A 115,343-nucleotide genomic window follows, 5' to 3' on the forward strand; every position below is an offset into this window, starting at 1 on the left:
AGGTGACCTCGTCCCGCTCGAACTTCATCCGGGCGCCGCGCCCGTAGCCGAGCCGGCGCCGGGCGAGGTGGTCCGCCACCATGTCGGTGGTGATCGGCACGCCGGCGGGAAGACCCTCCAGCGTCGCGACGAGTGCGGGACCGTGGGACTCCCCCGCGGTCAGCCAGCGCAGCCTGCTCAACATTGCTCCTCACTGCTCGCAACGAAGTCGGGAAAGGGCCGGTGCAGTTCGGCGAGGACCCGGGGAAGGCCGGCGTAGGCGCCGAAGCGGCGCATCGGCGCCAGAGACATGTGGACGTACGGGCGGCTGACCAGGTTCTCGGGGCGCAGCACCAGTGGGGCGCGCCTCACAGGGGCGCCGCCATCAGCAGGCCGCTCAGGTACTGGCTGCTGGGCGAGCCGTCGAGGACGGGCTCGCCGCCGTCCAGGCCAGCTGCGGTCACCTCCGGCGGCAGGGTGCCGTCCGCCGACCGGACCGTGGCGCCGAGCCGGGCCAGGGAATCGACCAGGGGCCGCAGGGGGCGCGGGCCCGCGACCGCCCGGAGCCGTCGGACAGGTACCGGCCGCGGTGAATGGCGGCAGGAAGCGGGCCGCCGTCCCGGCGTCGGCGCACCTGACCCGGCTGCCCCGCAGCGGGCCGCCGCCCAGCCCGGTGACGCCGAGGTCGGTGAGGGCCGTGCGGAAGGCCGGCGTGTCGTCGCTGACCGAGGGAGCCGCACGGGCAGTGGTGCCGGTCGCGGCGGCGGCCAGCAGCAGCGCACGGTCGGTGATGCCCTTCGAGCCGGGGACACGGGCGGTACGGGGAGCGGCTCGGTGTACATGGGCGGTCGTCCTCTCGGGCCGGAGTTGGTTCGGGGGCGGCCGACCGCGGTCGCCGGCCGCCCCCGTGCGGTCACAGCCGGGCGCCCAGGACCTCGGTCATCAGGGCGCCGACGAGGCGTACGCCGTCCTCGGTGAGCACCGACTCCGCGTGGAACTGCATTGAGGCGAAGTGCGGGCCGCGCAGCGCGTGCACCTCACCGGTCTCCGGGTCGCGGCTGACCTCCACCAGGCCCACGCCCTCGCACTCCGCCTTGGCCTCGGGGCTGCGCGCGGCGAACGTGTTGTAGAAGCCGACCCGTTCGCCGGCGCCGAAGAAGTCGATCTCCTGTTGCACGCCCTGGTTCGGCACCTCCCGGCGGACCAGCGGGAAGCCGAGCCGCATGCTGAGCACCTGGTGGCTGAGGCAGACCGCGAGGAACGGCCGCCGCTCCGCGAGCAGGGTGTCGACCGCCGACCGCAGATGGGCGATCTTCGGGTGTCCGGCCTCGCGCGGATCGCCGGGGCCGGGGCCCATGATGACCAGGTCGTGGCCGTCGAAGGTGTACGACTCGTCGAAGCGGCGGACCGTCACCCTCAGGCCCATCGAGCGGAGCTGGTGGTCGATCATCGAGGTGAAGGTGTCCTCGGCGTCCACCACCAGCACCCGGCGGCCTGCCAGACCCGGCACGGACCGCTCCAGCCTGTTGTCGCCCGCCAGCCAGAACCCGGCGAGCGTGGTGTTGCGCCGTTCCAGAGCGGCCCGTACGTCCGGGTGGTCGCCGAAGCGCACGGCGTCCGCGCCCGCGGTCCGCCCGGCCGCAGGGCCGTCCACCTGGAGCGCCGCGAGCAGTCCGGCCGCCTTCGCGCGGGTCTCGGCGACCTCGGAGTCCGGGTCGGAGTGACGGACGAGCGTGGCGCCGACGCCGATCCGCACGTGGCCGGCGTGGTCGATGTCGGCGGTGCGGATGAGGATGGACGAGTCCATCGCGCGGCCGCCCGAGGCGTCGCGGCCGATGAGGGCCACCACGCCGCTGTAGTAGCCGCGGCCCTCGGGCTCGTACCGTTCGACGACCCGGCAGGCGCTCTCCAGCGGGCTGCCGGTGACGGTCGGGGCGAACATCGCCTCGCGCAGTATCTCGCGCGGGTCGCGGGTGCTGTGGCCCTTGATGAAGTACTCGGTGTGCGCGAGGCGGGCCATCTCCTTCAGGTACGGGCCCACCACCCGGCCGCCGGACTCGCAGATCCGGGCCATCATCTTCAGCTCTTCGTCGACGACCATGTACAGCTCGTCGGCTTCCTTGCGGTCGGCGAGGAAGTCCAGCACCCCGGGCAGGACGGGCCCGGTCGGCGGGTAGCGGTAGGTGCCGCTGATGGGGTTCATCACGGCGGTGCCGCCGAAGAGGCTGACGTGCCGCTCGGGGGTCGCGCCGACGAAGGTCCGGTCGCCGGTGTGGACGACGAACGTCCAGTAGGCGCCCGACTCGCCGCGCAGCAGCCGGCGGAAGAACGACAGCGCGCTGTGGGGGGTGTAGTCGGTGATGTCGGCGACGAAGGAGCGCTTGATGACGAAGTTGGCGCCCTCGCCGGTGCCGATCTCGTCCTTGATGACCCGGCGGACCGTCTCGGCGTAGTCCTCGTCGGACACGTCGAAGTCGCCGCCGGTGAGCGCGATCGGCACGTCCGGCAGCCGGCGCAGGACCTCGTCGAGGGAGAGCGCGGCCTGGTCGGTGACGGTCATCGCGATCAGCGGTGCGTCGTCGTCGGGTCCGGCGAAGCCGCGCTCGGTGATCTGCCGGTACGGGATCAGCGTCAGCAGCTCGTGGTGAGGGCCGCCGGCCGGCGGGGCCGGCTCGGGCAGGGGCAGGTCCGCCAGGGTCTGCGGCGTCGAGACCGCGCCGAGCAGGACGTCTACGGTGTCCGGCCCGCCAGCCTCCGGGCGGTGCAGCAGGGCGAAGGGACCGGGCCGTGCTGACAGGATCCGGTCGAGGAGTCGGGCCGCCCCGGTCATGCGCGCGCTCCGGCCGTGCGGGCGGCGGCGCCGAGTTGGCCGAGGACGGTGTCCGTGGTGGTGACGACGGCGCAGCGCTGGGCGGCGTACTCCACGGCCAGCCGGTGGTACTCGGCGGAGAAGTCCGCGACCGCGTCGGCGACGAGGAACGGGCGGATGTCGTGGGTGAAGGCCTCGACCGCGGTCATCAGCACCCCGACGTGCGCGTACACGCCGCACACCACCAGTTGGTCGCGGTCCTGCTCACGCATCCACTCCAGCAGGCCCGAGCGGAAGAAGGCGCTGTAGCGCCACTTGGTGAACACCCGGTCGTCCGGCCCCGGCGCCAGCGGCTCGACGACCTCGCGGTCGGCGGGGTCCACGCGCATGCCGGGACCCCAGAAGTCCTTCAGCAGACCGCGCTGTTCGTCGGTCATCCCGCCGGGCTGCGCCGTGTACGCCACCGGCATGGCCGTCGCGACGGCCCGCTCGCGCAGCTGGGCGGCGTTGCGCACCAGCGGCTCGCGCAGCGGCGCGGGGAAGGGGCGCAGGAAGTAGCGCTGCATGTCGTGGACGAGCAGCACCGCGCGGTCCGGGTCGACGGACCACCCGGCGATGTTGCCGGGCAAGTCGTCCGCCGACGGCAGCGGATACGACTCGATGGGGGGTATGCCCGCCATGACTGTCCTCTCGAGTGGTTGTCGTCGGTGGGGATGGCGGCCCGGGGGACGGGTTACGCCGCAGCCGGCTGAGCCGGGCGGCCGGTGAGCCACCAGGACGAGGTCACGGCCAGGGCCTGGCCGGGGTTGAGCCGCGGGTCGCAGAAGCTCGTGTAGCGGGTGCCGACGAGGTCGACCTCGGAGCCGTCGCGGACGCACTCGGTGACGTCGTCGGGAGTGGTCTCCAGGTGCAGCCCGCCCGCGACACCGCCCGCGGCGTTCACCGCGTGCTGGAACTCGTCGACCTCGCGCGCGACCGTATCCAGGAAGCGGGACTTCAGCCCGTCCGGGGTGATGACGGTGTTGCCGTGCATCGGGTCGGTCAGCCAGATGACCGGGTGCCCGGCCGCGCGTACCGCCGCCGCCAGCGGGGGCAACCGCTCGGCGACGGTCCCGGCGCCCATCCGCGCGATGAGGGTCAGCCTGCCCTCCTCCCGTCGCGGGTCGAGGCGTTCACACAGGGCGAGCAGCTCGTCCACCGTCATCCCGGGACCGACCTTGCAGGCCACCGGGTTGACGATCTCGGCGAACAGGGCGACGTGGGCGCCGTCGAGCTGCCGGGTCCGCTCGCCTATCCACGGCCAGTGGGTGGAGGTGAGCAGCAGCCCTCCGTCCGGCTGTCGGCGCAGCATCGGGACCTCGTAGTCGAAGAGCAGCGCCTCGTGGCTGGTCCAGACGGGGGCGCCGATGCGGGCCCGGCCGGGGGCGTCGAGCCAGCCCAGGTAGCCCATGACGGCGTGGGCGGCCTGGTAGCCGGAGAGCAGCCGCTCCGGGTCGGGGCGCCGCAGCACGGGGTCGAGCTCCGGGCTGTTGACCATATGGCCGCGGTAGACCGGCAGTTCGAGGTCACCGACCCGCTCGGTGGGGCGGGAGCGGGGCTTGCCGAACTGGCCGGCCATCCGGCCGACGCGCACCACCGGCAGGCAGGTGTCCATCTCCAACTGACCGGCGAGCATGTTCAGCAGTCCGGCCTTGCGGGCCACATAGCCCGGGGTGCACTCGGCGGGGTCCTCCGCGCAGTCGCCGGCCTGCACCACATGGGCCTCGCCCACGGCCACCCGCGCCAGCATCGAGCGCAGGGTGTTCACGTCCTTCGCGTCGACGAGCGCGGGCCGGGCGGCGAGATCCTTGCGCACCCGCAGCACCTGCTCCTCGTCCTCCCAAGAGGGCTGCTGCAACGCCTGTCCGTATCGAATATCGAGCAGAGCGTTGTCCACTGGTTTCTCCAATCGCGACGGGCGTACGGCGATGCGGGAAGCGAAGAAGGGAACGGGGATGGAGAGCGAAGAGCGGGGAAGAAGGGCAGGGAGCGAGATCCCCGCGACGCAGAGAATCGTCCGACGGATTCCAGGCGGCCACCAACAAGGTGCGCGGTATCCGTCAGGTGACGCGCGATCCGTCAAGTGACCGGAGATATGTCAAGTCGGCGCCGACACACTGATGTCGTCCATCCGCAGTACGCCCGTCGAATTCCCGCAGTGTTCTCGGTTCTCCGCACGTGTACGCGCATGCGACAACACGTGTACGCGCATGCGACAACGACCGGCGGGTGGACGGTGGGGGACCGTCCGCCCGCCGGCCGCGGCGGGGGTCGCTGTCAGGCCCGGGTCACCGGGTGCTCAGCGGCGTTGCGGGCGAGCGCGACGACCGCGTGCGCGGCCGACGCCAGGGTCGTATGGCGGTGCCAGCCGCCGAAGGACCGTCCGGAGAAGTCCCGGATGCCCACCCGGTCGGCGATCTCGGTGAAGTCCCGGTCGACCCGCTCGGCCAGCTTGCTCAGCCGCACCAGGGACGCCGGCGGCGTGGTGGAGAGGTTCGTCAGCCAGAGCTTCGCGGGCCAGCGCCCGCCCTCGTCACCGACCCCGAGGAGTACCACCTCACCCTGGCCCGGGGCCGGTCCGGACAGGGACGGGCCGGCCACTCGCACGGTCGCGGCCCAGTGGGTCCGGGGTGTCGTGTCCGGCCCGTGGTCTCCGGACAAGACGGGCCGCCGCAGGTCCCTGGCCATGATCATGATCTGCTCGGCGGCCAGCGGCCCCCGTCCGGCGGCGGGAAGGGCGGGGTCCGCGACGGTGAGCGGATGGTCCTCGCAGACGCTCACCAGCAGCGGCATGCCCGCAGCGTGCAGCTTCTCGAAGATGGGTACGGCGTGCACCTCGCAGGAGTCGAGCACGAACGGCCGCACCGGCAGTCGCCAGCGCGTCACCGCCTCCAGACATGCCTGCACCACGCATTCGCTCAGCGTCTCCACCGGCACCCCGTCCGGGATCGCCACCTGGCTGCGCCGGAGGTCGTCCTTGAGCCAGGCCTGCGGCAGGTGGAGGCGCCAGTTGACCGGAGCACTGATGGTGTCCGAGGCGGCCCACACACCGATGGCGCGCTGTGCGTTGAGTACCTGCCCCAGAGACGGGAAGAAGTGCTTGTCCACGCCGACCGAATGGCGTCCGGTCTTCGGGATGATGACCGGCTGCACCATCCATGCCTGCGGTGGGACGGCATCGAGCCAGTGACCGGCGAGCGCCCGGCGGATGGGGACCCAGTCCCAGGTGGAGGCCGAGATGAAGTGGTGCAGATTCTGCTCCGACACCTGCTTGTCGAGCAGCGCGGCGATGTTGCGTATGGACTTGCGGCCCGGTGTCTCGAGCAGGCCCCGTAAGTACTGCATGGCCTTTCTGCATTGGTCGCTGCGGGACAGCGAGGTGAAGAGCAAGGAGGAGATCTCGGTGAGGACGGCGTCATGGGAACCGGACTGAAAGGGCGCGGGGGAGGTCCCTCGTGCTGTGGTCGTGGGATGCGGGTCAAGGCTGAGCATGAATCTCCTAACTACTGATCCAACCCGTGCTGTGGCACATCCGGGTGTGTTCGAAAGAAGACGCTGGGTGAGGCTCGGCCCGAGAGCAAGGGGCTTGGGCGAGAGGTGAGTCATCACCGGCTGGGCGAGAGTGCGAAGTTACCGGACGGTAGTCCTGTTGATGTGGGCGGCATCACTCCGGATGCCCGCCGGGCCGTACAACGGCCTGCGGCCGTGCCGCGGTGGCGATCAGATGGGCGATATGCACGCCAGCGTGATGTGCCGGTGCCGGCCCGGGAACGCCCGCTCCGCGAAGTTCCGCAGGCCGATCCCGTCCGAGATCTCCGGGAAGTGCCGCTCAACCAGTTCCGGCAGCCGGGTCGAACGCAGCGCGGACAGCAGGCAGGAGGCCGTGAAGGCGGTCAGCCACAGCCGCCGGTCCGCCCGTCGGCCGGGGCACCACTCGGCCACCAGCGTCATCGGGGCCCGCCCCGTCGGCGAGGCCGGCACCGGGACCGCCACGGCCGTCGTGCGTCCGTCCCCCGGATCCACCTGCTGGCGCAGGTGGGGCAGCAACTCGGCCAGTTCGCGCGCGGTGCGCTGGAGATCGCCGTGCTCGGGCAGCGCCGTCCGGTCGATCCGCGCCGGCGCCGCCGGACTCACCCGCACCACGAACGGCCGTCCGGGGGACGCGACATGCCGCGCGACCGCCGGTCCGTCCGGCTCCCCTGCATCCACGACCACGGGCAGCGGAGCCATTTCCGGGAGGTTCGGCAGTCCCGCCACCGCCTGCCGCACGCACTCCTCGACGATGCCCGACGCCGCGTCCGCCGGGACGCCCGCCCGGTCCCGCAGGGGGTCGGCCGTCCAGCGGGCGGACAGCCGCAGCTCCCGGTCGACCGGTACCACCGACCGCTCCGGGGCCGGCCGGGTCCCGACCGCCGGCCGGCCGTTGACCGCGCCCAGCGGGGTCGGCTGCGGGTCCGCGCCGACCGGGTGCGAGCCGGCCCTGGGGGCCAGCGTCGAGCCGATCGTCCACGCCTCCGGGGCCAGGGTCTGCTGCGCCTGGTGGGCCGGGGCGTGCCGGATCGGTGTCCACTCCCAGGGCGAGGCGGTGACGAAGTGGTGCACGCTCTGCTGCGCCGACGCCCCCACGAACCGCGCCGCCATGCTCCGCAGCGTCTTGCGCCCGCGCACCGACAGCAACCTGCGAACGTACTGCTCGGCCCTCACCCGCTGCCCGTTGCGGTGCAGCGAGCCGAACAGCCGCCGGCGGAACTTCGCGGCCAGAACCTCCGCTATGGGCCACTTTCCCGCCGCGTCCACGTGTCTTCGAAAGTCCCGCATCGCCGCTCCCCCGTGGGTCCGCCCATCGAAACAGGACTAACGTCCTGCTTCTTTATACGCTGTTACGCGTGGGACCACCGCACATTTGCGCCAGCGGCGGTGTGCGGGACCGGCCTCACGTCGACAGGGGAGCGGTATCGCCTCAGGCCGCGGGGGCCGGGTCCATGTTCCGGTGCGGTGGGGTGACCAGCTTCGCCAGCACTCCGGGCCGGGCGATATCGGGGAGCGCCGGCTCCGGGAAGGCCGACACCTCCTCGCACACATTTCCGTCGGGCAGCGTCTCGGTGATCAGCTGGATGCCGGTCCAGGAACCGATGAGCTACCGTGCCACCTCCGATCCCGGGGCAGCCAGTAGGCCGGCGGCAGCGCCAGGTCCACCCATATCTGAAGCGTTACGGTCTGCGGCGGCAGCCGATCCAGGTCGGCCGCCTCGTCCGGGATGGCGCGGGCCAACTGCTCCTTCGACGCGCGAAGTCGAAGTACGGACCGCCGCGCGTGAGCCGAGTGCGCTCTCGATGAGGCCGCCGATGGCGGTGGCGTCGTACCCGAACTCGTTGAACACCTCTGCGGCGGTCTCCAGAATGATCTTCCGGGTGTGGACCGCCCGTTCCCGCCTCCCCGGGCAGCGCCTTCCCGACAATGCTTTTTACCCGCGTTTGGGCTGGCACTTACCTATGCAAAATCGAACGGAGGTCCGGTACTTTAACAGCCTACTGATTGGTACCTGGCCAATTCGACTCAGGGGGAACGTTGTTCGATGTCGCTTTCGCCCCTCGCCCGTCCACCCCGTCACCGACTCTCCTCGGGTCCTACGCGCATCTCAAGCGCGTTGAGAACTTACTCGTCACCGGCTGGCAGCGGCTGACCGACCGGGACTTCTCACTTGCCGTCAGGTGGCCCGCCGTTCACGGCGACCTGCCGTACGACCCGCGGATCCTCGCGCAGACCGTCCGGCAGACCGGGCTGGTCGTCGCGCACGCCGAATACGACGTCCCGCTCACGCACCAAACCATGCTGAGCACCCTTTCCTTCACCCTCGCTCCCGGCCTTCGCATACCCCGCGGCCGCACGTCCGCGCCGGACGTGCGGATCGTCGTCGCGGAGAACGGCGGCAGACGGCGTACGACGAGCGCCCTGCGGATGTCTTTCCGGGTACTGTTCGACGGAGTCGAAATGGCCCGTGCCGAGGCCGAGTTCGCGTGGGTCTCCGAGCGGGTCTACGCCCGGGTCCGGGGAGCCCGCCGCCATGTCGGCTGGGGGGCCTGGGCGGTGCCGGCGCCCGTGGACGCTCGGCTGGTGTCCCGACCGTCTGCGGCGGACGTGATGCTGTCTCCCGGGGACCGCCCGCACCACTGGCTGCTGCGCAACGACCCCGGCAACCACCTGCTCTTCGACCATCCAGTCGACCATGTGCCGGGCCTGGCCCTGCTGGAGGCCGCCGACCAGGCCGCACGTGCCCTGCTCGCCCCGGCTCCCCTCGCGCCCACCGGCATCGAGGCCGCCTACTGGCGGTACGTCGAGTTCGACCAGCCCTGCCATATCGAGGCCGAGCCGCTGCCGGAGCCGGGTTCGGTGCGGGTCACCGGGATCCAGCAGGGCGAGGCCGCCTTCCGCGTCGACTTCCGTACGGGCGGCTGATGTCCGGATCGCCGGGCTCAGCGCCGCGGCGGTCCACTTCACCGCGATGCGGGTGCGCGACGGCCGGGTGCTCTCCTGGCTGCGCGCCGCCCTGGCCGACGCCTCGGCCGACCTCTCGCTGACGGTGACCGGCTACCTCTCGTCCGGTGCTTTCACGGTGGCCGGAGCCGACGAGACACCCGGACTCCTCGTCCGCACCGCGCCGCCCGCCTCCGGCCCCGTCGGGGTGCTCACGCTGACCGTCGTCGAGCAACCAGGGGTTCCTGCCGTCGGTGAAGCACGTCGGCGGCGAACCGGCCGCGATCCACTTCCTGCGGCAGACCGCCGAACAGGGTCGCGGCGATGTCACGTTCACCGACCGCCGCGGCCGGCTGAGCGAGGTGTCCATCTGAAGCCGGTCTTCTGGGACGGGACGAGACGGGACTGGACTGAACTGGACTGGACTGGCGTGGTGTGGCCAGCGGCCGGCATGCTCGATGGGGTCACCAGGAGCGTCGTCCGCAGACAGATGGACCACCTCGGCGTCGCCCGGCGCATCCGCGAGATCAGGCCCGCCGACCGGCCGGAAATGGCGGGCGTCGCCGTCATGAACTTCGGACGCCGGGTGCCGCGGTCCGCCGGACCGGCCCGGTGCCGCTGCCCGAGGCGCCTGCCTTCGTGGAACTGCTGCACCGGGCCTACGAGGCCGAGCCGCTCATCTCCCTGTGGTCCTCGTACGGCATGCAGCACAGCTGCGCGTCGGGCATCGCGGCGCACTCGTGGGGCGCCGAACCGTCGTCGAACCGCCAGCGCTCCGACGACGGTTCGCCGGTCGCCGAGGACGGGCTGCCCGCCACGTCGATCCCGCCGCGCGCCGCCTCCGCTGCCAGCTGCGGCAGCACCAGCCGCCAGAACGGTGTCACCGACCGCGCGGACCAGGCGCGGGCTGGATCGCGTTCCAGCCCTTCCAGTCCCGCCATCACAGCCGTGATGGCGGAGACCGCGTCGTCGAGGTCAACCCCCGGGGCCAGACCGCCCTGCCGCCGAGCCAGCGCGAGCAGCCCGCGCACCCAGTCCCGCCAGTGCTGCCACAGACTCACCCCGCTGTGCCAGGACGCGTCGTGCGCCAGGCCGAAACCCGCCCTGAGCACCGGGTCGCAGGTGACCCACTCGGCGAGCGTGTGCGAGGTGTCGACGAGCAGTTGGAGCGGTTCTGGGTGCTGGGCCGGGACCTGCCCGGTCACGCACAGCAGGATCTCGGCCGCGGTCGACTCGACCGCCTCGCCAAGGGCCTGCTTGTTCCCGAAATGGAAGTGCAGAGCGCCCTGGCTGACTCGGGCGAGGGCGCAGATCTGCCCGATGGAGGATCCGGCGAAGCCGCCCCGGTCGAAGAGCTCGGCGGCGGATCGGATCAGTTGACGACGTGTCTTCGCGGCACGGTCCTGCATGTCTATGCGCACTCCGGGAGAGAGGAGAGGGGAGCGAGGTGGTGAACGAGGAGTGACCCGCGCGCGGACGTGCCGGAGGCGATACCGGGCGTCCGACCACGGCAGATCCGCCGGTGCACGTCCCGTGCACCGTCCACTCTTACCACGTCAACAACGCGATATGTGCGGACGGTTACCGGCACTGGCGAGATCTCATGCCCACTGTGATCGTTCTACGGTTCGACCGCTTCGGCGGTCCGGGGGTGCTCACTGTTGTCGACATACCCGCTCCCCGGCCCGGTCCGGACGAGGTACTGACACCGTTGAGACGGCCGGTGCGAACTTCGCCGACGTCCACCGGACCGACGGCTCCTACCTGGCCGCGGACCAGCTGCCCCGCATTCCCGGCAGCGAGGTCGCGGGCCGCACGAGGACGGCCGGCGGGTGCCGGCGCGGGTGTCCCACGGCTGTGCTCAGCAGTCGGTTGCCACGGAGTTTTCGCCTGTTGGAGATTCCCGATGACCGGGACGCAGGAACGGCCCTCGCGCTGCTTGTGCAGGACCCGGCCGCCTGGCCTCTGCTGCGGACCGCGGCCCGGCTGCGGACCGGCGAGACCGTGGTCGTGCACTCGGCGGCGAGCGGCGGGCGGCGTCGGCAGCCTCGCCGTGCGGCTCGCCCGGGAGTTCGGCGCCGACCGGGTCTGGGCGCGGGCCTCCACGCCGGCGAAGCGGCAGCCACCACCGCTCGACCTGGTTGAGCCAGGAGCTGCTGGTGGAGGTGAAGTGGACATGGAAGCGGGGGTGGGCGGCCAGCCACCGCCGCGTGGCGGGAGTGTTGTGAACTGCGATGAACTGCGATGAACTGCGCCTTCGACAGCTTGGAGGTGTCCACCTGGTGTGACTTGAGCCCGCGGGCCCGCCAGATCCGCGAGACGGTGGTGTGCGACGTCCCGGTGGCCTTCGCCATCGACCGCGTCGACCAGTGGGCATCACCCTTCGGTGGCGGTGACTCCGGCGTCTTCACCACTACCTGCTCGACCTGGTCGTCACCGACCGTGCGTGGCCGGCCCGGACGCGGTGCGTCCTCGCCGTCGGCGGCACGCCGCGCACTTTCTACCGTGCCGACGGACGGAGCACGGGCCGACGACGACGGCCTGCCCCTCGACCGCCGGTGCCGCCGTAGACCTGGGCGGACTCGGCGGCACCGGAACCACCGCCGAATATCGGACATTCAGCCTGGTGAGGTGAGACCGAACGACGACGGGGGCCCTGGACACCTTCGCCGACTGGCTGGTGGAGGCGGGCCACCGCATCGAGCGGGTCGACGACCACGCCGACTGGTACGTGCGGTTCGATGCGGCGATGCGTGCGCTGCCCGAGGACCGGCGGCACTATGAGGCCTGCCCATCCTGCTGCACGGCCTCAAGGAGCCCGAAGAGCCCGAGGAGCCCGAGGAGCCTGAGGAGCCCGAGGAGCCGGTGTCCGGCTCCGTCATCCCGTCCGACCGGTTCCGCGCGGCCGTCCGCGCCGGTGCCGTCGACGGGCAGCGGGACATCCCGGGCTTCACCCGCGGCCCTGGCGCGAAGTACGCGAGGACCTGAAGGCCCTGATGTCACTTGTGGTAGGCACGCGGGCATGAACAGTGATCTTCTCGCTGGGAAAGTCGTCCTGATCACCGGAGCGAGCAGCGGCATAGGCGCTGCCGCGGCCAGGGTGTTCTGCCAGGAGGGCGCGACCGTGGTGCTCGCCGCGCGCCGGGCGGAACGTCTGGCGGAACTGACCGAGCAGGTGCGGGCGAAGGGCGCCGAGGCGGCGTACATGGTCTGCGACGTCACCGACGCCGACGACGCGGCGCGCGCCGTGCAGTTCGCGGAGTCCGAATACGGGCGGCTGGACGGGGCGTTCAACAACGCCGGCATCGGGGGCGACCGCACCCCGCTGCACCTGATGTCCGACGACGTCTACGACACCGTCATGGACGTCAACGTGCGCGGCGTCTGGAACTGCATACGTCCCGAGATCGCCGCCATGCTGCGGCACGGTGGCGGTGCCGTTGTCAACAACAGCAGTGTTGCCGGGCTGGTGGCGATACCCGCCGCCGCGCCCTACATCGCGGCCAAGCACGCGGTGATCGGCCTGACCAGGGCGGCGGCGGACGAGTACGCCCAGCAGGGCATCCGGGTCAACGCGGTGGCCCCGGGAACCACGCGCAGCGAGATCACCGAGGACTGGTTCCGGCGCAACCCCGGCCTGGAGCAGAGGGTTGACTCGATGACCCCGCAAGGCCGTACGGCCGCTCCGGAGGAGGTCGCGGCCGCCGCCGCCTGGCTGCTGAGCGACCGCTGCCCGTTCCTCACCGGGACCGTGCTGCCCGTGGACGGCGGTTTCGTCAACCAGTGACGTCCACCGCCCGGGACGCGGAGCCGGGGGATCCCCGGCTCCGCGTCCCGCTCTATGAAGGCGTCCCGCTCTATGAGGGCTTGGTAACATACCGACCCTTCGGCAGCGCATAGTTGAAACCTGAACGAAGACTGAAATGTGAACGACGGATCGACGTTCCGATGGGGCGTAGGGAGTCTGGGGTGGCCGAGCGGCAGGAACGTGCGATCCGCACGCGTGAGTCCATTCTCGAGGCCATGGCAAGCCTCTTCATCGAGGTCGGCTACGAGGCGGCCACCATCGCGGCGCTCGTCGAGCGCACCGGGCTGACCCGCGGAGCGCTGTACTTCCACTTCCCGACCAAGGAGGCGATGGCGCGCGGCGTGCTCGCGAGGGCGGTGACCCGCGAGGGCATCCTGCCCCAGACGCACAAGCTCCAGGAATGGGTCGACCTCGGCCTCCTGCTCGCCTACCGGCTGCCCCGGGAGCCGATGCTGCGCGCAGCGGTCCAGCTGTCCGTCGATCCCAGGGCGCGCGGTCTGTTCGGTACGCGCTGGCCGGACTGGATCGACCTGGGCGAGGACCTGCTCGTCGAGGCCAAGGAGCGCGGCGAGCTGCTGCCGCACGCCGTCCCCGCCGAGATAGCCCGGCTGGCCGTGGGCGCCTGGACCGGGGTGCAGCTGGTGACGGAGGCGCTGCCGGACAGGCTCGACCTGTCCGAGGAGATCGCCCGGCTCTACCAGCTGATCCTGCCCAACGTCGCCAGCATCGGCGTCCTCGCCAAGTTGGACACCTCCCCGTACCGCGCGGAACGGCTGCTCGGCCCGGCGGCGGACGCGGACGCTGCGGGAAAGCCCTTGACGTGAATCGGTGATGGAGCCGAAGAGCATGGCGCCGAGGACCGGCAAGTACCGTGCCATCGGCACGGACCCGGCGCACCGCCGTGAGGTGAGCGTCCTCGCGTCCCGTCCGGCCCGGTCGCCGGCGCGACGGCGAAGCCGACGCGCACCAGCACCCGACACGAACGAGCAACATCGGGCGCTTCGAGAAACCCGACAGGTCGTCAGGGGCGTCTGTCGTGAGCTGGTCCGGTGTCGGTGGGGGGGCGGCCCGTCAGAGCCGACAGGGAAAGTGCGGGGGCTGTAGCCTCCGTAGGTGGGGGCCAGGCCCCGGCTTCCTGTCTGCCGGAGGCAGGCTCACCCCGAGCAGCTCTGCCGACCGATCGACTCATCAGCGTGGAAGGCCGCCATCGCTTCTCCTCCCAGGACCGGCTCGACGTAACGGAGCAGTGACGCTCTCTCGTCGGCAGTGGGGACCGGTACCTGTAAGCCCCGGACCCACGACCTGCGGCGCATCCCATTGCGCGAACCGACCCCGGTGTACCCGCACGTGCTGTTGTCCCGCACCGGAGACCCGCACCCCGTGCTGACCGCGCTACACGACCATCTGCGCACCTCAGGGTCGCGCACCCCATACGGGGTCTGTCAAACGAGCGGTGTATCCAGAATTGAAGGTCACCGACGGGCTGCGGAGAGGCGGCCGCGCTGTGGGGCGCGCATGCGCCCAGGACCGTCACGGCACAGTCGCACACGTACGCCTGCCGGCTGCGCACAGCGTTGGGCCCATCGGCCGGTCCGGAGCGGCGCGGCCACGGCTACGTGCTGCCCGGGTGCCGCCAGGACTGGTTCGACGACTGCGCCGGACCCGGCCTGAGCGTTCCGAGCCTGGTGGCGGGCCCCGGCGACTTGGTCGGATGGTTCTCGGCCGTCGACACCGAGGGGCGGAGCCTGAGCCGGGACAGTCCGGCCGAAGGTCCGCCCCTGCACGCCCTCGCCGCGTTCGTCTACGCAGGCCTCGTCCCGATGCCGGAGCAACCCCCGGAGCAGGCCGAACCCGTACCCCACTTCCCTGGACGCAACCTTCGACCGATGGCGTCCAGCGCCGACGTACAGGCGTCGATCGCTGCCTGGATCTCGTCCGGGGTGGTGTCCTCCGCTTCGAGGGCGGCGGCGAGATGCCGGTCTCTCCTCCCCGGACCGGGCCACGGCCCGGTCCGCGGAGGACCCCTCGCGCGGCTCGCTGTCGGAAGGCCCGGCGTTCCCGCCGCCGACGGCAGGCGTACCCGGAGGGCGGCTCCGTAGGCGGCGACGGCGCGTTCGAGGTGGTTGCACGGCAGTAACCACTGTTCCCAGGACCGATCAGGAACCGCCATATGTGGCAGCACGGATGTCTCTGTGACGCCACTCTCCCGGCTGCTCCGGACAATAGCCGCCATCACAGGCCGTGGCCGCGCCGATGCCAGTAGACAACACAGGCTGAGCGCTTCCGGGGACACCGATGGCACGCGATCTCCGTGAGCGTGGGAGGCACACCCTAGACCCGGGCGATGGAACCTGTGAACGAAATGGGGAAGTGGCATGGTTCGGCACCGCGAGAGGCAGTCGGTCCACAGCCGTGGGCCGCGTCGTCACGCATGGACCGCCTGAACCAGGTCGCGGAGCTGTTCGCGGAATGCCTCGGGTGTGATGAGGAGGCGGCGCGCACGTACACGCGGCGACTCCTCGAAGAGCCCGTCGCGCAGTCGCCCCCGGGCTCCTCCGGCGGCGGCTCGCGGCCGGCGGCTGCGGGCGGCCCGGTGACGCAGGACGGTGCCGGCGGAGCCCGGCGGACGGCCGCGGGCGACAGCGACGTCCCGGACGGCCACGAGATGCTCGCGGAGGTGAGCCGTGCACCGAGTCCCGTCGGACTGGCGCGACTCCTGCACGATCAGGTCCGGCCGCACGGCGCCTCGGCGGTGCTGCTGGCGGTCATCGACCGGCAGGGGGAACTTCGCATGAGCGGTGTCGCCGGCGCATCGGCGCGGGAGGCCGACACCCGGTCGCGAATCCCACTGCGGTGCGTGCTCCCCCTCGCCCGGACGGCTCCCGAGGATCAGCTGCTGTGGATCGACGACGACAGCGGCGACCGGATCCTGGCGTGGGTCTCGTCCCGGAGCGGACCGTCGAGATCACCCGGTGACCGGGCCGGCGGCCGGGACAGCAGCTCTCCGGCGGAGCGTCTCCTGTGCGTAGTGATCGCTGTCTGGCCGGCCGGTCCGCCGCTGGAACCGGCGGTCCGGGAACGTGCGGAGGCACTGACGGGGTCCGCCGGACGGAGGCTGTGCGGCCTGGCCGGCCGGGGACTTCCGGAGGAGGACCTGCATGCGCCGTGGCTCGCCGCGGTCCTCGATGTGATCCCCATTCCCGCCGCACTGCTCTTCCCGATCCGGGACGCCCATGGCCGGGTCGTCGAATTCCACATCGACCGCTGCAACGGGCACGCCACGGACCTCCTGGGACGACCGCCCGAGCAGATCAACGGCGGCCGGCTCCTGGAGGTCCTCCCCGGCCTGAGCAACGCCGGCATCTTCGACGCCTACGTGAAGGTGCTGGAGACCGGTACGCCCCTGCACCGCGAACCCTTCCCCTACGAGGAGCCGTTCCGCGGAGTGCGCTACCCCGCCGTGCTGAGCGTGCGGGCTCAGCGGATCGGTGGCGGGCTGCTGGTCAGCTGGCAGTTCCACGACGAGCAGGCCCGGATGGCGGCCCGGATCGACGACGCCGAAAGGCTGGTGGACCTCGCGTGGGCCGAGTGGAACCTGGTCACCGGCGAGATCACGTGGTCACCGCGCATGTACGACATCTTCGACCTGGATCCGGCGCTGGGCCCGCTCCCCCTGGACCGACTTTCCCGGCACGTTCGAGAGAACGACACCCCGGTCCTCACCCAGGCCGTGGAGACACTCTGCGAACAGCGTGAACCGGTGACGTTCGAGGTCCGCACGCGCCATGCCGACCCCCCACGCCATGTGCGCGTCACTGCGGAACTGGTCCGGGACAGTCTCGGAAACCTGATCGCGGCACACGGAGTCGTCCAGGACGTCTCCGCCGCCCGACGGATGGAGGCGGCGCTCGAAGCCTCACGCCGCGAGGCGGAACGTCAACGGCTGCGCATGGCCGAAGAGCTGCAACTGGCGCTGCTGCCCCGGCAGCACAACAGACTCCCCGGCCTGTCGATGGCGCTGCGCTACCAGCCGGCGGAGGACAGTGCGCGCATCGGCGGCGACTGGTTCGAAGCGGCTCCGCTTCCCGACGGCCGGGTACTGATCGCCATCGGGGACGTCAGCGGGCACGGCCTGCTCGCGGCGGCGGGCATGGCGCAGCTGCGCCATGCCCTGCTGGGCATCGCGCATACGGGCGCCGACGCGGCCCGCATCCTCGACTGCCTCAATCTCGTCGCCTATCACAGCCACGAGGAGACCGTGATGGCCACCGTGATCGTCGGGCACTTCCACCCGCGCGACCGAACCCTCGCCTGGGCCCGGGGCGGCCACCCCCCTCCCGTCCTCGTCCGGGCGGGACAGGCCCGTGAGCTGCACAACGCCGACGGGATCTCACTGGGTGTCAGCCTGGATCCGGGATACGGGCTCGCAGCCGTCCGGCTTCAGCCCGGCGACCGCGTCATCCTCTACACCGACGGCCTGGTGGAACGCCGCGACGACCGGCGCGACGAGCGCTCGGCCCTGCTCCTGGACGCCGCCCGGCAAGGCGCCCTCGGCGGACCCGAGGAGCATCTCCAGACCCTGCTGTCCACGCTGGACACCAATCCGGAGGACGACACGTGCGTCATCGTCCTCCACGTGAGGAAGTGAGCGATGACGCCCGGGACCCCGTGCGAGGGAGCACGCCCATGAGCTTCTCCCCGGTCGGCGAGGCGGCCGTGCACCGCGCCTTCGCCCGTCGCGAGGCGGCCGCGCAGCACCTGGCGGACACCGCCGGGCAGGTGGCCGCGGTCTGCCGCGACATGGCCGCCCGATTCCGGCGCGGCGGCAAGCTGATCGTGTTCGGCAACGGCGAGTCGGCGGCCGACGCGAGCCACCTCGCGGTCGAGTTCATGCATCCCGTCATGGTGGGGAAACGGGCCCTGCCGGCCGTGGCGCTCGGCAACGACTCGGCGACCCTGAGCGGAGTCGGCGCGCGGGAGGGGTTCGCCGGGGTCTTCGAGCACCAGCTGCGGGCATTCGCCGGCAGCGAGGACATCGCGCTCGGGATCTCGCCGGACGGCCGCTGCCGGAACGTACACCGCGGCCTGGCGGCGGCCCGGCGACTCGGCCTGCTCACCGTCGTCCTCAGCGGTGGCGTGCCGGAGGAGGCTCCCGCCGCCGACCATCTGCTGGTGGTGCCGGCCACCGATCCCCTGGTGGTCAAGGAGATGCACATGACCACCTACCACATGCTGTGGGAACTGGTGCAGGTTTTCCTTGAACAGTACGGGACGGAGCCGCCCGCATGAGGTCATGGGACGGCCGGGACCGGCCGGAATGCCCCGAGGACGTCTGCGTCACCTGCTCGGACGAAGCGCGCTTGCTGCGGGTCGTGAGGTCGCTGCCCGGCGACATGGCGTTGGCCGCCGCCGACGGGTCGGCCGAGGAACCGGAGGAGATCAGCGTGGCGCTCGTCGTGGCGCCGGCCGGGACGACCGTACTCGTCCACGCCGGGGAGGCCATCGCGGCCGTGCCGGACGCCGCGCCGGGAGACACGAGGACGGGAGAGGTGGATGGGTGACACGGATGGGTGACATGCCCGGCGGGATGCGGGAGCTGTATCCCTTCCTCTACGAGCGGCACGCCGATGCCGACACCGTGGTCGCCGAGGTGGCGGACGCCGTCCGGGAGAAGGCCGCCGAGATCACGGCACTCCGGCGGGGTGTCGCGCACGGCTGTGCGCCGCGGATCGCCGCGTGCGCCGAAGCCATGGCGGAGCGGTTCGCAGCCGGGGGGCGTCTGTTCGTCTTCGGCAACGGCGGAAGCAGTACCGACGCCCAGGGCCTCGCCACCGTGTTCCTGCATCCGCCGGCCGGCTTCCGGGTCCTGCCCGCGCTCTCACTGACCAGCGACGCGGCTGTCGTGACCGCGCTGTCCAACGACGTCGGTTTCGAAGCCGTCTTCGCGCGCCAGCTGGCGGCCCTGGCGCAGCCCGGAGACATCGCCGTCGGGCTGTCGACCAGCGGGGGCTCCGCGAACGTGGGGGCGGCCCTCCAGGTGGCGGCCGGGCGCGGCCTGCTCACCGTCGGCATGGCGGGCCACCACGGCGGACTGCTGGCCGAACTCGACGCCCTGGACCATCTCTTCGTCATCCCGTCCGCTTCGGTCCACCGCATCCAGGAGGCGCAGACGACCGTGTACCACACCCTGTGGGAACTCACTCAGCTGAGGCTGCGCGCGGCACGGCCGACCTGCGGTGATACACGATGAGCCGTCCTGCCGCGACTGACGGGAAATCCACGGAGGCCGACGACCTCGTGGTCCACCTGCTGTGGATCAACGCCGGGCTCAGCTGCGACGGCGACTCGGTCGCGCTCACGGCCGCCACCCAGCCGAGCATCGAGGAGATCGCGCTGGGTGCCCTGCCGGGACTGCCGAAGGTCGCCCTGCACTGGCCGCTGCTGGACTACGAGTGCGGACCGGACGGCGGGGCCGACGCCTTCATCGACTGGTTCCACCGGGCCGGCCGCGGCGAGCTGGAGCCGTTCGTCCTGGTCGTCGAGGGCTCCGTACCGAACGAGGCGATCAAGCGGGAGGGGTACTGGAGCGGGTTCGGCATCGACCCGGCGACAGGTCAGCCCATCACCGTGTGCGAGTGGCTGGACCGGCTGGCGCCCAAGGCCACCGTGGTGCTCGCGGCGGGTACCTGCGCCGCGTACGGAGGCGTGCACGCGATGGCCGGCAATCCGACCGGCGCCATGGGCGTGCCCGACTATCTGGGCTGGGACTGGCGGTCGAAGGCGGACGTCCCGATCGTGTGCGTGCCGGGCTGCCCGGTCCAGCCCGACAACCTCTCCGAGACCATCGTCCACCTGCTCTACCAGATCGCCGGCCGGGCCCCCGCGATCCCGCTGGACGAGAACCTCCGTCCCGCCTGGCTGTTCGACCGGACCGTGCACGAGGGCTGCAGTCTGGCCGGCTACTACGAGCAGGGCGACTTCTCCGCCGTGTTCGGTCAGGACAGATGCCTGGTCAAGATCGGCTGCTGGGGCCCCGCGGTGAAGTGCAACGTGCCCAAACGCGGGTGGATCAACGGAGTCGGCGGCTGCCCCAATGTCGGAGGCATCTGCATCGCGTGCACCATGCCCGGCTTCCCCGACCGGTTCATGCCCTTCATGGACCAGCCGTCCGGCCTGCACACCCCGGAAACGGACGAGGGGCTGTACGGGATCCTCATCCGCACCCTCCGCGGCCTGACCCTGCACGACGTCGAGAAGGAACCGGAGTGGCGCCGCAGGGGCCACGAGCTGACCACGGGCTACGAGCCCCCCTGGGAAGGAAGGGACGGACATGGGTGACGACGGTCTGGTCGAGATGGCGTGGGACCCCATCACCCGCATCGTGGGCAGCCTGGGAATCCACACGAAGATCGACTTCGGGCGCGGCCGGGTGGCCGAGTGCTACAGCACCTCGTCGGTCTTCCGCGGCTACAGCGTCTTCATGCAGGGGAAGGACCCCCGGGACGCGCACTTCATCACCAGCCGCATCTGCGGCATCTGCGGGGACAACCACTCCACGTGCTCGGTGTACGCGCAGAACATGGCCTACGGCGTCCGGCCGCCGGCCCTGGGGGAGTGGATCCTCAACCTCGGCGAGGCCGCCGAGTACATGTTCGACCACAACCTCTTCCAGGAGAACCTGGTCGGCGTGGACTACTGCGAACGCATGGTCCGCGAGACCAACCCGGGTGTGTACGAACTCGCCGAACGCACCGAGGCTCCCCACGCGGCCGAGCACGGCCACCGGACCATCGCGTCCATCATGCGCTCGCTCAATCCGCTCCAGGGCGAGTTCTACCGGGAGGCGCTCCAGGTCAGCCGCTCCACGAGGGAGATGTTCTGCCTGATGGAGGGGCGGCACGTGCACCCGTCGACCGTCTATCCGGGCGGTGTCAGCACCGTCGCCACGGTGCAGCTGTTCACCGACTACCTCACCCGCCTGATGCGCTACGTCGAGTTCATGAAGAAGGTCGTGCCCCTGCACGACGACCTGTTCGACTTCATCTACCAGGCCATGCCCGGGTACGAGGAGGTCGGCCGGCGCAGAGTGCTGCTCGGCTGCTGGGGCGCCCTCAACGACCCCGCGCACTGCGACTTCCGCTACCGCACCATGGCGGACTGGGGGCGCAGGATGTTCGTGACCCCGGGCGTGGTGGTCGACGGCCGCCTGGTGACCAGCAACCTGGTGGACATCAACCTCGGCATCCGCATCCTGCTCGGCAGCTCCTTCTACCAGGACTGGGACGACGGGGAGCCGTTCGTCACCGAGGACCCGCTGGGCAACCCGGTCGACCAGCGGCACCCTTGGAACCAGCGCACGGTCCCGCGGCCGCAGAAGCGCGACTTCGCGGACAAGTACAGCTGGGTGATGTCCCCCCGGTGGTTCGACGGAAGCGAGCACCTGGCGCTGGACACCGGCGGCGGCCCGCTGGCCCGGCTGTGGTCGACGGCACTGTCCGGTCTGGTCGACACCGGCCATCTCAAGGCCACGGGACACAGCGTCCTCATCCACCTGCCACGCACCGTCACCAAGCCCGAGGTCACCTTCGAGTGGAAGATCCCGGAGCACAACGGACAGCCGCTGAGCAACACCATCGAACGCAACCGGGCCCGCACCTACTTCCAGGCGTACGCGGCCGCGGCGGCACTGCACTTCGCCGAACAGGCGCTGTACGAGGTACGAGCCGGGCGGACCGCGACCTGGACGCCCTTCGAGGTGCCCGACGAAGCCGTCAGCTGCGGATTCAGCGAGGCGGTCCGAGGCGCTCTCTCCCACCACATGGTGATCAGAGACGGCCTGATCGCCAACTACCACCCCTATCCGCCCACGCCGTGGAACGCCAGTGCGCGCGACGTCCACGGCACTCCGGGGCCGTACGAGGACGCGGTGCAGAACACACCGATCTTCGAGGAGAACCCGCCGGAGACCTTCAAAGGCATCGACATCATGCGGACCGTACGCAGCTTCGACCCATGCCTGCCCTGCGGCGTCCATATGCACCTCGGCGCGGGCCGGGTGCTGCAGAAAACGCACTCGCCCACCGTCTACGGCGGGAGCTGAACCATGGACGCACTGCGGGAGACCGAAGCCCGAGTGGCGCAGCTCGTCGCACAGCTCTCCGCGACGCCGCGGGTGGGTGAACGCGCCGAAGAACTCGTACGGCTGCTGATGCGGCTGTACGGGGCCGGTCTCGCCCGGATCACCGGGGTGCTGCCCCCCGACACGGTGGCGCGGCTGGCCGCCGACGATCTCGTGGGCAGCCTGCTGATCCTCCATGATCTGCACCCGAGCTCCACCGCGGAGCGGATCGGGAAGGCCCTCGACCAGGCCCGGCATCGACTGGCGACGCACGCGGCGGACCTCGAGCTGCTCGGTGTGGAGGAAGGCGACGAAGGGGATGTCGTACGGGTCCTGCTGCGGGAGGAGCGCAGCGGCTGCCCCTCCTCCGTCGCCGAGGAGGTGATCGAGCGCGCTGTCCTGACGGCGGCGCCCGAGATCGCCGCGGTCCGGGTGCAGCGCCCGCCCCGGGAGCCGGACCTGCTGCAGATCCTGCCCGGTCCGCCGCGGGAGGATCCCGCGGCGCCTCGCCGGGAGGCGCGGCGGTGACCGCGCGAGGCGGTCTGCGCCGGTACCTCGGGCCGCCCGTCGACGGCAGCGGCCGGACGGCGCGCTGCGAACTGTGCGACGCCGCCCTCGACGCCGGGCACGGCCACGCCGTGGACCTGGACGACCGGGGCCTGCTGTGCGTCTGCCGGGCGTGCCGGCTGCTGCTCGCCCAGCGAGGCGACAGGAGCGAGAGCACAGGCACGGCTCGTGGGCGGTACCGCACCGTCCCGGACCGGTACCACTACGCTCCCGGACTCGCTCCCACCACCGCACAGTGGGAGGAACTGCAGATCCCGGTCGGTATCTGCTTCCTTCTGCGCAACTCCCGTCTGGACCGCCTGGTGGCGTTCTTCCCCAGTCCCGCCGGGGCCACCGAGATGCCGCTGCCGGACGTCAGCTGGCAACGGATCCTGGGGGCCGGACCGGACGTCGTCGCACCGGCCGACGACGTCGAGGCGCTGCTCCTGCGACGCCGGAAGGCCGACGTCGAGTGCGCGCTGGTCCCCGTCGACGCGTGCTACCGGCTCGTGGGGAAGCTGCGGCTGCACTGGACGGGGTTCGGCGGTGGCGCCCGGGTCCACAGCGAGCTGGACGCTTTCTTCACGAGCCTGCGCGAGCGGGGCAGGCCATGACCGGTGACAGTGGCGGCGCCTCACCCGTCCGGCCGCCGACGGGGTTCGAGCGGGCCCGCGCCGTGGCGGACGCCGTCCTCTTCGAGGGATACGTCCTGTACCCCTACCGGGCGTCCGCGCCCAAGAACCGGCTGCGCTGGCAGTTCGGGGTGCTGGCCCCGCCGGGCGCGGACCCGTCGGAGACCTCCCACGCGCAGACCGAGTGCCTGCTCGTGTCGCGGAACGCCGCGCCGGACGTCGTCGTGCGGGTCAGGTTCCTGCAGATCCAGCGGCGATACGCAAGCGCACCGGAGGAACAGCCCTGGGACGAGGGCGTGGTGCGGGAGATCGACGCGGGCGCGTCCCTCGTGCCCGGCGTCACCATGACCGTCCCCTTCGAGGTTCCCGGAGCGGAGGAGGAGGGGCGCCGCCGGTGGGATCTGTCCGGCGTCCTGCGGATGCGTGCCGACCGCCTGCCAGGCCCGTACGACCTGCTCAAAGTACGGGTCCGCGTGGAGAACCGCACCGTCGGCCCCGTGACGCCGCGGCCGGAGATGCTGTGCCGCTCCCTCGCCGGCACGCACACGCTCCTCGCGGCCGTCCAGGGCCGCTTCCTCTCCCTGACCGACCCGCCCGCGTGGGCCGCGGCCGCCGCCGCCGGATGCGACAACCAGCACGCCTGGCCCGTGCTGATCGACGACAGCACACTCCTCTCCGCGCCGATCATCCTGGGCGACCGTCCGCGGATCGCTCCGGAGAGCCCCGTCGACCTGCACGACGGGACGGAGATCGACGAACTGCTGACGCTGCGCACGATGACCCTCACCGACGCGGAGAAGGACGAGGCCAGGAGAACCGATGAGCGAGCCGCGGCGATCATCGAGCACGCCGAGGCGGTCACGCCCGCCGTGCTGGAGCGGTTGCACGGCGTACTGCGCGGCCCGCGCCGCCCGGAAGCCGACGCGGGGACCGACACGGGGTGTGGGAGTCCCGCCACCGGTCGCCCCGTACGCCCGCCGGGCGGTGCCGTGCGGGTGTCCGGCGGCTGGGCCGGTCCGGGTGCGCGGGTGCGGCTGCGCCCCGGCGAGCGGCGCGCCGACGCGCAGGACATGTTCCTGCGCGACCGCACCGCACGGGTGGCAGCGGTCCTGGAGGATGTCGACGGCAGAACGCACCTGGCCGTGACCCTGGACGACGACCCGGCCGCGGACCTGCATGAATCCGTCGGCCGTCACTGGTACTTCGCGCCCGACGAGGTGGAGCTGCTGTGAGGGTGATGGTCGCGGGCGTGGGCAACGTCCTCCGCCGGGACGACGGCTTCGGCGTGGAGGTCGCCCGGCGGCTGGCCGGGGTGCCGTTGCCGCGGGGGACGCGGGTGGCGGACTACGGCATCCGCGGCGTGCACCTCGCGTACGAGCTGATGGCCGGCTATGACGGCCTGATCCTCGTCGACGCGATGCGGTGCGGAGAACCTCCGGGCACGGTGTGCGTCCTGGACCCCGAACGGCCCGGCGGCACCCGGGAGACCGCGGAGGTGGCCGCGGTGCCCATGGACGCGCACGACATGGGGCCCGAGGCAGTGCTCGTGCTGCTGGACCGGCTGGGCGTGCGCCTGCCGTGGGTGCTCGTCGTGGGCTGCGAACCCGCGGAGCTGGGCGAGGGGATGGGGCTCAGCGCCGCCGCTTCCGCAGCGGTGGGGGAGGCCGTGCGGCTCGTACGGCAGCTGCTGGACGAGCGGGTGACAGAGGTGACAGACGTGACGGAGAAGGGAACGGGGCGCCGTGCATGAGGTCGGGTTGTGCGAAGAGATCCTTCGGGCGGTGGAACGCCGGGCGCGGGGACGCCGGGTCACCGGGGTCACGGTGCGGATCGGAAGCCTGCACGCGGTGGTCGAACCGGCCCTGGCGCAGTCCTTCGAGCTGGTGGCGCAGGGCAGCGTCGCCGACGGCGCCGGCATCGAGCTCGTCACGGTGCCCGGCGACGAGTTCACCCTCCAGTCCATCACGCTCACGCAGCAGGCAGCGGACCAGGCAGCGGCGGACCAGGGAGCGGCGGATGTGCCTCGGCATCCCGGGTGAGGTCGTCGAACTCCTCACCGACCAGCCGGACCTGGCCCAGGTCGAGGTGAGCGGCGTGCGCCGGGCCATCAATATCGCGCTGCTCGAAGAGGAGGGCGTCGCGCCCGGCGACTGGATCCTCATCCATGTCGGGTTCGCCCTGTCAAAGATCGACGAAGCGGAGGCGCGGGCCGCCATGGAGTTCCTCGAACAGATGGGCGCCGCCTACGACGACGAGATCGACGCACTGAAGGAGTCGGGAGACGGCTGATGCGCTATGTCGACGAGTACCGAGACGCCGGCAAGGCCCGCGCCCTGGCCGCAAGAATCGCCGAGCTGTGTGATCCGGGCCGCACGTACACCTTCATGGAGGTGTGCGGCGGGCACACGTACACCATCTACAAGCACGGCATCGAGGACCACCTCCCGGACAACGTCCGCCTCGTGCACGGACCGGGCTGTCCCGTCTGCGTGATCCCGATGGGCCGGGTCGACGACGCCCTCCACATCGCCGGGCAGCCGGACGTCATCATGACCTCGTTCGGGGACATGATGCGGGTCCCCGGGGGCAGCGCCTCGTTCCTCGACGCCAAGGCCGCGGGCGCGGACATCCGCATGGTCTACTCGCCGCTCGACGCGCTGAAGATCGCCCGGCGGAACCCCGGACGGCGGGTGGTGTTCATGGCCATCGGCTTCGAGACGACCACGCCCTCGACCGCGATGACCGTGCTGCGGGCCGCGGACGAAGGACTCGACAACTTCTCGGTCTTCTGCAACCACGTCACGATCATCCCGGCGATCAAGGCGATCCTCGACTCGCCCGATCTGCGTCTGGACGGGTTCATCGGCCCCGGCCACGTGTCCACGGTCATCGGCTGCCGGCCGTACGAGTTCATCGCGGCCGAGTACGGCCGTCCGCTGGTCGTCGCCGGGTTCGAGCCCCTGGACATCCTTCAGTCGATCCATCTGCTCCTGACCCAGCTCGCGGAGGACCGCGTGGCCGTGGAGAACCAGTACGGCCGGGTCGTGCCCTGGGACGGCAACGGCAAGGCGCTGCACGTCTTGAGCCAGGTGATGGAGGTGCGCCCGCACTTCGAATGGCGCGGCCTCGGCTTCATCTCCCACTCCGCGCTGCGGCTGAGGGAGGCGTACGCCGCGTACGACGCGGAGCGGATCTTCGACCTGCCGGGGGTCCGGGTCGCCGACCCCAAGTCGTGCCAGTGCGGCGAGGTGCTCAAGGGCGTGCTCAAGCCGTGGCAGTGCAAGGTCTTCGGCACCGCGTGCACTCCCGAGACACCGATCGGCACCTGCATGGTCTCCTCCGAGGGAGCGTGCGCGGCGTACTACAACTTCGGCCGGTTCGACCGGGCCGGGGTGCGGGAGGCGATCCGGTCATGACCACGGGGCGCAGGGCGTCGCGGCCCGCACCCGGCGAGGAAGAGGTGCTGCGGCGCATCGAACGGGCACACCGTCGCAAGCCCCGGATGCGGGACGAGCGCATCACGCTCGCGCACGGCGCGGGCGGCAAGGCCACGCAGACGCTGATCGAGGCCGTCTTCCTCACCGCCTTCCACAACCCGGTGCTGGCACGTCTGGAGGACCAGGCGGTGCTCACGGTGGGAGGGGCTCGACTGGCCTTCACCACCGACTCCTACGTGGTCTCCCCGCTCTTCTTCCCCGGTGGCGACATCGGTGACCTCGCCGTGAACGGGACGGTGAACGACCTGGCCATGGCCGGGGCGCGCCCGCTCCACCTCTCGGCCGGCTTCATCCTCGAAGAGGGGTTCCCCGTCGCGGACCTGACCCGCATCGCCGCCTCCATGGCCGAGGCGGCCGCCGCGGCGGAGGTCGACATCGTCACGGGCGACACCAAGGTCGTGGAGCGCGGCAAGGCCGACGGCTGCTACATCACCACCGCCGGAGTGGGCGTGCTGGAACACGGCTTCGCTCTCGGCGCCGGGCTGGCGCGGCCCGGTGACGCCGTCCTGGTCTCCGGGCCGATCGGCGAACACGGCACCACCGTCCTGCTGGCCCGGGGCGACCTGGACATCGCAAGCGAACTCACGTCGGACACCGCGCCGTTGGCGGGCCTGGTGGCGGCGCTGCTCGACGCCTGCGGCGGCGGTGTACGGTGCCTGCGCGACGCCACCCGCGGCGGCGTGGCCACGGTGCTCAACGAGATCGCGCGCGCCTCCGACGTCGCGGTCGTCCTCGACGAGGCCGCCGTACCGGTCCGGCCCGAGGTACGGGGGGCCGCGGAGCTGCTCGGCATCGATCCGCTCTACATCGCCTGCGAGGGCCGGATGGTCGCCGTCGTGGACGCCGCCGACGCCGAGGCGTCGCTGGGCGCGTTGCGCGCGCACCCGCTCGGCGAGCAGGCCGCGGTCATCGGCCACGTGGTCGCGGAACCGGCCCCGCTGGTGCTGTGCAGGACCGGGTTCGGCGGTACCCGCATCGTCGATGTGCTCATCGGCGATCCGCTGCCGCGTATCTGCTGAGGACCGGCCCGGGGACGGTGGTCAGGAGGACGCCGGTCCGAGGGCACCCGCGGCGTCGAGCGCGGCGGCGACCGCGACCTGCCCCAGGCTGATGCCGCCGTCGTTCGGCGGCACACGGCGGTGTGTGAGCACCTCGAAGCCGTGCCGTCGGAGCGCCGGGACGGTGCGGTCGACGAGCAGCGCGTTCTGAAAGACACCGCCGGAGAGGGCGACGACGCCGATACCGGTGGTCTCGCGCAACCGGCGACTGACCTCGACGATGACGCGGGCGAGGCTGTTGTGGAAACGGGCGGCGATGGTCCCGGTGGCGGTTCCCGCACGCAGGTCGTCGACCACCGCACGGACCAGATCCGCGCCGTCGATCCGGCCGCCGTCGATCCGTACGGCGTAGTCGTCCCGAACCGACGGGTCGGCGCTCTCCTCCAGCTCGGCCGCCGCCTGCCCCTCATGGTCCACGGTGTCGCGGATCCCCAGGATCGCGGCGACCGCGTCGAACAGCCGGCCCACACTGGAGGTGAGGGGCGAGTTCACCCCGGACCGGGCCACCGCCCGCACCTTCTCCCAGCGGTCACCGTGCCGACGGCGTACGGACGGACCGCCCTCACGTCCGCCGTACTCCTCCCCGCACGCGTCCAGGTACGCGACGGCCATCCGCCACGGCTCCCTGATCGCGGCCGTCCCCCCGGGCAGCGGAACGGGAACGAAGTGGGCCGCGCGGCGGAAACCGCACAGATCGGCGACCAGGAACTCGCCACCCCACAGCGTGCCGTCGGTGCCGTACCCCAGCCCGTCGAAGGCCACGCCGATGACCGGTCCGCGCATCTCGTTGTCGGCCAGGCAGGAGGCGATGTGCGCGTGATGGTGCTGCACGCCGACCAGCTCCGCACCGGTCGCCTCGGCGAGGTCGTACGCGTACTTCGAGGACAGGTACTCCGGATGCGGATCGTGGGCGATCAGCGCGGGCTCGATGCCGAAGAGCCGCTGGAAGTGGGCGACACCCTCGACGAAGGACCGCAACGTCTCATGGTTCTCCAGATCTCCCAGATGCGGGGACAGCACGGCGGTGCGGTCCTCGGCGAGGCAGAAGGTGTTCTTCAGCTCCGCTCCGCAGCCCAGGACCGGGCGCGGTGCGGGTGCGGTGAGGGACAGCGGCTCAGGCGCATAGCCGCGCGCACGGCGTACGGGGATCGCCCTGCCCGCGCGCACGCGGATCACGGAGTCGTCGGTACGGGCGTGGATCGGCCGGTCATGGCTGAGGAACGCGTCGGCGATCCCGGCGAGGCCCGCGAAGGCGTCGGCATCGCGGAAAGCGAGGGGCTCGTCGCTCACGTTGCCACTGGTCAGGACGTACGGTCCGGTCAGCTCGGCGGACAGCAACAGGTGAAGTGGGGTGTAGGGGAGCAGCAGCCCGAGATCGCGGCGGCCCGGGGCCACCGCCGCCGCGAGAGGAGTTTCCCCGGCTTCCTCCCGGCGGGGCAGCAGCACGATGGGACGGCGTACGCCCGTGAGCAGCTCCCGGCCGGCCGGGCCGACCTCGCACAGGCGCTCCGCCGCGAGCAGGTCGGGCACCATGACCGCGAAGGGCTTGCCGGCGCGGTGCTTGCGGGAGCGCAGCGCGCGGACGGCCGTCTCGTTCCCGGCGTCCACCGCGAGGTGGTATCCGCCGAGTCCCTTGACGGCGAGGATCCGGCCGGCCCGCAGCAGACCGGCGGCCCCGGCCAGCGGGTCCCCGTGGAGCGCGGCGCCGGAGGAGTCGACGAGCCGGAGAGCCGGGCCACAGGCCGGACAGCACAGCGGTTGCGCGTGGAAACGCCGGTCGGACGGATCGTGGTATTCGTCCGCGCAGGCGGGACACATCGTGAACTCCGCCATCGTCGTCCGGACCCGGTCGTAGGGCGTGCCCCGGACGACCGTGAAGCGCGGTCCGCAGTTGGTGCAGTTGATGAAGGGGTACCGAAAGCGCCGGTCGGCCGGTGCGAAGAGCTCACGCGTGCAGTCGGCACAGGTGGCGATGTCCGGGCAGACCAGGGCCCCGCGCCCGCCCGCCACCCTCTCACCACCGGTGCCGCACGCAGGGCCGCCGTCGGTGGTGCCGCGACTGGCGGCAATGGTGAATCCGGCGTCGGGAGTCCCCTCCACGGGCACGGGCTCCGCGCTGACGCGCTCGATCACGGCCAGCGGCGGAGCCTCCTCCTCCAGCGTCCGCCGGAACCGCCGCACGGCGTCCGCGGCACCCTCCACCTCGATGAGGACTCCGGCGTCGTCGTTGGCGACCAGACCGGAGAGCGCGTACCGACCGGCGGCCGCATGGACGAAGGGCCGGAACCCGACCCCTTGCACGATGCCTTCGACACGGAACCTGACCCGTGAGCGCTCGCTGTCCATGCCGCCCATCGTGGTACGCGGTCAGCCGTCGCACGGGCCATGTGCGCATTCCGCAAGAAGTACCACCAGTACTGCATTACCACCGATCCTTTGGCGGACGGTCCGTACCGTGTGCCGACCGAAGCGGCCTCCGACTCCTGCGCTCAGGAACAGCCAGTACCTTCGCGGTGAAGCCGAAGCCCCGGACAGGGACCGGCCGGCGTCGCACAAGCACACGGGCACCGATTCACTGCCATGACAGAAGCGCGCAGCACATTGGTCAGGATCGGTCAGTTGCAATCCGCAACGCCGAATTCCGCCTCCCGCAGGGCACAGGCCAGCAACTTCGGCACATCACATCCGCGTTGACCGACAGCGCTGACACACTGCACTCAGCTCATCGGGGCTCCGTTGGATGTCTCCGGTTCGCATCCCTCAGGGAATGGAACGCCGTTGTGATGGCAGATCACCGCCACGCTTCCCTCAGCCTCCCGAGCGACTCCGCGTCGGTCCGCGGAGCGCGTACGTATGTCGCGGACGTGCTGTCCGAGTGGGGCCTGCCGGACGAAGCCGAGACCATCCACGGCGTGCAGCTGATCGTCTCCGAACTCGCCACCAACGCCGTGCAGCACACCTGTGGCCGGTCGCCCACCTTCACTGTGCACCTGCGACTCGACGAGGACAGGAAGCTGCACATCGGCGTGACCGACAGCCATCCGCGCTGGCCGCAGCGGCTCCCCGCCGCCGTACAGCAGGACAACGGCCGCGGCATGCTCATCGTCCGCACGCTGACCGCGGAGTTCGCCGGCTCCGTGTCCGTCGTCCCCACCGAAGAAGGCGGCAAGACCGTGCGGGTCACTTTCCCCTGGCCCGCCCTGCCGCCCAACGAGTAACCACTCCTCGCCTCCCCTTCTCGCTCAACCACCCCGCTCCGGCGAGGAACACCGGACAGCGCTGGGCAGGGCTCGAAACGCCCGGGGACTGCTCGCCGCGGCCTGGCGACGAACGGCAGGTGGCTCCCGTACAGGTATCACCTGACGGTCCGCTCGGAGTGCCGTGTACGCAGGACTCCCCGGCAGCGCAGCGCGATCACTGAGGACGATGGGGACCTTGAGCTGGATGTGAGCGCGGACGATGAGGTCGCGGCAGTCGGTCCGGGCGAAGCTGTTACGCCCGGTGCCGCGATGCTTGCGGTGGCGGCGGGGCCGGTAGATCAGCCGGGCGGGCTCGCCCGGCCGGTAGCAGCACAGGGCGGCGATCGAGTAGCGGGGGATGCCGCCTTGGCCAGCCCGGCGAGAGCGGTTCGGGCGCGCTTGCTTCCACACCACGAGCGTGTCGAACTCGGCCGCCGCCGGTTGCCTCCCACACCTGCGCTCGCCGCTTCCAAAAGGGTCGCCACAGGGCGAGCCCCCGTGCGTAGCTCTTGAGGTGTTGAGCAGCCCTGCGGGAGCGGCGCGCGGGGTACGTCGGTCCGTGGCGGCGCTGATTCGGTGTCCGAGTCGACGGGGTTCGCCGTGTGCGAGCCGTTGTCCGACGGCTTCTGCAGGCGTCCGTCCATGGGAGACGTGGCCGAACGAACGCGCTTCTGCCCGTGTTCCGGGGGGCGGGCCGGCGACGCTGGGGGAGAAACCGGGTGATGTTCCCCGTAGTCGGCCCGCGAAGACCTCCCGGGCCATGGGCGGCCGTCCGCGGACCAGGGGCAGCGCCCGCTTGCTTCCATAGGGACGGATAGGGTGACGCCGTCAGCGACACGTGTGGAAGGACGACGGACATGGCGGACATAGTGGAGACGGCGGCGCGCAAGGTCTTCGAACGCTACGACGTGGACGGGGACGGCCTGGTCACCGCGGACGAGTACCGGAAGGTCGTGGCGGAGCTGGAGGGCTCCGAGATCACCGAGTCCGAGGCCCGGGAACTGATCGATTCGCTGGACGTCGACGGTGACAGCCGGATGTCCTTCGAGGAGTTCTGGGCAGCCATGAATCGCTGACTTCGCCGACTCTGCAGGCGTGTGTGTCGGCCCGGCCGTGCCGCTCCGTGTGCCCCGGGTGTCCCGGCCGATCTGCTCATGCCGCCGACAGCCGAGCGCATGCCCGGAGTCACGGCTCGCAGGGCCCGTCCGGGCACTCGCCGGGCCACCCGGCAGGGGGCGACAGGTCTCATGAGGCGAGGCTGAGGCCGCCTGGGGGCTCCTGCGGATCGAGCAGCCCTCGCGCGACCACGACCGTATCGTCGGCGGCTGACTCCTGGATACACAATCACCTCCCGCCGCCCCAGCTCTGGGCAAGCGTGCCCAACTGCCCTCCGGCCTCCTCGTCAGCGCCTCCGACCCATATGCCCGTCCGGTCCGCGCGCTGACGACAACCAGCAGCACCGCGACCCCGTGGCGCAGGATGAGTACCTCGGTGTTCTTTGCTGTGGTGTATCTGCACAGCGGGGTCAGCCATGCGAAGGGCCGCGTCGCGAACCGGTAGGTCGGCATCAACCGGGCTTCTGCGTCGTCGGGTTGAGGCGTCGAGCGCCTCTACCCAACGGCGCGCCGGCCCTGTCCGTCGCGGCCTTCGCTCTCACGCTGCCTACGGCACACCGTCGGAGGTCACGCTGAGGATGCTCAACGGGAGGCGCCCTAGGAAGCGGCCTGGGCTCCGAGGAAGCCGGCCCCCTCTCGGCGCACGGGATGCCGACACGGTGCGGAGCCGAGAACCGGGGTACGGAGGACGCGCCGTACCGTGGCGGCACTTGCCTCTGTGCCCGGGGCGGCGCAGTTCGCCGTGCGGGCGGCGAGCGCCCCAGGGCGATACGGGCCTGGCCGCCGGCGACAGGTGCATGCCTTCTTCCGGACCCGCCCACCCAGCCGGCTTCTGGCCATCTGTCGGTGACTGGTCGTGAATCAGGGGCCGGTGCAAGGAGCGGCGAGGGGACGGAGCATGTCGCGATCACGACGTGCGGGGAAGATGGTCGGCTTTTCGTCGCCCTCCGAGGACCGGGTCGGCATGGACGACAGAAGAACTTTCGAGAGGATGCCAATGGCCTCCGGCCCGGCCGTTCATCCTGGTGGCGCGAGTCGAGAGGGCCGATGCGGCGAAATCTTTCGATGAGTATGCCGATTCTTGCGAGAGGTGTTGACGGTTCCCGTCGGCTTCATATCATCCAGAGAACCCGATGAGTCGACCGGTGTTCGGTACTTCGAATATGAGCGCACTGGTCGCTCGGCGTCGGCGTCGTACGAACGAGCGGGGCGTCCTGCAGCACCGCGCGTCGGCACGGCACCCGCCGCCGCCGTGGCGCTTGTGGCGGCGCGGGGTGCTCCGACTCGGTGGTCCGGCCGCACAAGGAGGACGAGTTTTGCGGTGTGTCATGTACGCATTAATGTGTCATGTTCGCGTCAGAAGACATGCCCCTTGGCGTCCGCCGTCGCCACCGGTCCCGGTCCCCATCGCCGTCACCGCACTCCGGCTCGGTCACCCCGGGACGCGAGGAGGTGACCGAACCGGTCTGGCGCCGCCGCGTGACTCCTCCGTTTGCACCGGGGCCGAGCCCGACGGCGCCGCGACGCGGGTGGTGACGATCCGCGCGCTGACCACGAGCGGTAACCGGAACACCGCTGGTGCGGCCAACGGGCAAGCGAGCGCACCCGTCTGCGTCGGCCGGGTCCGACCGCGGGCGAGCCGGACACTCGGCGCCGGCACGTACGCCTTCGGCCACCTTCGGGAGCTCCCCCCTCGCCAGGTCGGACAACGTGACCGTCCCCGCCGGTTCCCGGACACGGCACACCGGCCACGGCGACACGGCGAGATGGTCCGTGCGGGTCACGACCGGACGGGAGCACGGACGCTCCTGCTCAGTCATGGAGGAAAGGAGGCTCGAGGCTCAGACCGTCTCCACACATGATGACCGGCGCTGCGAGCGCCCGGTCGTCGTGCCACCGCACTTCCTCAGCGCGTCGCACGCTCGGGACGAGAGTGTGCGGCGCATCCCTGCCAGAGATCGAGGTACAGTCATGCGCCGCAGACTTCACGCCATCGTGGCAGCGCTCGCCGCCCTGCCGCTGGCGCTCGCCCTCGCACCGTCCGCCCACGCGGCCGACCCCACCACCATGACCAACGGGTTCTACGTGGATCCCGACTCGAGTCCGAAGCGGTGGGTCACCGCCAACCCCGGCGACGGCCGGGCGCCCGCGGTCAACGCGTCCATCGCGAACACACCGATGGCCCGCTGGTTCGGCTCCTGGAGCGGCACCATCGGCTCCGCCACCGGCGCGTACGTGGGGGCGGCGGACCACGTGGACAAGCTGCCCGTTCTCGTCGCGTACAACATCTACAACCGCGACTACTGCGGTGGCCATTCCGCGGGCGGAGCCGCCTCCCCGTCCGCCTACGCGAACTGGATCGCCCAGTTCGCCGGCGGCATCGGCAACCGCCCGGCGGTCGTGCTCCTCGAACCGGACTCTCTCGGGGACTACGGCTGCATGACCCAGGCGCAGATCGACGAACGCGAGAACATGCTGACCGGCGCCCTGACCGAGTTCAACCGCCAGGCCCCCAACACCTGGGTCTACCTCGATGCCGGCAACCCGGGCTGGGCGAGTCCGGCAACCATGGCCCAGCGCCTGCACGAAGCCGGCCTCCGACAGGCCCACGGCTTCTCGCTCAACATCTCCAACTACTTCACCACCGGCGAGAACACCGCCTACGGCAACGCCGTCAACAGCGAACTCAGCGCCCGTTACGGCTACACCAAGCCGTACGTCGTGGACACCAGCCGTAACGGCAACGGCTCCAACGGCCAGTGGTGCAACCCCTCGGGCCGCCGCATCGGCACGCCCACCCGGCTGGGCGGAGGCGCCGAGATGCTCCTGTGGATCAAAACGCCGGGCGAGTCCGACGGCAACTGCGGCTCCGGAGCCGGCTCCACGGCCGGACAGTTCCTCCCCGAGGTCGCCTACAAGATGATCTACGGCTACTGATCCAGGGCTCCCGTGGCCCGGTGCCTCCACGCGCCGTACCGGGTCACGGGCACCGTCCGCCCACCGGTCCGCCACCGTTCGCGACATCGAGCCCAAAAGATCGGCAGGGGGCGGGGCGGCCGGTACTGCCTGCATGACGCGGCGTACGTAGGCGCGGTGGACCGGGCGGCGCTCGGTGACGAGGAAGGCTCTCGTCAACCGCGTGACGACCGAGCCGGGCGCGCCATGGCGTCCGGCTCGGTCGTCCTCGCCCGCCTGTCAGCCGGGCCGGCCGCCGTGCGGGGCCGGTGACCGTCAGCTCGTACTGCAGGAGACGGTCGGCCAGGTCCGGTTGCCGTTGTGCTGGATGGTGACACCGAAGTTGTTGCCGTTGCCGTTGGGCCTGGCGGTGAGGGTCTGGGAGTTGGGGTAGGTGGCGCTGGTGTTCCAGGTGGAGAGGACCTTGGCGGGGGAGGGGATGTTCATGGTGACGGTCCAGTTGCTGGAGCCGCTGACGGAGACGTTGAGGTTGTAGCGGTCGCTCCACTGCTGGCCCGCGGAGAGGGTCGCGGAGCACCCGGTGCCGCCACTGTCGCCGCCGCCCCCGTCGGGGGCCACCGCGCGGCCGGTTCGGGGGGAGATCATGCCGGAACACAGACCGCGGGCGGCCAGCCCCTGCGCGATGCGCGGGATCGCGGCGAGTGTGTTGGCCGGCCAGTCGTGCATGAGGATGACCTGGCCGTCGGTGAGCCGTGCGGCGGCCTGCACGATCGCGTCGGTGCTCGCGTTGTTCCAGTCCTGTGAGTCGATGTCCCACATGACCTCGGTCAGACCGTACTTGGCCTCGACCGAACGCAGGGTCGCGTTGCTCTCTCCGTACGGGGGGCGGAAGAGTCTGGGTGTCCCGCCGCCCGCGTTGGCGATGGCCTGCTGGGTCCGGGACACCTCGGAGTCCATCTGCGACTGGCTCAGCTGGGTCATGTGCGGATGGGTGTAGCTGTGGTTGCCGATCCACATGCCGGCGTCGACCTGGGCCTTGACCTGACCGGGGTTGGCGGCGGCGTACTGGCCCTGGTTGAACATCGTGGCCCGCAGCCCGTTCTGCTTGAGCGCGTTGAGCAGGGCCGGGGTGCTGCCGGACGGTCCGTCGTCGAAGGTGAGCCCGACGTAACCGTTGCAGGCGGCGGCAGCCTGTGCCGGGGCCGCATCGACGGCGGCGGTGCCCGTCACGGCCAATGTGCCGGCGGCGATTCCCGTGATCAGGGTGCGCAGGGACAGGGATGGTGTGATGCGCATGCGGGTGTCCTCCTGTGCGGCTCCGTGAGGGTCAGCTCGTACTGCAGGAGACGGTCGGCCAGGTCCGGTTGCCGTTGTGCTGGATGGTGACACCGAAGTTGTTGCCGTTGCCGTTGGGCCTGGCGGTGAGGGTCTGGGAGTTGGGGTAGGTGGCGCTGGTGTTCCAGGTGGAGAGGACCTTGGCGGGGGAGGGGATGTTCATGGTGACGGTCCAGTTGCTGGAGCCGCTGACGGAGACGTTGAGGTTGTAGCGGTCGCTCCACTGCTCGCCCGCGGAGAGGGTCGCGGAGCACCCGGTGCCGCCGCCCCCGCCCCCGCCGCCGCCCGAACCGGTGCCGCCCACCGTGATGTTGGAACTGCCGCTGCTCTGGTAACCCTCGGTCGCCATGATCATGTAGTAGTTGAAGGAGCCCATGCGCATTCCGGCGCGGGACCAGGCGTCGAAGTGGTTGCCGGTGGTGATGGTTCCGCCGGTCCGCTTCGACTGCCGGACGCTCCAGTACTGGTCGAAGGTGCGCGTGCCCTCCACGGACGGGGCGTTGTACCGCGTCGTCCTGTAGATGTCGTACGTACCGCCGTCACTGTTGACGGTGCCCATGAACGTTCCCGTGGGCCGGTAGGTGCCCCAGTTGTCGACGATGTAGTACTCGACGAGCGGGTTCGACGTCCACCCGTAGAGCGTCAGGTAGGCGTTGCCGGACGGGTTGAAGGTGCCCGAGTAGGTCACGGTCCTGCGGCTGCCGGTGCTCCAGCCCTTGCCGGCGACGAAGTTGCCGGTGTTGCGCCAGGAGGTGCTGTAGTTGCCGCCGGAACTCAGGTTCATGGACACCGTGTTGGGTGCGTCGGTCCAGAACGAGTAGTAGTAGCCCTCGTGTGTTCCGGTCTGGTTCGTGGTGACGACCGTGTCGGCGTGGGCGGCCGACGGGAGCAGCAGTGTGATCACGGCAGCGAGCACGACGGCCCAGCCGTGTTGGAGACTTCTGTGACTCAACGCGTTCATCTCCGTGCTTCCTCCTGCGGGAGAGGGGTGCGGGTAGGCGCGGGACGCGAATGGCGAACAGTGTTGGCGTGGCCTCGTCAAGTGTCAATAGTTTCGGTATACATGTCGAAACTTGCGGCTGCCGAGTAGCAGTCCCGTTGAGGCTGCAGGCCAGGTCAGATGACCTGCATCGCCGACCTGAATCTTGCTTCGAAGCGCGCTGCCGCCTTGTGAACGGGTGGACCGACTCGCGATGTCGAAAGTTTCGAAGCAGGTTCGAAGCGTGTACGGAGTGGTCTCAGAGCACGCCTCTGCGTCCGAGGAACGTGCGGTGCGGGTCGTCTTCGACCCGGTCGGCCGAATGCCACGGCGGCCGACCTGACGGTGGTCCTGGGTGCCCCCGCGGTGGGCGAGCAGCGAGAGAACGCCGCCGGACCGTCTCGGTCGGGTACGGCGGATCAACGGGTACGGTACGGCTGGCCCGGAAGGCGGCCGGACAACTCCCCGAGGGAGGGGTGACCGCCCTCGTCCTCTCCGATTCCGCGCACGAGCCGGTACCCGGCCTCACCCTGTCCAACGGCCTCCGCCCCGGCCCGGCCGCATTCGCCAAGTCCCTGGCGAACGAGGTGGGTCCGCGTGGCATCAGGGCGGTGGGCCTCCTCCCGTACCGCATCGCCACCGACAGGGCGCTCGAGATCGATGCCCGCACCGGTGACGTGGAGGCCGCCCGTGCGCGCGACTCCGCGGACATCCCGTTGCGGCGGTACGGCACTCTGGAGGAGTTCGGGAAGGTGGCCGCGATCCTGTTGCCCCCTGCCGCCTCCTACCTGACGGGCGTCACGGTCCCGGTGGACGGTGGCGGTCTGCGCGGCTTCTGACACCGACCCGCGACCGTGCCCGGGTGACCCCGCATCGATGACTCCGCGAGGGAGGAACGATGATCTGCCACGTGGTCCTGTTCAAGTTCCATGACGGGGTGCGCCATGACGACCCACGATTCCTCGAAGCGGACAGGGACGTCCGTGTCCTTCCGGAAGCGATTCCCGGGATCCTGGAGTGCGGGTGCGGCCGGGACTTCGCCGACCGGGACATGGCGTACGACTACGCCGTCATCGGCACCTTCGAGAACGGGAGCGCCGTGGCGTCGTACCCCCACCACCCGGTCCACGTGCGCGGCGTGGACCAGTGGCGGCAGTTCTCCACCTGGGTGGTGACGGACTTCGAGCTGTAGCCGACACCGGAGGCGCTGGGCGACAGCTCGTACGGCGTCCTTCCGCCCTCCGCCGCGGACGCGCCGGTGGGCCGTTCACGACAGTACGTCGTCCAGCCAGCGGTTGAAGAACCTCCTGCCCTGGCTCTCGAGCGAGCTCGCGTGCTGTCGCGTATCCGCCCGGATCTCCTCCACGGACACCCCCGGAGACTGCGCTATCTCAAAGGCATGGCCGATCAGCCAGGATTCGACGGCGGCACCGAGAACTTCCGCATGGAACTGCAGTCCCAGGGCAGAGCGCCCGACAGCGAAGGCCTGGTTCCCGCACACTGGTGTGGAAGCGAGACGGGAGGCCCCCGTCGGTAGATCGAAAGTGTCGCCGTGCCAGTGCAGTACCGGTGTGGTCAACTCGGCGAGAGGGGATGCGGCCCCTGTTCCGGACAGTTCGACCGTCCCCCAGCCGATCTCCTTGCTCTCGGCCGGATAGACCCTGGCGCCCAGCGCAGCAGCGATCAACTGCGCACCCAGGCAGATTCCCAGCAGGGGTTCCGCACGGGACAGACGCATGTCGATCAGGGCCAACTCCTCCTTCAGGAAGGGGTACTCCGCTGTCTCACATGCTCTTACCGGCCCGCCGAGAATGGTGAGCAACCGGGGGGAGCGCCGTTCGACCTGTTCCAGCAGTCGCCCCTGACCGGCATCCACGTACGTGACGTCGATGCCTCGTTCCTGCAACACCTGCTCGAAGGAGCCCAGGTCCTCGAAAGCGACGTGTCGGATCGCCACAGCTTCTGTCATCGCCTCGTCCTCGGGAACGGATGGTGCATCGGATCTCTTCGACCGGTAGTGCCCTCTGCTCAGAGGTCCAGCACGAGCCGGGAGCCGCCGCGGGCCCGGGAGACGCAGATCAGCATGCTGGATCCGGACGCCCTCTGCTGCTCGGTGAGCAACGAGTCCCGATGCTCGGGAGCTCCTTCGATGACGTTTGTCTCGCACGTCCCGCAGAAGCCTTCGCGACAGGCCGAAAGCGTCACCACGCCCGCCCGATCAGCCACATCGAGGATCGACTCGTGCGGTGGGACCGTCAGGGTCGTGTCCGAGCGCCGGCACACCACCTCGAAGGTCGTGACGTGGTTCGCCTCATCGGCTGTCACCGGTCGGGCCCCGAAGCGCTCCGTGCGCAGGCTGCCGGCCGGCCACCTGACGCAGTGACTCTCGACAGCGCCGATCAGGGGCTCGGGCCCGCAGCAGTACACCAGGCAGTCCAGGCGCGGTGTGCCCAGTGCCTTCGCCAGCGGCAGCAGCCCCGCTTCGTCCTGCGGATGGACCCGCACCCGGTCACCGTAGCCCGTCAGCTCGTCGAGGAAGGCCATGGACGCCCGCGACCGCCCGCCGTAGAGCAACTCCCAGTTCCGGCCGTCGGCCTCGGCCGAGGCCACCATCGGCAGAAGCGGCGTGATGCCTATACCGCCCGCGATGAAGAGACAGCGGTCGGAAGGCGCCAGCGGGAAATGGTTGCGCGGGCCTCTGGCCCGCACGGTCACCCCGACTCCGAGTGCCTGGTGCACGAGGCGGGACCCGCCACGACCGCCCGGCTCGAACAGGACGGCAATGCGCCACGCGTACCGATCGGCCGGACTCCCGCAGAGCGAGTACTGCCGTACCAGGTCGCCCCCCGGCAGGATGAGATCGATGTGGGCCCCCGGTGTCCAGCTGGGCAGTTCTCGCCCCGACGGATCGACCAGGGTGAGGGCGACCACACCGTCCGCGACTCTTGTCCGTTCGCTCACGCGAAGGACAAGGGTGTGTTCGTGGTGAGGTTCGGGCACCCTCGGGGCTGACGGACTCGCATGGTGATTAGCCATCTTCTGCCTGCTTCGCGGTCGTTCATTTCTCGGGTGCGAGTCGGCCGATGCGCTCTCATGGTCGCGTACCGGCCCTACTCGGTCAGGTCAGGGGATCAGGCCCTGCCGGGCGAAGCTGTCGTGGGCCGCGGCGGAGTCCAGGAGGCCGATCTCCTCCGCCAGTGAGACGACTCCCGAAGAGTCAAGCGACGCCAGGTCGGCAGTACCCGACATTTTGCATTCGCGTATCATCTCGTCAGCCTGAGGGAATCCGATCTGCCGCAGAAGCAACAGCCAGACGTCCAGCTCACGGTCCGCGAACCAGAGCACTGGTTCGGGCAGCATGCCGGCGAAGACGGCGCGCTGGTCAACCGTCAGCTCGTGGGAGAAGAGGTGAGCCAGAGACCTGAAGAGCGGACTGTGCGCCATCTCGTCGTGGCGGTGTGCCGCCACGGTCATGCGGTTGAAGGACTGGATCTCGTCGCTCTCGCTGAGCAGATGCAGGTAGTCGCTGATGAATATCTCCGAGACCACCGCTGTGGCGAACTGAATCATGCGCCTCTGCCACGGATCGCTGAGATCGCGCTGGCGTTCCCGCATCCGCCGGACCAGGTTGAACTGTGGAACCACCACGTCGTCCAGCCCTCGACGACTGCGCGTCAGCCGACTCGCCTGCTCGACGAGGTGCACGTGGTACACCTCATCCACCATCGTCTCGCAGACCGCTTTCTGTGAGGCGGCCGCACGTAGGCCGGGCATCGCTCCTCCGATGATGTCGAGGCAGGCCGGGTTCACGATCTCCGTCTCGATCTGCACAGTTTTTGCGTTGTACATCAGCCAGCCGCAGCTCAGAACGCGGGACCGCATGTCGGGCGAGCACGACTGGTACTGCGGATGTTGTCTGAACGGGAGAAGGTGTTCCAGGAAATCCTCCTTGTCCGATTCGAAGAAGGGCTCGAGTTCTTGTTTCTTGACATAAGCCCGCCTGGGCCAACTGTCGGCGAGCCGATCAAGTATGAGCTTGGTCTGGGACAGGGAACGGTCCTCGGCCCGGGACACCGGGCCGCCGTCGTCCGTCGTCATCGGTTCGATTCCTTCGTCCGGTCGCCTGCGGTCAGCGAGTTCGCCCGGCGGCGAACTCCCCGTGGAACATGCTCAGCCCGTCATCGGCGTCGTAGACTTTGGCCACTGTGTCCGTGCTGGTGTCGATCCGGATGAGGTGGTCACTGACGAAGCTGGAGATGAACACGGAATCCTCCTCGTACATGGCCGTGGCGGTGTGGGCGTTGCGGAAGCCGGTCGGCAGTTCGCGGCCAGGACGCAGTCGTTTGATGAAAGAGGGCCTGTCGCGGTCGTAGATGTTCCAGATGGAGATGTAGCCGTCCCGTCCGTAGTCGAAGGGATCTTCCGTTCGCCCACCCCATGAATCCTCTTCCGCCACGTACAATTTGCCCTTCGCGATCGCCAGATCCGAGGGGGGCCTGTACATGCCCGCTCCGTCCGGTGTGCCCGTGGGACCGATGACGCGTTCGGCGGTGTCCAGCCGGGTGTCGATCAGCCAGACGCTCGGCCCGACGACCGTGGCACCTGGAGGGGTCCGTGACGTGGACCCGGCCTGCATGGCCCCGACATAGGCGAAGCGGTTGTCGATCCATGCCGCATAGTGCGCGAATGCGCCGTACTCGGTCTCCGTGCCCAACGCGATCGCATGTGTCGCCTTGACCGTCCCGGTGTGCCGGTCGGGCCGGTAGACACGCACCTCAGCGATGTCGTAGTCATACCCGACGCCCAGTCCGACGGTGCCCTTCCTGTTGAAGTTCACCCCGTGGGTCTGCCTGGTCAATTCGCGCCTCGAATACAGAACCCGCTGTTTGAGCTTGCCGTCATGGTCGATCCTGAATCCGCGCACGCGATCGTCCGTGTAGTGCGTGACGTAGGTGAACCTCGAACGCGGCAGGAATGTCGGGCCGTGCGTCTGCGTGTAGAGAGGCCTCGTCCACGGCATGATCGGCTGGTCCGGGGTCGTCTGCATGAGGTTCGGCATGTCGGACGGCGTACCGGTCGGGTCCAGCGGGACGTTCTGCCGCAGCTCCACGTCGGCGGCTCCCGCATCCCAGTTGATGTCGTTCACACGCAGGACGACGATGGACGCGTCGAAGGGCGGAACAGCGTCCGTTGCGATGTACACCGTCTCCTCGTCGTCGGCGATCCACGTGTGCTGAGGGCTGGCCGGCTGCCAGCCTTCGATGTCCTCGAGCGGCACCTTGACCAGCTTGTCCTCGTCGGCATTGACCAGGACGAGCTCCTTGGACTTCATGTTCACTCCGGTGAGAATATGCATCCTCTTGCTCTCCTCGTTCGACGTGGATGTGCGATGGGCGTGTGAATACGCGAACGCAACAGGCGCTGAAATGCGCTGAACGGCTGTGCCGCTGCGGTTGACAGAGAACCCCATGACCGTCGTTCGGGATCTGGCGCGCCGAGTAAACGGAACGTGCGCGGGAAAATGCCGGCGCAGTGCGCACGGCAGGAAGTCGTCCGTGGACTTCTGAGGTGCACCTGTCTTACAGATATCTCGAAGGTGCACAGTGGCGCGGAATCGTGGCGCCAGGCATGTGAATCATGGTCGCTTCGCCTCCCCCGTTGGCCTTAGCGACGAACCCCAGGCTAACAGCATCCCCCCTCATTCGGTCATCGCGAGGAACAGCGCGACGCATGTACATGTAATCAGTCGGTAGTTGATTGTCGATGCTTCTCGCGCCTGGTTGGAGATAGCTGGAATGCACAGAGAAGCAATCGGGAAGTTCCGTTTCCCGAGGTAGCTGTGCGGGGCCGCTGGTTGCCTTCCGTACCGTGCCGACGCCGCCACGGACGGCCGGGTACGCCACCGGTGTGCACGTCAAGACGGCGGCGAAGGAGGCGGCCGACGACGTGTCCGCGTCCGGACGAATCGGTACCGGTGACCGCTGAGAGCGGCGTACCGGTGCTCCGCCTCGGACGGGCGCGGCGGGCTGCCGCAGACAGCAGCCGGGCCGTACACGGCAGCACATGGTCTCGCGAGCCGAAGCGGCATGGCCCGGCCGCCGTAGAGCGACTGCGCTCCTCCGGCCGGACCTACTGGCCGGAGACGAGGACTGCGCGCATGAGGACGTCCATCCGACGGTCAGCGGGAACGGAGCCTGCCAGCGGCTGCTCGTCGCTCAAGGCGTGTACTGGGTTGTGAACAAGGCGGTCGCCCGGGATCCGGCATCCACGAGGAGATCCTGCGGCAGTGGCTCCGCCAGGCCGGGCCGGCCAGGGCGACCGGCCCGGCCGGCCCGGCACGGCCGGGAAGCAGGAACTCGCCCGGATCCGCGAGGAGGCCGCCGGGCTGCGGCGGGCCGGCGGCATCCCGGAGGCCGCATCGGTGCTCTCGGGCGGCCGGAGCCGGCCCGGCGCCTGCGCGACGAGCAGCTGCTGACGCGGGTCCGCGCTGAGCGCGCCGCCTCGACGAGACCTCGAAGGCCGCCTGACCCCGGGCAGCACCTCGACACCCGACAACCGGGATCAGCCGTCTGGTCGACACCTTTCGCCGGCCGGATGACGGCCTGCTGCAACACAGGTGAATCATGGCTGGATCGTGCATCGGCAGCACAAGGCCTCGGCGGCGACCGGACCCGAGCAGCTGTAGTGACCAGGCTGTTCGATATCTGTTCGATGCCGTGCGGCCGATGGCCCGTCTAAGGCGGCGAGCGCAAGGCTGGAAGTGGCCTTTCCTGGCCACGGCTGTTGGGGGAGAAGGATGGATCCATTGACGATGGCCGCGGGGTCGGCGCTGGTGGGAGCCATGGCGACCGACGCGTGGAAGCAGGCCCGGGACGGCGTGGTCGCATTGTGGCGACGGGTGCGTCCGGAGCGGGCCGAGGAAGTCGGCCGCGATCTGGACGCGCTGCACGGGCAGGTTCTCCGTGCCCGCGAGGCCGAGGATGCCGACACCGAGCAGGCCCTGCAGGGATGGTGGCGAGTACGGCTGCAGGAGCTGCTGCAACAGGATCCGCACGCGGCCGATGAACTGCGACGGCTGCTGGACGACCGGCTCGCTCCAGCCCTCGCTTTTGAGGAGCGCGATCGGATCTACTCCGTCATCCAGCATCAGACCGTCAAGGGCGGCTCCGGCACCCAGGTCGGGCGCGACTGCCACCAAGGCAACGCCTCGCTCCCAAAAGCCTGACCGCCCCGGGCGAGCCGCCGGTCGCGCGTGTGCAGCAGAACCTGCGGCAGGACGGTGGGACATCGCTGACGGCCGGAAGGGATGTGCACCAGAGCACCGTGGTGGAGGCTCCGGCCCCTGACCGCCCAGTGGTCACGCACGGCCTGCCACCGGACATCGTCAGTTTCACCGGCCGGGAATACGAACTGGAACAGCTGCTGGCCGCGGCGGCGCCGGGGCGGGTGGTGAACATCTACACCGTGGACGGGATGCCCGGCATCGGTAAGACAGCCCTGGTCACCCACGCCGCACACCGGCTCACCGAGCGCTTCCCGGACGGGCAGTTCTTCCACAACCTGCACGCCCACACCCCCGGCCAGACTCCCGCCGACCCCGTCGACGTCCTGGCTGTGCTGCTGACCGAACTGGGCATCGACCCCCGCAACCTTCCCGCGACCCTGGAAGGACGCTCCGCTCTGTGGCGCGACCGGCTCACCGACAAGAGAGCGCTGCTGGTCCTCGACGACGCGGCCGGGCACGCCCAGATCGCTCCGCTCCTGCCCAGCAACCCGGGCTGCCTGACCTTGGTCACCAGCCGCGCCCGCCTGATTGCCCTGGACGGCGCCCACCCCCTGTCCCTGGACCCCCTTGAACCCGGCGCCGCCGCCGACCTCTTCACCCGCCTGGCCCACCGCACTCCGATCGGCGGCGAGAAGGACGCGGTGGACGAGGCGGTGCGGCTGTGCGGGTACCTGCCGCTGGCCATCACCCTGCTCGCCGGACGCCTCTGCCACAGACGCAAGTGGCCCATTGCCGAGTTCACCGTCGAGTTCGCCGCCGCCCAGGACCGCCTGGGCGAGTTCGACGGCAGCGGCGATCGCGCGATCTACACCGCCTTCACCCTCTCCTACCAGGACCTCACCTCCGGCCAGCAACTCCTGTTCCGCCGCATCGGTATGCACCCCGGCCCCGACATCGACACCTATGCCGCAGCCGCCCTCAACAACACGTCCCTCCCCGAGACCCGCCACAGCCTGGAAGCCCTCTTCACCCACCACCTCCTCGAAGAAACCGCCCCCAACCGCTACCAGCCCCACGACCTCCTGCGCGCCTACGCACGCACCCTCACCGCCGACACCGACCCCGCCGACGACCGCGCCCAGGCCCTTGCCCGACTTCTGGACTACTACCTGCACACCGCCCAGACCGCTGATCGCCGCCTTCGGATCACCCCCCGCCACGATCCTCCTCCCACCCCCGCGCCAGTGGCCTCACCGCCCCTCGCCACCTGGGCGGATGCCCTGAGGTGGATGCGCATCGAACGCGCCAACCTCTTCGCCTGCCTCGACGCCCCGGCCCCCGACCGAGCCACCCGCAGCATCCACCTGACCGAGGCCATGGCCTCCTTCCTCCGACGGGAAGGACCATGGCCTCAGGCCGCCACCCTCCACCAACACGCCGCCGGCACCGCTTACCACCAGCGCGACCGCCAGAGCCTCGCCAACGCGCTCCATGACCTCGGTGTCACGCGTCGCCTGACCGACGACTACAAGGAGGCGTACGCCGTCCTGCAACGTGCGCGGGACCTGTACCAGGACCTCGGTGACCGGCTCGGGCAGGCCAACGCCCTCAACGAGCTCGGGGTCGTGCGGTACCTGACCGACGACTACGTCGAGGCGTCCGCATACCTGCGGCGGGGCCGGGATCTCTACCAGGACCTCGGTGACCGGCTCGGCCAGGCCAACGCCCTCAACGAACTCGGCGCCGTGTGCCGCCTGACCTGCGACTACGTGCAGGCGTCCGATCTTCAGCAGCGTGCCCGGGACCTGTACCAGGACCTCGGTGACCGGCTCGGCCAGGCCAACGCCCTCAACGAGCTCGGGGTCGTGCGGTACCTGATGGGCACTTACACGCAGGCGTCCGATCTCCTGCAGCAGGCCCGGAACCTGTACTGGGACATCGGCGACCGGCTCGGCCAGGCCTGCACACTCAACCGGCTCGGGGTCGTGCGGTACCTGATGGGCGACTACGCGGAGGCGTCCGATCTCCTGCAACAGGCCCAGGACCTCTATCAGGGTCTGGGCAGCCCGCTCGGTCAGGCCAACACCCTGAACCGGCTCGGGGTGGTGCGCTACCTGACGGGCGACTACGAAGGCGCATCCGCACTGGTAGAGCAGGCCCTGTGCCTGTGCCGGGAAGTCGGCAGCCGGCTCGGCCAGGCAAGCACCCTCAACGAACTCGGTGTCGTACGCCGCCTGACCGGCGACTATGAGGAGGCGTCCGATCTCCTGGAGCAGGCGCGAGGCCTGTACCGAAGCCTCGGTGACCGGCTCGGTCAGGCCAACGCGCTGCACCGGCTCGGCGTGGTGCGCCGCCTGACGGGCCATCACGTCGAGGCGTCCGATCTCCTGCAGCGAGCCCGGACTCTCTACCAGGACCTCGGCAGCCCGCTCGGCGAGGCCGAGGTGATGAACAGCCTGGGAACGCTTCTCGCCGAGTGCGGGAAGGCACGGGAAGGACGTGCGCGACATCAGCGAGCCCTGCAGCTGGCCCGGGGAATACACAATCCCCTGGAAGAGGCCCGCGCCCTGGAAGGGTCGGCACGCTGCCTGGTCCGGACCGGCGACCGCGCGGCCGCCGTGCGGGAGCTACGTCAGGCCGTCGACATCTACCGGCGTATCGGAGCCGCCGGGACCAGTTCCGCCGCTGAGTACCTGGCGCGCCTTTAGGCGGAGGACACGGAGCAGGTCACCGACATCGCGCCCGTCGAAGGCGGCGAGCGGACCGGGCTTTCGTGTCGGGCGAGAGGAAACAGAACACGATGAGGGCCACCGCCATCGCCGACCGCACGACGCCTGGCAACGGCGCTTGCCCTGCGTACTCCATTGGCCGTGGGTAGTGCGCCAAAACGCACCTGCGGACGCCACCTGGTGGCACACTTGCCCACATTATCGGGCTTCGTCTGTTCAACCGGAGCAGCCGCTGAGTATGTTCGCAGTGTGGAAGCAGGCTCCTCCATTCTGCGCATCACGCTGACCGGGCCGCGATCCCAGGACGAACTGCGCTCGCTGTACGTCTGGTTGACAGCGGAGAGCGAACTGCGCGGCCGCGTGGACATGGCCGGGCAGGTGCCTGCCCCCGGCAAGCTCGGCACGGCCGCCCAAGAGCTCGTCATCGCCCTGGGCCCCGCCGGGGCGACCGTACTGGCGACGACAGTCGTCACCTGGCTCCGTCAGCGCACCGCCACTGTCCGGTGCAAGGCATCCACCGAGGACGGGCGGAGTGTCGAACTGACAGCCACGCGGGTTCGTGGGGCCGACCCCGACACCCTGCAGTCATTGATCGGCCGGCTCACTGCGCTCGGCACGGACACCAGTGGCGCGAGTAGCGAACATGGCGGCACCACCATGGGATCCGAGCCGTGATGCGGCGATCGGGCTGGCCTCGCCCGGCACCCGCGCGCTGCTGATCGGCACCGGCAGGTACACGGCGTCCCGCGGAATGCCTGACGTACCCGCGGTGGCGAGTTCACTCGCGGATCCGGGACAGACCCTCGTCGAGCGATGCGGGCTGGCCGAACGTCCCCTGCGGCTCGTGTGCGACCCGGCCCACCCCACCGAGTTGGGTTCTCGCCCTGGCCGAGCAGTCCGAGCGGGCGGAACAGGCATTGCTCGGCTACTACGTCGGGCACGGACTGGTCAGTCCCAGCGGAGAACTCCACCTGGCCACGCAGGTGACCGACCCCCGCCCCAACCGCCTGGCGCACACCTCCCTGGCCTACGCCGCGGTGCGCGACTGTCTGCTCTCCAGCCGGGCACGGACCGTGGTCGTCGTCCTGGACTGCTGCTTCTCGGGCCGTGCCGTGGGAACGCTGGGAGACGATGACGTCGGCGACACCGCGGGGATCGCCCGGATCCACGGTGGGTACGTCCTCACCGCGGCGGCCCGCGATGCGTCGGCTCTCGCCCCGCGCGGCGCGCCGCACACGGCGTTCACCGGGGAACTGATCAACCTGCTCGTGCGCGGTGATCCGTCGGGGCCGGCCGAGCTCACCCTGCACGACGCGTACCGCTACCTCTATCACGCGCTGCCCGCACGCGGCTGTCCGCGGCCGTGCCACCGGGCCACCGAATGGGCGCAGGACCTCGTCCTCGCTTCGAATCCCGCCTACCGGCCCCCGGCCGACCCCCCGTCCACGACCCGCGCCGCACGGCCGGAGCCGACCGTATGCCCGTACCCGGGGCTGGCCTCCTTCGGTCCCGGTGACAACGCCGACCGCATCGGCCTCCGCACCCATCAGCGGCTCGCCGCCGACGCGGACGCCTGGGACCGCCAGCACCGGGCCCCTTCCCTGTTGTATCGCGGAAGCCGACTGGGCGTCTCGCGTGACTGGGCGGCCGACGCCGCCGGCCAACGGCGCCTCACAACGGTGCAGAGAGCGTTCCTGGACGCCGCCTCCGCCCTGGAGACCGGCGAACTGCGCACCGAGCGGAAACGCACCCGTCGCCTGCGGGTGCTGATCGTCGCGCTCAGCGTCATCCTCCTCGTGGCGCTGGGCGCGGGGGGCGTGGCCCTGCAACAGCGGCAGAAGGCCCTGCTGGGGCAGCACGTCGCCCTGTCGCGGGCCCTGGCCTTCAAGGCCAGTTCGCTGGCCACGCAGCACCCCGACGCACAGATGCTGCTCGCGCTGGAGGCGTACCACCAGTTCCTGACCGCGGAAGCGCGCAGTGCGCTCCTCAGCCAGCAGTCCAATCTGTTCGCCGGGACCGCCGAGGGGCACACGGGCACAGTCAACGCGGTCGTCTGCTCACCGGACGGCACAATGCTCGCCTCCGCCGGTGCCGACGGCGGCGTACGGCTGTGGGAGCCCACCGCACGCCGTACCGTCGCCGTTCTGAAGGGACACCACGGCTCTGTCAACGCGGTGGCCTTCAGTCCCGACGGCCGGACCCTCGCCTCCGCCGGCGCCGACCGCACCGTCAGGATCCGGAGCACTCCGAGGTGGCAGTCCGAAGCCGTGCTCGAAGGACACGGCGCCGGATCGCAGGGCAATGGAGTACGGGACGTGGCCTTCGCCCCACAGGGGCGCGTCCTGGCGACCGCGGGCGACGACCGGACCGTCCGGCTGTGGGACCTCGACACTCACAAGGTAACCGCCACGCTCACCGGCCATCGCGACAGTGTGGCCACGGTGGCCTTCTCCCCCGACGGGAAGTACCTGGCCTCGCTCTCCGTCGCGGCGTCGTCGGCCGCCGCACCACCGATGTCGTTGCCTACGTCCGGTACGTGTGGTGCCGGGTGTGCCGCAGACGGGGGCGGCCTGCCCACGGATGGAGGGAGGGGCCTCCCCGGACGCGTGTCCCCCGTGTCATGCCCGGCGGCCGGGCGCCGTCGGCGGCTGGGGGAGTACGTCCACAGGGGGCCGGCTCGGTGGGATCACCGTCCGGGGCAGGGGTGGTGGGCCGGCTGCCCCGGAAGATACGAGGAGCGTTCCTCCCGGGTGAGCTCCCGGTGCACGGCACGACAGATCGTGCGGACCGCCTCGTGCGGCTCGGTGGGTACATCGGTGTCCCAGACCTGAACGTCGTCCATGCTGCCCGCCACCAGGATCTTGCCGGCCGGACCGGCCGGACCGAACACCATCGACGTGATGGAACCGGTGCCGGTCAGGGTGGCGCGCAGCCTCCGGGTGCCCGTGTCGTACAGCCGTATCTGGCCGTCGTCGTTCCCGGCGGCCAGAGTACGGCCGTCCGGGCTGGACGCCACTTCGACTGTGTCGTCATCGGGCAGGGAAGCCAGTTCTCTCCGAGCACGTACGTTCCACAGGTGGACCGAGCCTTCCTGGTCGGCGGTGGCGAGGGTGCCGTCGGGGGCGAAGGTCATCGAATACACGTCGTCGGTGTCGGGGAGGGTGGTGAGTTTCTTCCTGGTGGTCACGTCCCATAGGCGGACCGGGCCCTCCTGGTCGATGGTGGCGAGGGTGCCGTCGGGTCCGAAGGTCACCGACCACACGTCGTCGGTGTCGGGGAGGGTGGTGAGTTTCTTCCTGGTGGTCACGTCCCATAGGCGGACCGGACCCTTCAGGTCGATGGTGGCGAGGGTGCCGTCGGGTCCGAAGGTCACCGACCACACGTCGTCGGTGTCGGGGAGGGTGGTGAGTTTCTTCCTGGTGGTCACGTCCCATAGGCGGACCGGGCCCTTCTGGTCGGCGGTGGCGAGGGTGCCGTCGGGTCCGAAGGTCACCGACCACACGTCGCCGGTGCCGGGGAGGGCCGTGAGTGCCTTCCTGGTGGTCACGTCCCACAGACGGACCGGACCCTTCGACACGTCGGTGGCCATGGTGTGGCCGTCCGGGCTCAACGCCACGCGGAACCCGGCGTAGCGGTCTTCGGTCAGAAGACGCTTGTGAGGCAGGGCGGCAGCAACACGCAGACTGTCGACGGCCTCGTCGGTCGCGTACGCCTGGTAGGCATGCAGGGCCAGCAGGGAGGCCAGGTCCGGGTTGTTGCGCATGAGCTCTTTGGACTGGGCGGCGAGTCGCCAGGACAGGTTGGTCCGCTGTGCGGCGACGGTCTCCCGCTGCTGTTTCCAGGCGATCGCGCCCGCGGTCAGTGCCACGGCCAGCAGGAGGGAGACGGTGACGGCGAACCGGCGGAGGCGGCGGGCCGCCGCCCGCGCCGCCCGCCGCTCGCGGTCGCGGGCGGCGGTGCTGGCGGTCAGGAAGGTGTTCTCCAGCGGGGTCAGGTCGTCCGGGCGGGCCGTGGCGGGAAAGGCCTCCTCGGCAGCGTCGAGCCGGGTGCCGCGATAGAGCGCGCCGGGGTCGTGCTCCAGGTCGTGCCACGCTGTGGCGGCCTCGGTGAGGTGGCGGTGGATGCGCAGCCGGTCGCGCTCGGTGTCGAGCCAGGCGCTCAGGCGGGGCCAGGCGGTGATCAGGGCCTCGTGGGCGAGGTCGACGGTGGTGTCGTCGCAGGTGATCAGGCGGGCACGGGTGAGGTGCTCGAGAACGGCGGCGGTGTCGGACCGGTCGCCGAAGTCCAGTTCGGTGCGGGGCGCGGGGCGGCGGGTGTCGGGGGTGCCGTCGCCGGGGGTGATCAGACGGAGCAGCAGGGAGCGGGCCTGGACGGCCTGAGCGGGGGTCAGGCCGGTGTAGCAGTCCTCGGCGGTGCGGGCGATGGCACCGTGCAGCCCGCCGGCCGCCTCGTAGGCGGCTTCCGTCAGCCTGCGGCCCTGGCGGCGGCGCCAGGTCTCCAGCAGTGCGTGGGACATCAGCGGCAGCCCGCCGGGCCGGCCGTCGGTCTCGGCCAGCAGCCGGGCGGTCAGTGACCGCTCCACGATGAGTCCGGCCGCCTGGGCCGGTCCCACGATGGCCTGGCGCAGTTCATCGCGGCTCATCGGTCCCACCAGCAGCAGGGTGCCGCGCAGTGCGGTGGCCAGGGGCGCGTGTTCGGCGCAGCGGCCGAGGAAGTCGGCGCGGACCGCGATGACCACCCGCAGACGGCTGCCGGGTTCGCGTGCGGCCAGCAGCCGGCCGAGGAACTCGGTGCGTTCGGCCGGGTCGGTGCACAGGGTGAACAGCTCTTCGAACTGGTCGACGACGACCACGGTGTCCCCGGTGGTGTCGTCCTTCGCGACCAGCGCGGTGGCGTGGGTGCGGGCCGGGTGCGGGCCGGGCGCGAGGATGCGCAGAGCGGCCAGGCGCAGCCGCGTGGCGTTCCCGTGTTGCAGGGCGGGCAGCAGACCTGCCCGCAGCAGCGAGGACTTGCCGCTGCCCGACGGGCCGGCCAGGGCGGTGAACGGTTCCCGGCCGACCGTGTGCAGCAGGTCGCCGACGAGTTCGTCGCGGCCGAAGAACAGGGCGGCGTCGGCGGGCTCGTAGCGGGCCAGGCCCCGGTAAGGCGCTCCCGCCGCGTCCTCCGGAGCCAGGCGGGCGGCGACCACGGCGGCCGTGACCCGCCAGCGCTCTTCCCACTCGCCGGGGTCGGCGCCGCAGGCGGTCACGTAGGCGAGGGTGACGGCCAGTGACGGCAGCCGTTCCCCGGCAGCGGCCTCGGACAAGGTGCTCGGCGAGTACCCGGCCCGCTGGGCCATGACCCGGTAGGTCGGCTGCCCCGCCTGCCTGCGCACGACCCGTAGCGCATGAGCGAACTCCTGCACCGGCCCGGCGTCCGGATCCAGCGGCTTCTCCTGACGTGCCATGATCGCCTTCTTCCGAGGCGTGGCATGCCTTTACCCGCCAGACTAGACAGCCGGCCCGCAGCCAGGAAGGAGCAGTGCGCGCGGGCAGACCGCGGCGCTGCGGCCCGTCCGCCCGCACCTCCCACCGGTTGATCGGTGCGGGCAACGGGGTTGCCCGTCAATCCGGGATTCCGCACCTTCGCACACGTCCTCCTGCCCTGGGCCGCTGTTCCCGATCGGCGGGGCGGACCAGGGCTGCCAATCAACGCCCCGGACGCTGCACTGGGTACAGCACTTCGCCCCGCAGCCGGCAGTCACCGCGCCCGCGGGAGGGCGAGCACCTCGAAGCGCAGCGTCGCGGACACCCTGCGATCGTGAGGTCGCGCAGCGCCGTCCGGGACGAAGCGGAGCCGGGGACGTGCGGCCGGCGCGGCAGCGGATGGTGCCGGTGGTGCTGTCGTCGCACGTGGACCGGTCGGCACCAGGGGAGAAGCTGATGCGCGCGGCAGGGGCGGGAGTGCCCGCGGAGCGGCCGAGAGCCGATCTGCGACCGGGCAGGCACGCGGCGGTGGGCGAGCCGGCCGGGCCGGTGAGCGCGCAACCGTCGGGAGAGCGGCTGCGCGCCCCATGACGGCCGGCGCCGTGCCGGTCGGAGCGGCGGGTCGAAGCGCTGACGATCCACCGCCGGGCCCGGGCGCTGCCGGCGGACGAACCGGGCCCCGAGCCCGGCCGGGAGGTGGGAACGTGATCCGAGCAGCGCTGAGCGACAGGTCCGGCCTGGCGGGACCTGACGGGAAACACCCGGCACCGGCGCCGTGTTCGCTGCCCGGTGACGTCGCCGGCTTCACCGGCCGCGAGCGGCAGGTGGAGTGGCTCCACCGGCTGGCGACGCCGGACAGGACCTCCACGGCGGCGGTGATCGGTCTGCTCTCCGGTGCCCCGGGAGTGGGCAAGACCGCGCTGGCGGTGCACTGGGCCCACCGGACCCGCGCGGCCTTCCCCGACGGCCAGCTGTACGTGAACCTGCGCGGCTACGACCCCGAACAGCCCATGACCGCGGGCGAGGCACTGGCCCACCTGCTGGCCGCACTCGGCTTGCGCGGACCGGACATTCCCCTGGACGTGGACGACCGTTCCGCACGCTACCGCAGCGAACTGGCCGGACGGCGCATGCTGATCGTTCTGGACAACGCGGCCACCGCCGAACAGGTGCGGCCGCTACTGCCCGGTACCCCGGCCTGCGTGACGCTGGTGACCAGCCGCGACGCCCTGCCCGGCCTGGTCGCCCGGCACGGCGCCCACCGTCTCGTCCTGGACACGCTGCCCGCCGCCGATGCCCGCACCCTGCTGCGGCGGCTGATCGGCCCTCAGGAACAGGTGGAACACCAGGCCGTGGCCACACTGGCGGAGTTGTGCGGACGGATGCCCCTGGCGTTACGGCTGGTCGCCGAGCTGGCCGTCGCCCGCCCCCACCACAGCCCGACCGTCCTGGCCGCCGAACTGGCCGACCGGCGACGACGACTGGATCTCCTGGACGGTGACGCGGACACGAGCGCCGGTGTCCGGGCGGTGATCTCCTGGTCCTGCCAGCGCCTCCCCGCCCACGCGGCCCGTGCCTTCCGCTCGCTGGCGCTGCACCCCGGCGCCGACTGGGACCCCTACGCAGCTGCCGCCCTCACCGGCACCCCCGTCGGCACGGCACGGCGGCTGCTGGACCGGCTGGCCCGCGCCCACCTCGTGCAGCCCACCGGTCCGGACCGGTACACGATGCACGACCTGCTGCGCGCCTACGGCGCCGAACTGGCCGCCGCCACCGACCCGGAACCCGACCGGCACGCCGCGCTGACCCGCCTGTTCGACCACTACCTGGCCACCGCCACCACCGCCACCGCCACCCTCGGCCTCCCCGCGGTGGACCGGCGCCCCCGGCCCTTCCGGTTCCGACAGGTCGCACCCGCCCCGCCGGTCGGTGACCCGGACACGGCGCGGGCCTGGCTGAACGCCGAGCGCGCCAACCTGGTCACCGTCTGCGCCCACACCGCCGGCCACGGCTGGCGGGAACATGCCGCGCGCCTGGCCGCCGTACTGTTCGGTTTCCTGCTCGCCAGCGGGCACTACACCGAGTCCCTGACCCTTCACACCCATGCCCGCCGGGCCGCCTGCACCAGCGGCGACCCCCACAGCGAGGCCTACGCACTGACCAGCCTGGGCTTCGTCCACTGGCGCCGTGGCTCCTACCCGGACGCCCGTGCGCACCACCGGTTGGCCCTGGACCGGTTCCGGCAGGCCGGCGACCGTACCGGCGAGGCCTTTGCCCTGCTCAGCCTGGGCCTGGTCCATATGCGGCAGGGAAAGTGCCGGCGAGCCGCGGAACACTGCCGCGAGGCCCTCCGCCTCTTCGAACAGCTGGGTGAGCGGCGGGGCCAGGCATATGGGTGGACGGCCCTGGGCCTGGCCTGCCTGCGGCAGGAGGACGGCCGGCAGGCCCTGGAGTACCAGCACAGGGCTCTGGACCTCTTCGAGCGTCTGGGCAACCCGTTCGGCATGGCCTGTACGCTGACCAACCTGGGCCTTGCCCACTGCCGGCAGGGGCACTACCAGCAGGCTGTGGAGTGCCACCGCCGGAGTCTGGACTACGCCCGGCAGATCGGTCACCGGACCACGGAGACCGAGGCGCTCAACGGCTTGGGCGAAGCCCTCCAGGCAAGTGGCCGGGCCGTGCAGGCCGGCGCCCGGCACACCGACGCGCTGGCCGTCGCCGAGCGGATCGGGGAACGGTACGAACAGGCTCGCGCGCACCAGGGCATCGCCGTCGCCCATCACACCACGGGCGACTTCCACCGGGCCCGTCGGCATTGGGAGAACGCCTTGCAGCTGCACACAGAACTCGGCGTGCCCGACGGCGAGGCCCTCGCAGCACGATGGCGAGCCCTGGCCCGTCCACGCTGACACGATCCCGGTCCGGTCCGGTCCGGTCCGGTCCGATCCGATCCGGTCCGATCCGGCTCCGGTCCGGTCCGATCCGGCTCCGGGGCGAGGAGATCGGCGATGCCGTCCGGCGCGCGGCACCGGCCCGTGGAGGCGGGGACCCGGCCGGTCACTTGACCCGGACTCCTGCCTTCCAGACCCCGGTGATGTGCTCGGGCTGCGCCAGTACCTCGATGTCCACGAGCGGATCCTCGTCGCGGACCAGCACGTCGGCGTCGTATCCCTCGCGCGGTCGCCCGGACAGGGGTGCCCGCGGTCCCGGCGTGGCGGGACCGGTCGCGGTGCCGGACTCGACGGCGTCCAGCGGGGTCATGCCCGTCACCACCGGCAGGGGCGGCTCGCGGCCGTTGCGGCACATTCATGGGGCACGGGCCGGAACACCGTGAACTGGACCGTGTGATGCGGGCCTTCGCCGATGCTCACTGGCCGGAGGCCGGAGCCGGTGCTGCGACTCCATGAGTGCGCCGGGGCGGTGGCCGTGACGGCCGGACGGGCGGTGACGCCCGTTCCGGCCGCTGGAGACGGGGCGTCCGCGGCAGCGCCCGGCCCGGTCACGTGGTCCTGAACGGGCGACCTGTCGGGGCGCGGCACCGCCTCTTCGGGCGAGCCGGGGACCGTCACGACCGCCGCACTCGAGGCCATCACCGGCACACCCTGCCGTGGGCCACCGGAGCCGGTTCCGAGCCTGGCGTTCCTGGCCGGGGTGGCCGTGGAGGTCGTCGGCCACGGTCCACCCGACGGCGGCCCCACGCCGCCGATGCGGATGGTGGACCGGCGTTCGCTGTCGTACGGCCGGTCCGGGAGCTACGAGGTCACGAGAGTGAGCCTGCCGTCAGGCCCTGCGCCGGGGGAGGCGTACCACCTGGACGAAGAAGTCGTCGATCTGCCGGACCGCGGCGATGAACTGGTCCAGGTCGACCGGCTTGGTGACGTACGCGTTGGCGTGCAGCTTGTAGCTGCGCAGGATGTCCTCCTCGGCGGCCGACGTGGTGAGCACGACCACCGGGATGTCGCTCAGGTCCGCGTCGGACTTGATGCGCTCCAGGACCTGCCGCCCGTCGTACTTCGGCAGGTTGAGGTCGAGGAGGATCAGGTCGGGGCGCGGCGCCTCGCCGTGCCGGCCGCGGCGGTAGAGGAAGTCGAGGGCTTCCTCCCCGTCCCGTACGACGTGCAGGGTGTTGCCGATCTTGTTGTCCTCGAACGCCTCGCGCGTCATCAGTTCGTCGCCGGGGTCGTCCTCGACGAGGAGGACGTCGATCGGGGTGGCGGGGGTCGTCATGACGGGATGTTCTCCTCGGTGCGGGCGTCGGCGCCGTCAGCGGCGTCGTCGGGGCTGAACGGCAGGGTGAAGCAGACGCGGGTGCCGCCGGTGTGCGCGGTGTCGATCCAGATGCGGCCGCCGTGGTGCTCGACGATCTTCTTGCAGAGCGCGAGGCCGATGCCGGTGCCCCCGTAGGCGTCGCGGCTGTGCAGCCGCTGGAAGATGACGAAGACCTTCTCGGCGAACTCCTCGGGGATGCCGATGCCGTTGTCGGTGACGCACAGCCGCCAGGTGCCGGGGGCGTCCGGGTCCTCGTCGCACGTGATCCGGATCCGTGGCGGGCGCTCGGGGTGGTGGAACTTGACGGCGTTGCCGACCAGGTTCTGCAGCAGCATGGTGAGCAGCGTCGGGTCGCCGACGATCCGGGGCAGGTGCTCGGGGCGTTCGATCCGTGTGCCGGTCTCGGTGACGGCGGCGTCCAGGTTGGCCAGGGCCTTGGTGAGGGTCTGGCCGAGGTCCACGTCCACGCGGGCGTCGTTGAGGCGCCCGACGCGGGAGAAGGTGAGCAGGTCGTTGATGAGGACCTGCATGCGTTTGGCGCCGTCGACGGCGAAGTCGATGTACTGCCGGCCGCGGTCGTCGAGCTTGTCGCCGTACCGCTTCTCGAGCAGCTGGCAGAAGGAGGCGACCTTGCGCAGGGGCTCCTGCAGGTCGTGGGAGGCGACATAGGCGAACTGCTCCAGCTCGGCGTTGGAGCGGCGCAGTTCCACGGCCTGGGCGTCCAGGTCGGCCGCCTGCCGGGAGAGGGTGTCGTGCTGTTGGCGGGATGCCTCCAGTTCGGCGACGATCCGCTGCCGCATGTCCTCGACGTCCCCGGCCACCGCCGCGAGGTCGGCCGGCCCCCTGCCGGTGATGACGTGGCCGAAGTCGCCGCGGGCCACGCGGCGGGAGGAGTCGCGCAGACCCTGGAGCGGGCGGGCGACCAGCAGCCGGACCAGGACCGCCAGGACCACGCCGGTCAGCACGAAGAGCACCACCATGGCGACGAGGATCACCGTGCGGACCGCGCGGACGCGGTCCAGCTCCTCCTTGCCGTCCCTGACGGCCTGCGTCAGGTGCTCGTTCTGGGTGCCCCACAGGGCGCGGACCTCGTCGAAGACCTCCTTGCCGCGTTCGGCGGTCTGCCGGTCGACGGTCCGGGGCTCCCCGGGGGTGACGTCGGTGACGAGCGGTTCGGCATAGGCCCGCCGCCAGTCCGCCGCCTGACGCTCGACCGCCTCCAGGTCGGCGAGCAGCCGGGGCTGGTCGCCGATGAGCTCGCGCATCCGGCGCACGGCGCGCGCCTCGTCCTCGACGCCCTGCGTGTACGGGTCGAGGAACTGGCGGTCGGCGGCGATCGCGTAGCCGCGCACGCCGGTCTCCTGGTTGACCAGGGCCGCCTGCAGCCGGTACGCCTCCGTCCGGGCCGGCTGGATGCGGTCGGTCAGCCGGTCGGTGACGTCCGCGGTCTCTCCCAGCAGCCGGGCGCCGACCACGGTGCCGATCACCACCATCAGCACCATCAGCGCCAGGACCACCTGGAACCAGCCCTGCACCGTCAGCCGGCGCCAGGCTCGCATCCTGCCTGTCTTCTCACTCACCGTGTTCTCCGACACCGTTTCCGTTCGCCCGTCTCATCTCCGGCGCGGGCTGGTTCCGCCCCGGCTCAGTTCCAGCGCAGGTGCAGGACGGCCACGTCGTCGTCCAGGCCGCCCTGGCTCTCCGCGTGGGCCTCCGCCCGCTCGATCAGCTCGTCGACGAAGGCCTCGGGCGGCAGACCGGCCACTTCGCGCGCCAGGCGCAGCAGCCCCTCCTCGCCCAGCCGCTCCCTGCCGCGGCCGATGTGCCCCTCGAAGAGACCGTCGGTGAACAACACGAGTGCCCCACCCGCCGCCACCGTCAGTTCCTCCTCCGGCCAGTGCGCTCCGGACACGACGCCGAGCGCGGGCCCGCCGGCGACCTCCACCCACTCCACGCCGCCGTCCCCGGTGCGCCGCAGCAGGCCCGGGTGGCCGGCGCGGATCAGACGGACGCGCGGCGTCCCGGGTTCGGCCGTGAGGACCGTGAGGGTGGCGAAGATGTACGGTGCGGCCCGCTCGGCCATCAGGATCTCCTGCAGCCGGCTCACCTGCTCGGCGCCGGTGACGCCGCTGAGGACCAGGGTGCGCCAGGCGATGCGCAGGGCGACGCCGAGCGCGGCCTCGTCGGGGCCGTGCCCGGAGACGTCACCGATGAGGGCGTGCACGGCGCCGTCGGTGCTCTGCACGATGTCGTAGAAGTCGCCGCCCAGCAGTGCCTGGGCCCGGCCGGGCCGGTAGCGGGTCACCACGTCCACCGCGGCGCTGTGCAGCAGCGGCCGCGGCAGCAGGCCGCGCTCCAGCCGGGCGTTCTCCTGGGCCTGCATCTGGCTGGCCTGCAGGGCGACGGCCGCCTGTTCGGCCTGCTTGCGCTGGATCGCGTACCGCACCGCCCGGCCGAACAGCTCCGGCTCCACCCGGCCCTTGACCAGGTAGTCCTGGGCGCCGGCCGTCACCGCCGCGAGACCGGTCTCCTCCTCCGCCAGGCCCGTGAGGACGACGACCGCGACCTGATCGGTACGGGCCCGGATACGGTGGAGGGCCTCCAGTCCGTGGGTGTCCGGCAGGTTCAGGTCCAGCAGCACGCAGTCCGGCACCTCGGCCGCGAGCGCCTCCCGCGCCTCGGCCATGGAGCGGACCCAGCGCAGGTGCACCTTCAGGGTGCTGTCGGCGACCAGTTCCTCGACCAGCAGGGCATCGCCGGGGTCGTCCTCGACCAGCAGCACCGAGGGCTCCCACCACTGTCCGGCTGCCGCCTCCGCCCCGTTCCTGGCCGATGAGGGCAAGCGGGCAGCCCACGGCTGTGACGCCGACACGATCCCGCCTTCCCGCCCTTGCGCTCATATGTTCTTTCGTGGCCACCGGAGAGTGACCACGTCGAGTTTACCCGCGTCCGCCGATTGAGATTTCTTCGAATACTTGCAGAAAGTTCACAGCATCCGGCCCAGGCGCGCGCCGCCGGTTTGTGCAGGTCATGCCATGGCCGACGACGGCAGTCCCCCGGTGGGACGGCTGCGGAGCCCCGGGGCCGGGGCGGGGCGGGATCAGGTGCGCGCGGGCATGGGAGCTCCCCCGCCGGGCAGCACGTAGGAGACCCGCACCGGTCACCGTACGGATCAACCGGTCACCGTACGGATCAAGGCGCACAGGAGTGGAGAAGCGTCCGTGGACTGGCTGTTCATCGTGAAACCCGCAGACACCGCCCCGGACGGGGGCTCCTCCGCCAAGGACCGCATGCTGGAACTCGCCGAGAGAGCGCCCCACCGGGTGTGGTGCCTGTCCAGGTGGCGGCGCATGGCGCCCGGTGACCGCCTGTGGATCTACTTCGCCGCGCCGGTGCGGGAGATCGCCGCGGTGGCCGAGATCGACGACGAGCCGTACGAGGTCGCCGGAAGCCCCCGTCAGCCGTGGCGGTTCCCGGCGACACTGCACCTGGACGCGACTCGCCGGCTGCACCGCGACCCCGTCCCGCTGCACGCCCTGTCCAACCGGCACCCGCAGGGCGTCACCCGGGTGAAGGACAGCGACCTGCGACTCCTGCTGGATCACGCCGGCCTGTGACGGCCTCCGGGGCGGGAGCGGGGGCGGGTACCGGAGCAGCACAGCCCGGTCTCCGGCGCGGCCGCGAGGCGTCGTGGGGAACGTCGTAATAACAGGCCCTTCGGCCGGCGCGCACATCGTGGCGGTGGCCGTCTGCCGCGGTGGCGGAGTGACGGAGCGCTGCGGCCCTACCGGGTGTGAGTAGGTGAGGTGCAGAAAGTGCCGCTGAGATTGATCTTGTTCGGGTTCGCCTATCGCGCGGGAGCTTCGAGCTGACGTGGGACGCCGCCGGCGCGGAGCTCGCGCAGGTCCGGGATGTGGTGGTGGAGCGTGCCCGGGGAGACCCCGAGGAGCTTGGCGATCGAGGTGATCGAGCGGCCCGGGCCGGGCAGCAGGTCCCGGGCGGCGCGAATGATCTCCTCGGTGGCGACGCCGGGGCGTCCACCGACTCGGCCGCGGGCGCGGGCCGCGGCCAAGCCCTCCTTGGTGCCGAAGACGATGAGTTCGCGGATGAACTCCGCGAGAGCGGCGAACACATGGAGAACGAGCCGCCCGCCCGGGGTGGTGGTGTCGAGGTTCTCGTGCAGTGAGGTGAAGCCGACGCCGCGCTCGCGCAGCTCGGCGACCATGTTGATGAGGTCCTGGAGGCTGCGGCCGTAGCGGTCGAGCGAGGGGCCCACGAGTGTGTCGCCCGGATCGAGGAAGGCGTGGCACGCCTTCAGCTCGGGGCGGAGTGCGTCTTTGCCGGACCTCTTGTCCGCGAAGATCTTCCGGCATCCGGCGGCGGTGAGCGCGTCGATCTGCCGCTCCAGTTTCCGCCCGCCGGTCGACACCCGGGCGTACCCGATCTCGATGCGTACGAGCGGCTCGGCGACGAGCACGTCCGCGCCGTCCGCGGGCTCCTGAGGGGCCGTCATGGCCCCGGATCACGTTCAGGAAACGGCGGTCTGGGGTTCTTGGACGACCCGGGTTTCGGAAGGGTTTCCTGAAGGCTCCAGGGGGTCGGACAGCTCTCCGGGAGGGGTCTTCAGGGACGAAGGTTCCTTGACGAACCGGCAAGTGCTCAGGCGCCCCGGAGGATAGTGCGGACGGCTTCCGCAACCGGCAGAGCGAAGGCACCCAGGAGGTGCAGGTTGAGCGAGACGAGAAGGAGAGCATCAGCTCGCCGCGGGTCCTCGCCGTCCTCGCGCGGGGCGTCTGCCGTCGAGGGGCCGTGGGCGTCGCTATGTCATTTCACCGGCGTCCGTGACCATGCGGACGAGGGTGTCGACGAGTTCGTCGACGGTGGTGTGCCACTTGTCCGTGTCGAGGTGGCCGCTGAGCTCCATGCCCGCGATGCCGTGGGCGCTGGTCAGCAGCAGGGCGCCGTAATGCCGTGCGTTCCGCTCTCCCGCGAGGGCGGCGACGATGTCCAGGAACTCGTCCTGAAAGCGTTCGGCCGCGCGGTCGGCCACGGCCGGGTCGCCTTCCGGCCCGCATAGCTGACGCCGGATGCGATCCATCCCGTCACCGAGTTGCCCAGGAAGGTTCGCGCGCCGCCTGAACAACACCTGGTACAGGTGCGGCTGGTTCCGGCCGACGTCGATGAGGGCGCGGAGAGCGCCGCGCAGCTTCTCGGAGGCGGACAGGGCCGGGTCGGTCCGAAGGGCGTGCACCTGGTCGCCGATCCGTTCCCAGCTTTCGGCCGCGACGGCGGTCAGCAGGCTGTCCTTGCCCGTGAAGTGCCGGTACGGCGCTCCCCGGGTCACGCCTGCCCGCGCGCCCACCTCGCGCAAGGTGACCGCTTCGGGGCCGCCGAGGTCGAGGAGCTCGGCGGCCGCGTCGAGCAGGGCGCGGCGGGTGGCGGCGGCGGACTCGGCACGGGTGGTCATGACGCCCATCATACAGTTGACAGTGTCATCTAAACCGGTACCGTAGCCAAGGTGACAACGTCATCTGAAACTCAGAAGCTGATCGTCGTGACCGGAGCCTCCACGGGCATGGGCGCGTCAGCCGCCCGCGAACTGGCTCGCCAGGGATTCCACGTCCTGGCCGGCGTGCGACGCGACCGTGACGCCGACGCCATCCGATCGACCGGCATCGAGCCGGTCATCCTCGACATCACCGAGTCCGAGCAGGTGGAGGCACTCGCCGCCCGGGTCGCCGACGACCCGCGCGCGCTGCACGCGCTCGTCAACAACGCCGGCGTCCAGGTGAACGCCCCGGTCGAAGTCCTGCCGATGTCAGAGTGGCGGCGGGTGTTCGAAGTCAACCTCTTCGGCCACATCGCCGTCACTCAAGCGCTCCTACCCGCGCTGCTGCGCAGCAAGGGTCGTGTGATCAACATCAGCTCGGTCGGCGGCAAGTTCGCCATGGCCACATACGGCGCGTACGCCGGCGCGAAGTTCGCCCTGGAGGCGGTCAGCGACTCGCTCCGCCGGGAGGTCGCTCCGCTGGGCGTACAGGTGGTCGTGGTCGAGCCCGGCGGCGTCCGCACGGAGATGGCTGCCCGCGGGGTCGAGACGGCGAACCACCTGGCTGCCCAGATGACGCCGGAGCAGGACGAGCGTTACGGCAGCCTGGTCCAGGCGAACAACAAGTTGATGACCTCGGGTACTGCTTCAGGCCTGACCGCCGACGCCGCCGCCCGGGTCATCACGAGGGCCGTGACGACGCGTAGACCGCGCACCCGCTACACCGCCGGCCGGGATGCCGCCCTGATCATGCGCCTGGGCCCGATGCTGTCCGACCGCACGCTCGACCGCGTCCTCGCCGCCAACCTGCGCCGCCACTACCCGAAGAAAGCCGTTGGCCGACGAGTACTCCACGAACGGCTCCGTCCCCTGTGGTGCGGCCACCGGTGAGCTCACAGTCAACGGACAACTTGCCCTCCTGCCCGGGACGAGGACTGCCCCGGCGTCGAGCCGCGGGCTCACTGCACGAGCGTCGCACCGCGGCCAGACCACAGGCCACGGCTTTCATGCGCAGGGCATCCACATCAGGTTCTCAGGCTTCGTCCTCGTCGTCCTCGATGGCGTCCGGGGCCCGGAAGGGCCGCAGGCCCTGGCCGGGGCCACTGGCCTTGATGTTGAAGAGGTAACGGCCCAGGAAGGTGATGCGCCGGTCCTCGAGCGGGGAGAGGCGGGCGACGTCCTCGTCCTTGATGTCGTGGCCCCCGGCGCGGAGCTGGGCGACGGCTGCGTCCAGGTAACGGGTGTTCCACAGCACCACGGCGTTGAGGACCAGGCCGAGGGCGGCGAGCTGGTCCTCCTGGCCCTCGCGATACGCCTGGTGGATCTGGCCCCGGCCGCCGTGGCAGATCGCGCGGGCCAGGCGGTGGCGGGACTCCTGCACGGTGAGTTGCCGGTTCGTCAGCCGGCGGTAGGTGTCGTCGACCGGGCCGATCAGGGCGAGCAGGTGCATGGTCCTGTCGATGCGGCCGTACTCGGCGAACGCGGCACCCAGCGGAGTTGGGTGGCCCTCGCGGCCGAACATCCGCAGCAGGTCGTAGGCGCGGACCTGGTTGGTGATGAGCGATCCGGCGACGCGGAGCATGTCCGGCCAGCGCGTGGCGATCCGCTTGCGGTTCACCTTGTTGCAGGCGACAGCCTCCAGCGGCCCGTACCTGCCGGGCGGGCCGTCCCCGTCGGCAGGTCCGCACGCCAGAACCGCTGGTCGTCCAGGTCCCGGAAGCGCGGGGCGAAGCGGAAGCCAAGCATCTTGTACAGGCCGAAGGCCATGTCGGAGTACGAGGCGTTGTCGGTCGCGACCATCTCCGGCCTCACCCCGCCGTCGAGATCGAGCAGGGTGTCCAGCGTGTACAGGCTATCGCGCGGCGCGCCGCGCACGACCATCGCGCCGATCCCCGCGACCTGGTCGTTGACGGCGTTGAGCCAGGTCACGCCGCGTTTGTAACCGTAGTACTTGGACGAGGGGCCGGTGTCGATGCTCTTGACCGGGACGACGAACCGCCGCCGAGCTTGTCCACCGACAGGCGGGCCCGGCCGCCGCCCTCGGGTACGACAGTCTCCACCTTCGCATCGTCGCCGGCCTCGGCGAGCCGGTCGGTCATCTGCCGCCAGGCCGCATCGAGCCCGCACGTGAGCTGGACCAGGTGCTCGCCGGCGTCCTCGGTCAGGGACAGGCCCGCGAGCACATCCGCGCGCATCGCCTCCCACCGCGCTCCGCCCAGCAGCCTCGCGCGCGGGTCGCCCCACCGGTTCGACGGGGCGGCGAACACCGCGCGCCGGTTCAGCGCGCGGTGCAGCTGCTCCAGCACGCACACCACGTACGCGTCCCGGTCGACCGCCCCCTGGGGCAGCTTGGCGTTGGAGAACACCGCCCGCTTCCATAGGGCGGGCACCAGCCCGGCGTCGATCTCGCGGGGCAGCGACGGCCGGTCCTTGACCCGCCGCCGCGAGAGCGCGGGCAGGCGGCGCACCGCCTTCAGGATGCGCCGCCCGGCCGGGGCGGCGCCCAGCGCGTGAGACTCGCCCAGCAAGGAGGGGAAGGGGCGCACGGTGTTGTAGCGCAGGGCCAGCTTCTCGCGCATCGCCGCCTCGGCCGACCCGTCGTCCTCGGGCACCGGGGCCTCGACGGTCGCGACCGACATCCGCTCGACGATCTTTCCGTGGACCTCGGCGAGGCCCCAGGACGGTGTGCTGGCCAATCAAGATCAATCTCACCGGGATCTCCTGTACGCCGACTACTCACACCCGTCTACTGCGGGCCCTGCCGAGCAGCGGGTACGGGGCGATGCGGAGCAGGAGCGCGCTGTCCGCTGGGTGGGAGCGTGGCCGGGGCTGCGGCCAGGGGGACGGGCGGGGCCTGGTCGAGGACGGCGCGGCGCAGTTGTTCCATTTTCGGCGGCAGCAGGGAGGTCAGGCCGTACCGGGCCCGGCCGGTGCGGTAGCTGGAGATGAGGCCCTTCTCCTCCAGTGGCATCCCGGGCGGGCGCAGTACGGCGTTCCCGTCCGCGTCGGGGAGGCCGGCGTGGTTGACGAACAGGCTCACCCACAACCGGCTGGTGCCGTGGGCGCGTTCGACCAGTCGGGCGCGGACCGCCAGCCATCGTTCCAGCGCGGCCCGCCCGACGGGGGAGAGCGGGTACCAGGCGCTGTCCGTCTCGACCGCGCCGCGCTGCGGGCGCCGTTCGACGTACACCGCTTGTCCGCCGGGGGCGAGGTGGTGCAGCCGCAGCGCGGTCAGTTCCCCGGCGCGCGGGGCGGCGTCCAGGACCAGGGCGAGCAGGGCGGTGAGGCGTGTCAGGCCCGGTGACATCGCCGTGGCGAGGTTCTGGTCCAGCTCGCGGCGCAGGGCGGCCAGGGTGCCGTAGTCGGGGGTGGGCCGCAGGGGTGTCCGGCCGCCGTTGCCCAGCCGCAGCGGGGGCATCCCGTACGCCTTGCGCACCAGTTGCAGGCACTGCAACCGGGCCTCGTTGGTGGCCGGTGAGGTGGGCGGGTAGCCGCCGGCCAGCTGCCGGGCGCGCAGCGCGCCGGACTCCGCGAGCCGGAGATACGTGCCCAGCGCCTCCTTCTCGAGCAGGCGCCGCAGGCTGCGCCGGGCACCGACCGGCAGCCCGCCGCGGGCCAGGGCCCGCTCCATCTCACCGCGGACCATGGCCAGTTGGCGCCGCCGCTCCTTGCCCACCCGCACGTCGGCAAGGAGTGCGTCGAGAGCGGTGATCGAGGCGAACTCCGGCATGCCTCCCATTGTCGCCCGGGCCGCTTCCGCCCGGTCAGGCGGAAGCGGCCGCCCGCCCCGCCGCCCCCTGCGGCGTGCGTGCCTCCGTGGCTTCCGTACGCTCCTCCAGGCGGACGACGATCCCCTTGGACGTCGGGGTGTTGCTGATGTCCGCCACGCTGTCCAGCGGCACCAGCACGTTCGTCTCCGGGTAGTAGGCGGCGGCGCAGCCGCGGGAGGTGTTGTACCCGACCACCCGGAAGTCCTCCGCCCTGCGTTCCACGCCGTCGCGCCAGACGCCGACCAGGTCGACGCGGGCGCCCTCCGCGAGGCCGAGTGCCCGTATGTCGTCGGGGTTGACGAACACGACGCGGCGGGACCCGTGGATGCCGCGGTAGCGGTCGTTGTCCGTGTAGGGCACGGTGTTCCACTGGTCGTGCGAGCGCAGCGTCTGCAGGATCAGGTGTCCTTCCGGGGCGCTCAGCATCTCGAAGTCGTTCCGGCTGAACAGGGCCTTTCCGGACGGGGTGGGGAAGTGGCCCTCGTTCACCGGGTTGGGCAGCCCGAAGCCGCCGGGCCGGGAGACACGTGTGTTGAAGTCCTCGAAGCCCGGTACGACACGGGCGATGTGGTCCCGGATGCACCCGTAGTCCGCCTCGAACCGTGCCCAGCGCACGGGTACCTTGTCGCCGAGCGTGCGGCGGGCCAGCCGGCTGAGGATGGCGACCTCGCTCAGCAGGTGCTTGGAGGCGGGCCGCAGGACTCCGCGTGAGGCGTGGACCTGGCTCATCGAGTCCTCGACGGTCACGAACTGCTCGCCGGTGGCCTGTACGTCCCGTTCCGTGCGGCCGAGGGTGGGCAGGATCAGGGCCGTCTCGCCGCAGACGGTGTGGGAGCGGTTGAGCTTGGTCGAGATGTGCGCGGTGAGCCGGCAGCGGCGCATCGCCGCCTCCGTGACCTCGCTGTCCGGAGTGGCCCGTACGAAATTGCCCGCCAGGCCGAGGAAGACCTTGGCGCGGCCGTCCCGCATCGCCCTGATCGAGCCGACGGAGTCCAGGCCGTGCTCCCGGGGCGGCTCGAAGGAGAACTCCCGGGCGAGGGCGTCGAGGAAGGAGTCGGGCATCCGTTCCCAGATGCCCATCGTGCGGTCGCCCTGCACGTTGCTGTGGCCGCGCACCGGGCACACGCCGGCTCCGGGCCGGCCGATGTTGCCGCGCAGCAGCTGGAAGTTGACCACTTCGCGGATGGTGGGTACCCCGTGCTTGTGCTGGGTCAGGCCCATCGCCCAGCAGACGATCACGCGTTTGCTCTCCAGGACCAGGTCACGGATCTCCTCGATCCGGGCGCGGGTCAGCCCGGTGGCCTCCTCCACCTCCGGCCAGGAGACCGTGGCGCGCAGGTGGGTGGCGAACTCCTCGAAGCCGGTGGTGTGGCCGTCGATGAAGGCGCGGTCGAGCACGGTGCCGGGGGCGGCGTCCTCCGCCTCGAGCAGGAGGAGGTTGAGCGCCTGGAAGAGCGCGAGGTCGCCGCCGACCTTGATGTGCAGGAACTTGTCGGCGATCCGGACGCCGCGGCCGACGACGCCCCGGGGCCGCTGCGGATTCTTGAAGCGGGCGAGTCCCGCCTCGGGCAGCGGGTTGACGGCGACGATGCGGCCGCCGCGGCGCTTGGTCTCCTCCAGCGCGGACAGCATCCGCGGGTGGTTCGTACCCGGGTTCTGGCCCACGACGAAGACGAGGTCGGCGTGGTAGAGGTCGCGCAGGCTGACGTCGCCCTTGCCGATGCCCAGGGTCTCGTTGAGTGCGGAGCCGCTGGACTCGTGGCACATGTTGGAGCAGTCGGGCAGGTTGTTCGTCCCGAAGGCCCGGGCGAACAGCTGCAGCACGAACGCGGCCTCGTTGCTCGCGCGGCCGGAGGTGTAGAAGACCGCCTCGTCGGGGGAGTCGAGGGCCCGCAGTTCGTCGGCGAGCAGGTCGAGGGCGGCGCTCCAGGAGATCGGTTCGTAGTGCTCGGAGCCGGGCCGCTTGACCATGGGCCGGGTCAGCCGGCCCTGCTGGTTGAGCCACCGGTCGGACTTCCCGGCCAGCTCGGCGACCGAGTGGCGGCTGAAGAAGTCGGTGGTGACGCGGCGTGAGGTCGCCTCGTCGTTCGTGTGCTTGGCGCCGTTCTCGCAGTACTCGTTGACCGGACGGTCCCCCGGCTCCGGCTCGGGCCAGGCGCAGCCGGGGCAGTCGAAGCCGCGTACCTGGTTCAGGTTCAGCAGCGTGAGCGCCGTACGTTTCGGTGACGTCTGGGACAGGGAGTACTGCATCGCGTGGTACACCGCCGGCACGCCCGCTGCCCAGGTCGCGGGCGGGGTGACCGCGAGGTGGTCCTCGTGTGTCTCCTCGTTCGGTTCCTCGCTCGGTACTCGCTGCAACGTCGACTCTCCTCGTTCTCGTCGTGCGCTCAGCCGGTCGGCCAGGTCGGCACCACGGGCCGGTCCTGTCCCGCATCGAGTCGCACATGCCCCTTGCTGATCTCGCCGCGCCAGGTACCGGTCTCGCAGCCCTGATGCTCGATGAACTCCTTGAAGCACGTGAGCGAACGGCGGACGGCTCGGCGGGTGAGACCGAGCGCGTCTCCCGCCCGCTCCGTGACCCCCGGCTTCGAGAGTCCGATCCGCAGGGTCACCCGGCAGCGGTCCGCGTCCAGGGCTCGGAACGTCACGGTGCCCCGGTGGCGGGGTGCGTCGAGCGCCTCCCAGGTCAGATGCCGGTCGGGGACCTGTTCCAGGATCTCCGCGTCGAACCGGTAGGTCTTCGCCCCGTACCGGACCACCCAGTGGGTGAACGCCGCCTGGATCTGGTCGACACGCCGGACGCCGTCCATGAACCGGGGGAAGGTCCTGAACTGCGTCCACTGGTTGTACGCCACGTGGACCGGGACGTCGACGTCGATCGACTCCTCAGTGGTGCTCATGGCCACCGTCCGTCTCCTCGCAACCCACCGGTGGCCGCGCGGTACGACAGTGACACGCGGCACCCGGGCGCGGACGCCCGCGCTTCCCCCACCCGGTTCCCCGGCACGGCAGTCTCATTCCGGCCGTTCCGGCCCCGCTGCGCGGGGTCCGTGCGCGACGCCCGCGCGGACGGACCCCGCGCGGCGGGGCCGGGGGCGTGTGCCCGTGCCGGCCACGGACCCGGCTTCCGCTCCCCCTGGCGGATCGTTTAGGCTTGCGGCAGCGAAGGGGAGTAGTCCCGCAACACCGCTGGTCGACACGCTGGACAGGGCTCCTGTCCCGGCCACCGGGCCTCGGCACACTGCCGGGGTGGACGAGACCTTCGGCCATGCATGACCCTGCGTCCGCACCGACCGTGCGGGCGGCTCCGTCGTGCCGGGCCGAACAGGTTCCCCCGTCGCCCCCTGGGTGCCGTACGAGCCCGCGGCCCGGCCCCAGCAGAAAGCACTTCGATGACCTTCGACCCCCTGGCGATCATCACCGCCTTCGGGCTGATCTTCCTCGCCGAGCTCCCCGACAAGACGATGTTCGCCTCGCTGGCCATGGGCACCCGCATGCGGCCCCTGTACGTGTGGTTCGGCACCTCGACCGCGTTCATCGTCCATGTCGCCATCGCCGTCGGTGCCGGCAGCCTCCTCGGTCTGCTGCCGGACATGGCGGTCAAACTCGTCTCGGCCGCCCTGTTCGCCTTCGGCGCCTTCGTCCTCCTGCGCAGCGGGGGCGACGACGATGACGACGAAGCCGGTGCCAAGACGGTGACCGGCTTCTGGCCGGTCTACACCACCGCCTTCATGGCCGTCTTCATCAGCGAGTGGGGTGACCTCACCCAGATCACCACGGCCAACCTCGCCGCCACCAACGGCTGGCTTCCCACCGCCGTCGGTTCCGCCGCCGCGCTGATGTCCGTCTCCGCCCTCGCGCTCCTCGTCGGCCAGTTCATCGCCAAGCGCGTCCCCCTCAGGACCGTGCAGCGCATCGGTGGGGCCTGCATGGTCGTACTCGCCCTGTGGACCCTCGTCGAGGCCTTCACGGGCTGACCGGAACCGTACGGCGGGGACTCGTCCCGGCCGGCCGCGGCAGACACCCCGAGAGGCCCGGCACCCTCGTCACCCCGGTCGATGACCTGGGCCGGGCCCGCGTCACGTGATCTCGAACCGGAGCGGCGTACCGGTGTCGTCCGCGGGGCCGAACCGTACGTCGGTGCCGCGGAAACGCCGGATCCAGGTGCGGGGGTCGCCGAGAGGGGGAACGGTGCCGTGGCTGAGCAGTGCCGGGCGTCGAAGGCGCTCCAGGACTCGCGTGGGGCCCGACCGTCCGGATCACCGAAGGGGCGTGTGCCACGGCCGTAGTCGCTGTCCTCGGCGTGGATCACCACGGTGCGCGGGCGTGCGCCGGCCGTGCCGCGTCTCACCGGATGTGCGCGCTCCACGCCTGGGAGCGGTGTCCCGGAGGGCACGGGAGGACGTCGGGAGGGTGAGTACGCGGTGGTGACCAGCAAGGACGTGGCGCTGCGGGCGGGTGTCGCGCAGAGCACCGTGTCCTGTGTGATGTCGGGCAGCCGCGCGATCTCCCCGGCCACCCGCGCCAAGGTCGAGCGGGCGATGCGCGAGCTCGGCTACCACCCGAACGCCGGCGCGCGGGCGCTGAAGCTGCGACGCACGAGCGTGCTCGGACTCGTCGTCCGCTTCTCGGCGCAGACGGAACTCGCGGGGGTGCTGCCGTTCATCGAGACGGTGACCGCCACCGCGCGCGGGCACGACTACGACGTCGTGCTCGTCCCCGCCGACGAGGGGCACGCCGGCATCGACGCCCCGCCCCTTCCCGGTGCGCGTGACTGGCGGGCCGGGTTCACCCGGCCCTGACGCGCCGGTGGCGGGGCACCGGCTGCGAGGGCCATGGGGCCCGTGCGATTGAGGCCGAACCGTGCGGGCACGCGCATGTCCAGGAAGAAGGGCGGAAGTCCTGCCGCCCAGGCCGAAGGGGTGGCGGGGGAGAGGTGGGCGAGGATGGCCGAGCGGCCGGCAGCGGTGTCGAGGCAGCGGTCCCGGCCGGCGGACCGCGGTGACGTCCGGACCCCGCCGTTGCGTCCCGGCGGCTACGACCCGGCCGACTACGCCGCGTGCGTGGTGCGCAGCGCCCGGGAGGCGGGAGTGTCGCCCTCGCTGGTGATGACCGTGCTCCACAACGAGGCGTACAAGCCGCACCATCCGCTGCTGGAGCGGCTGTGGCAGTGGTGGAAGCCGGAGGCGTCCTTCGGGGTGGCCAACATGCACCGTGCCACGTTCGAAGAGGTCAGGCGGGCGCACGGACTGGACCAGCGGTGGCAGGACCTCCGCGACGACCCCGCCCTCGCCATCCACGTGGCGGCCCTGCACCTGCACGACCTCGACCGGCGCCTTCCGGAGCGGCACGTGGACCGCTACACCCGCGACGAGCTCCTCGCCCTGGGCTACAACGCGGGCGTACGCAACATGCGGGCCTTCGCCCGGGGCGTCCCGCCGGGCCCCATGGCACGGTCGTACCTGCGCCGTTTCCGTGCGCACCGGCGCCGGGCCGCCGAGGTGCCGGCGGACTGACGCCCCGGCCCCGCCCCCGCCGGCGGTCCGTCGGCGGCGGGGGCCGTCATCACGAGCGTGCCCGCGTCAGGTGCCCAGCGCCCCGAGCACCACGGACCTGGCCTCCTCCTGGACCTGGCGCAGGTGGTCCGCGCCGAGGAAGGACTCCCCGTAGATCTTGTAGACGTCCTCCGTGCCCGAGGGCCGGGCCGCGAACCAGGCGTTGGCGGTGGCGACCTTGATGCCGCCGAGGGCGGCGCCGTTGCCGGGGGCCTCGGTGAGGACCGTGGTGACCGGCTCGCCGGCGAGGGTGTCGGCGGTGACCTGGGCCGGGGACAGCTTGGCGAGCAGTGCCTTCTCCTCGCGGGAGGCCGGGGCGTCGACGCGTGCGTAGGCGGGGGCGCCGAAACGGTCGGTGAGCCGCGCGTAGTGCTGCGAGGGCGTGCTGCCGGTGACGGCCGTGATCTCGGAGGCGAGCAGGGCCAGGATGATGCCGTCCTTGTCGGTGGTCCACACCGAGCCGTCGCGGCGCAGGAAGGACGCGCCCGCCGACTCCTCGCCGCCGAAGCCGAGCGTGCCGCCGGACAGGCCGTCCACGAACCACTTGAACCCGACCGGGACCTCGATCAGCTGCCGGCCGAGGTCCGCCGCGACCCGGTCGATCATGCTGGACGACACCAGGGTCTTGCCGATCCCGGCGTCCGCGGGCCACTGCTCCCGGTGCGAGAAGAGGTAGGAGATCGCCACGGCCAGGTAGTGGTTGGGGTTCATCAGGCCGCCGTCCGGCGTGACGATGCCGTGCCGGTCGGCGTCGGCGTCGTTGCCCGTGGCGATGTCGAACCGGTCGCGCTGCTCGATGAGCGAGGCCATGGCGTACGGCGAGGAGCAGTCCATACGGATCTTGCCGTCCCAGTCCAGCGTCATGAAGCGCCAGGTGGGGTCGGTGAGCGGGTTCACCACCGTCAGGTCGAGCCGGTGCTCCTCGGCGATCCGGCCCCAGTAGGCGACGGAGGCGCCGCCGAGCGGGTCGGCGCCGATCCGTACACCGGCGGACCGGATGGCGTCGAGGTCCAGCACGTTCGGCAGGTCGGCGACGTAGGTGCCGAGGAAGTCGTGGCGGCCGGTGCCGGAAGCGGCCAGGGCGCGGGCGTACGGGATGCGCCGTACGTCCTTCATGCCGCCCGTGATGATCTGGTTGGCGCGGTCCTGGATCCAGGACGTGGCGTCCGAACCGGCGGGGCCGCCGCTCGGCGGGTTGTACTTGAAGCCGCCATCGGCCGGCGGGTTGTGCGAGGGGGTGACCACCACACCGTCGGCGAGGCCGGAGGTACGGCCGCGGTTGTGGGTGAGGATCGCGTGCGACACGGCCGGGGTGGGCGTGTAGCCGTCGGCCTGGTCGACGAGGACGGTCACGTCGTTGGCGGCGAAGACCTCCAGCGCCGTGATCCGCGCGGGCTCCGACAGGGCGTGGGTGTCGGCGCCCAGGAAGAGGGGCCCGTCGGTGCCCTGGGCGGCGCGGTACTCGCAGATGGCCTGGCTGGTGGCCGCGATGTGGTCCTCGTTGAACGCCGCCGCGAGGGAGGAGCCGCGGTGTCCCGAGGTGCCGAACGCCACCCGCTGACCCGGTTCGGCCGGGTCGGGGTGCAGCGCGTAGTACGCCGTTACCAGGCGGGCCACATCGACGAGGTCCTCGGGCCCGGCGACCTGTCCCGCTCGCGCGTCCTGCATCTACCCGCTCCTCCGAAAGAGTCGACCATCTGGGTACAGCCTTCATTCTCCCTGCCCGGTCGGCCGGGACGCACACCAGGCCGTCGATGTGAGACATGTCCGGCGGGCGCGGCAGCGGGCGCGGGCCCGGACGAACTCGTGTTTCCGGTACGTCCTGCGCGTGGCCGCCGTGCCCCGTCACGGTCCACCCCGACACGGACCGGCCCGTCCTGCTCGGCCACCTCGCGGAGAACGAGCAGGAGTGGCGTGCCCTGCTCCAGCGCGCGTCGCGTACGAAAGGCCGAGCGCATCGGCGTCCCGGTCGACCCGGGGCACCTCCCCCCGACCGCGATCCGGGACACGGCCGGCCGACGGGAGCGTGTGCTGATCCTGGTCCCCCACGCCGGGTCGCAGGGTAAGACCTGCTGCTCGCGTGGGCGTGAGCGCGCGCTGCCCGTCCCCGACGCGTCGCTCGACACGATGTCGACCGTCCCGGCGAACCGCTTCCGCGGTGCCGTGACCATCGGCCGCCCGCAGCGGCGCGGTGCGTCATCGGGGATCGTGGCGGACCGGATGTGAGCGGCCGGCGGCGTTCCGGCATCGTCCGGCCTCCCGGGGCGTCTGCCCCGCCCGGCTGTCCTACGGTCGTACTACGACGGCCGCCGCCGGCCCTGGTGCCTGTGACGTGCTCGTGATCACGTGGAGGAGTTTCGGCTCCCGATGCCGGTTCGCGGACTCCTTCCGCATACGCTGCGGAGAGCCGCGGGGTGCCCGCGCCTCGGGGCCTCGGGGATCCGGCTCCTCCGGACGTGCTCGGAGTACGGCCGGACGTGACGGAGCCGGGTTCGCGCGGAACGACGAGGCCGCCGGACGGTCGGGGAGTTGAGGACCATGGCAGAGCCGGAGCAGACGGAATCCGACGGGGAACGGCGCCCGGCGGCAGCTGCCGCCGCGCTCACCAGGGCGCTGGCGGCCATGGGGACCGGAGCCTACGTCGTGGACGAGCAGGGCCGCGTGATCGGGGTCAACGCCCGCGCCGAACAGCTGCTGGCCCGGCCCGCCGGGGACATGCTCGGCCGGGACGCGCACGACCTGCTGCACCGGGACGCGCACGGCCAGCCCCTGCCCAGGACGCGGTGCGGCATGCGTCAGGCCTTCCACGCCGGGCGGACCGCCCAGGGCGAGGAGGATTTCTTCGCACGCGGGGACGGCTCCCTGCTGCCCATCTCGTGGCTGATCACCCCGTACGACGTCGGGGACGACGAGCACGGCACGCTCGTCCTCTTCCACGCCCGGCGCCCGCAGGAGGCCGAGCCGTACCCCGAGCCGACGGCGAGGCCGCTGCCGGAACTGGAACGGCTCGCGCTGCTGGCCGAGACCACCACTCAGCTGACCTCCACCCTCGATGTCGAGGAGGCGCTGCACCGGCTGGTGTCGCTGGTGGTGCCCCGGCTGGCGGACTGGGCCGTCATCGATCTGATCACCGATCGTGACGAGGTGTGGCGCGCCGCCGTCGTCCACGCGGACGGCGACACACTGGTGCGTCACGAGGAACTCCAGGGGCCGATGCCTCCGGTCCCGGCACTGTCCCCGATGCCCCTGTCCAGCGCCCTGCGCGGGGTCGCGTCCACCCTGGCCGGCCCGGAGACCTACCAGCGGGACCCGGACTCAGGCATCGCGGTCGAACAGCGCCGTCTGTTCGAGGCCACCGGCATCCGCTCCGCGGCCATCGCCCCCATCCGCAGCACGCGTGAGGTCCTGGGGGCGCTCACCCTGGGCCGCGCCGAGGAACCGAGGGACTTCACCACCGCCGATCTCCCGCTGCTCGAGGACATCGCCCGCCGCGCCGGCCTGGCCCTGGACAACGCCCGCCTCTACCAGCGTCAGCGCAAGGTCGCCGAGACCATGCAGAATCATCTGCTGCCCCAGATGCCGCACGTGCCCCGCCTGCAGATGACGGCCCGCTACCTGCCGGCACCCGACGCCTCACAGGTCGGCGGCGACTGGTACGACGTCTTCACCCTGTCCGACCACGCCACCGCGCTGGCCGTCGGGGACGTCGCCGGCCACGACCTGGAGGCCGCGGCCGGCATGGCGCAGGTGCGCAACATGCTCCGCGCCTACGCCTGGTCCCAGCAGGAGCCCCCCAGCCGGATCGTCGAACGGCTCGACGAGGCGGTCATGCACATCACCGACGTCAGCATGGCCACCATGATCTTCGCCCGGATCGAGGAGGCGGACGACGGCCACTGGGAACTGACCTGGACCAACGCCGGCCACCCGCCGCCCCTGCTGATCAGCCACGACGGCCTGGCCGACTACCTCACCGACGGCCACGGCCTGCTCCTCGGCACCGGAGTCCGTGCGACCCGCGCCGACGCGACCGCCCTGCTGCCGCCCGGATCGACCCTCCTGCTGTACACCGACGGCCTGATCGAGGAAGCCGGCCACATCCTCGACGAGGGCCTGCACCGGCTCCGCCGGCACGCCGCGGCCCTCGCCCACCGCCCCCTGGCCTCCCTCACCGACCAGCTCCTGCGCCGGGTCCGCCCCGTCGCCAACGACGACGACGTCGCCCTCCTCGCCCTGCGGACACCCGCCCGGCCGTGCCCCGGACCGGAGGCTTCCCGGCGCCGGCCGGTGTGAGTCCTCCCCGACTCCCACCGAACCCGTCCCGTCGGTCCGGCCCGCAGCCGCGGACGGTGCAGGGCGTGGCACACCCCCATGGAGTCCGGCGCCGGGCGGTTGCTGTTACCCGCGTCACGAGGTGTGGTGCCCACCCGGCGGTCACCTTCGCCCCGGGACGGCATCCGAGGCAGGCCGGCCGCCGCCGTCCGGGAAAATGGTTGCCTGAACGAACCAAGGAGCCCCGAAAGGTCCTCATGCCTCACCTCACCATCGACTACTCCGTGCAGCTGGCCGACGTCCTCGACCGCGCGGCCCTCGTCAGGGAGCTGCACCCGCTCGTCCTCGAGCGGAGCGGTTCCACGGGCGTGTGCAAGACGTTCCTGCGTCCGGCCGAGACGTACGTCGGTGACGGTGCGCACGGAGGGAGCGCCTTCGTGCATGTGGAGGTCGGCCTCAGACCGGGCCGTTCCGAGACACTGAAGGCGCACCTGGCCGAGGACATCCTGCACCTGGTCGACAAGCACCTGCGGGCGGGCGGTGCGGACGGGGTGGTCCTCTCGGCGGAGATACGGGAGCTGGCGGGCTCCTACCGCCTGGCTCGGCCCGAGGGGCGGCCGGGTGCCTGCTCGCATCCGCCGAACGGATAGGCGGCGCGTCCGAGCTCGCCCCGGACCAGGCGCTCGGGAGCTCGGGTTCACGCGATGATCACCCGCGAGGACTGGAGGGCCGGCCGCATCGACCACGCCCTGGGTTTCGGCACCCCGGACAACAGCAGCGAGCACGTGTACCCGGCGGTCAGGAGCGACGGCGATGAACGGGGCCGCTGGCGCGCGGAGCAGTTCATCTGGCTGGACCGTGCGTACGACGTCGACGCCGACACCTCGCTCCTGCCGTACGAGCGGATGGTCACGAAGGCACTGCAGGAGTACGGCGCGTTCAACGTCGAGAACGCCGGGGAGTTCAGCTTCGCGTCCGAGTACGGATCGAAGCGCCCGGGCAGCGACGGCGACGCCTACGCGCCCCTCTCCCACATCGAGTTCGCGAAGTACCTGCGAGTCGGGACGGTCACGGCCGGGGCGTGATCACGAGCACCGGGGCGCCGGGCCCGGTCAGGCCGGGGGCGCGTCGCCGCAGGCGCGCAGCGCGGCCCACGTTGCGTGGCCGACGATCCCGTCGGCGTGGAGGCCGTGGTCGCGCTGGGACCGCGCGAGGACGCCGCCGAGTCCGACATCGTGGATCCCGTTCTCGGGTACGTCGTAGCCGCAGCGGCGCAGCAGGCACCGGACCTCCCGCACGGGCTTCCCGACGGCGCCGACGGGGATCGGCGCGTTGCCGAGGTAGTGGCCGCACCCGGTGGACCGGCCGTCACCCGGTGCCGACGACACGGCGACCGGTGACGCACCGGGCACCGGGACGGCGGACGCCTGTGCGGTGCCGGCCGCCGCGGTGAGCACGGCCAGAACCGAGAGGGTGGGCGTTATGACCCGTGTGAGAGCGCGACGGCCGGGTGACGCGGACGTGGTGAGCACAGCGTTCCCTTCCGGACGTTGTTCGGCGCCTTGAGCGGAGCCGAGTGAGCCGAGCGAGCCGAGCCGAGCGAGCGGAGTCAGGTGATGCGGGCCGTCCAGGCGGCCTGCCAGGTGGCCGGTCCGACGATTCCGTCGGCGGTGAGGCCCTTCTCCTTCTGGAAGGCGAGACACACCTCCCGGGAGCGGCTGCCGTAGACACCGTCGGCGTCGAGGGACCAGCCTCGTACGCGCATGCGGGTCTGCCAGGTGGTCACCGCGGGGTGCCGGGTGAACGGCGGGTAGGTGAACAGCACGCCGGGCCAGGGAGGGGCGTCGAGGTGGGAGGTGTCGCCGTCCGCGGGCGCGGTGACCGGGGCCCGCCAGGCCGCCTGCCAGGTCTCCGGTCCCACCACGCCGTCCACGGTGAGGCCCTTCTCCTGCTGGAAGGCGAGGCACACCCGACGCGACCGCTCCCCGTACGCGCCGTCCACGCCGATCGTCCAGCCGCGGGTGCGCATCTGCTGCTGCCACGTCCTCGCGCTCCAGTGCACGGTGACGGGCGGGTACTGCAGCAGGACCCCCGGCCACGGGATCTCCTGCCCGGGAGGCGGCGGATCCTGCGGGTCGGGAGCGGTACCGGGTTCGAACCGTCCGCTTCGCACGTACGCGTACAGCGCGCCCGGGCATTCCGTGGCGGTGAGGTCGCGGTGCCCGACGACGGCGGCTCCGGCCCCGCCCAGTGAGCGCATGCCGGCGACGGCGGTACGGATGGCCTCGGTCAGGTCCGTGGTGATCGGGTCGTACGTGCTCGACGTCCCGCCGGTCAGGGCGCACACGGCGTAGAAGCGGTCGTTGGCGTCCGTCGTGCCGTTGGCGCCGGTCCTGACACCGTAGCCACGGCCCTCGAACAGATAGCCGTGGGAACACGCCAGGAAGGAGTAGGCGATGTCGTCGTACTCCCCGTTCATGTGGGTGTTCTGCACACTGCGCACGAGGGACGAGCACTGGGCGTGGTCCGTGATGGCCAGCGGGCTCCCGCCGATATGGTGCACGGCCACACCGCCGTCACCGGGCCGTATGTCGTGGGAGACCTTCTTCGGTGCTCTGGCGCCCCAGGCCGCACGGGTGATGAGCCGGGACGCCGTCACAGCTCACCCCCTGAGGTGCAGTGGACCCAGCCGTTGAGCGGCTCCCGCGACACGCCGAGCGCGTACCAGTGGTCGGAGACCGTGGGGATGAGGGCGTCCGGGTCGGCGGGGCTGAGCATGGGGCGTGACTCGGCCGGGGCCGCCACGGCGGCCGTGGCCGGCGGGCCACCCCTGAGGGAGAGAGCGGCGACGGCGGCTGCCGAGCCGACCGCCAGGAGGACGTCTCTGCGCGTGAGGTGCATGTGTCTCCTCGAGAACTCGCCGTGCCCGGTGCGCGGTGGCGGTACGGGGGAGCCGTGTGGTGTGGATGGGCGATGGGTCCGGCTGGGGCTGGGCGTCCGACGTCCGGACCACCGGCACGTGGCATTCCCCTGGTGCGACAGGCATGCCCTGCTCCGTTGCCCGGACGTCGGGTTGTTCGGTGCGCTCTTCGGCGGTCCCGTCAACGGTGCCTGCGCGGACACGGCCACAGGAGCCGCACCACCTCATTGCGTCAGCCGTTGCGGGACGGCGTCGGTCCTAGCAGGAGACGTAGCCGGTGAAGTCGGCGAAAGCGGTCCTCGTGTCCGGCCCGGCGATCCCGTCAGTGGCGACGCCCAGGAAGTTCTGCAGCGCCTTGATGGTTTCGGGACCGACTATGCCGTCCACGGTGAGTGCCCGGTTGACGTACAGGTCGTAGTAGTTGAAGAACCTCTGGGCTGCCTTCCAGCTGTTGGTTCCCAGCTGTCCGTCGATCGTGCCGGGGTTGAAGTCGTACGAACGCAGGAAGCACTGCCAGCGCTTGGCCTGCGACACGCTCAGGCCGAGATTGTTGACTGCGAGGACGGTCGGGTCCTGGCTGCTCACCGCGGGAGCGGCCGCCGGCCGGGGTGCCGCGAAGCCGGCGCTCGCGCCCGCCAGGCTTCCGGCGGCGATCCCGATGACGGCAGTCGCGCTGACGAGCGTCCTCGTGAAAGCAGGTCGCATCTCTCTTCGTCCCCTCGTTAGGAAGCGGTCGCCGCCCGGAGCGGTGTTCCCGGGCGGCCTCTCAGCCGTGCCAGATCAGCGTGCCGTCGGGCCACGGACCTGTCATTGGCGCTCGGCGCCATCGGCTTGGCGCTCAGTGACAGCGGCCTCGGGGGACCGACGGCAAGCGGTGTGGCGCGAGGTTTTCGTGTCACCGCAAACGATGGAACCGGGCCCGTCACCTCCCCTACACAAGGAGCGACGGATGAGGTCATCGAGCAGACGGGGGACACCATGAGCCCCTGCACCATCCGGCCCGTGAGGATGGTGGCAGCGCCGACCGGCCAGGCAGATCGGACATCGTTACGGCGAGGCGTGAGGATGTGCTCAATGCTGGAGAAGATCTACGACAGTCGGGACCTGCCGGTGTCGGACCGGGAGGAGGCGTGGCGTGCCGTCACGGCAAGTGTGCTGGCGGTCGATGTGAGCGTGGGCGGCGCGACCGAGTTCGAGGCGTCGCTGCGCGCCGCCGGCCTGGGTGAGGTCCAGGTGACCGCCCAGACCCACACGTCCCTGACGTCACGACCGCGACCGGGCCGGCAGTCCGCCCCCGAGACGTACGCCGTGGCGCTCGTACTGCGCGGTCGGCAGGGCATCTCGCAGAACGGCAGGGAAGCGTCGCTGGGGGCGGGCGATCTGGTGCTGTTCTCCGCGTCCCGTCCGCGCGAGGCCGTGGTGGAGGCCCGGCGGGAACCGGCGGCCTCCGTGCTGGTGCGGGTCCCGCGATCCGTGCTGCCGCTGCCGCCGGACCGCGTGAACCGGCTACTGGCCGTCCGTATGTCGGGACGAGAAGGCGTCGGGTGTCTGCTCGCCGGCTTCCTCACGCACCTGACCGCCGACAGCACCTCCTGCCGGCCCGCCGACGGCCAGAGACTGGGCGGCGTGCTCGTCGACCTGATCACCGCATGGCTGGCCCACCACCTCGACGCCCAGGACCAGGTACCCGAGCACAGCCGCCGGCGCGCGCAGTTCCTGGAGATCCAGCACTTCATCCACCGCCACCTGGACGACGACGAGCTCTCGCCCGCCGACGTGGCCGCCGCCCACCACATCTCGCTGCGCACACTGCACCGTCTCTTCCACGCCCACGCCCACGGCGCCACGGTCGCCTCCTACATCCGCCACCAGCGCCTCACCCGCGTCCGCCGGGACCTCGCCGACCCGCACATGGCCGCGCGCCCCGTGCACGCGATAGCCGCCCGCTGGGGTTTCCCCCAGCCCGCCGACTTCACCCGCGTCTTCCGCACCGCCTACGGCATGCCGCCCGGCGAGTACCGGCGGCTGTGTCTGCGCGGTGCCGTCGGCGCACCGTCCTGACGGGCCGGCGACGGACCCGGCGTCCCGTTCCGGGCGCGACAGGGGACGGAGACCTCTCTTCTTCACGTCCGGGCCACCCCGGCGACGGCTCGTGGCCAGGGACGGACGCTGGTATTCCGGCCATGACGTCTGCAACGGACCATGCCGAACCGTCCCGACCGAACCGCCGGCGCTTCCTCGGTGGCATCGGCGCCGTCGCCGGGCTGGCGGCCGCGGGCCAGGTGCCCCTCGAAGGCACCGCCCTCGCGGCGCCGCGTCTGCGCGGGGGCGTGTACCCGTTCACGCTCGGCGTCGCCTCGGGCGACCCGACGTCCGACGGCGTGGTGCTGTGGACCCGGCTGGCGCCCGATCCGTTCAGCCCCGACGGCGGCATGCCGAGCCGCCCCGTACCGGTCGACTGGCAGGTAGCACTGGACGCGGGCATGAGGCGGATCGTCAGGCGGGGCACGGTGCCGGCCCTCCCCGGCCTGGCGCACACGGTGCACGTGGAGGTCGAGGGCCTCGCGGCGGACCGGGAGTACCACTACCGCTTCCGCTACCGCGGCGACGTCTCCGAGGTCGGCCGCACCCGCACCGCGCCGCGCGCGGACAGCGTGCCGGGGGCGCTGCGCTTCGCCTACGCCTCCTGCCAGGAGTGGTCGCACGGCTTCTACTCGGCGTACCGCAGCATGGCCGAGGAGGACCTCGACCTCGTCATCCACCTCGGCGACTACGTGTACGAGGGCGGAGTGCCCGCCGACGGCGGACTGCGCGGCACGGCGACCCCGGACGTGCTGCGCGAGGCGCCGCGTGACCTCGACCGCTGGCGGATGCAGTACGCGCTGTACAAGTCCGACCCGGATCTGCGGCGCACCCACGCCCGCTTCCCGTGGCTGGTCACCTGGGACGACCACGAGGTGGTGAACGACTACGCCGGCGCGCACGGCGGCACGGACACCGCGAACCGCGTCGCGGCGTACCGGGCGTGGTACGAGCACCAGCCGGTACGCCGCCGCTCGCTGCCCCGTGCGGACGGCTCACTCACGCTGTACGGGCGGTCGGACTGGGGCCGTCTGGCCCGGCTGAACCTGCTGGACACGCGGCAGTACCGCAGTGCACCGCCGTGCGGCTGGGGCGAGGCGCCGGCGTGTGCGGCCGGGAACGACCCGGCGGCGGGCACCATGCTCGGGGCCACGCAGGAGAGGTGGCTGCTGAACGGGCTGAGCCGGTCGCCCGCGCGCTGGAACGTCATCGCCACGAGCGTGATGATGGCCCGTCTGGACCATGACGGTCCGACCGGCGACATCGTCTGGCACGACGCGTGGGACGGGTACCCGGCCTCGCGCAAGGCCATCACCGACACCTTCGTGTCGGCCCGGGTGCGCAACCCCGTCATGGTCGCCGGTGACTGGCACTCCACGTTCGTCAACGACATCAAGAGCGACTTCGACGACCCCGACTCGCCCGTCGTCGCCACGGAGTTCGTCGGCACCTCCGTCTCGACCAACGGCGACGACGAGGTCTACGGGCCGTACTACGGGCCCATGATGCGGTGGAACCCGCACGTCAAGTTCTTCGACGGCGACCGCCGCGGCTATGTGACCTGCACGGTGGACCGGCACCGGTGGCGCACCGACCTGCGGATGGTGCCCACGGTCAGCCGAGCGGACGCGCCCGCGGAGACGTTCGCCTCGTTCGTGGTGGAGGACGGGCGGCCGGGGGCCGTCGAGATCTGAGCGTCCACGGGAGCGCCCTTCGGTGGTGAAGGGCACCGGGGTGCCGGCGGGCGCCGGACGGCGGAGGTGGCCCGCCACCGTTCGCGGACGCAACCCACCCCGTCCCGTCCCGTCTCGACCCGCCCCGTCCCGGTGATCACCCCCCACCCGTCACGACGACTCCCGCACCACCAGCTCCGTCGGCAGGGTCACCTGCCGCCGCTCCGCACCGTGGCGTGTGATGTCGAGCAGGATGCGGGCCATCGTCCGGCCCTGTTCCTCGACCGGCTGGCGCACCGTGGTCAGGGGCGGGTCGGTGTGGCGGGCGAGGACGGAGTCCTCGAAACCGACGACGGCGACGTCGTCCGGCACCCGCCGGTTCCGGCGGCGCAGTTCCGCCAGGGCGCCGACGGCCATGAGGTCCGAGGCGGCGAAGACGGCGTCCAGATGCGGTGCGCGTTCAAGTAGCGAACGCATCGCCCTGCGACCGCCCTCCTCGGTGAAGTCCCCGGCCTCGACCAGGTTCCCGTCCGCCGGCACACCCGCCTCGCGGTGGGCGCCGCGCCAGCCCGCGAGGCGGCTGCGGCCGACGTCCATGTCGAGCGCTCCGGTGATGGTGGCGACCTGGCGGCGGCCCCTCTCCAGCAGGTGCCGGACGGCCGCGGTGGCGCCCCCGGCGTTGTCGGAGTCGACGTAGGCGAGCCGCTCCCGTGCGTCGCGGCGGCCGGCCAGCACGGTGGGCAGCCCCAGCTCCTCCAGCATGCCGGGCAGCCGGTCGTGCGCGTGGACGGAGACCAGCAGCACGCCGTCGACCCGGCGGGTCGCCACCGTCGCGGCCAGCTGCTCCCTCTCGAACCGGTCGCGCACCAGCGTCAGTTGGAGCTGGGTGCGGGTCTCGGCGAGCACGGCGCTCACCCCGCGGATCAGGGCGGCGAAGAACGGCTCCGAGCCGAGCCGGCTCTCGGACTCGGGTATCACCAGGGCCACCGCGTCGGTGCGGCTGGTGACCAGGCCGCGGGCCACGGAGTTGGGGACGTAGTTCAGCTCCTTGATCGCCGCCAGCACCCGCGCCCGGGCGTCGGCGCTGACGAGCTCCGAGCCGTTGATGACGCGGGACACCGTGGTCCGTCCCACTCCGGCGCGGGCGGCGACGGTTTTGATCGTGGGGTGGCCGTTCCCTGCCATGCGTTACCTCCCGGCGGCACCCGCGGCGGCGCCGCCGCGGACGTGACCAGCGGTAATTGTGGCAGACAGCGTGTGGCGGCACCGCCTTTCCGGAGTCATGAAGCGAACGCCGGGCGCCCGGTTCGGCAACGAAACGTTTTCAAGTCATTGACATGGCAGGTCGCTTGGCACGAGTCTTCCAACCGCCGGGTGGGAGCGCTCCCGCCGGTTGATGGGCACGTTCCCATCCGTCGATGGGTACGTTCCCAGAGCTTCTCGTGTCGCCCAGCCATCCCGCACATGCCCCGCCACTCCGGTGCGTCAGCGCCGTCGCTTGGAGGAAGACACCATGAGCACTCTGCACGGATCAGCGCACAGGAGAGCGGTCGCGGTCGTCGCGGCGGCCGGTGCGCTCGCGCTCGTCGTTGGCTGCGGAGGCAGCGACGAATCGGTGACGGGCGGCGGCAAGAAGGACGGCAAGGTCACCATCACCATGGGCATGTACGGGGTGATGGGCTTCGAGGAGACGGGACTCCTGGAGCAGTACGAGAAGGAGAACCCGGACGTCGACATCCAGGCCGAGGTGGCCGGTGACGAACAGACGTACTACACCGCGCTGCAGACCCGGCTGGCCGGGGGCAAGGGCCTGAAGGACATCCAGGGCATCGAGATCGGCCGGGCCAAGGAGATCGTCGACACCCGGGCCGACACGTTCGCGGACTTCGCGGACGTGGCGGACACCGACCACTTCCTGCCGTGGAAGCAGAGCCAGATCACCACCGAGGACGGCAAGGTGCTGGGCCTCGGCACCGACATCGGCCCGATGGCCGTCTGCTACCGCAAGGACTACTTCGAACAGGCCGGACTGCCCACCGACCGCGAGGAGGTCGCCAAGCTGTGGGAGGGCGACTGGACGAAGTACGTCGAGGCCGGCCGCACCTTCAAGAAGAACTTCAAGGGCGATGACGTGGCGTACATGGACGCGGCCAGCGGTCTGTTCAACGCCATGGTCTACGGCTACCCCGAGCAGTACTACAACGCCGAGGGCGAGCTGATCCACGACAGCAACCCGGCCGTCAAGGAGGCCTGGAACCTCGCCGCCGACGCCGCCGAGGACGGTCTGTCCGCCAAACTCCGTCAGTTCCAGCCCGGCTGGGACCCCGGCCTGGCCAACGGCACGTTCGCCACGGCCGTCTGCCCGGCCTGGATGCTCGCCCACATCAGCGAGAAGGCCGGCGAGGCGAACAAGGGCAAGTGGGACATCGCCAAGGCCCCCAAGGGCGCCAACTGGGGCGGCTCGTTCTTCGGCGTGATCGAGAAGAGCCCGGTGAAGGAGGAGGCCAAGAAGCTCGTCGCCTGGCTGACCGCGCCCGAACAGCAGGCGCACATCTTCAAGGAACTGGGCGCCGTCCCGTCCTCGCAGCAGGCGCTGGAGCTGCCCGAGGTCAAGAACCTCACCTCCGAGTACTTCGACGACGCCCCGATCGGCCAGATCTTCGGCGAGGCCGCCCAGGAGATCCCGGACGGGCAGGTCCTCGGCCGCAAGGACGGCACGATCAAGGACACCATCTCCCAGGGTCTGACCCTGATCGAACAGCAGGGCACCGCACGCGACGAGGCCTGGGAGACCACCGTGGAGCGCATCGAGAAGGCGGTCGGCTGACCCGTCGCCGTCCCGGCCGTCCGGGTCCGCCCGCACCTCGCCGGCGGGCCCGGGCGGCCGCCTCACCCCTGAGGCTCACATCTGAAGCTCGCAGGAAGGAAGTCCGGTGGCCACCTCCACCACCAACGCCCGGGCCGGCGCGGGGCGTCCGGGACCGTCCCGCAGGCCGGACGGCGACGGCACGGGCCGGCGGCGCGGCGCGCTGCTGCACCGGCTGGACGTCAAGGGCGCGCCGTACACGTTCGTCGCACCGTTCTTCGTCGTGTTCGCCGCGTTCAGCGCCTACCCCCTCCTCTACACCTCCTGGATCTCCCTGCACCGCGTGGAGCTGGCCACCCTCGACATCATGGAGTGGGTGGCGTTCGACAACTACGTCGAGCTGTGGAACGACGCCCGGTTCTGGAACGCGTTGACGAACACCATCACGATCGGCGTCATCTCCACGGTGCCGCAGCTGCTGATGGCGCTCGGCCTCGCCCACCTGCTCAACTACCGGATGCGCGGCTCGCTCTTCTTCCGCATCGCCTCGCTCGTCCCCTACGCCACCTCGGTCGGCGCCGCCGCCCTCGTGTTCACCATGCTCTTCGAACGCGACTTCGGCATGATCAACTGGGCGCTCGGTCTGGTCGGCATGGACCCGGTGGACTGGGAGGCCGACAAGTGGCCCGCCCAGCTCGCCATCTCGACCATCGTCATCTGGCGCTGGACCGGCTACAACGCGCTGCTCTACCTCGCCGCCATGCAGGCCATCCCCGCCGACCGCTACGAGGCCGCCGCCATCGACGGCGCCTCCCGCTGGAAGCAGTTCACGCACGTCACCGTGCCGGGAATCCGCTCCACCATCGTCTTCACCATCGTGCTGTCCACCATCGGCGCGACGCAACTGTTCGGCGAGCCGCTGATCTTCGGCCAGGGACCCAACGGTGTGACGGGCGGCGCGGACAACCAGTACCAGACGCTGGGCCTGCTGCTGTACGAGGAGGGCTGGAAGAACTACCAGATGGGCCGCTCGGCGACCGTCGCCTGGGCGATGTTCCTGCTGCTCGTCCTCGCCTTCGTGGCGCAGCGCCTGATCAGGCGCCTGCGGTCCCGCGGTTCCGTCCAGTCCTGACCGGTCCCGACCGACCAGCCGACCAGGAGTCCCCATGACCACAGACAGCCTCCCGGTCCGGACGGACGCACCGGACCGGACCGCCCCGAAGAAGACCTCCCCCGGTGGCCGCCGGACCCGCGACGGCCGCCGGCTGCTGGCCCCGCGCGCCGGCCGCCAGCACCACGCGGGCCCGCTCGCCTACGTCCTGCTCGGCATCACGGCGCTGCTGTCGATCTTCCCGCTGTACTGGACGATGGTGGCGGCCTCGACCGACAACACCCGCGTCAGCCAGACGCCGCCGCCGTTCCTGCCCGGCCCCAACCTGTTCAGCAACCTCGCCCGCGCCTGGGACGAGGCGGCGATGGGCAAGGCCATGGTCAACAGCCTGATCGTGGCCGGTGTCATCGCGCTGTCCACGGTGATGTTCGCGACGCTGGCCGGGTTCGCCTTCGCCAAGCTGCGCTTCAAGGGCCGCAACGTGCTGCTCATGCTGGTGATCGGCACCATGATGGTGCCGCCGCAGCTCGGCGTCGTACCGCTGTTCATGATGATGTCCGAACTGGGCTGGGCGCAGGAGCTGCCCGCCGTCATCTTCCCCACCCTGGTGAGCGCGGTCGGCGTGTTCTTCATGCGGCAGTACCTGTCGGAGGCGCTGCCGGACGAGCTGGTCGAGGCCGGCCGCGTGGACGGTGCGCACTCGCTGCGGATCTTCTGGAGCATCGTGCTGCCCGTGGCGCGCCCCGCGATGGCGGTCCTGTTCATGATCACCTTCGTGCACGCCTGGAACGACTTCTTCTGGCCGTTCGTCGTGCTCGACATGACCAACCCGACGGTGCCCGTCGCCCTCACCCAGCTCAGCGCCGGCTACGTCCGGGACCAGTCCCTGATCATGGCGGGCGCGCTCCTCGGCACGCTGCCGCTGCTCGCGATGTTCGTCGTCTTCGGCCGCCAGATCGTCAGCGGCATCATGGCGGGCGCGGTCAAGGGCTGACGCCGCCCGGCCACCCCGGCACTCCACCTCGGGATCACTTCGAAAGGACTCACGTGGTCACCGCACCGCACGCGCAGACCGCCTCCGCCCCGGACGCCTCCCGCACCTTCCCCGAGGACTTCCTCTGGGGCACCGCGACCGCCGCGTACCAGATCGAGGGGGCCGCCGCGGAGGACGGCCGCACACCGTCCATCTGGGACACCTACGCCCGCACCCCGGGCCGGGTCCGCAACGGCGACACCGGTGACATCGCCACCGACCACTACCACCGCTGGCGGGAGGACGTCGCCCTCATGGCCGACCTCGGCGTCGGCGCCTACCGGTTCTCCCTCGCCTGGCCGCGGATCCAGCCCACCGGCCGCGGCCCCGCCGTGCAGAAGGGGCTCGACTTCTACCGGCGGCTCGTCGACGAACTGCTGGAGAAGGGCATCCAGCCCGTCGCCACCCTCTACCACTGGGACCTGCCGCAGGAGTTGGAGGACGCGGGCGGCTGGCCGGAGCGCGCCACCGCCGAGCGGTTCGCCGCGTACGCGGCCCTGGCCGCCGACGCGCTCGGCGACCGGGTGAAGACCTGGACCACCCTCAACGAGCCCTGGTGCAGCGCCTTCCTCGGCTACGGCTCCGGCGCGCACGCCCCCGGCCGCACCGACCCGGTGGCCGCCCTGCGCGCCGCCCACCACCTCAACCTGGCCCACGGCCTGGCCGTCCAGGCGCTGCGCGACCGCATCCCCGCCGACGCGCGGTGCTCGGTCACCCTCAACATCCACCACGTGCGCCCGCTCACCGGCAGCGACGCCGACACCGACGCGGCCCGCCGCATCGACGCGCTGGCCAACCGGGTGTTCACCGGTCCGATGCTGCGCGGCGCCTACCCGGACGACCTCTTCGAGGACACCGCCGCGCTGACCGACTGGCATTACGTCCAGGACGGCGACCTCGAACTGATCAACCAGCCGCTGGACTTCCTCGGCGTCAACTACTACTCGCCCACCCTCGTCTCCCGGGCCGAGGACGGCGGCTCCCACACCTCCGACGGACACGGCGGCAGCACCCGCAGCCCGTGGCCGGCCGCCGACCGGGTCGCCTTCCACCAGCCCCCGGGCGACACCACCGCCATGGGCTGGGCCGTCGACCCGTCCGGCCTGTACGACCTGCTGCGGCGGCTGTCGTCCGACTTCCCGGAACTGCCGCTGGTCATCACGGAGAACGGCGCCGCGTTCGACGACTACGCCGACCCCGCCGGCCACGTCAACGACACCGCCCGCATCGCCTACCTGCACGGCCACCTGGCCGCCGTCCACCGGGCCCGCACGGACGGAGTGGACGTACGCGGATACTTCCTGTGGTCGCTGCTGGACAACTTCGAGTGGGCCCACGGCTACAGCAAGCGCTTCGGCCTCGTCTACGTGGACTACCCGACCGGCACCCGCATCCCCAAGGCCAGCGCCCGCTGGTACGCCGAGGTGGCCCGCACGGGCGTCCTGCGCGACGCCTGAGCTCCGTCGGGCCGGCGGGCCCAGTGCCTCCGGTGCGGCACCCCGTCACCGCCCCGCACGGTGCCGCACCGGGGACCCGCCTCCGGGTCCCGTACCTCCGGGACCCGGCCGGCGGAGCGGGTGCGTCAGGCGCGCACCGTCCTGCGCGCGGTCACCCCTGCCCACCAGATCGTCGCCGCCCCCACGACCAGCGGCCACAGCAGTCCCACCGCGTCCGGAGCCGTCCCGCGCGCCGGCCCGTCCACCACGGCCAGGCACCCGAGCGCCACCAGCGGCCCCCGCACCTGCCACAGCAGGGCCCCGAGCGGACCCGTGTCACCCAGCGGAGTCGTCGAACCCAGCATCAGGTGCGCCGGTACGGGCCCCCGGTACGCACTCACCAGCGCCGCACCGACCAGGGCGGGCACCATCAGCGGCAGCACCACGAGGGCGTCCGTCCACGCTCCCGCCGCCCGGGCCGCCGCACCGCCGAGCGCGAACAGCACCAGCAGTCCGGCCGTCGGCACCAGCCCGTGCCGCCGGGCCAACTGCCCGGCTGACCACGGCAGTTGTGCGGCCCTGCGGACGTCGTCGGTCTCGATCCGCGCCGGCTCCGCCAGCTGGGCCGCGGCCAGGTACCCGGCCGGCAGCGCCAGCAGAGTGACCGGTGCGGGCACCCCTTCAAGGCTCACCAGCGCCACCGCCGCGCCCGCCCAGACCAGCGCCCACCGAAGCCGCTCCGGCGTCCGCAGCAGCGCGGTCGCGTCCCGCCACGGCACCACCAGCTCCGGCCGGCGGGGGAGGGGCAGCCGCGCCGTGTGCCGGGACGCGCGGCGCCGGGTGGCCCGTACGGCCGCACGGGCCTGGCGCAGGTCGAGCGCGTACAGCGACGCCTGCACACGGAGCGCGGTACCCGCCTGGGTACGCAGCACCCGCGCCGGGATGTGCGGCACGGCGCCTGTCGCGTGCCTGCCGGCCACGAGCAGCACGACCGCCGTGAGCACGGCCCCCGCCCCGGCGGCGAGGACACCCGGCCCGCCCGCCGCGCTCGTCAGCGGCAGTGCCGCCCACCCCCACGGCCCCGACCAGAGCACCAGCCGCTCGCCGGGCCACGGGCCGTACACCAGCGACACACCGGCCACCGCCCACAGCGCCGCGACGACGGCCCGCGACACCCGGAAGACCGGGAGCCGGTGCACGGACGCGTCCGAGTCCTGGCGTTGCACCAGCACCGCCAGGGCCGTACCGGCGAAACCGGCGGCCCCGCCACCGAAGGCACCGGCACCGGTCATGCCCCACCAGGTGCCCGCGCCGAGCGCGTGCAGCAGGAAACCCGCCACCGCTCCCACCGCCACGGCGACCAGCGACACCCGCACAGCCGACGCGACGAACCGGGGCAGCAGCAGCGCCCGGCGCAGCACGGGCTGGGGCAGCAGCCAGGTCACCGCCGCCCGGTCCAGCAACGCCGGCCCCTGCCAGCCGCCCCGTGCCGCCAGCAGCAGCACGACACCCGCCAGCACGGCCGGGACCAGCGTCGGCAGCGCCGGCAGGATCCGGCCGGCCACGGGACCTGCCAGCCGCCCGTCGGCTCCGGCCCGCGCCGCGGCCAGCAGCAGCGGCACACCCCAGATGGCGAACAGCAGCGCCGTGCAGTACAGCGTGTAGGCCAGACCCCGGCGCCGCTTGTCCCGCTCGCCCGCCCGCACGACCCGCAGCCGGGCCAGCACGTCCGCGGTGGCGCGCGCGGCGGCCTCCCGGTCCGCGTCCACGAGCACGTGCGGCTGCGGCTGCGACTCACTCACCGTCCGCACGCGGTGTCCGCTCCTCGACCAGCCGTCCCTCTCCGGAGACGGTGAACGCCGCGTCGGCCACCGCGGCGGCCAGGGTCCGGTCGTGCGTGGCCAGCAGCACGGCCGTACCGTCCGCCTTCGCGGCGAGCAGCCGCTCGGCGAGCCGTCCCCGGCCGTCCGTGTCGATACGCTGCTCCGGCTCGTCGAGGATCAGCATCGAACAGGGACGCACGAAAGCCTGCGCCAACGCCATCAACTGCGTCTGCCCGGACGACAGTTGATGGGGCAGCGCGTCCGCGTGCCCGTCGAGACGGTGCTCCCTCAGGATGTCGTCGACCGTCTCCCCGGCGGCCTGCCCCAGGCCGTGGGCGAGCGCGACGAGCATGAGGTGCTCCCGGACACTCAGGTCCGGGTAGCCCACGCCGCCGTCCAGCACGACGGCGACCTCGGCACGCAGGGTCACGTCGTCCTCGGAGACGGTCCGGCCCAGGAAGGTCACCGTCCCCTCCTCCGGCCGCTCCCGGCCCGCGGCGAGCCGCAGCAGTGTCGACTTCCCCGAACCGTTCTCACCGAGCAGGACGACGCATTCACCGGCCCCGACGGACAGGTCCACCCCGGCCACGACGACCCGGTCGTCGTAGCCGTGACGCACTCCGGCCATTTCCAGCATGTGCACCACCGTAGGCACGGCCGGTGAAGTGGATCAAGGGCGCGGGCGGGGCTCACCGTCCTCCACCGAGCATGAGGAGACGCGCCCGTCCCTCACGTACCCTGCATGCCGTGCCAGCCTCCCGTCCGCGTCGTGTCGCCGTGCTCGTGCTCGAAGGGGCGAAGCCGCTCGACGTCGGTATCCCGGCGCAGGTGTTCACCACCCGGGCGAGCATGCCGTACGAGGTCCGGGTGTGCGGGGCGGCACCCGGGCTCGTGACCGGCGGTGACGGCCTGTCGTACCACGTCGCCCACGGGCTCGACGCGCTGCCGTGGGCCGACATCGTGTTCGTCCCCGGCTACCGGTTCCCCGACCGCGAGGACCCGCCGCGGACCGTCGTCGACGCGCTGGCCGCCGCCCACGAGGCGGGTGCGCGGCTCGCCGCCATCTCGACGGGCGCGTTCGCGCTGGCGGCCACGGGGCTGCTCGACGGCCGGCGTGCCACGACGCACTGGCACTACACGCGGGCGCTCGCGGAGCGGCATCCGCGCGTACGGGTCGACGGGAACGTCCTGTTCGTCGACGAGGGCAGTGTGCTGACGTCGGCGGGCGCCGCCTCCGGCATCGACCTGTGCCTGCACATACTGCGCGGCGATCTCGGGGTGGCCGCGTCCAACCACGCGGCCCGGCGCCTGGTCGCGGCCCCCTACCGCAGCGGCGGCCAGGCGCAGTACGTGCCGCGCAGTGTGCCCGAGCCGCTCGGCGAGCTGTTCGCCGCCACCCGCGAGTGGGCGCTGCACCGGCTCGGCGAGCCCCTCACGCTGGAGATGCTGGCCCGGCACGCGGCCGTGTCGCCGCGCACCTTCTCGCGGCGCTTCGTCGAGGACACGGGGTACACGCCGATGCAGTGGGTCATGCGCGCCCGCGTCGACATGGCCCGTGAGCTGCTCGAGCGTTCGACGCTGGGGGTCGAGCAGATCGCCGCCGACGTCGGTCTCGGCACCGGGGCGAACCTGCGACTGCACTTCCGGCGCATCCTCGGCACCACACCGAGCGAGTACCGGCGCACCTTCGCCCGGGGCGAGTAGCCCGCCGACGCCTGGCACGATCCTTACGAACCGTGGCACTCGCGCCGCTGTCACGGGCGAACGCCGGGCGCGAGTCTGAGGGCGAACGGAAGGGACACCATTCATGACTCGCATCGCCATCAACGGATTCGGCCGCATCGGACGCAATGTGCTGCGCGCCCTGCTCGAACGCGACAGCGGCCTCGAGGTCGTCGCCGTGAACGACCTCACCGAGCCCGCCACCCTCGCGCGGCTGCTCGCGTACGACACGACGGCCGGCCGCCTCGGCCGCCCGGTGAGCGTGGACGGGGACACCCTCGTCGTGGACGGCCGCCGCGTCAGGGTGCTCGCCGAGCGCGAACCGGCACGGCTGCCCTGGGCGGAACTCGGCGTGGACATCGTGCTGGAGGCGACCGGCCGCTTCACCTCGGCCAAGGCCGCCCGCGCCCACCTCGACGCGGGCGCGGCCAAGGTGCTCGTCAGCGCGCCGTCGGACGGGGCCGACGTCACCGTCGCGTACGGCGTCAACACCGAGGCGTACGACCCGGCCGCGCACACGATCGTCTCGAACGCCTCCTGCACCACCAACGCGCTCGCGCCGCTGGCCGCGGTGCTCGACGAACTCGCCGGCATCGAGCACGGCTTCATGACCACGGTGCACGCCTACACGCAGGAGCAGAACCTCCAGGACGGCCCGCACCGCGACGCCCGCCGGGCCCGCGCCGCCGCCGTCAACATCGTGCCGACCACCACGGGCGCCGCGAAGGCGATCGGACTGGTCCTGCCGGGTCTCGACGGCAAGCTGTCGGGCGACTCGATCCGGGTGCCGGTGCCCGTCGGCTCGATCGTGGAGCTCAACACCGCCGTCGCCCGCGACGTGACGCGCGACGAGGTACTGGCGGCGTACCGCGCCGCGGCGGAAGGCCCGCTCGCCGGCATCCTGGAGTACTCGGAGGACCCGCTGGTGTCGTCCGACATCACGGGCAACCCGGCCTCCTCGGTCTTCGACTCGGCCCTCACCCGCGTGGACGGCCGCCACATCAAGGTCGTCGCCTGGTACGACAACGAGTGGGGGTTCTCGCACCGCGTCGTCGACACGCTCGAACTCCTCGCGGGCCGCCGCTGACCCGGGCACGGCCCCGCGGGGTGACGCATCGCGGACAGGCGGTCCCGGAGCCGGCTCCTGGCCCCGCTCCCCGGCGGCGGCGCCCCGTCGGACGCCGCACCCTCGACGTCACGCGGGACGCGTGGGACCGGAAGGTGCTTCCGGTCCCACGCGTCATCGGTGGCCCGGGCATGCCGATGCCCTCACCGTCAGGTACTGCACCCGCGTCCCGGGAGTCCGGACACCGTGGCGTCCGTCACCGCGTGTAGCGGATGGCGGGCCGCGGCGGCTGCTTCATGCCCTTCCCGATGAAGTAGCCCGTCCACGGCGGCTGGTTGTAGGCGGTGTTCTGCCACGCCACCCCGAGGCGGTACTGCGGATCGTGCATCAGCGTCGGCAGCCGCAGGTCCGTCCCGGCGGTCGTGGTGTAGACGCGCAGCGCCGACTCGTCCTGGGCGCGGTAGATCACTTCCTCGCGCCAGTCGCCGTACAGGTCGGCCTGGAGCACGGGATTGCCCTTGGTCCAGTTGTTGGTGTGCACGCCCTCGGGCCGGAAGACGGTGTTCTGGGTGCCGCTCCGCCAGTCCCACTTGGCGACGTACGGGCGGCCCGCCGGGTCGGCCGCCTCGTCGAAGTCGTGGTCGAGGATCTCCCGGAGCGGGTCGCCGTCCCACCAGATCATGTGGTTGGCCGAGGGGATGGACGTGCCGAGCAGGGTGCCGTCGGCGGCCCGCAGTTCGCCCTCGCGCGAGTTCCAGGCGCCGGTCGCGGTGACCGCCCAGGCCTCGGCGCCCGGGTGGGTGGGGTCGATGTCACCGGCCGCCGCGCGCCCGATGTCCCGGGTGGCGGGCATGCTGTGGATGATCTCGCCGGTGGCCGCGTCCCGGAACGTCGCACCACGGTTGCCGGAGGAGGACATCGACTCGTGGGCGGCGAACACCTCCAGCCCCGGACGGCTCGGGTCGAGGTCCGAGACGTGCAGCGAGTCCCCGTGACCGAGGCGGGTGTTGTACAGCGGCGAGCCGTCGTCGTCCACGGTCAGCGAGCCGTACACGATCTCGTCCCGGGCGTCGCCGTCCACGTCCGCGACCGACAGGTTGTGGTTGCCCTGCCCCTCGTACTCCGCGCCCAGCTCGTCGGAGTCGAACGCCCAGCGCTGCTTCAGCCGCTTGCCGTCGAAGTCGAAGGCGGTGAGGGTGGAGCGGGTGTAGTAGCCGCGGGCGAACACGACCGAGGGGCGCCTGCCGTCCAGGTAGGCGACGCCGGCCAGGAAGCGGTCGGCGCGGTTGCCGTAGCAGTCGCCCCAGGCGCAGGTGTCGCCGCGGCCGGGGACGTAGTCCACGGTGTCGACCGCCGCACCGGTCCGGCCGTCGAAGACGGTCAGGTACTCCGGTCCGGTCAGCACGTAGCCGCTGCCGTTGCGGTGGTCGGCCGCCGCGTCGCCGATCACCTTGCCCCTGCCGTCCACCGTGCCGTCGGCCGTCTTCACGGTCACCTCGGCCCGGCCGTCGCCGTTCAGGTCGTAGACCATGAGCTGGGTGTAGTGCGCCCCGGCGCGGATGTTGCGGCCCAGGTCGATGCGCCACAGCTGTTCGCCGTCCAGGGTGTACGCGTCCAGGACGACGTTCCCGGTGTAGCCGCTGCGGGAGTTGTCCTGGGCGTTGCTCGGCTCCCACTTCTGCACGATCTCGTAGCGGCCGTCGCCGTCGAGGTCGCCGACGCTCGCGTCGTTGAGGTGGTACGTGTACTCCTGCCCGGCCGGTGTGACGCCGCCCGCCGGCCGGTTGACCGGGATTTCCTTGTACTGCTCGGACCAGACGCGGAACATGGCGGTCCGTTCGGTTACCTTGCCGCCGCGCAGCACCTCGACCCGGTAGACCGAGCGGGCGGTGCCGTGCCGGTCGGTGAGGCTGGTCGCGTCGCGGACCGGGGTGCGGGTGATGCGGCGGCCGTCCCGGTACACGTGGAAGGCGGTGTTCTCCGGGTCCAGGCCGAGCAGGCGCCAGCCGACGAAGACCCCGTCCCCGGTCTTCACGGCGACCGGCGCCCGGTCGAGCCGTTCCATCTGGCGCAGCGGGCGCTCCGGCCGGTGACGGTCGTCGGTCGCGGTGGCCGGGCCGGTGAACGCGGTGGCGGCCGTGGCCAGGGCGGCGACGCCCGCGGTGATCAGCCGGGCGCGGGCACGGCCGGCCATGGGGGCGGTCCTGCTCAGGCGTCTGGGTCCGGTGGTGCCGGGGAAGGTGAATCTCCTGCCCATCCGAATGCTCCTTTGCTGTCGGACGACGGGTTCTGACGGCTCTTCACGGGTGACGACAGGTTTTGAATCGATTCATCTGCCGGCCGTTCGAGTGTGGCAACGGCTGATCGATCCCGTCAATCGTTGTGCGAGCTTGTTGTGCGAGCCTGTTGAATTCCGAGCCGGAGCCGGAGCCAGAGCCGAAGCCGGAGCCGAGTCGGAGCGGAAGTCGGAGTCGGAGCCGAGTCGGAGCGGAAGTCGGAGCCGGAGCCCGGGCGGAAGTCGGAACCGGAGCCGCGCGCCGGAACTGACGGAACCGGATCGGGGTGTGCTGTGCGACTCCTGGTGCCTCGCCCGCCTCGCCTCGCCCCGCCTCCCCTCGCCCCGCCTCGCCCCGCCTCGCCCCGCCTCGCCCCGCCCCGCCCCGCCTCGGCGTCGTGGAGGACCGTACGGAGTGAGAGTCCGCGGTGCCGTCGTTCGATTATGATCTTGGTCATGACCGCGCAGAACTCTGACAAGACGCCTTCACGCAAGCAGCGACTCCAGGAGAAGCAGCGCCGCCAGCTTTCGGTGGTCGACACCGTGGACAAGGCGGAGGCCAAGGTCCGCAAGGCCGAAGCGGAACTCGCCGTGGCCGTCGCCGAGGCGGTGCAGGTGTTCGGCGGTGAGCGGGCCGCGGCCGAGGAGCTCGACATGCCCGCCGAGGCGATCCGGCGCTTCCTCGCCATGGTGGAGGAGGAGGCGGAGGCCGGCGGCGCCGACGCCGCCGCCGAGCCCGCCGGCGCCGATGCCGGAGCGGCCGACGAAGCGGAGCTCGTCACGGCGTAGCCGGCCGCGGGAGAGTGTGAGAGGGTCGCGACCGGCGGTCGCGACCCTGCCGTGTGTCCGGAACGGGTGCGGCCCGTTGACGCCTGCCGTCTTGTCGTATCGTCTACCTGGTAGATTCGATCAAAGATTTGGTGGGGAAGACGTGACGACTGAGGGAAACACGCAACTTCTGGTCGAAACGCTGGTGGCCCAGCGTGACGACTTCCTCGCACAGTGGACCAGCACGGTCGGTGAGGACCTGCAGGGTCGTCTGAGCAAGGCCGAGCTGGGTCACGAACTGAGTGAGCTGTACGAGGCCATTCTCGGGGCCCTCACCGCCAGTGGGCTGGACGGCCGGGGCGAGCACTTCGCCGAGACGCGCAGCCTGCTCATCGAGCTCTCCCGCAACCGCGCGCGGCGGGGCTTCACCTCCACCGAGACCGCCCGGAGCGTCTTCGCGCTCAAGGAGGTCCTGGAGCCGTCCCTCGCGGGCGACGAGCAGGGCGCGCAGGCGTACCTGCAGTTCGCCCGGCTCCTCGACGACCTCGGCCTGCTGACCACCGAGGCGTACATCCGGACCCGCGAGGAGATCATCTCCTCCCAGGCCGAGCAGCTCCTCGAGCTGGCCACGCCCGTGGTCAAGCTGTGGGACGGCGTCGTCGGCGTCCCCCTGGTGGGCACGCTCGACTCGGCCCGTACCCAGGTCGTCATGGAGAAGCTGCTGCAGACCCTGGTCGACACCAACTCCACGCACGCCATCATCGACATCACGGGCGTCCCGACCGTGGACACCCAGGTCGCGCAGCACCTGCTGAAGACCGTGGTCGCCGCCCGCATGATGGGCGCGCAGTGCACCATCTCGGGCATCCGGCCGCAGATCGCCCAGACGATCGTGGCGCTCGGCATCGAGTTCGGTGACATCCCCACCAACGCCTCGCTGTCGGACGCGCTGCGCCAGGCGCTGAAGGAAGTCGCCCTGGACGCCGACGACGACGTGCGGGGTCTGCTGTGACCGACCGCGTCCCCGTCCTCAAGATCGGCGAGATCCTCCTGGTCTCCATCCAGGTCGACCTGGAGGACCAGATGGTGCTGGACCTCCAGGAGGACCTCTCGAACCAGATCGTCGCCACCGGCGCCAAGGGTGTCGTCATCGACATCTCGGCGCTGGAGATCGTGGACTCCTTCGTCGGGCGCATGCTGGCGACCAACGCCTCCATCTCGCGCGTGCTCGGCGCGGAGACGATCGTCGTCGGCATGCGGCCCGCCGTGGCCATGACGCTCGTCGAGCTCGGGCTGTCCCTGAAGGGTGTCCGCACGGCCCTCAACCTGGAGCGAGGGCTGAAGCTGCTACGGCGTCTCAGCGCGAGCCGCGGATGAACGACTACGGCGCGGTGAGCGCCTCGGTGGAGACCGTCCCGGTCGCCAACAGCAGTGACGTCGTCACCGCCCGCCAGATGGTGCGCACCCTCGCCCAGCGCACCGGTCTGTCACTGGTCCACCAGACGAAGCTCGTCACGGCGGCCAGCGAACTCGGCCGCAACATGCTGATCCACGGCGGCGGCGGTGTCGTGCGCGCGACCACCGTGGCCGACGGGGGCCGCTCCGGCATCTTCGTGGAGTTCCAGGACCAGGGACCGGGCATACCGGACATCGAGCTGGCCCTGACGGACGGCTGGACGTCGGGCAACGGCATGGGCCTCGGGCTCAGCGGAGCCAAGAGGCTCGTCGACGAGTTCGAGATCGAGTCCGGTTCGGGCGGCACCACCGTCCGCATTGTGAAGTGGGGCCGGTGAACGGCACGCTCGTGGCGGAAGCGGGCGATGTCCACTGGCTGCGTTCGGACGTGGCACTCGCGGCGGCCGCGCGCCGCCAGGCGGGCCAGCTCGCCCGCAGCGTCCGCCTCTCCGAGGAGCGGGTGGCGCGCGTCGAGCTGTGCGTCACGGAGATGGCGACCAATCTCCTCAAGCACGCCGACGACGGCTCGCTCGCCCTGCGGGTGGTGCGGACCGGCGACCACGTGGCCGTCGAGTGCCTGTCCCTGGACAACGGGCCCGGCATCGACGACGTCGCGGGTGCGCTGCGCGACGGCACGTCCGCCGCGGGCAGCCTGGGGATCGGCATGGGCGCCATCGGGCGGCTCGCCGACGACCACGGCATCCACTCCCTGCGCGGCCGGGGCACGGTGGTGTACGCGCGCTTCTGGGCGGACCGGCAGGCACCGGAGCCCGTCCGGGTGGCGACCGGCGGGCTGACCCGGCCGATCAGCGGTGAGCAGGTGTGCGGCGACACCTGGTCGGTACGCACGGTGAGCGGGCCCGGCGGCGACGCCCTGCTGCTGCTGATGTGCGACGGGCTCGGGCACGGGCCGCTGGCGGCGCGGGTCGCCGACCGGGCCCGGGGGGCGTTCCGCGCCAGCCGTCAGGTCAGCCCGGCGGCCGTGCTGGAGGACGTCCACCGGGGCGTGCGCGACACCCGCGGCGCGGCCGTGGCGATCGCCCTGGTGGACCACGCCGACCAGCGCGTCCACCTGAGCGGGGTCGGCAACATCACGGCACTGGTCCAGGCGGGGGAGAACCGGAACACGCTGCTGTCCATGCCGGGCATCGTCGGCATGCAGATGCCCCGGCCGCGCACCTTCGACGCGGCGTTCCCGCCCGGCGCCGCCCTCGTCATGCACTCCGACGGCCTCAGCGACCGCTGGCGGCCCGGGGACTTCCCCGGCCTGTTCGACCAGGACCCCTCCCTGGTGGCCGCGCAGCTGCTCAACCAGGCCGCGGTCCGCAGGGACGACGCGGGCATCGTCGTGGCCGTCCACCGGCGGCCATGACCACCGGGCCGTCCGTCCACGAGCTGGCCACGATCGCCCTCCGGGAGGGGGGCGACGTGGTCACCCTGCGCCGCTGCACGCAGTCGGCGTGCCGCGCCGCGGGCCTGACGGGCAGCCCCCTGGTCCGCCTGACCACCGTCGTGAGCGAGGCCGGTGAGCACCTCCTGGGTGCCTCCGGTCTCACCGCGCGTCTCCGTCTGGAGGAGGCCGGCACCGTCGTGGTGGCCGTGCGCTTCGGCTGGCGCGAGGCGCGCCGGCCACCGTCGACCCTGCTGGCCGCCGCCGCCCGGCTGCTCGACGACAGCAGGCTGCTGACCTCGGACGACGGCGGCCGTCACGAACTCGTCCTGGCGCAGGCCGTCCCCGTGCCGGCGGCGTCCGTCGCCGGACTGGCCGCCGACGTCCGCGGCCGGCTCGCCGGCACCGACACGGCGGCCGACCTGATCGAAGCCCTGCGCACCCAGAACGGCCAGCTCCTGGCCGCGCTGGAGGAGTCGCAGCACCAGCAGGAGGAGCTCACGCGGCTGAACGCCGAGCTGGAGGAGACCAACGCCGGAGTCGTGGCGCTCTACTCCGAGCTGGCGAGCGAGCTGGAGGAGACCAACAGCGGCGTCGTCGCCCTCTACGCGGAGCTGGAGGACAAGACCAGGCAGCTCGAACTCGCCCACGAGTACAAGACCAGGTTCTGGGCCAACGTCAGCCACGAGCTGCGCTCGCCGGTGAACTCCGTCATCGCCCTGGCCCGGCTGCTGCTGGACTCCGGGGCGGACCCGCTCTCCGACGAACAGCGGCAGCAGGTGGCCCTCGTGCACGCCTCCGGCAGCACCCTCCTGGCCCTCGTCGACGAGCTGCTCGACGTGGCCAAGGCGGAGTCCGGCCGGCTCGAGCCGCACCCCGCCGAGACCGACCTCCGCGCGCTGCTGCACCAGTTGCGCGGCACGCTGCAGGGCACCGCGCAGCCCGGGGTGGACCTGTGCATCCCGGACCACATCCAGCGGGGTCCCCTGGTCACCGACGAGGTCATGCTGACCAGGATCCTGCGCAACGTCCTGTCGAACGCCCTGAAGTTCACGGTCGAGGGCTCGGTGACCCTGGACGTCGCCGAGGAGGACCACGGACAGGGCGCCCGCTTCGTGTTCCGCGTCCGGGACACCGGCGTCGGCATCCCGGCCACCGAGGTCGACCGCGTGTTCGAGGAGTTCTACCAGGTGCGGGGGCCGCACCAGCGGGGCCGGTCCGGCACCGGACTGGGGCTGCCCTACGCCCGCAGACTGACGGAGCTGCTGGGCGGCCGGCTGACGCTCGACAGCGAGATCGGCCACGGCACCGTGGTGGTCGTCGACATCCCGGCCCGCCTCGCCCGCCCGGAACCGCAGGCCCCGGCGGAGACGGCGGACGCCGGGCAGCACGGGACCGCGGACCGTGCCCCGGCGGCGGCGGCGGGCGCAGCGATGCGGTCGGTGGTCGTCGTCGACGACGACGAGGCGTTCCTGGCCGGCTTCCGTCCGCTGCTCGACGGGCTCGCCGAGTCCGTCACCGTCCTCACCGACAGCGGCCGCGCCGTCGACACCGTACGGAGCGAGCGGCCGGACGCCGTCTTCCTCGACCTCAACATGCCCGGCACGGACGGGTACGAGGTCAGGCGGCTGCTGGCCGCCGACCCGCTGACGGCCGACGTCCCCGTGGTCGTGCTGACCGCGCTCGACGCGGCCGACGTGGACCGCCCGCGCCTCGCCCGGGTCCGCGCGGTGCTGAACAAGTCCCGCCTCACGGCCGAGGACCTCGCCACCGCCCTGGGACGGCGGGCCGCACCGCCTGCCCGGCCCTCCCTCACCACCCCTCCGAGATCGTCCAGGATCAAGGAACGTCGATGACTCACCCAACCGACATGGATCACAGCCCGGCCCACATCCTGGTGGTGGACGACGCTCCGACCAACCGGTACGTCCTGTCCACCACCCTGCGCCGGGCCGGTCACGAGGTCACCGAGGCCGAGGACGGCACCAGCGCGCTGGAAGTGCTCGACGGGACCGGACGGGCGCCGGAGATCGCCATCGTGGACGTACGGCTGCCCGACATGACCGGCTTCGAGGTGTGCGAGCACATCAAGAGCAACCCGGCCACCGCGTCCGTGCCCGTCATCAACGTCTCCGCGTCCGCCATCACCGTGGGCGACCGGGCGCAGGGGCTGTACCGCGGCGCCGACGCCTACCTCGTCGAGCCCATCGCGCCCGACGAACTGCTGGCCACGGTCACCGCGACGCTGCGCTACGCCCGCGCCCGCCGCCGCGCCGAGCTGCTCGCGGACCGGCTGCGCCTGCTCAACCGCCTCACCCTGGCCCTGTACAGCGCCTCCGACGCCGAGGAACTGGTCCGGGTGACGGCCGAGGGGGCGGCCGCCATCTTCCGGTGCGGCGTGGCCGCGTTCCTCGTCACCCCGCAGGGCAGTCCGCTCGTCGCCCACACCTGGCAGGACGAGGACGGCTCGCCGCAACCGGACGGGCCGCAGGTGCACACCACGTCCGCCTGGACGCACCGGGGCGACCACCCCGGCGTACGCAGCGCGCTCGGGGCGGGCCCGCACCTGGCGTGCCTGCCGCCGCACCTCAAGGACCCGGAGCGACGGCGCACCGTCGTGGGCCGCGCGAAGGCCGAGCGCCCGCCGGTCGTCATCATCACGTCCGCGGACGCCGTGGCCACGCCGGACGACGAGCAGCTCCTGACCCAGCTCACCCAGGCCAGCGCACTGGCGCTGGAGGCGCTGCGCAGCTACAGCGAGGAGCACGCCCTCGCCCTGACCCTGCAGCGCAGCTTCCTGCCCGCGAGCCTGCCGGAGACCGCGCGCGCCGACCTGGCCGTGCGCTACCTGCCCGCCAGCGCGCGTGCGGAGATCGGCGGGGACTTCTACGAGGCGATCAGCACGCCCGCCGGCCTGGTCGTGGCCGTCGGCGACGTCGCCGGGCACTCGCTGGACGCGGCGATGGTGATGGGCCAGGTCCGCCACGCGCTGCGTGCCTACGCCGCCGAGGGGCACCCGCCCGAGGTGATCCTGGCCCGCCTCGACCACCTGCTGAAGGCCGTGGAGCCCGGTGCGACGGTCACTCTCTGCGTCGTCCTGATCGAGTTCGACTCGGACACCCTGCACGTCGCGAACGCGGGCCACCTCCCGCCCCTGGTGCGCCACCCGGACGGCACGACCTCGTACGTGCACGACCACGGCCCACTCCTCGGCATCGGCCTCCCGCACCCGCCCGCCCGCAAGGTGACCGTGCCACCGGGATCACTGGTGCTGCTCGTCACGGACGGGCTGATCGAACGCCGTGACGAGGACCTCCGGCACTCCCTGGAGTCCCTCGCCGAGGTGCTCTCCGAGGCGTCCGCGGACCCGGACGAGGCCTGCACCCGGCTCCTCGACCGGCTGCTCCCGGACGGCAGCGACGACGTGGCGCTGCTGGCCGTACGCCTGAACGCGGTCCGGCCGGACTGACCCGCCGCCGGACCTGATATGTCTTGTGGCCGCAGAACGTTCTGCGGATCGCCCGCCACGGAACAGCAGTTGGGGGAAGTGTCATGGAACTGGCCGGAACGAGCCGGGAGCGGAACGTCTGGTTCCGCCGCCTTCTCCGATCGGTGCAGGGGGGCGCGGGCGCCGAGGCCCCCTGCGAGCTGATCTGTTTCCCGCACGCGGGCGGCTCCAGCACCTACTGGCGTGGCCTCGCCCTGGAGCTCGCCCCCGCCGCCGATGTGCTGGCCGTGCAGTACCCGGGGCGGCTCGACCGGCTGCGCGAGGCGCCGGTCGAGGACCTGCACGTGCTGGCCGACCTGGTCGTCGAGGTGCTGGGCCCGCCGGGGGACCGGCCCCGGGTGCTGCTCGGGCACAGCATGGGGGCGTCGTTGGCGTACGAGGTGGCCGTGCGTCTCGCGCGGCAGCCCGGCGGCGAACCGCGGCTGCTCGTCGTGTCGGGCCGCCGCGCGCCGTCCGCGGTCCGCAGCCGCGGCGAGGACTGGCCGCGGACCGACGAGGAACTGGTGGCGAGGGTGCGCAAGCTGGGCGGCACGGACGCCCAGCTGCTGGGGGACCCCGAGCTGCTGGAGCTGATACTGCCCGCGCTGCGCGGGGACTACCGGGCCATCGCCTCGTACCGCGACACCCCGGGCCGGCCGCTGTCCTGCCCCGTCGTGGCGCTGGCGGGCGACCGGGACCCCGAGGTGCCCGTCGAGACCGTCGAGGCCTGGCGGAACCACACCTCGGGCGACTTCCGCATGCACGTCTTCGAGGGCGGCCACTTCTTCCTCAACGAGCACACGGGGGACGTGGGCGCCCTGCTCCGCGACCTGCTGCCGGCCCGCGCCGGCTGACCCGCCCGGTCCCCGCCGTGCCCCGCCACGGGGGCACGGTCATTCCCAGACCACGATGTTGCGCCGTACCGGCACCGCCGACGCGTCGGCGGCGAAGAGTTCCGGTGAATGCGCGCGGATGCGTTCGATGTCGTGGAAGACCGCGCGCAGGTGCGCGCGCATGGCGGTGCGGGCGAGCGGGACGTCCCCGCCGACGACGGCTTCGAAGATCTCGTGGTGCTGGGTGGCGAACACGGCGGGCGACACGTGCCCGTGCAGTCCCAGGCGCCGCGCCCGGTCCAGGTGGCCCTTGGCCCCCGCCACCGTGGTCCAGACGTTGCCGTGGCCGCTCAGCCGCATCAGACCCTGGTGGAAGACCTCGTCCAGGGCGAAGAACTCCTCCAGGCCGAGGTCCGCGCGCCGCTGCCGTTCGAGGTTGTCCCGCAGCTCCTCGACGACGGCGGGGTCGAGCTGCGCCGGCAGGTCCTCCAGTGCCGCCAGCTCCACCGCCTCCCGCAGGAACTGCGCGTCCGCGACCTGCGCGGGGTCCACCCGGGACACGAACGACCCGATCTTCGGGAAGACCTGCACCAGCCCTTCCTGGGCCAGCATGATCAGGCTCTCCCGCACCGGGGTCCGGCTGACCCCCAGCGACGCGGCGAGCTCGTTCTCCGACAGGGCCGCGCCCGGGGCGAGTTCGAGCGTCAGGACCATCTGGCGCAGCTTGAGGTAGATGTCGCGCCGGCTCGTCCGCCGCCCGTTCGATTGAGCCATGCGCCCATCCTACGTAGCACCGGGGGAGGGTCTTGCTCATCTACGCGACAGATGCTTGTATACAAGTACTGCACGACAGTAAGGAGAGCCGCCAGTGAGCAGAATCGAGCGGGCCGAGGTGCTCGTCGCCTCCCCGGGGCGCACGTTCGTCACGCTGCGCATCACCACCACGGACGGGGTCACCGGACTCGGTGACGCCACGCTCAACGGCCGCGAGCTGGCGGTCGCGTCCTACCTCCGCGACCACGTGGTCCCGCTGCTGATCGGCCGGGACGCCGACCGCGTCGAGGACATGTGGCAGTACCTCTACAAGGGCGCGTACTGGCGGCGCGGACCGGTCACCATGACGGCGATCGCCGCCGTCGACACCGCCCTGTGGGACATCAAGGGCAAGACCGCCGGGCTGCCCGTGTACCAGCTCCTCGGCGGCCGCTCCCGCGACGGCGTCATGGTCTACTCGCACGCCAGCGGCACCGACGTGCCCTCGCTCCTCGACGACGTCGAGCGCTACCTGGACCTCGGCTACAAGGCCGTACGGGCCCAGGCCGCCGTGCCCGACGTCGGCGGAACCTACGGGGTGCGCAAGGGCAAGGTGTACGAGCCGGCCGCCACCGACCTGCCCGAGGAGCAGCCCTGGGACACCGAGGCGTACCTCCGCTTCGCGCCCACGTACCTCGGGGCCGTCCGGGAGCGCTTCGGCTTCGGTTTCCACCTCCTGCACGACGTGCACCACCGGCTCACCCCCATGGAGGCCGCGCGGTTCGGCAGGAGCGTCGAGGACTGCCGGCTGTTCTGGATGGAGGACCCGACCCCCGCCGAGAACCAGGAGGCGTTCCGGCTCATCCGGCAGCACACCACGACGCCGATCGCGGTCGGCGAAGTGATGAACTCCATCTGGGACGTCCAGCATCTGATCACCGAGCAGCTGATCGACTACGTCCGCACGACCGTCGTCCACGCCGGCGGCATCACCCACCTCCGCCGGATCTTCGACCTCGCCGCCCTGTACCAGGTGCGCACGGGTTCCCACGGCGCCACCGACCTGTCACCCGTCAGCATGGCCGCCGCCGTGCACCTGGACATCGCCGTGCCGAACTTCGGCATCCAGGAGTACATGGGCCACGCCGAGGAGACCGCCGAGGTGTTCCGCACGGGCGTCACCTTCGCCGACGGCATGCTCCACCCCTCCGACGAGCCCGGCCTCGGCGTCACCTACGACGACAAGGCCGCCGAGCGCTTCCCGTACCAGCGGCGCTACCTCCCGGTCGCACGCCGCCTCGACGGCTCGGTGCACGACTGGTGAGCGCCCACGTCCCGCCGCCGCTCGACCGCGCCGCGCTCGCCGGGCTCCCGCCCGCGCAGCGGCCCGCCGTCGACCCGGCCGGCCTGCGCACCCGTGTCGTCCACTTCGGCCTCGGCGCCTTCCACCGCGCCCACCAGGCCGTCTACACCGAGAACGCCGCCGCCCGCTCCGGCGAACCCTGGGGCATCACCGCGGTCGCGCCCCGGTCCGCCGACACCGTACGGACCCTGCGCGACCAGGACTGCCTGTACTCGCTCACCGAACGCCGCCCGGACGGCCACCGCACCCGCGTCGTGGGCGCCGTCACCGGCGCGCTGGCCATGGGCCCCGACGCCGGGACGGTGGACGCCCTGCTCGCCGACCCCGAGGTCACGGTGGTGACCCTGACCGTCACGGAGAAGGGCTACCACCGCTCCCCGGAGACGGGCGGCCTGGACCTCACGGCCGCCCCCGTCGCGGCCGACCTCACCGCGGACCCCGAGGGCCCCCTCACCACGGTCGTCGGCCGCCTCGCCGCCGGACTCGCGGCGCGGATGCGCGCGGGCGCCCCGCCGGTCAGCGTCGTCTGCTGCGACAACATGGCGGACAACGGCGCCTCGCTGCGCCGCGTCGTCCACGACTTCGTCCGCGCCTCCGCCTGGCCGGACCGCACCGAGGTCCTGGACCGGATGGCCGCGGCGGTCGCCTTCCCCGCGACGGTCGTGGACCGGATCGTGCCCGCCACCGGCGACGCGGACCGGGCCGCCGCCACCGCCGCGCTCGGGGTGCGCGACGCCCTGCCGGTGACCGCCGAACCGTACCGGCAGTGGGTGCTGGAGGACTCCTTCGCCGCGCCCCGGCCGCCCTGGGAGCTCGACGGCGCCCTCCTCGTCCCGGACGTCGCGCCGTACCAGCTCACCAAGCTGCGCCTGCTGAACGGCTCCCACTCCGCCCTCGCCGCACTCGGCACGGCCGCCGGGCTCGCCACCATCGCCGAGACCATGGCCACCGAGTGGGGCGAGCCCCTCGTCCGGGCGCTGTGCGCGGAGGTCGCCCCCACCCTCCCCGCGGGCGGCCCCGACCCGGCCGGGTACGCCGACGACCTCGTCGTACGGTTCGCCAACCCCGGGATGCAGCACCGGCTGCGGCAGGTCGGCTCCGACGCGTCGCTGAAGATCGCCGAGCGCTGGCTGCCCGTCCTGCGTGAGCTGCGCGCCCGCGGCACCCGCACCCCGGTCCTCGAACTGGCCCTCGCCGCCTGGGCGCTGGGCACCTGCCGCCCCGACGCGCCGCCGGACCCCGCGGCCGACGCGCTCGCCGCCTGCTGGGAACAGGACACCACCCCGGCCGGCACGGTCCGCGCGCTGCTGCGCGTCCTCGGCGCGAGCGACCTCGCGGACGACGACGCCCTCACCGCCGCCGTCGCGGAGCGGCTGCCCGCCCTGCGGGCCGGACGCGTCGAACTCTGAAACCAGCCCCCACGCACCTCACTTCAGCACACGAACAACGGAGTTCACCATGAAGGACAGCGTCGAAGCCGCCCGGCAGGCGCCACCCGCCGAGCGCACGACGAAAGACCTGGCCCGGGCCGCCGTCTCGGGCTGGCTCGGCACGGCCATGGAGTTCATGGACTTCCAGCTCTACTCGCTGGCCGCCGCCATCGTCTTCAACAAGCTCTTCTTCCCCGACGTCAGCCCCGCCATCGGCCTGATCGCCGCGATGGGCACGTACGGCGTCGGATACGTCGCCCGGCTCGCCGGAGCCGTCTACTTCGGGCGGATGGGCGACCGGATCGGCCGCAAGAAGGTCCTGTACATCACCGTCCTGCTGATGGGCGCCTCCACCACCCTCATCGGCGCCCTGCCCACGTACGCCACCATCGGCATCGCGGCGCCGGTCCTGCTCGTCGTGCTGCGGCTGGCCCAGGGCTTCGGCGCCGGCGCCGAGATCGCCGGCGCGACCGTGATGCTCGCCGAGTACGCGCCCACCCGCCGACGCGGCCTGGTCTCCTCGCTGGTGTCCCTCGGCACCAACTCCGGCACCCTCGCCGCCTCCGGACTGTGGGCCGTGCTGCTCGCCGTGCTCAGCGAGGAGCAGCTCCTCTCCTGGGGCTGGCGGCTGCCCTTCCTGCTGAGCTTCGCGCTGATGATCTTCGCGGTCTGGATGCGCCGCGGCCTCAAGGAGAGCCCGGTCTTCGAGAACCGCGCCGACGTCGTCGACGGCGTCGCGCTCGCCCGGGACGAGGTCGAGTCCGCCGCCGCCACCACCGGCGACGACCACCGGGGCGACGTCCTGGCCGCGGGGATACGGCAGCGCAAGGGCAAGGCGTTCTTCCTCGCGCTGGGCCTGCGGTTCGGGCAGGCGGGCAACTCCGGGCTGATCCAGACCTTCCTCGTCGGCTACCTCGCCACCAACCTGGCGGTCGACCGCTCCGTCCCGACGGACGCCATCGTGTACGGGTCACTGCTGGGCTTCGCGACCGTGCCGGTGATCGGCATCGTCGGCGACCGCTTCGGACGCCGGCCCGTGTACCTGGTGCTGACCCTGCTGACCGCCGTGCTCGCCTTCCCGGTGATGCTCCTCATCACCTCCGGGTCCACCGCGGGCGTGATGCTCGGCATGGTCCTCGGGCTCAACGTCGGCGTCCTCGGACTGTTCTCGCTGGAGAGCGTCACCATGGCCGAACTCTTCGGCGCCCGCACCCGGTTCACGCAGCTCGCGCTCGCCAAGGAGCTCGGCGGCATCCTCGCCACCGCGATCGGCCCGGTCCTCGCGGCCACGCTCACCGCCGTCACCGGGAGCTGGTGGCCCATCGCGGCGATGCTCGTCGTCTACTCGCTCATCACCTTCGTCAGCGCCTACCTCGCACCCGAGACACGCGGACGCGACCTGGTCCGGCTGGAGGACGCCGTATGACCAGCCGTACGAACCCGGGGATGAAAGCGGTCGTCGTGCACGGCCCCGGCGACCTGCGCATCGACGAACGCGCCCGGCCCGTGCCCGGACCCGGTGAGGTCCTGATGGCCATGGAGTGGGGCGGGATCTGCGGCTCCGACCTCGCGTACTGGCGCAACGGCGCCTCCGGCACCGCCTCGCTCGCCCACCCGCTGGTCCTCGGGCACGAGGTCGCCGGCCGGATCGCCGGGCTGGGGGAGGGGGTGACGGGGCTCCACGAGGGGCAGCCGGTCACCGTCCACCCCGCGCAGCTCGTCGGCGACGGCGTGCTCCCCGAGCGCATCGCCGGCCGCACCAACCTCTACCCGCACGTCCGCTACTTCGGCTCGGCGGCCTTCGACCCGCACACCGACGGCGGGTTCAGCGAGTACCGCACGGTCCCCGCCGCGCAGATCCGCCCGCTGCCCGACGGCGTCGGCACCGAACAGGGCGCCCTCGCCGAGCCGCTGGCCGTCGCCCTGCACGCCGTCGGCCGCGTCCCCGAGCTGCGCGGACGCACCGTACTCGTCAACGGCTGCGGCCCGATCGGCTCCCTGGTCGCCGCCGCCGCCCGGCACCGCGGCGCCGGCACGGTCATCGCCTCCGACCTGTCGGCGGCGTCCCTGGCCGTCGCCCGCGCCATGGGCGCCGACGAGACACGTGACCTGAGGGGCGGCGACGCACTGCCCGAGGACGTCGACATCGTCTTCGAGGCGTCCGGCGCCGCCGCCGCGCTGGGCGGGGTGCTGCGGGCCACGGCCCGCGGCGGCATCCTCGTCCAGGTCGGCAACCTGCCCGGCACGGCCGTGCCCGCCGTCCTCGGCGACCTGGTGACCCGGGAGATCACCTGGATCGGCTCCTACCGTTTCGTCGAGGAGATCGACGACGCGCTCCTCGCCCTGCGGGACGGTCTGGACGTGAGCCCGCTGATCACGCACCGTTTCCCACTGGAACGGGCCGCGGAGGCCCTCGCGGTCGCCGCGGACCCGGCGAGCGGGAGCAGCAAGGTCATGCTGCGCCTCGCCGCCGGGACGTGACACGCGCGAGGGACTCCGCCGCGTCCGCGCCGCGCCCCACCCGCACACAGCCGTACACCAGGAGAGACCCGTGACCGTCCCGTCCCCGGCCCGAGCCGCCGACGACCAGGAACAGGCCCGCACCCACGCGCCCGACGTCGTGTGCGTCGGCGAGACGATGGCCGTCCTCGGCCCGCCCGACGAACGCCCGCTCGCCGAACAGCCCGCGCTGAGCCTGGCCGTCGGCGGCGCCGAGTCGAACGTCGCCTGCGGACTGGCCGGGCTCGGGCACCGTGCCGCCTGGCTGAGCCGGCTGGGCGACGACCCGTTCGCCCACCGCATCCTCGCCGAACTCACCGCGCGCGGCGTGGACGTGAGCGGCGTCGAGACCGACCCGGAGCGGCCCACCGGCGTCTACTTCAAGGACCCGGCCCCCGACCGCACCCGCACCCACTACTACCGGGGCGGTTCGGCCGCGACCGGGATGGGACCGGAGCTGGCGGACCACCCCCTGCTCCGTCAGGCCCGCGTCGTGCACGTGTCGGGCATCACCGCGGCCCTCTCCGGCAGCTGCGCGGCACTGCTGGAGGCACTGCTCGCCGGACGGCAGGACGGCGAGCGGAGACAGCGGCTGGTGTCCTTCGACGTCAACCACCGCCCGGCCCTCTGGCGGGCCGCCGGCACCGAGGCCGCGCCGGCCCTGCTGGCGCTCGCCCGAGCGGCGGACATCGTGTTCGTCGGACGGGACGAGGCCGAGGCGCTGTGGGGCCCCGCCCGCCCGGACGACATCGCGGAACTCCTCGCCCCCGCCCCCGTCGTGGTGGTCAAGGACGCCGAGCACGGGGCCACCTCGTACGCGGGCGGTCGGCGGACGTTCGTGCCCTCACCGCCGACCGAGGTGGTCGAGGCGGTGGGCGCCGGCGACGCGTTCGCGGCCGGGTACCTGGCCGGAGTGCTGGAGGACCGCGACGAACGCTCCCGGCTGCGCCTCGGCCACCTCGCCGCCGGTGCCGCGCTGCGCACCAGGGACGATGTCCCCGTGATGCCGCCGCGCACGGAGACCGACCCCGTCCTGTCCCTGGACGACGACGCGTGGGCCACCACGACCGCCCGCTGACCGCAGCCCCTGAAGGAGAATCCCCAGCCATGACGGCCGACTTCCTGCCCCAGCTGACGAGCGACCAGGTCATCGCGGTGGTCCGCGCCCCGGAGATCCCCGACCCGGTGGCCCTGTGCGCGGCCCTGCGGGCCGGCGGCATACGGTGGATCGAGTTCACCCGCACCACCCCCGGGCTCGCCGCGCACCTGCGCAAGGCGGTGGCCGACGACGGGCACGGCATCGGCGCGGGCACCGTGATGACCGGCGAGCAGGCCGAGGAGCTGATCGAGGCGGGCGCACAGTACCTCGTCACCCCCGGCTGCCGTCCGGAGGTGGCGCGGGTGGCGTCGGCGGCCGGGGTACCGGTCGTCCTGGGCGCCCTGACCCCCACGGAGGTCGGGACGGCGCTCGACCTCGGTGCCGACGCCGTGAAGATCTTCCCCGCGGGTGCCTTCGGCCCCGGTTACCTCAAGGACCTGGCCGGCCCGTTCCCGGACCTGCCGATCGTCGCCTCCGGCGGCGTCACCGCGGACAACGCGGCCGCGTTCCTCGCCGCCGGCGCCCGTGCGGTGTGCGCCGGTTCGAAGGTCGTACCGCCCCAGGTGGTGGCCGCCGGTGACTGGGAGGAGATCACCCGCCGCGCCCGGGCGTTCACCGACGCGGTCCGCGCCGGCGCGGAGAAGACCGAGAAGACGGGGGGCTGACGGGGGGCTGACGGAGGGCTGACGGGGGGCTGACGGAGGTCCCGGCCGTCGGGCAGAGTGGCGGGATGCCCGAGGTGCCCCTGCCCGGAGGTTTCGTCAACGCCGTCGTCCGCGTAGGGGACACGGTGCGGCGCCCCGCCTCCGCGAACACCGAGTACGTCGGTGAGCTGCTGAGGCTCTTCGAGGCCCGCGGCTGGCGCGGCGCTCCGCGGTTCCTCGGCGTGGACGAGCGGGGCCGCGAGGTCCTCACCTACCTTGAGGGTCACGTCGCCTGGGAGCCGCGGCAGCCCGCCGCCGTGTCGTCGGACGAGAGCCTGGCGGCGGCCGCCCGGCTCGTGCGGGAGTTCCACGACCTGACGGCCGGCACCCCGGCGGCCGGGGACCAGGAGGTCGTGTGTCACAACGACCTGTCACCCAAGAACACGGTCTACCGGCCGGCCGGCGGCGAGCTCCGGCCGGTGGCCTTCATCGACTGGGACGTCGCGGCGCCCGGCGCGCGGATCCACGACGTCGCCCACGTCTGCTGGCAGTACCTCGGCCTCGGCCCCGCGGTGACCGACGCGAGCGAGGCGGCCCGGCGCGTACGGCTGGTCGCCGACAGCTACGCACTGGCGGACCGGCGGCCTCTCGTACCGGCGATCCTGTGGTGGCAGGACCGCTGTTGGCGGGGCATCCGGGCCGGGGCGGAGGCGGGCGACCCCGCGATGGTCCGGCTGCGCGACGCGGGGGTGGTCGGGGAGGTGCGGAGGGCCTACGAGTGGGTGCGCGGACAACGGGACGTCCTGGAGCGAGCGTTGGGGTGAGCCGAGAGGGCGGGCCCGGCGCCGGAGCCGCCGGGCCCGCCGGACGACGGGGTCCTGCGCTACCCGGCGTACGTCTCGAACTCGGCGACCCTCGGCGTGCCGGAAGAGCCGGTGATCTCGAAGGTGACCTTGCGCAGCGAGGTGCTCGGGAAGGTGATGACCCCCGCCCCGCTGCCGGACTTCAGGACGGCACCGGTGTCGGCGTTGAGGACCCGGTAGGACCCGATGGCGCCCGTGGAGCCCGATGCCTCCCGAATGTTGATCTTGGAGACGGTCCTGGCGGAGCTCCACTTGACCGAGACGGAACCGGTGGAGCCGGCCGGCGACCAGGAGGTGCCCATGTCACCGTCGCGCACGTTGCCGTAGCTGGTCCCGCTCGCCTTGCTGGATCCGTCGGCGTCCGCCCCGATGCTCAGGTTGGTCCCGGTGGGCGGGTCGGTGGGGCCGGGCGGGTCCGTGGGTCCCGGTGGGTCGGTGGGTCCCGGCGGGTCGGTGGGACCCGGGTCCGGGGTCTGCGGAGTGCAGCTGCCGTCCGACACCTTCAGGCCCTTGTTGGCGCCCGCCGTCTGGCTCACGACGCTCGGCACGCAGCTCGCGCCGTCGAGGCTGTACGAGTACGGGATGCTCACCGTGGTGTTCGACTGCGGGTTCGGTCCGGCGGGCTGGTTGTCGCCGCTGCGGCTGGACCAGGTCACGTTGTCGAAGGTGTTGCCGCCGACCTGCCAGTAGCCGGCCTCGGAGGTGTAGAAGGTGCCGAGGACGTCCTTCGAGTCCTCGAAGTAGTTGTTGTCCACCTTGGCGCGGGCCCCGGCACGGGAGTTGATGCCCGACTCGTTGATGCGCGTGTAGTGGTTGTTGTAGATGTGGGCGATGCCGCCGCGCAGCAGGGGCACCCGGGAGTCGAGGTTCTCGTACTTGTTGTGGTGGTACGTGATGTAACCGTTGGACCGGTCGCTCTCGCTGGAGCCGACGAGGCCGCCGCGGCCGGAGTTGCGCAGGACGCTGTAGGACAGGGTCACGTACTGCGTGTTGTCCTTCATGTCGAAGAGGCCGTCGTAGCCCTCCGACTCGCCGCCGGACGCCTCCAGGGTGACGTGGTCGACCCAGACGTTGCGGACGTCGCTCTCCATGCCGATGGCGTCGCCGCCGTTGGAGGTGGGCGAGCCCGACTTCTTGACGTTCCTGACGGTCACGTTCTGGATGATGATGTTGCTCGACTCGCGGATGTGGATGCCGAGCTGGTCGAACGTGGCCCCGTTGCCGACACCGACGAGCGTGACGTTGCTGATCTGCTTGAGCTCGATCACACCGGCGGCGGTGTTGCAGCTGTTCCCGGAGACCTTGCTGGTGTTGCCGTGGTTGATGGTGCCCTCGACCTGGATGATGATCGGGGTGCTGCTGCTGGCCCGGTTGCACAGGGCCGTGTGGATCGCGGTTCCCGTGGTGGCCCGTACGGTCTGGCCGCCCGCGCCGCCGGTGGTACCGCCGTTCTGGGTCGCGTACCCGGTGGCGCTTCCGGTCGCCGCCGCTGCCTCTTCGGGCATCGACAGCGCCACGCCGGCCCCGGCCGCTAGGGCCATCGTGGCCAGCGCCGCCTGGAGTCGCCGCGCGACTGGTCGTCTCATCCTCGTCTCCTCTGCTGGGCTTGCGTGTGCGTGTGCGTGTGCGTGCGTGTGTGTGCGTTGTGTCTGTCTGTACTTGCGTGCGCGTGTGCCTGTCGCGTGTGTCTCCGCCCGCCCCGAGCCATGTCGTGGTCATGTGTCATGGTCATGTCACTACAAACGGCAAGGGGTGGAGCATGCGCGGCGACGGCGAGGCGTATCGGGGTGGAGCTCCGCTCCGACCGGAGGCGGCTCTTGCTGTGCGACGCCGTGGCAGGCGTCGCGAGGGGCGCCTCCGCCGGACGGTCCCAGCGCACCGGGAAAGCGCTTTCCGTTCGCGAGAATAGGGTGGCGCCGCTCACACTGACAAGGCTCCGTGCAAGCGGAAAATCATCGGTGAGCGCTCACCCGCGAGGCCCCGGCCGCCCCGGGGCGGGGTCGGCCGGGCCGGCCGGAGAGGTGAGCGGCGGGCGTCAGCTACGCGTCTCGCGCGACTGCTCGCCCTGCCCGGTGCTCCGTTCCCGCTCCTCCTGCTGCTTCTTCTCCTTCAGGCGGGCCGCTTCCTTCCGCACCTCGGCCTGGGTGGCCCGCTCCCGCCGGAGCCACTCGGGCTCCTCCTGCTTCAGCGCGTCGATCTGTTCCGTGGTGAGCGGCTCGGTGATCCCGCCGCGGGCGAGGCCCGCGATGGAGACGCCCAGCCTGGCGGCGACCACCGGACGGGGGTGCGGGCCGTTGCGTCGCAGTTCGCGCAGCCACTCCGGCGGGTCGGTCTGCAGCGCGTTCAGCTCGGCGCGCGAGACGACACCCTCCCGGAACTCGGCGGGGGTGGCTTCGAGGTACACACCCAGCTTCTTCGCCGCGGTCGCGGGCTTC

The 115,343-nt window shown here is 71.7% G+C and carries 96 protein-coding genes and 6 pseudogenes (1 of these 102 running past the window's edge); 62 read left to right on the top strand and 40 right to left on the bottom strand.

Features of this window, described 5'->3' with window-relative positions; translation table 11 throughout:
- The 8 genes from IEZ04_RS28495 to IEZ04_RS28525 all read right to left on the bottom strand — a co-directional run.
- The coding region (locus IEZ04_RS28495; RefSeq protein ID WP_158824659.1) for a chorismate synthase at nt 1-181 on the bottom strand (181 nt) is incomplete at its 3' end.
- On the bottom strand, nt 178-351 hold the full coding sequence (locus IEZ04_RS35195) for a hypothetical protein (RefSeq protein ID WP_229821325.1): 174 nt from the start codon (nt 349-351) through the stop codon (nt 178-180). The genes IEZ04_RS28495 and IEZ04_RS35195, both read right to left, overlap by 4 nt.
- Nucleotides 348-821: a carboxyvinyltransferase gene (locus tag IEZ04_RS28500; RefSeq protein ID WP_229821326.1), complete on the bottom strand. Its 474-nt coding sequence runs from the start codon at nt 819-821 to the stop codon at nt 348-350. The genes IEZ04_RS35195 and IEZ04_RS28500 overlap by 4 nt, the downstream gene beginning before the upstream one ends.
- Before the next feature lie 71 nt (nt 822-892).
- Nucleotides 893-2,809, bottom strand: a complete 1,917-nt coding sequence (locus IEZ04_RS28505) for an anthranilate synthase family protein (protein ID WP_189219865.1) — start codon at nt 2,807-2,809, stop codon at nt 893-895.
- On the bottom strand, nt 2,806-3,468 hold the full coding sequence (locus IEZ04_RS28510) for an isochorismatase family protein (RefSeq protein WP_189219866.1): 663 nt from the start codon (nt 3,466-3,468) through the stop codon (nt 2,806-2,808). The genes IEZ04_RS28505 and IEZ04_RS28510 overlap by 4 nt, the downstream gene beginning before the upstream one ends.
- Nucleotides 3,469-3,521: 53 nt before the next feature.
- Nucleotides 3,522-4,724: a 3-deoxy-7-phosphoheptulonate synthase gene (locus tag IEZ04_RS28515; RefSeq protein ID WP_189219867.1), complete on the bottom strand. Its 1,203-nt coding sequence runs from the start codon at nt 4,722-4,724 to the stop codon at nt 3,522-3,524.
- A gap of 380 nt (nt 4,725-5,104) precedes the next feature.
- Nucleotides 5,105-6,319, bottom strand: coding sequence for an IS701 family transposase (locus IEZ04_RS28520; protein ID WP_428838056.1), 1,215 nt, complete (start codon nt 6,317-6,319; stop codon nt 5,105-5,107).
- A 228-nt stretch (nt 6,320-6,547) separates the two neighbouring features.
- On the bottom strand, nt 6,548-7,645 hold the full coding sequence (locus IEZ04_RS28525; protein ID WP_189219868.1) for an IS701 family transposase: 1,098 nt from the start codon (nt 7,643-7,645) through the stop codon (nt 6,548-6,550).
- A 750-nt stretch (nt 7,646-8,395) separates the two neighbouring features.
- On the opposite strand from IEZ04_RS28525, the gene IEZ04_RS28530 reads away from it, so the two are divergent.
- A complete protein-coding gene (locus IEZ04_RS28530; RefSeq protein WP_268245693.1) occupies nt 8,396-9,283 on the top strand; it encodes a ScbA/BarX family gamma-butyrolactone biosynthesis protein in 888 nt (295 codons plus the stop codon).
- 677 nt (nt 9,284-9,960) lie between these two features.
- On the opposite strand, the gene IEZ04_RS28535 is transcribed toward IEZ04_RS28530, so the two are convergent.
- A complete protein-coding gene (locus tag IEZ04_RS28535) occupies nt 9,961-10,710 on the bottom strand; it encodes a ScbR family autoregulator-binding transcription factor (protein ID WP_189219869.1) in 750 nt (249 codons plus the stop codon).
- 1,456 nt (nt 10,711-12,166) lie between these two features.
- On the opposite strand from IEZ04_RS28535, the gene IEZ04_RS35655 reads away from it, so the two are divergent.
- The 18 genes and pseudogenes from IEZ04_RS35655 (at nt 12,167) to hypE (ending at nt 27,921) form a co-directional block, all read left to right on the top strand.
- The gene (locus IEZ04_RS35655) at nt 12,167-12,289 is read left to right on the top strand and encodes a hypothetical protein (protein WP_268245694.1); all 123 of its coding nucleotides are present in this window, start codon (nt 12,167-12,169) and stop codon (nt 12,287-12,289) included.
- A 34-nt stretch (nt 12,290-12,323) separates the two neighbouring features.
- Nucleotides 12,324-13,088 carry an SDR family NAD(P)-dependent oxidoreductase gene (locus IEZ04_RS28545; protein ID WP_189219871.1) on the top strand — a complete coding sequence of 255 codons (765 nt, stop codon included), beginning with the start codon at nt 12,324-12,326 and terminating at the stop codon, nt 13,086-13,088.
- A 161-nt stretch (nt 13,089-13,249) separates the two neighbouring features.
- Nucleotides 13,250-13,933 (top strand): ScbR family autoregulator-binding transcription factor, encoded by a 684-nt coding sequence (locus tag IEZ04_RS28550; protein WP_189219872.1) that lies wholly within the window; start codon nt 13,250-13,252, stop codon nt 13,931-13,933.
- A gap of 429 nt (nt 13,934-14,362) precedes the next feature.
- Nucleotides 14,363-14,543, top strand: a pseudogene (locus IEZ04_RS35205) (LysR family transcriptional regulator); the annotation flags it as partial.
- 997 nt (nt 14,544-15,540) lie between these two features.
- A complete protein-coding gene (locus tag IEZ04_RS28555; protein WP_189219873.1) occupies nt 15,541-17,757 on the top strand; it encodes a SpoIIE family protein phosphatase in 2,217 nt (738 codons plus the stop codon).
- Nucleotides 17,758-17,795: 38 nt separating this feature from the next.
- Nucleotides 17,796-18,398, top strand: a complete 603-nt coding sequence (locus tag IEZ04_RS28560) for a D-sedoheptulose-7-phosphate isomerase (RefSeq protein ID WP_189219874.1) — start codon at nt 17,796-17,798, stop codon at nt 18,396-18,398.
- The gene (locus IEZ04_RS28565; RefSeq protein ID WP_189219875.1) at nt 18,395-18,670 is read left to right on the top strand and encodes a hydrogenase assembly protein HupF; all 276 of its coding nucleotides are present in this window, start codon (nt 18,395-18,397) and stop codon (nt 18,668-18,670) included. Before IEZ04_RS28560 ends, IEZ04_RS28565 begins: the two co-directional genes overlap by 4 nt.
- 5 nt (nt 18,671-18,675) lie before the next feature.
- Entirely contained in the window at nt 18,676-19,359 is a 684-nt protein-coding gene (locus IEZ04_RS28570) for a D-sedoheptulose-7-phosphate isomerase (protein WP_189219876.1), read from the top strand.
- Nucleotides 19,356-20,447 carry an NADH-quinone oxidoreductase subunit B family protein gene (locus IEZ04_RS28575; protein WP_189219877.1) on the top strand — a complete coding sequence of 364 codons (1,092 nt, stop codon included), beginning with the start codon at nt 19,356-19,358 and terminating at the stop codon, nt 20,445-20,447. The genes IEZ04_RS28570 and IEZ04_RS28575 overlap by 4 nt, the downstream gene beginning before the upstream one ends.
- The gene (locus tag IEZ04_RS28580) at nt 20,440-22,209 is read left to right on the top strand and encodes a nickel-dependent hydrogenase large subunit (RefSeq protein WP_189219878.1); all 1,770 of its coding nucleotides are present in this window, start codon (nt 20,440-20,442) and stop codon (nt 22,207-22,209) included. The genes IEZ04_RS28575 and IEZ04_RS28580 overlap by 8 nt, the downstream gene beginning before the upstream one ends.
- 3 nt (nt 22,210-22,212) lie before the next feature.
- The gene (locus tag IEZ04_RS28585; protein ID WP_189219879.1) at nt 22,213-22,755 is read left to right on the top strand and encodes a NifU-related iron-sulfur-binding protein; all 543 of its coding nucleotides are present in this window, start codon (nt 22,213-22,215) and stop codon (nt 22,753-22,755) included.
- Nucleotides 22,752-23,387, top strand: coding sequence for a DUF5947 family protein (locus tag IEZ04_RS28590; RefSeq protein WP_229821330.1), 636 nt, complete (start codon nt 22,752-22,754; stop codon nt 23,385-23,387). Before IEZ04_RS28585 ends, IEZ04_RS28590 begins: the two co-directional genes overlap by 4 nt.
- Nucleotides 23,384-24,637: a hypothetical protein gene (locus IEZ04_RS28595; RefSeq protein WP_189219880.1), complete on the top strand. Its 1,254-nt coding sequence runs from the start codon at nt 23,384-23,386 to the stop codon at nt 24,635-24,637. The genes IEZ04_RS28590 and IEZ04_RS28595 overlap by 4 nt, the downstream gene beginning before the upstream one ends.
- Nucleotides 24,638-24,642: 5 nt before the next feature.
- The gene (locus IEZ04_RS28600) at nt 24,643-25,155 is read left to right on the top strand and encodes a hydrogenase maturation protease (protein ID WP_189219970.1); all 513 of its coding nucleotides are present in this window, start codon (nt 24,643-24,645) and stop codon (nt 25,153-25,155) included.
- A gap of 31 nt (nt 25,156-25,186) precedes the next feature.
- Nucleotides 25,187-25,444, top strand: a complete 258-nt coding sequence (locus IEZ04_RS28605; protein WP_189219881.1) for a hydrogenase maturation nickel metallochaperone HypA — start codon at nt 25,187-25,189, stop codon at nt 25,442-25,444.
- The gene (locus IEZ04_RS28610; protein WP_189219882.1) at nt 25,422-25,694 is read left to right on the top strand and encodes a HypC/HybG/HupF family hydrogenase formation chaperone; all 273 of its coding nucleotides are present in this window, start codon (nt 25,422-25,424) and stop codon (nt 25,692-25,694) included. Before IEZ04_RS28605 ends, IEZ04_RS28610 begins: the two co-directional genes overlap by 23 nt.
- Nucleotides 25,694-26,821 (top strand): hydrogenase formation protein HypD, encoded by a 1,128-nt coding sequence (gene hypD, locus IEZ04_RS28615; RefSeq protein ID WP_189219883.1) that lies wholly within the window; start codon nt 25,694-25,696, stop codon nt 26,819-26,821. Before IEZ04_RS28610 ends, hypD begins: the two co-directional genes overlap by 1 nt.
- A complete protein-coding gene (gene hypE / locus IEZ04_RS28620) occupies nt 26,818-27,921 on the top strand; it encodes a hydrogenase expression/formation protein HypE (protein ID WP_189219884.1) in 1,104 nt (367 codons plus the stop codon). Before hypD ends, hypE begins: the two co-directional genes overlap by 4 nt.
- Nucleotides 27,922-27,942: 21 nt before the next feature.
- Here the strand turns inward: hypE and hypF are convergent, their stop codons facing one another.
- Nucleotides 27,943-30,306, bottom strand: a complete 2,364-nt coding sequence (gene hypF, locus IEZ04_RS28625) for a carbamoyltransferase HypF (protein WP_229821331.1) — start codon at nt 30,304-30,306, stop codon at nt 27,943-27,945.
- Between the two features lie 437 nt (nt 30,307-30,743).
- On the opposite strand from hypF, the gene IEZ04_RS28630 reads away from it, so the two are divergent.
- Nucleotides 30,744-31,178: an ATP-binding protein gene (locus tag IEZ04_RS28630; protein ID WP_189219886.1), complete on the top strand. Its 435-nt coding sequence runs from the start codon at nt 30,744-30,746 to the stop codon at nt 31,176-31,178.
- Between the two features lie 201 nt (nt 31,179-31,379).
- Here the strand turns inward: IEZ04_RS28630 and IEZ04_RS36270 are convergent.
- A pseudogene (locus tag IEZ04_RS36270) lies at nt 31,380-31,553 on the bottom strand (IS630 family transposase); the annotation flags it as partial.
- Nucleotides 31,554-32,056: 503 nt separating this feature from the next.
- On the opposite strand from IEZ04_RS36270, the gene IEZ04_RS28635 reads away from it, so the two are divergent.
- Both IEZ04_RS28635 and IEZ04_RS28640 read left to right on the top strand, forming a co-directional pair.
- Nucleotides 32,057-32,275: an EF-hand domain-containing protein gene (locus IEZ04_RS28635; RefSeq protein WP_189219887.1), complete on the top strand. Its 219-nt coding sequence runs from the start codon at nt 32,057-32,059 to the stop codon at nt 32,273-32,275.
- A gap of 2,010 nt (nt 32,276-34,285) precedes the next feature.
- On the top strand, nt 34,286-35,251 hold the full coding sequence (locus tag IEZ04_RS28640) for a glycoside hydrolase family 6 protein (protein ID WP_189219888.1): 966 nt from the start codon (nt 34,286-34,288) through the stop codon (nt 35,249-35,251).
- A 294-nt stretch (nt 35,252-35,545) separates the two neighbouring features.
- On the opposite strand, the gene IEZ04_RS28645 is transcribed toward IEZ04_RS28640, so the two are convergent.
- Together IEZ04_RS28645 and xynA are read right to left on the bottom strand one after the other, a co-directional pair.
- Complete coding sequence (locus tag IEZ04_RS28645) at nt 35,546-36,526, bottom strand: polysaccharide deacetylase family protein (RefSeq protein ID WP_189219889.1); 981 nt, start codon at nt 36,524-36,526, stop codon at nt 35,546-35,548.
- Nucleotides 36,527-36,557: 31 nt separating this feature from the next.
- Entirely contained in the window at nt 36,558-37,526 is a 969-nt protein-coding gene (xynA, locus tag IEZ04_RS28650) for an endo-1,4-beta-xylanase XynA (RefSeq protein ID WP_189219890.1), read from the bottom strand.
- A gap of 443 nt (nt 37,527-37,969) precedes the next feature.
- Between xynA and IEZ04_RS35215 the strand changes: the two are divergent.
- Both IEZ04_RS35215 and IEZ04_RS28660 read left to right on the top strand, forming a co-directional pair.
- Nucleotides 37,970-38,383: pseudogene (locus tag IEZ04_RS35215) on the top strand (SDR family oxidoreductase); the annotation flags it as partial.
- A gap of 59 nt (nt 38,384-38,442) precedes the next feature.
- A complete protein-coding gene (locus IEZ04_RS28660; RefSeq protein ID WP_189219892.1) occupies nt 38,443-38,736 on the top strand; it encodes a Dabb family protein in 294 nt (97 codons plus the stop codon).
- A gap of 75 nt (nt 38,737-38,811) precedes the next feature.
- Here the strand turns inward: IEZ04_RS28660 and IEZ04_RS28665 are convergent, their stop codons facing one another.
- The 4 genes from IEZ04_RS28665 to IEZ04_RS28680 all read right to left on the bottom strand — a co-directional run bounded on the left by IEZ04_RS28665 (nt 38,812) and on the right by IEZ04_RS28680 (nt 42,900).
- Complete coding sequence (locus IEZ04_RS28665; RefSeq protein ID WP_189219893.1) at nt 38,812-39,513, bottom strand: glutamine amidotransferase; 702 nt, start codon at nt 39,511-39,513, stop codon at nt 38,812-38,814.
- A 59-nt stretch (nt 39,514-39,572) separates the two neighbouring features.
- Nucleotides 39,573-40,475, bottom strand: coding sequence for a PDR/VanB family oxidoreductase (locus tag IEZ04_RS28670; protein ID WP_229821332.1), 903 nt, complete (start codon nt 40,473-40,475; stop codon nt 39,573-39,575).
- Nucleotides 40,476-40,667: 192 nt separating this feature from the next.
- Nucleotides 40,668-41,642, bottom strand: a complete 975-nt coding sequence (locus IEZ04_RS28675) for a diiron oxygenase (RefSeq protein WP_189219895.1) — start codon at nt 41,640-41,642, stop codon at nt 40,668-40,670.
- A gap of 31 nt (nt 41,643-41,673) precedes the next feature.
- Nucleotides 41,674-42,900 carry a lactonase family protein gene (locus IEZ04_RS28680; protein WP_189219896.1) on the bottom strand — a complete coding sequence of 409 codons (1,227 nt, stop codon included), beginning with the start codon at nt 42,898-42,900 and terminating at the stop codon, nt 41,674-41,676.
- Nucleotides 42,901-43,830: 930 nt separating this feature from the next.
- Between IEZ04_RS28680 and IEZ04_RS28685 the strand changes: the two genes are divergently transcribed.
- The 5 genes and pseudogenes from IEZ04_RS28685 to IEZ04_RS36275 form a co-directional block, all read left to right on the top strand.
- Entirely contained in the window at nt 43,831-44,019 is a 189-nt protein-coding gene (locus IEZ04_RS28685) for a hypothetical protein (RefSeq protein WP_189219897.1), read from the top strand.
- A 321-nt stretch (nt 44,020-44,340) separates the two neighbouring features.
- A complete protein-coding gene (locus IEZ04_RS28690; RefSeq protein WP_189219898.1) occupies nt 44,341-44,769 on the top strand; it encodes a hypothetical protein in 429 nt (142 codons plus the stop codon).
- A gap of 83 nt (nt 44,770-44,852) precedes the next feature.
- The gene (locus tag IEZ04_RS28695) at nt 44,853-47,477 is read left to right on the top strand and encodes a tetratricopeptide repeat protein (protein WP_189219899.1); all 2,625 of its coding nucleotides are present in this window, start codon (nt 44,853-44,855) and stop codon (nt 47,475-47,477) included.
- Nucleotides 47,478-47,747: 270 nt separating this feature from the next.
- Nucleotides 47,748-48,173 carry an effector-associated constant component EACC1 gene (locus IEZ04_RS28700; protein ID WP_189219900.1) on the top strand — a complete coding sequence of 142 codons (426 nt, stop codon included), beginning with the start codon at nt 47,748-47,750 and terminating at the stop codon, nt 48,171-48,173.
- 113 nt (nt 48,174-48,286) lie between these two features.
- A pseudogene (locus tag IEZ04_RS36275) lies at nt 48,287-49,963 on the top strand (caspase, EACC1-associated type); the annotation flags it as partial.
- A 221-nt stretch (nt 49,964-50,184) separates the two neighbouring features.
- Here the strand turns inward: IEZ04_RS36275 and IEZ04_RS28710 are convergent.
- Nucleotides 50,185-52,944: an nSTAND1 domain-containing NTPase gene (locus IEZ04_RS28710; RefSeq protein ID WP_189219901.1), complete on the bottom strand. Its 2,760-nt coding sequence runs from the start codon at nt 52,942-52,944 to the stop codon at nt 50,185-50,187.
- Between the two features lie 723 nt (nt 52,945-53,667).
- Between IEZ04_RS28710 and IEZ04_RS28715 the strand changes: the two genes are divergently transcribed.
- A complete protein-coding gene (locus IEZ04_RS28715) occupies nt 53,668-55,872 on the top strand; it encodes an ATP-binding protein (protein WP_189219902.1) in 2,205 nt (734 codons plus the stop codon).
- Between the two features lie 148 nt (nt 55,873-56,020).
- On the opposite strand, the gene IEZ04_RS28720 is transcribed toward IEZ04_RS28715, so the two are convergent.
- From IEZ04_RS28720 to IEZ04_RS28735, 4 genes are all read right to left on the bottom strand, one after another.
- Entirely contained in the window at nt 56,021-56,224 is a 204-nt protein-coding gene (locus tag IEZ04_RS28720) for a hypothetical protein (RefSeq protein ID WP_189219903.1), read from the bottom strand.
- 519 nt (nt 56,225-56,743) lie between these two features.
- Nucleotides 56,744-57,190, bottom strand: a complete 447-nt coding sequence (locus IEZ04_RS28725; RefSeq protein WP_189219904.1) for a response regulator — start codon at nt 57,188-57,190, stop codon at nt 56,744-56,746.
- Complete coding sequence (locus IEZ04_RS28730) at nt 57,187-58,791, bottom strand: sensor histidine kinase (RefSeq protein WP_189219971.1); 1,605 nt, start codon at nt 58,789-58,791, stop codon at nt 57,187-57,189. Before IEZ04_RS28730 ends, IEZ04_RS28725 begins: the two co-directional genes overlap by 4 nt.
- 86 nt (nt 58,792-58,877) lie before the next feature.
- Complete coding sequence (locus IEZ04_RS28735; RefSeq protein WP_229821333.1) at nt 58,878-60,074, bottom strand: PP2C family protein-serine/threonine phosphatase; 1,197 nt, start codon at nt 60,072-60,074, stop codon at nt 58,878-58,880.
- Between the two features lie 379 nt (nt 60,075-60,453).
- On the opposite strand from IEZ04_RS28735, the gene IEZ04_RS28740 reads away from it, so the two are divergent.
- On the top strand, nt 60,454-60,849 hold the full coding sequence (locus IEZ04_RS28740; protein WP_189219906.1) for an EVE domain-containing protein: 396 nt from the start codon (nt 60,454-60,456) through the stop codon (nt 60,847-60,849).
- A 230-nt stretch (nt 60,850-61,079) separates the two neighbouring features.
- Here IEZ04_RS28740 and IEZ04_RS28745 read toward each other — a convergent pair whose 3' ends face one another.
- Nucleotides 61,080-61,745 (bottom strand): recombinase family protein, encoded by a 666-nt coding sequence (locus IEZ04_RS28745; RefSeq protein ID WP_189219907.1) that lies wholly within the window; start codon nt 61,743-61,745, stop codon nt 61,080-61,082.
- Between the two features lie 306 nt (nt 61,746-62,051).
- Nucleotides 62,052-62,699 carry a TetR/AcrR family transcriptional regulator gene (locus IEZ04_RS28750; protein WP_229821334.1) on the bottom strand — a complete coding sequence of 216 codons (648 nt, stop codon included), beginning with the start codon at nt 62,697-62,699 and terminating at the stop codon, nt 62,052-62,054.
- Nucleotides 62,700-62,750: 51 nt separating this feature from the next.
- Here IEZ04_RS28750 and IEZ04_RS28755 point away from each other — a divergent pair, with 51 nt between their 5' ends.
- Nucleotides 62,751-63,671 carry an SDR family NAD(P)-dependent oxidoreductase gene (locus IEZ04_RS28755; RefSeq protein WP_189219909.1) on the top strand — a complete coding sequence of 307 codons (921 nt, stop codon included), beginning with the start codon at nt 62,751-62,753 and terminating at the stop codon, nt 63,669-63,671.
- A 142-nt stretch (nt 63,672-63,813) separates the two neighbouring features.
- On the opposite strand, the pseudogene IEZ04_RS36060 reads toward IEZ04_RS28755, so the two are convergent.
- From IEZ04_RS36060 to IEZ04_RS28775, 4 genes and pseudogenes are all read right to left on the bottom strand, one after another.
- Nucleotides 63,814-65,272: pseudogene (locus IEZ04_RS36060) on the bottom strand (Tn3 family transposase); the annotation flags it as partial.
- 254 nt (nt 65,273-65,526) lie between these two features.
- A complete protein-coding gene (locus IEZ04_RS28765; protein ID WP_189219910.1) occupies nt 65,527-66,510 on the bottom strand; it encodes a hypothetical protein in 984 nt (327 codons plus the stop codon).
- A gap of 34 nt (nt 66,511-66,544) precedes the next feature.
- Complete coding sequence (locus IEZ04_RS28770; protein ID WP_373296373.1) at nt 66,545-68,908, bottom strand: FdhF/YdeP family oxidoreductase; 2,364 nt, start codon at nt 68,906-68,908, stop codon at nt 66,545-66,547.
- 29 nt (nt 68,909-68,937) lie between these two features.
- The gene (locus tag IEZ04_RS28775) at nt 68,938-69,450 is read right to left on the bottom strand and encodes an SRPBCC family protein (protein ID WP_189219911.1); all 513 of its coding nucleotides are present in this window, start codon (nt 69,448-69,450) and stop codon (nt 68,938-68,940) included.
- Between the two features lie 492 nt (nt 69,451-69,942).
- Here IEZ04_RS28775 and IEZ04_RS28780 point away from each other — a divergent pair, with 492 nt between their 5' ends.
- From IEZ04_RS28780 to IEZ04_RS28790, 3 genes are all read left to right on the top strand, one after another.
- Complete coding sequence (locus IEZ04_RS28780) at nt 69,943-70,527, top strand: TMEM165/GDT1 family protein (RefSeq protein ID WP_189219912.1); 585 nt, start codon at nt 69,943-69,945, stop codon at nt 70,525-70,527.
- 447 nt (nt 70,528-70,974) lie between these two features.
- Nucleotides 70,975-71,352 carry a LacI family DNA-binding transcriptional regulator gene (locus tag IEZ04_RS28785; RefSeq protein WP_189219913.1) on the top strand — a complete coding sequence of 126 codons (378 nt, stop codon included), beginning with the start codon at nt 70,975-70,977 and terminating at the stop codon, nt 71,350-71,352.
- 144 nt (nt 71,353-71,496) lie between these two features.
- On the top strand, nt 71,497-72,066 hold the full coding sequence (locus IEZ04_RS28790) for a lytic transglycosylase domain-containing protein (protein WP_189219914.1): 570 nt from the start codon (nt 71,497-71,499) through the stop codon (nt 72,064-72,066).
- A gap of 66 nt (nt 72,067-72,132) precedes the next feature.
- Here the strand turns inward: IEZ04_RS28790 and pgm are convergent, their stop codons facing one another.
- A complete protein-coding gene (gene pgm, locus IEZ04_RS28795) occupies nt 72,133-73,773 on the bottom strand; it encodes a phosphoglucomutase (alpha-D-glucose-1,6-bisphosphate-dependent) (protein ID WP_189219915.1) in 1,641 nt (546 codons plus the stop codon).
- A gap of 158 nt (nt 73,774-73,931) precedes the next feature.
- Here pgm and IEZ04_RS28800 point away from each other — a divergent pair.
- The 4 genes and pseudogenes from IEZ04_RS28800 to IEZ04_RS28815 form a co-directional block, all read left to right on the top strand.
- Nucleotides 73,932-74,331 (top strand): annotated as a pseudogene (locus tag IEZ04_RS28800) (peptidase C39 family protein); the annotation flags it as partial.
- Between the two features lie 312 nt (nt 74,332-74,643).
- On the top strand, nt 74,644-76,398 hold the full coding sequence (locus tag IEZ04_RS28805) for a SpoIIE family protein phosphatase (protein ID WP_189219917.1): 1,755 nt from the start codon (nt 74,644-74,646) through the stop codon (nt 76,396-76,398).
- A gap of 236 nt (nt 76,399-76,634) precedes the next feature.
- Nucleotides 76,635-77,027 (top strand): 5-carboxymethyl-2-hydroxymuconate Delta-isomerase, encoded by a 393-nt coding sequence (locus tag IEZ04_RS28810; protein WP_189219918.1) that lies wholly within the window; start codon nt 76,635-76,637, stop codon nt 77,025-77,027.
- 54 nt (nt 77,028-77,081) lie between these two features.
- Nucleotides 77,082-77,462 carry a hypothetical protein gene (locus tag IEZ04_RS28815; protein WP_189219919.1) on the top strand — a complete coding sequence of 127 codons (381 nt, stop codon included), beginning with the start codon at nt 77,082-77,084 and terminating at the stop codon, nt 77,460-77,462.
- A 27-nt stretch (nt 77,463-77,489) separates the two neighbouring features.
- Here the strand turns inward: IEZ04_RS28815 and IEZ04_RS28820 are convergent, their stop codons facing one another.
- The 4 genes from IEZ04_RS28820 to IEZ04_RS28835 form a co-directional block, all read right to left on the bottom strand.
- Nucleotides 77,490-77,834: a peptidoglycan-binding domain-containing protein gene (locus IEZ04_RS28820; RefSeq protein WP_189219920.1), complete on the bottom strand. Its 345-nt coding sequence runs from the start codon at nt 77,832-77,834 to the stop codon at nt 77,490-77,492.
- Nucleotides 77,835-77,986: 152 nt separating this feature from the next.
- Nucleotides 77,987-79,036: a peptidoglycan recognition protein family protein gene (locus IEZ04_RS28825; RefSeq protein WP_229821337.1), complete on the bottom strand. Its 1,050-nt coding sequence runs from the start codon at nt 79,034-79,036 to the stop codon at nt 77,987-77,989.
- On the bottom strand, nt 79,033-79,278 hold the full coding sequence (locus IEZ04_RS28830; RefSeq protein ID WP_189219921.1) for a hypothetical protein: 246 nt from the start codon (nt 79,276-79,278) through the stop codon (nt 79,033-79,035). The genes IEZ04_RS28825 and IEZ04_RS28830 overlap by 4 nt, the downstream gene beginning before the upstream one ends.
- A 277-nt stretch (nt 79,279-79,555) precedes the next feature.
- Nucleotides 79,556-80,002: a peptidoglycan-binding domain-containing protein gene (locus IEZ04_RS28835; RefSeq protein WP_189219922.1), complete on the bottom strand. Its 447-nt coding sequence runs from the start codon at nt 80,000-80,002 to the stop codon at nt 79,556-79,558.
- Between the two features lie 369 nt (nt 80,003-80,371).
- On the opposite strand from IEZ04_RS28835, the gene IEZ04_RS28840 reads away from it, so the two are divergent.
- Together IEZ04_RS28840 and IEZ04_RS28845 are read left to right on the top strand one after the other, a co-directional pair.
- Nucleotides 80,372-81,358 (top strand): AraC-like ligand-binding domain-containing protein, encoded by a 987-nt coding sequence (locus IEZ04_RS28840; RefSeq protein WP_189219923.1) that lies wholly within the window; start codon nt 80,372-80,374, stop codon nt 81,356-81,358.
- A 122-nt stretch (nt 81,359-81,480) separates the two neighbouring features.
- Nucleotides 81,481-83,073 carry an alkaline phosphatase D family protein gene (locus IEZ04_RS28845; protein WP_189219924.1) on the top strand — a complete coding sequence of 531 codons (1,593 nt, stop codon included), beginning with the start codon at nt 81,481-81,483 and terminating at the stop codon, nt 83,071-83,073.
- Nucleotides 83,074-83,223: 150 nt separating this feature from the next.
- On the opposite strand, the gene IEZ04_RS28850 is transcribed toward IEZ04_RS28845, so the two are convergent.
- Nucleotides 83,224-84,237, bottom strand: coding sequence for a LacI family DNA-binding transcriptional regulator (locus IEZ04_RS28850; RefSeq protein WP_189219925.1), 1,014 nt, complete (start codon nt 84,235-84,237; stop codon nt 83,224-83,226).
- A 328-nt stretch (nt 84,238-84,565) separates the two neighbouring features.
- Here IEZ04_RS28850 and IEZ04_RS28855 point away from each other — a divergent pair, with 328 nt between their 5' ends.
- From IEZ04_RS28855 to IEZ04_RS28870, 4 genes are all read left to right on the top strand, one after another.
- Entirely contained in the window at nt 84,566-85,879 is a 1,314-nt protein-coding gene (locus tag IEZ04_RS28855; protein ID WP_189219926.1) for an ABC transporter substrate-binding protein, read from the top strand.
- 106 nt (nt 85,880-85,985) lie between these two features.
- A complete protein-coding gene (locus IEZ04_RS28860) occupies nt 85,986-86,990 on the top strand; it encodes a carbohydrate ABC transporter permease (RefSeq protein ID WP_189219927.1) in 1,005 nt (334 codons plus the stop codon).
- Between the two features lie 34 nt (nt 86,991-87,024).
- Complete coding sequence (locus IEZ04_RS28865) at nt 87,025-87,963, top strand: carbohydrate ABC transporter permease (RefSeq protein ID WP_189219928.1); 939 nt, start codon at nt 87,025-87,027, stop codon at nt 87,961-87,963.
- Between the two features lie 53 nt (nt 87,964-88,016).
- Nucleotides 88,017-89,459: a GH1 family beta-glucosidase gene (locus tag IEZ04_RS28870; RefSeq protein WP_189219929.1), complete on the top strand. Its 1,443-nt coding sequence runs from the start codon at nt 88,017-88,019 to the stop codon at nt 89,457-89,459.
- Between the two features lie 125 nt (nt 89,460-89,584).
- Here the strand turns inward: IEZ04_RS28870 and IEZ04_RS28875 are convergent, their stop codons facing one another.
- Both IEZ04_RS28875 and IEZ04_RS28880 read right to left on the bottom strand, forming a co-directional pair.
- Nucleotides 89,585-91,249 (bottom strand): DUF6297 family protein, encoded by a 1,665-nt coding sequence (locus IEZ04_RS28875; RefSeq protein WP_189219930.1) that lies wholly within the window; start codon nt 91,247-91,249, stop codon nt 89,585-89,587.
- Entirely contained in the window at nt 91,233-91,898 is a 666-nt protein-coding gene (locus IEZ04_RS28880; protein WP_189219931.1) for an ABC transporter ATP-binding protein, read from the bottom strand. Before IEZ04_RS28880 ends, IEZ04_RS28875 begins: the two co-directional genes overlap by 17 nt.
- Before the next feature lie 110 nt (nt 91,899-92,008).
- On the opposite strand from IEZ04_RS28880, the gene IEZ04_RS28885 reads away from it, so the two are divergent.
- Nucleotides 92,009-92,965 carry a GlxA family transcriptional regulator gene (locus IEZ04_RS28885; RefSeq protein WP_189219932.1) on the top strand — a complete coding sequence of 319 codons (957 nt, stop codon included), beginning with the start codon at nt 92,009-92,011 and terminating at the stop codon, nt 92,963-92,965.
- 103 nt (nt 92,966-93,068) lie between these two features.
- The gene (gap, locus tag IEZ04_RS28890) at nt 93,069-94,070 is read left to right on the top strand and encodes a type I glyceraldehyde-3-phosphate dehydrogenase (RefSeq protein ID WP_189219933.1); all 1,002 of its coding nucleotides are present in this window, start codon (nt 93,069-93,071) and stop codon (nt 94,068-94,070) included.
- A gap of 235 nt (nt 94,071-94,305) precedes the next feature.
- On the opposite strand, the gene IEZ04_RS28895 is transcribed toward gap, so the two are convergent.
- Entirely contained in the window at nt 94,306-96,306 is a 2,001-nt protein-coding gene (locus IEZ04_RS28895) for a rhamnogalacturonan lyase (protein WP_308429839.1), read from the bottom strand.
- 474 nt (nt 96,307-96,780) lie between these two features.
- Between IEZ04_RS28895 and IEZ04_RS28900 the strand changes: the two genes are divergently transcribed.
- The 8 genes from IEZ04_RS28900 to IEZ04_RS28935 all read left to right on the top strand — a co-directional run bounded on the left by IEZ04_RS28900 (nt 96,781) and on the right by IEZ04_RS28935 (nt 104,278).
- Entirely contained in the window at nt 96,781-97,113 is a 333-nt protein-coding gene (locus IEZ04_RS28900; protein WP_229821338.1) for a hypothetical protein, read from the top strand.
- Between the two features lie 142 nt (nt 97,114-97,255).
- On the top strand, nt 97,256-98,104 hold the full coding sequence (locus IEZ04_RS28905) for an STAS domain-containing protein (RefSeq protein WP_189219935.1): 849 nt from the start codon (nt 97,256-97,258) through the stop codon (nt 98,102-98,104).
- Nucleotides 98,101-98,469 carry an STAS domain-containing protein gene (locus IEZ04_RS28910; RefSeq protein ID WP_189219936.1) on the top strand — a complete coding sequence of 123 codons (369 nt, stop codon included), beginning with the start codon at nt 98,101-98,103 and terminating at the stop codon, nt 98,467-98,469. The genes IEZ04_RS28905 and IEZ04_RS28910 overlap by 4 nt, the downstream gene beginning before the upstream one ends.
- Nucleotides 98,466-98,885 (top strand): anti-sigma regulatory factor, encoded by a 420-nt coding sequence (locus IEZ04_RS28915; protein WP_189219937.1) that lies wholly within the window; start codon nt 98,466-98,468, stop codon nt 98,883-98,885. The genes IEZ04_RS28910 and IEZ04_RS28915 overlap by 4 nt, the downstream gene beginning before the upstream one ends.
- Nucleotides 98,873-99,919 carry an ATP-binding SpoIIE family protein phosphatase gene (locus IEZ04_RS28920; RefSeq protein WP_189219938.1) on the top strand — a complete coding sequence of 349 codons (1,047 nt, stop codon included), beginning with the start codon at nt 98,873-98,875 and terminating at the stop codon, nt 99,917-99,919. Before IEZ04_RS28915 ends, IEZ04_RS28920 begins: the two co-directional genes overlap by 13 nt.
- The gene (locus IEZ04_RS28925; protein WP_189219939.1) at nt 99,916-101,793 is read left to right on the top strand and encodes an ATP-binding protein; all 1,878 of its coding nucleotides are present in this window, start codon (nt 99,916-99,918) and stop codon (nt 101,791-101,793) included. The genes IEZ04_RS28920 and IEZ04_RS28925 overlap by 4 nt, the downstream gene beginning before the upstream one ends.
- Complete coding sequence (locus IEZ04_RS28930; RefSeq protein ID WP_189219940.1) at nt 101,790-103,406, top strand: fused response regulator/phosphatase; 1,617 nt, start codon at nt 101,790-101,792, stop codon at nt 103,404-103,406. Before IEZ04_RS28925 ends, IEZ04_RS28930 begins: the two co-directional genes overlap by 4 nt.
- A gap of 83 nt (nt 103,407-103,489) precedes the next feature.
- The gene (locus IEZ04_RS28935) at nt 103,490-104,278 is read left to right on the top strand and encodes a thioesterase II family protein (protein WP_189219941.1); all 789 of its coding nucleotides are present in this window, start codon (nt 103,490-103,492) and stop codon (nt 104,276-104,278) included.
- A 39-nt stretch (nt 104,279-104,317) separates the two neighbouring features.
- On the opposite strand, the gene IEZ04_RS28940 is transcribed toward IEZ04_RS28935, so the two are convergent.
- On the bottom strand, nt 104,318-105,031 hold the full coding sequence (locus IEZ04_RS28940) for a GntR family transcriptional regulator (RefSeq protein ID WP_189219942.1): 714 nt from the start codon (nt 105,029-105,031) through the stop codon (nt 104,318-104,320).
- Between the two features lie 94 nt (nt 105,032-105,125).
- Between IEZ04_RS28940 and manD the strand changes: the two genes are divergently transcribed.
- The 7 genes from manD (at nt 105,126) to IEZ04_RS28975 (ending at nt 112,869) form a co-directional block, all read left to right on the top strand.
- Nucleotides 105,126-106,334 carry a D-mannonate dehydratase ManD gene (manD, locus tag IEZ04_RS28945; RefSeq protein ID WP_189219943.1) on the top strand — a complete coding sequence of 403 codons (1,209 nt, stop codon included), beginning with the start codon at nt 105,126-105,128 and terminating at the stop codon, nt 106,332-106,334.
- A complete protein-coding gene (locus IEZ04_RS28950; RefSeq protein WP_189219944.1) occupies nt 106,331-107,782 on the top strand; it encodes a mannitol dehydrogenase family protein in 1,452 nt (483 codons plus the stop codon). The genes manD and IEZ04_RS28950 overlap by 4 nt, the downstream gene beginning before the upstream one ends.
- A 49-nt stretch (nt 107,783-107,831) precedes the next feature.
- Nucleotides 107,832-109,229 (top strand): MFS transporter, encoded by a 1,398-nt coding sequence (locus tag IEZ04_RS28955; protein ID WP_189219945.1) that lies wholly within the window; start codon nt 107,832-107,834, stop codon nt 109,227-109,229.
- The gene (locus IEZ04_RS28960) at nt 109,226-110,284 is read left to right on the top strand and encodes an L-idonate 5-dehydrogenase (RefSeq protein ID WP_229821339.1); all 1,059 of its coding nucleotides are present in this window, start codon (nt 109,226-109,228) and stop codon (nt 110,282-110,284) included. The genes IEZ04_RS28955 and IEZ04_RS28960 overlap by 4 nt, the downstream gene beginning before the upstream one ends.
- A 70-nt stretch (nt 110,285-110,354) precedes the next feature.
- A complete protein-coding gene (locus IEZ04_RS28965) occupies nt 110,355-111,380 on the top strand; it encodes a sugar kinase (protein ID WP_229821340.1) in 1,026 nt (341 codons plus the stop codon).
- A 29-nt stretch (nt 111,381-111,409) separates the two neighbouring features.
- Nucleotides 111,410-112,066, top strand: coding sequence for a bifunctional 4-hydroxy-2-oxoglutarate aldolase/2-dehydro-3-deoxy-phosphogluconate aldolase (locus IEZ04_RS28970; RefSeq protein ID WP_189219946.1), 657 nt, complete (start codon nt 111,410-111,412; stop codon nt 112,064-112,066).
- A gap of 65 nt (nt 112,067-112,131) precedes the next feature.
- A complete protein-coding gene (locus IEZ04_RS28975; RefSeq protein ID WP_189219947.1) occupies nt 112,132-112,869 on the top strand; it encodes a phosphotransferase in 738 nt (245 codons plus the stop codon).
- Between the two features lie 59 nt (nt 112,870-112,928).
- Here IEZ04_RS28975 and IEZ04_RS28980 read toward each other — a convergent pair whose 3' ends face one another.
- On the bottom strand, nt 112,929-114,494 hold the full coding sequence (locus IEZ04_RS28980; protein WP_189219948.1) for a pectate lyase family protein: 1,566 nt from the start codon (nt 114,492-114,494) through the stop codon (nt 112,929-112,931).
- A 449-nt stretch (nt 114,495-114,943) separates the two neighbouring features.
- On the bottom strand, nt 114,944-115,343 hold the 3' portion of the coding sequence (locus tag IEZ04_RS28985) for a DUF5997 family protein (RefSeq protein WP_189219949.1). Its footprint extends 29 nt past the window's final position; the window shows 400 of its 429 coding nt (coding positions 30-429); the start codon falls outside the window, past its right edge; it ends in the stop codon at nt 114,944-114,946.

The organism is Streptomyces ruber (assembly GCF_014648075.1).
GTDB classification, from domain to species: domain Bacteria; phylum Actinomycetota; class Actinomycetes; order Streptomycetales; family Streptomycetaceae; genus Streptomyces; species Streptomyces ruber.

Coding starts and splice junctions, on each gene's coding strand:
- IEZ04_RS28500 (WP_229821326.1), bottom strand. CDS start 821: ATGTACACCGAGCCGCTCCCCGTACCGCCCGTGTCCCCGGCTCGAAGG.
- IEZ04_RS28505 (WP_189219865.1), bottom strand. CDS start 2,809: ATGACCGGGGCGGCCCGACTCCTCGACCGGATCCTGTCAGCACGGCCC.
- IEZ04_RS28510 (WP_189219866.1), bottom strand. CDS start 3,468: ATGGCGGGCATACCCCCCATCGAGTCGTATCCGCTGCCGTCGGCGGAC.
- IEZ04_RS28520 (WP_428838056.1), bottom strand. CDS start 6,319: ATGCTCAGCCTTGACCCGCATCCCACGACCACAGCACGAGGGACCTCC.
- IEZ04_RS28525 (WP_189219868.1), bottom strand. CDS start 7,645: ATGCGGGACTTTCGAAGACACGTGGACGCGGCGGGAAAGTGGCCCATA.
- IEZ04_RS28535 (WP_189219869.1), bottom strand. CDS start 10,710: ATGCAGGACCGTGCCGCGAAGACACGTCGTCAACTGATCCGATCCGCC.
- IEZ04_RS28545 (WP_189219871.1), top strand. CDS start 12,324: ATGAACAGTGATCTTCTCGCTGGGAAAGTCGTCCTGATCACCGGAGCG.
- IEZ04_RS28550 (WP_189219872.1), top strand. CDS start 13,250: ATGGGGCGTAGGGAGTCTGGGGTGGCCGAGCGGCAGGAACGTGCGATC.
- IEZ04_RS28555 (WP_189219873.1), top strand. CDS start 15,541: ATGGACCGCCTGAACCAGGTCGCGGAGCTGTTCGCGGAATGCCTCGGG.
- IEZ04_RS28560 (WP_189219874.1), top strand. CDS start 17,796: ATGAGCTTCTCCCCGGTCGGCGAGGCGGCCGTGCACCGCGCCTTCGCC.
- IEZ04_RS28565 (WP_189219875.1), top strand. CDS start 18,395: ATGAGGTCATGGGACGGCCGGGACCGGCCGGAATGCCCCGAGGACGTC.
- IEZ04_RS28570 (WP_189219876.1), top strand. CDS start 18,676: ATGGGTGACATGCCCGGCGGGATGCGGGAGCTGTATCCCTTCCTCTAC.
- IEZ04_RS28575 (WP_189219877.1), top strand. CDS start 19,356: ATGAGCCGTCCTGCCGCGACTGACGGGAAATCCACGGAGGCCGACGAC.
- IEZ04_RS28580 (WP_189219878.1), top strand. CDS start 20,440: ATGGGTGACGACGGTCTGGTCGAGATGGCGTGGGACCCCATCACCCGC.
- IEZ04_RS28585 (WP_189219879.1), top strand. CDS start 22,213: ATGGACGCACTGCGGGAGACCGAAGCCCGAGTGGCGCAGCTCGTCGCA.
- IEZ04_RS28595 (WP_189219880.1), top strand. CDS start 23,384: ATGACCGGTGACAGTGGCGGCGCCTCACCCGTCCGGCCGCCGACGGGG.
- IEZ04_RS28600 (WP_189219970.1), top strand. CDS start 24,643: ATGGTCGCGGGCGTGGGCAACGTCCTCCGCCGGGACGACGGCTTCGGC.
- IEZ04_RS28610 (WP_189219882.1), top strand. CDS start 25,422: ATGTGCCTCGGCATCCCGGGTGAGGTCGTCGAACTCCTCACCGACCAG.
- hypD (WP_189219883.1), top strand. CDS start 25,694: ATGCGCTATGTCGACGAGTACCGAGACGCCGGCAAGGCCCGCGCCCTG.
- hypE (WP_189219884.1), top strand. CDS start 26,818: ATGACCACGGGGCGCAGGGCGTCGCGGCCCGCACCCGGCGAGGAAGAG.
- hypF (WP_229821331.1), bottom strand. CDS start 30,306: ATGGACAGCGAGCGCTCACGGGTCAGGTTCCGTGTCGAAGGCATCGTG.
- IEZ04_RS28630 (WP_189219886.1), top strand. CDS start 30,744: ATGGCAGATCACCGCCACGCTTCCCTCAGCCTCCCGAGCGACTCCGCG.
- IEZ04_RS28635 (WP_189219887.1), top strand. CDS start 32,057: ATGGCGGACATAGTGGAGACGGCGGCGCGCAAGGTCTTCGAACGCTAC.
- IEZ04_RS28640 (WP_189219888.1), top strand. CDS start 34,286: ATGCGCCGCAGACTTCACGCCATCGTGGCAGCGCTCGCCGCCCTGCCG.
- IEZ04_RS28645 (WP_189219889.1), bottom strand. CDS start 36,526: ATGCGCATCACACCATCCCTGTCCCTGCGCACCCTGATCACGGGAATC.
- xynA (WP_189219890.1), bottom strand. CDS start 37,526: ATGAACGCGTTGAGTCACAGAAGTCTCCAACACGGCTGGGCCGTCGTG.
- IEZ04_RS28660 (WP_189219892.1), top strand. CDS start 38,443: ATGATCTGCCACGTGGTCCTGTTCAAGTTCCATGACGGGGTGCGCCAT.
- IEZ04_RS28665 (WP_189219893.1), bottom strand. CDS start 39,513: ATGACAGAAGCTGTGGCGATCCGACACGTCGCTTTCGAGGACCTGGGC.
- IEZ04_RS28675 (WP_189219895.1), bottom strand. CDS start 41,642: ATGACGACGGACGACGGCGGCCCGGTGTCCCGGGCCGAGGACCGTTCC.
- IEZ04_RS28680 (WP_189219896.1), bottom strand. CDS start 42,900: ATGCATATTCTCACCGGAGTGAACATGAAGTCCAAGGAGCTCGTCCTG.
- IEZ04_RS28690 (WP_189219898.1), top strand. CDS start 44,341: ATGGATCCATTGACGATGGCCGCGGGGTCGGCGCTGGTGGGAGCCATG.
- IEZ04_RS28710 (WP_189219901.1), bottom strand. CDS start 52,944: ATGGCACGTCAGGAGAAGCCGCTGGATCCGGACGCCGGGCCGGTGCAG.
- IEZ04_RS28720 (WP_189219903.1), bottom strand. CDS start 56,224: ATGACCCCGCTGGACGCCGTCGAGTCCGGCACCGCGACCGGTCCCGCC.
- IEZ04_RS28725 (WP_189219904.1), bottom strand. CDS start 57,190: ATGACGACCCCCGCCACCCCGATCGACGTCCTCCTCGTCGAGGACGAC.
- IEZ04_RS28730 (WP_189219971.1), bottom strand. CDS start 58,791: ATGCGAGCCTGGCGCCGGCTGACGGTGCAGGGCTGGTTCCAGGTGGTC.
- IEZ04_RS28745 (WP_189219907.1), bottom strand. CDS start 61,745: ATGACGGCCCCTCAGGAGCCCGCGGACGGCGCGGACGTGCTCGTCGCC.
- IEZ04_RS28750 (WP_229821334.1), bottom strand. CDS start 62,699: ATGACCACCCGTGCCGAGTCCGCCGCCGCCACCCGCCGCGCCCTGCTC.
- IEZ04_RS28765 (WP_189219910.1), bottom strand. CDS start 66,510: ATGCCGGAGTTCGCCTCGATCACCGCTCTCGACGCACTCCTTGCCGAC.
- IEZ04_RS28775 (WP_189219911.1), bottom strand. CDS start 69,450: ATGAGCACCACTGAGGAGTCGATCGACGTCGACGTCCCGGTCCACGTG.
- IEZ04_RS28780 (WP_189219912.1), top strand. CDS start 69,943: ATGACCTTCGACCCCCTGGCGATCATCACCGCCTTCGGGCTGATCTTC.
- IEZ04_RS28790 (WP_189219914.1), top strand. CDS start 71,497: ATGGCCGAGCGGCCGGCAGCGGTGTCGAGGCAGCGGTCCCGGCCGGCG.
- pgm (WP_189219915.1), bottom strand. CDS start 73,773: ATGCAGGACGCGCGAGCGGGACAGGTCGCCGGGCCCGAGGACCTCGTC.
- IEZ04_RS28805 (WP_189219917.1), top strand. CDS start 74,644: ATGGCAGAGCCGGAGCAGACGGAATCCGACGGGGAACGGCGCCCGGCG.
- IEZ04_RS28810 (WP_189219918.1), top strand. CDS start 76,635: ATGCCTCACCTCACCATCGACTACTCCGTGCAGCTGGCCGACGTCCTC.
- IEZ04_RS28815 (WP_189219919.1), top strand. CDS start 77,082: ATGATCACCCGCGAGGACTGGAGGGCCGGCCGCATCGACCACGCCCTG.
- IEZ04_RS28830 (WP_189219921.1), bottom strand. CDS start 79,278: ATGCACCTCACGCGCAGAGACGTCCTCCTGGCGGTCGGCTCGGCAGCC.
- IEZ04_RS28835 (WP_189219922.1), bottom strand. CDS start 80,002: ATGCGACCTGCTTTCACGAGGACGCTCGTCAGCGCGACTGCCGTCATC.
- IEZ04_RS28840 (WP_189219923.1), top strand. CDS start 80,372: ATGCTGGAGAAGATCTACGACAGTCGGGACCTGCCGGTGTCGGACCGG.
- IEZ04_RS28845 (WP_189219924.1), top strand. CDS start 81,481: ATGACGTCTGCAACGGACCATGCCGAACCGTCCCGACCGAACCGCCGG.
- IEZ04_RS28850 (WP_189219925.1), bottom strand. CDS start 84,237: ATGGCAGGGAACGGCCACCCCACGATCAAAACCGTCGCCGCCCGCGCC.
- IEZ04_RS28855 (WP_189219926.1), top strand. CDS start 84,566: ATGAGCACTCTGCACGGATCAGCGCACAGGAGAGCGGTCGCGGTCGTC.
- IEZ04_RS28865 (WP_189219928.1), top strand. CDS start 87,025: ATGACCACAGACAGCCTCCCGGTCCGGACGGACGCACCGGACCGGACC.
- IEZ04_RS28880 (WP_189219931.1), bottom strand. CDS start 91,898: ATGCTGGAAATGGCCGGAGTGCGTCACGGCTACGACGACCGGGTCGTC.
- gap (WP_189219933.1), top strand. CDS start 93,069: ATGACTCGCATCGCCATCAACGGATTCGGCCGCATCGGACGCAATGTG.
- IEZ04_RS28895 (WP_308429839.1), bottom strand. CDS start 96,306: ATGGGCAGGAGATTCACCTTCCCCGGCACCACCGGACCCAGACGCCTG.
- IEZ04_RS28900 (WP_229821338.1), top strand. CDS start 96,781: ATGACCGCGCAGAACTCTGACAAGACGCCTTCACGCAAGCAGCGACTC.
- IEZ04_RS28915 (WP_189219937.1), top strand. CDS start 98,466: ATGAACGACTACGGCGCGGTGAGCGCCTCGGTGGAGACCGTCCCGGTC.
- IEZ04_RS28925 (WP_189219939.1), top strand. CDS start 99,916: ATGACCACCGGGCCGTCCGTCCACGAGCTGGCCACGATCGCCCTCCGG.
- IEZ04_RS28930 (WP_189219940.1), top strand. CDS start 101,790: ATGACTCACCCAACCGACATGGATCACAGCCCGGCCCACATCCTGGTG.
- IEZ04_RS28935 (WP_189219941.1), top strand. CDS start 103,490: ATGGAACTGGCCGGAACGAGCCGGGAGCGGAACGTCTGGTTCCGCCGC.
- IEZ04_RS28940 (WP_189219942.1), bottom strand. CDS start 105,031: ATGGCTCAATCGAACGGGCGGCGGACGAGCCGGCGCGACATCTACCTC.
- IEZ04_RS28955 (WP_189219945.1), top strand. CDS start 107,832: ATGAAGGACAGCGTCGAAGCCGCCCGGCAGGCGCCACCCGCCGAGCGC.
- IEZ04_RS28960 (WP_229821339.1), top strand. CDS start 109,226: ATGACCAGCCGTACGAACCCGGGGATGAAAGCGGTCGTCGTGCACGGC.
- IEZ04_RS28970 (WP_189219946.1), top strand. CDS start 111,410: ATGACGGCCGACTTCCTGCCCCAGCTGACGAGCGACCAGGTCATCGCG.
- IEZ04_RS28975 (WP_189219947.1), top strand. CDS start 112,132: ATGCCCGAGGTGCCCCTGCCCGGAGGTTTCGTCAACGCCGTCGTCCGC.
- IEZ04_RS28980 (WP_189219948.1), bottom strand. CDS start 114,494: ATGAGACGACCAGTCGCGCGGCGACTCCAGGCGGCGCTGGCCACGATG.